At 70.5% G+C, this 115343-nt stretch carries 104 protein-coding genes and 1 riboswitch (2 of these 105 only partly in view); of the genes, 50 read left to right on the forward strand and 54 right to left on the reverse strand.

Annotation, left to right across the window (positions count from 1 at the left end; all coding sequences use genetic code 11):
- The 3 genes from AB0I43_RS11870 to AB0I43_RS11880 form a co-directional block, all read right to left on the reverse strand.
- A protein-coding gene (locus tag AB0I43_RS11870) for a hypothetical protein (RefSeq protein ID WP_357431856.1) crosses the window boundary here: on the reverse strand, window positions 1-151 show its beginning. Its footprint begins 854 nt before the window's first position; 151 of the gene's 1005 nt are visible here — the first part of the coding sequence; the start codon lies at window positions 149-151; its stop codon lies beyond the left edge, outside the window.
- A gap of 71 nt (window positions 152-222) precedes the next feature.
- Window positions 223-1245 carry an NlpC/P60 family protein gene (locus tag AB0I43_RS11875; RefSeq protein ID WP_357431859.1) on the reverse strand — a complete coding sequence of 341 codons (1023 nt, stop codon included), beginning with the start codon at window positions 1243-1245 and terminating at the stop codon, window positions 223-225.
- 228 nt (window positions 1246-1473) lie between these two features.
- Entirely contained in the window at window positions 1474-2052 is a 579-nt protein-coding gene (locus AB0I43_RS11880) for a C40 family peptidase (RefSeq protein ID WP_357431860.1), read from the reverse strand.
- 622 nt (window positions 2053-2674) lie between these two features.
- Here AB0I43_RS11880 and AB0I43_RS11885 point away from each other — a divergent pair.
- The 3 genes from AB0I43_RS11885 (at window position 2675) to AB0I43_RS11895 (ending at window position 5607) form a co-directional block, all read left to right on the forward strand.
- Entirely contained in the window at window positions 2675-4666 is a 1992-nt protein-coding gene (locus tag AB0I43_RS11885) for a DEDD exonuclease domain-containing protein (RefSeq protein WP_357431977.1), read from the forward strand.
- 5 nt (window positions 4667-4671) lie between these two features.
- Window positions 4672-4947, forward strand: a complete 276-nt coding sequence (locus tag AB0I43_RS11890) for an Lrp/AsnC ligand binding domain-containing protein (RefSeq protein ID WP_209896999.1) — start codon at window positions 4672-4674, stop codon at window positions 4945-4947.
- 141 nt (window positions 4948-5088) lie between these two features.
- The gene (locus AB0I43_RS11895; protein ID WP_357431862.1) at window positions 5089-5607 is read left to right on the forward strand and encodes a TrmH family RNA methyltransferase; all 519 of its coding nucleotides are present in this window, start codon (window positions 5089-5091) and stop codon (window positions 5605-5607) included.
- Between the two features lie 6 nt (window positions 5608-5613).
- On the opposite strand, the gene trpD is transcribed toward AB0I43_RS11895, so the two are convergent.
- Both trpD and AB0I43_RS11905 read right to left on the reverse strand, forming a co-directional pair.
- Window positions 5614-6675, reverse strand: coding sequence for an anthranilate phosphoribosyltransferase (trpD, locus tag AB0I43_RS11900; RefSeq protein WP_357431864.1), 1062 nt, complete (start codon window positions 6673-6675; stop codon window positions 5614-5616).
- A 61-nt stretch (window positions 6676-6736) separates the two neighbouring features.
- Complete coding sequence (locus tag AB0I43_RS11905) at window positions 6737-7162, reverse strand: hypothetical protein (protein ID WP_357431866.1); 426 nt, start codon at window positions 7160-7162, stop codon at window positions 6737-6739.
- A 190-nt stretch (window positions 7163-7352) separates the two neighbouring features.
- Here AB0I43_RS11905 and AB0I43_RS11910 point away from each other — a divergent pair, with 190 nt between their 5' ends.
- From AB0I43_RS11910 to AB0I43_RS11925, 4 genes are read left to right on the forward strand one after another with little or no spacing between them, the layout of a single operon-like run.
- Window positions 7353-7964, forward strand: coding sequence for a heme-copper oxidase subunit III (locus AB0I43_RS11910; RefSeq protein WP_356970509.1), 612 nt, complete (start codon window positions 7353-7355; stop codon window positions 7962-7964).
- 52 nt (window positions 7965-8016) lie between these two features.
- A complete protein-coding gene (locus tag AB0I43_RS11915) occupies window positions 8017-8880 on the forward strand; it encodes a cytochrome c (RefSeq protein WP_356970507.1) in 864 nt (287 codons plus the stop codon).
- 20 nt (window positions 8881-8900) lie between these two features.
- Window positions 8901-10082, forward strand: a complete 1182-nt coding sequence (locus AB0I43_RS11920; protein ID WP_356970505.1) for a ubiquinol-cytochrome c reductase iron-sulfur subunit — start codon at window positions 8901-8903, stop codon at window positions 10080-10082.
- A complete protein-coding gene (locus AB0I43_RS11925) occupies window positions 10079-11695 on the forward strand; it encodes a ubiquinol-cytochrome c reductase cytochrome b subunit (RefSeq protein ID WP_357431868.1) in 1617 nt (538 codons plus the stop codon). Before AB0I43_RS11920 ends, AB0I43_RS11925 begins: the two co-directional genes overlap by 4 nt.
- 63 nt (window positions 11696-11758) lie before the next feature.
- Here the strand turns inward: AB0I43_RS11925 and AB0I43_RS11930 are convergent, their stop codons facing one another.
- Window positions 11759-12457, reverse strand: a complete 699-nt coding sequence (locus AB0I43_RS11930; RefSeq protein WP_357431979.1) for a helix-turn-helix transcriptional regulator — start codon at window positions 12455-12457, stop codon at window positions 11759-11761.
- Between the two features lie 147 nt (window positions 12458-12604).
- On the opposite strand from AB0I43_RS11930, the gene AB0I43_RS11935 reads away from it, so the two are divergent.
- Entirely contained in the window at window positions 12605-13711 is a 1107-nt protein-coding gene (locus tag AB0I43_RS11935) for an MFS transporter (RefSeq protein ID WP_357431981.1), read from the forward strand.
- Between the two features lie 24 nt (window positions 13712-13735).
- Complete coding sequence (locus tag AB0I43_RS11940) at window positions 13736-14029, forward strand: alpha/beta hydrolase (protein ID WP_357431870.1); 294 nt, start codon at window positions 13736-13738, stop codon at window positions 14027-14029.
- 5 nt (window positions 14030-14034) lie between these two features.
- Here the strand turns inward: AB0I43_RS11940 and AB0I43_RS11945 are convergent, their stop codons facing one another.
- Window positions 14035-14523, reverse strand: a complete 489-nt coding sequence (locus AB0I43_RS11945) for a polyadenylate-specific 3'-exoribonuclease AS (RefSeq protein WP_356971396.1) — start codon at window positions 14521-14523, stop codon at window positions 14035-14037.
- A 171-nt stretch (window positions 14524-14694) separates the two neighbouring features.
- Here AB0I43_RS11945 and AB0I43_RS11950 point away from each other — a divergent pair, with 171 nt between their 5' ends.
- Window positions 14695-16083 (forward strand): class II 3-deoxy-7-phosphoheptulonate synthase, encoded by a 1389-nt coding sequence (locus AB0I43_RS11950; protein WP_356970499.1) that lies wholly within the window; start codon window positions 14695-14697, stop codon window positions 16081-16083.
- Between the two features lie 56 nt (window positions 16084-16139).
- Here the strand turns inward: AB0I43_RS11950 and pknB are convergent, their stop codons facing one another.
- Window positions 16140-18116, reverse strand: coding sequence for a Stk1 family PASTA domain-containing Ser/Thr kinase (gene pknB, locus AB0I43_RS11955; protein WP_356970497.1), 1977 nt, complete (start codon window positions 18114-18116; stop codon window positions 16140-16142).
- Between the two features lie 149 nt (window positions 18117-18265).
- On the opposite strand from pknB, the gene AB0I43_RS11960 reads away from it, so the two are divergent.
- Window positions 18266-18634 (forward strand): Rv2175c family DNA-binding protein, encoded by a 369-nt coding sequence (locus AB0I43_RS11960; protein ID WP_356970495.1) that lies wholly within the window; start codon window positions 18266-18268, stop codon window positions 18632-18634.
- 177 nt (window positions 18635-18811) lie between these two features.
- On the opposite strand, the gene AB0I43_RS11965 is transcribed toward AB0I43_RS11960, so the two are convergent.
- From AB0I43_RS11965 to AB0I43_RS11985, 5 genes are all read right to left on the reverse strand, one after another.
- On the reverse strand, window positions 18812-19786 hold the full coding sequence (locus AB0I43_RS11965) for a phytoene/squalene synthase family protein (RefSeq protein WP_357431872.1): 975 nt from the start codon (window positions 19784-19786) through the stop codon (window positions 18812-18814).
- Window positions 19783-21357 (reverse strand): alpha-(1->6)-mannopyranosyltransferase A, encoded by a 1575-nt coding sequence (locus AB0I43_RS11970; protein ID WP_356971394.1) that lies wholly within the window; start codon window positions 21355-21357, stop codon window positions 19783-19785. The genes AB0I43_RS11965 and AB0I43_RS11970 overlap by 4 nt, the downstream gene beginning before the upstream one ends.
- Before the next feature lie 196 nt (window positions 21358-21553).
- Entirely contained in the window at window positions 21554-23131 is a 1578-nt protein-coding gene (gene crtI, locus AB0I43_RS11975) for a phytoene desaturase family protein (protein ID WP_357431874.1), read from the reverse strand.
- Between the two features lie 69 nt (window positions 23132-23200).
- A complete protein-coding gene (locus tag AB0I43_RS11980) occupies window positions 23201-23407 on the reverse strand; it encodes a hypothetical protein (RefSeq protein WP_356970489.1) in 207 nt (68 codons plus the stop codon).
- Window positions 23404-24450, reverse strand: coding sequence for a polyprenyl synthetase family protein (locus tag AB0I43_RS11985; protein ID WP_356970487.1), 1047 nt, complete (start codon window positions 24448-24450; stop codon window positions 23404-23406). The genes AB0I43_RS11980 and AB0I43_RS11985 overlap by 4 nt, the downstream gene beginning before the upstream one ends.
- 326 nt (window positions 24451-24776) lie before the next feature.
- Between AB0I43_RS11985 and AB0I43_RS11990 the strand changes: the two genes are divergently transcribed.
- On the forward strand, window positions 24777-25778 hold the full coding sequence (locus AB0I43_RS11990) for a methylenetetrahydrofolate reductase (protein WP_356970485.1): 1002 nt from the start codon (window positions 24777-24779) through the stop codon (window positions 25776-25778).
- Between the two features lie 12 nt (window positions 25779-25790).
- Here the strand turns inward: AB0I43_RS11990 and AB0I43_RS11995 are convergent, their stop codons facing one another.
- The 11 genes from AB0I43_RS11995 to AB0I43_RS12045 form a co-directional block, all read right to left on the reverse strand.
- Entirely contained in the window at window positions 25791-27818 is a 2028-nt protein-coding gene (locus tag AB0I43_RS11995; RefSeq protein ID WP_357431875.1) for a CocE/NonD family hydrolase, read from the reverse strand.
- A gap of 131 nt (window positions 27819-27949) precedes the next feature.
- Window positions 27950-29101 (reverse strand): LLM class flavin-dependent oxidoreductase, encoded by a 1152-nt coding sequence (locus AB0I43_RS12000; RefSeq protein ID WP_356970481.1) that lies wholly within the window; start codon window positions 29099-29101, stop codon window positions 27950-27952.
- On the reverse strand, window positions 29098-29910 hold the full coding sequence (locus AB0I43_RS12005; RefSeq protein ID WP_356970478.1) for a DUF1684 domain-containing protein: 813 nt from the start codon (window positions 29908-29910) through the stop codon (window positions 29098-29100). The genes AB0I43_RS12000 and AB0I43_RS12005 overlap by 4 nt, the downstream gene beginning before the upstream one ends.
- Window positions 29907-31277, reverse strand: a complete 1371-nt coding sequence (locus tag AB0I43_RS12010; RefSeq protein ID WP_357431877.1) for an NtaA/DmoA family FMN-dependent monooxygenase — start codon at window positions 31275-31277, stop codon at window positions 29907-29909. Before AB0I43_RS12010 ends, AB0I43_RS12005 begins: the two co-directional genes overlap by 4 nt.
- Window positions 31278-31287: 10 nt before the next feature.
- On the reverse strand, window positions 31288-32412 hold the full coding sequence (locus tag AB0I43_RS12015; RefSeq protein WP_357431880.1) for an LLM class flavin-dependent oxidoreductase: 1125 nt from the start codon (window positions 32410-32412) through the stop codon (window positions 31288-31290).
- Window positions 32405-34114: an ABC transporter ATP-binding protein gene (locus tag AB0I43_RS12020; RefSeq protein ID WP_357431882.1), complete on the reverse strand. Its 1710-nt coding sequence runs from the start codon at window positions 34112-34114 to the stop codon at window positions 32405-32407. The genes AB0I43_RS12015 and AB0I43_RS12020 overlap by 8 nt, the downstream gene beginning before the upstream one ends.
- Window positions 34111-34971, reverse strand: coding sequence for an ABC transporter permease (locus AB0I43_RS12025; protein ID WP_357431884.1), 861 nt, complete (start codon window positions 34969-34971; stop codon window positions 34111-34113). Before AB0I43_RS12025 ends, AB0I43_RS12020 begins: the two co-directional genes overlap by 4 nt.
- On the reverse strand, window positions 34964-35200 hold the full coding sequence (locus AB0I43_RS12030; RefSeq protein ID WP_357431886.1) for a hypothetical protein: 237 nt from the start codon (window positions 35198-35200) through the stop codon (window positions 34964-34966). Before AB0I43_RS12030 ends, AB0I43_RS12025 begins: the two co-directional genes overlap by 8 nt.
- Entirely contained in the window at window positions 35193-36185 is a 993-nt protein-coding gene (locus tag AB0I43_RS12035) for an ABC transporter permease (protein WP_357431888.1), read from the reverse strand. The genes AB0I43_RS12030 and AB0I43_RS12035 overlap by 8 nt, the downstream gene beginning before the upstream one ends.
- A gap of 1 nt (window position 36186) precedes the next feature.
- Window positions 36187-37806, reverse strand: coding sequence for an ABC transporter substrate-binding protein (locus tag AB0I43_RS12040; RefSeq protein ID WP_357431890.1), 1620 nt, complete (start codon window positions 37804-37806; stop codon window positions 36187-36189).
- Window positions 37803-38879, reverse strand: coding sequence for an LLM class flavin-dependent oxidoreductase (locus AB0I43_RS12045; protein ID WP_357431892.1), 1077 nt, complete (start codon window positions 38877-38879; stop codon window positions 37803-37805). The genes AB0I43_RS12040 and AB0I43_RS12045 overlap by 4 nt, the downstream gene beginning before the upstream one ends.
- Before the next feature lie 37 nt (window positions 38880-38916).
- Window positions 38917-39011, reverse strand: a riboswitch (SAM riboswitch).
- A 226-nt stretch (window positions 39012-39237) separates the two neighbouring features.
- Between AB0I43_RS12045 and AB0I43_RS12050 the strand changes: the two genes are divergently transcribed.
- Window positions 39238-39948 (forward strand): hypothetical protein, encoded by a 711-nt coding sequence (locus tag AB0I43_RS12050; protein ID WP_357431893.1) that lies wholly within the window; start codon window positions 39238-39240, stop codon window positions 39946-39948.
- A gap of 15 nt (window positions 39949-39963) precedes the next feature.
- Here the strand turns inward: AB0I43_RS12050 and AB0I43_RS12055 are convergent, their stop codons facing one another.
- From AB0I43_RS12055 to AB0I43_RS12080, 6 genes are all read right to left on the reverse strand, one after another.
- On the reverse strand, window positions 39964-41109 hold the full coding sequence (locus tag AB0I43_RS12055; RefSeq protein ID WP_357431983.1) for a glycosyltransferase family 2 protein: 1146 nt from the start codon (window positions 41107-41109) through the stop codon (window positions 39964-39966).
- Between the two features lie 26 nt (window positions 41110-41135).
- On the reverse strand, window positions 41136-41786 hold the full coding sequence (locus tag AB0I43_RS12060) for a DUF3153 domain-containing protein (RefSeq protein WP_356971390.1): 651 nt from the start codon (window positions 41784-41786) through the stop codon (window positions 41136-41138).
- A gap of 183 nt (window positions 41787-41969) precedes the next feature.
- Window positions 41970-42752: a carotenoid biosynthesis protein gene (locus AB0I43_RS12065; protein WP_357431895.1), complete on the reverse strand. Its 783-nt coding sequence runs from the start codon at window positions 42750-42752 to the stop codon at window positions 41970-41972.
- A gap of 118 nt (window positions 42753-42870) precedes the next feature.
- Window positions 42871-43191, reverse strand: coding sequence for a hypothetical protein (locus tag AB0I43_RS12070; protein WP_357431897.1), 321 nt, complete (start codon window positions 43189-43191; stop codon window positions 42871-42873).
- Window positions 43188-44774: an NAD(P)/FAD-dependent oxidoreductase gene (locus AB0I43_RS12075; protein ID WP_357431899.1), complete on the reverse strand. Its 1587-nt coding sequence runs from the start codon at window positions 44772-44774 to the stop codon at window positions 43188-43190. The genes AB0I43_RS12070 and AB0I43_RS12075 overlap by 4 nt, the downstream gene beginning before the upstream one ends.
- Window positions 44771-45388, reverse strand: coding sequence for a GNAT family N-acetyltransferase (locus AB0I43_RS12080; protein WP_356970453.1), 618 nt, complete (start codon window positions 45386-45388; stop codon window positions 44771-44773). Before AB0I43_RS12080 ends, AB0I43_RS12075 begins: the two co-directional genes overlap by 4 nt.
- A gap of 136 nt (window positions 45389-45524) precedes the next feature.
- On the opposite strand from AB0I43_RS12080, the gene AB0I43_RS12085 reads away from it, so the two are divergent.
- From AB0I43_RS12085 to AB0I43_RS12195, 23 genes are all read left to right on the forward strand, one after another.
- On the forward strand, window positions 45525-45965 hold the full coding sequence (locus AB0I43_RS12085; RefSeq protein ID WP_356970452.1) for an SAV_6107 family HEPN domain-containing protein: 441 nt from the start codon (window positions 45525-45527) through the stop codon (window positions 45963-45965).
- A gap of 191 nt (window positions 45966-46156) precedes the next feature.
- Window positions 46157-46570: a DUF3040 domain-containing protein gene (locus tag AB0I43_RS12090; RefSeq protein ID WP_356970450.1), complete on the forward strand. Its 414-nt coding sequence runs from the start codon at window positions 46157-46159 to the stop codon at window positions 46568-46570.
- A gap of 396 nt (window positions 46571-46966) precedes the next feature.
- Window positions 46967-47398, forward strand: a complete 432-nt coding sequence (gene mraZ, locus AB0I43_RS12095; protein WP_194819414.1) for a division/cell wall cluster transcriptional repressor MraZ — start codon at window positions 46967-46969, stop codon at window positions 47396-47398.
- A 185-nt stretch (window positions 47399-47583) separates the two neighbouring features.
- Complete coding sequence (gene rsmH / locus AB0I43_RS12100) at window positions 47584-48561, forward strand: 16S rRNA (cytosine(1402)-N(4))-methyltransferase RsmH (protein WP_357431901.1); 978 nt, start codon at window positions 47584-47586, stop codon at window positions 48559-48561.
- 1 nt (window position 48562) lies between these two features.
- A complete protein-coding gene (locus AB0I43_RS12105; RefSeq protein ID WP_356970446.1) occupies window positions 48563-49420 on the forward strand; it encodes a hypothetical protein in 858 nt (285 codons plus the stop codon).
- A 122-nt stretch (window positions 49421-49542) separates the two neighbouring features.
- Window positions 49543-51306, forward strand: coding sequence for a penicillin-binding protein 2 (locus AB0I43_RS12110; protein ID WP_356971388.1), 1764 nt, complete (start codon window positions 49543-49545; stop codon window positions 51304-51306).
- Between the two features lie 535 nt (window positions 51307-51841).
- A complete protein-coding gene (locus tag AB0I43_RS12115; RefSeq protein WP_357431903.1) occupies window positions 51842-53551 on the forward strand; it encodes a UDP-N-acetylmuramoyl-L-alanyl-D-glutamate--2,6-diaminopimelate ligase in 1710 nt (569 codons plus the stop codon).
- Window positions 53552-53558: 7 nt separating this feature from the next.
- Window positions 53559-55076, forward strand: coding sequence for a UDP-N-acetylmuramoyl-tripeptide--D-alanyl-D-alanine ligase (murF, locus tag AB0I43_RS12120; protein ID WP_357431905.1), 1518 nt, complete (start codon window positions 53559-53561; stop codon window positions 55074-55076).
- Window positions 55077-55149: 73 nt separating this feature from the next.
- Window positions 55150-56226 (forward strand): phospho-N-acetylmuramoyl-pentapeptide-transferase, encoded by a 1077-nt coding sequence (gene mraY / locus AB0I43_RS12125; protein WP_356970441.1) that lies wholly within the window; start codon window positions 55150-55152, stop codon window positions 56224-56226.
- A 49-nt stretch (window positions 56227-56275) separates the two neighbouring features.
- Window positions 56276-57715, forward strand: coding sequence for a UDP-N-acetylmuramoyl-L-alanine--D-glutamate ligase (gene murD / locus AB0I43_RS12130; protein ID WP_356971386.1), 1440 nt, complete (start codon window positions 56276-56278; stop codon window positions 57713-57715).
- Window positions 57712-59184 carry a putative lipid II flippase FtsW gene (gene ftsW / locus AB0I43_RS12135; RefSeq protein ID WP_356970439.1) on the forward strand — a complete coding sequence of 491 codons (1473 nt, stop codon included), beginning with the start codon at window positions 57712-57714 and terminating at the stop codon, window positions 59182-59184. Before murD ends, ftsW begins: the two co-directional genes overlap by 4 nt.
- Window positions 59181-60299, forward strand: coding sequence for an undecaprenyldiphospho-muramoylpentapeptide beta-N-acetylglucosaminyltransferase (gene murG, locus AB0I43_RS12140; protein ID WP_357431907.1), 1119 nt, complete (start codon window positions 59181-59183; stop codon window positions 60297-60299). The genes ftsW and murG overlap by 4 nt, the downstream gene beginning before the upstream one ends.
- 44 nt (window positions 60300-60343) lie before the next feature.
- Complete coding sequence (gene murC / locus AB0I43_RS12145) at window positions 60344-61783, forward strand: UDP-N-acetylmuramate--L-alanine ligase (RefSeq protein ID WP_356971384.1); 1440 nt, start codon at window positions 60344-60346, stop codon at window positions 61781-61783.
- Between the two features lies 1 nt (window position 61784).
- Window positions 61785-62462 carry an FtsQ-type POTRA domain-containing protein gene (locus AB0I43_RS12150; protein WP_356970436.1) on the forward strand — a complete coding sequence of 226 codons (678 nt, stop codon included), beginning with the start codon at window positions 61785-61787 and terminating at the stop codon, window positions 62460-62462.
- A gap of 310 nt (window positions 62463-62772) precedes the next feature.
- Complete coding sequence (gene ftsZ / locus AB0I43_RS12155; protein ID WP_356970434.1) at window positions 62773-64011, forward strand: cell division protein FtsZ; 1239 nt, start codon at window positions 62773-62775, stop codon at window positions 64009-64011.
- Window positions 64012-64172: 161 nt separating this feature from the next.
- Entirely contained in the window at window positions 64173-64901 is a 729-nt protein-coding gene (gene pgeF, locus AB0I43_RS12160) for a peptidoglycan editing factor PgeF (RefSeq protein ID WP_357431909.1), read from the forward strand.
- Window positions 64898-65653 (forward strand): YggS family pyridoxal phosphate-dependent enzyme, encoded by a 756-nt coding sequence (locus tag AB0I43_RS12165; RefSeq protein ID WP_356970430.1) that lies wholly within the window; start codon window positions 64898-64900, stop codon window positions 65651-65653. Before pgeF ends, AB0I43_RS12165 begins: the two co-directional genes overlap by 4 nt.
- A 129-nt stretch (window positions 65654-65782) precedes the next feature.
- Window positions 65783-66610, forward strand: coding sequence for a cell division protein SepF (locus tag AB0I43_RS12170; RefSeq protein ID WP_356970428.1), 828 nt, complete (start codon window positions 65783-65785; stop codon window positions 66608-66610).
- Window positions 66611-66699: 89 nt separating this feature from the next.
- Complete coding sequence (locus AB0I43_RS12175; RefSeq protein ID WP_209896955.1) at window positions 66700-66987, forward strand: YggT family protein; 288 nt, start codon at window positions 66700-66702, stop codon at window positions 66985-66987.
- Window positions 66988-67150: 163 nt separating this feature from the next.
- Window positions 67151-68002, forward strand: a complete 852-nt coding sequence (locus AB0I43_RS12180) for a DivIVA domain-containing protein (RefSeq protein WP_356970426.1) — start codon at window positions 67151-67153, stop codon at window positions 68000-68002.
- Window positions 68003-68127: 125 nt separating this feature from the next.
- The gene (locus tag AB0I43_RS12185) at window positions 68128-68328 is read left to right on the forward strand and encodes a hypothetical protein (RefSeq protein ID WP_356970424.1); all 201 of its coding nucleotides are present in this window, start codon (window positions 68128-68130) and stop codon (window positions 68326-68328) included.
- Between the two features lie 338 nt (window positions 68329-68666).
- Window positions 68667-71801, forward strand: a complete 3135-nt coding sequence (gene ileS, locus AB0I43_RS12190) for an isoleucine--tRNA ligase (protein WP_357431911.1) — start codon at window positions 68667-68669, stop codon at window positions 71799-71801.
- 493 nt (window positions 71802-72294) lie between these two features.
- On the forward strand, window positions 72295-72750 hold the full coding sequence (locus AB0I43_RS12195; protein ID WP_356971382.1) for an NlpC/P60 family protein: 456 nt from the start codon (window positions 72295-72297) through the stop codon (window positions 72748-72750).
- 46 nt (window positions 72751-72796) lie between these two features.
- Here the strand turns inward: AB0I43_RS12195 and AB0I43_RS12200 are convergent, their stop codons facing one another.
- Window positions 72797-73681, reverse strand: a complete 885-nt coding sequence (locus AB0I43_RS12200) for a UTP--glucose-1-phosphate uridylyltransferase (RefSeq protein WP_356970420.1) — start codon at window positions 73679-73681, stop codon at window positions 72797-72799.
- A 182-nt stretch (window positions 73682-73863) separates the two neighbouring features.
- Between AB0I43_RS12200 and AB0I43_RS12205 the strand changes: the two genes are divergently transcribed.
- The 3 genes from AB0I43_RS12205 to AB0I43_RS12215 all read left to right on the forward strand — a co-directional run bounded on the left by AB0I43_RS12205 (window position 73864) and on the right by AB0I43_RS12215 (window position 79162).
- Complete coding sequence (locus tag AB0I43_RS12205) at window positions 73864-75240, forward strand: DNA polymerase IV (RefSeq protein ID WP_356970419.1); 1377 nt, start codon at window positions 73864-73866, stop codon at window positions 75238-75240.
- Between the two features lie 44 nt (window positions 75241-75284).
- Entirely contained in the window at window positions 75285-75791 is a 507-nt protein-coding gene (locus AB0I43_RS12210; RefSeq protein ID WP_356970417.1) for a hypothetical protein, read from the forward strand.
- A gap of 107 nt (window positions 75792-75898) precedes the next feature.
- Window positions 75899-79162 carry an arabinosyltransferase domain-containing protein gene (locus AB0I43_RS12215; RefSeq protein WP_357431913.1) on the forward strand — a complete coding sequence of 1088 codons (3264 nt, stop codon included), beginning with the start codon at window positions 75899-75901 and terminating at the stop codon, window positions 79160-79162.
- Here AB0I43_RS12215 and AB0I43_RS12220 read toward each other — a convergent pair.
- Window positions 79152-79955: a HEAT repeat domain-containing protein gene (locus AB0I43_RS12220; RefSeq protein ID WP_357431915.1), complete on the reverse strand. Its 804-nt coding sequence runs from the start codon at window positions 79953-79955 to the stop codon at window positions 79152-79154. The genes AB0I43_RS12215 and AB0I43_RS12220 overlap by 11 nt on opposite strands.
- Window positions 79956-80221: 266 nt before the next feature.
- On the opposite strand from AB0I43_RS12220, the gene AB0I43_RS12225 reads away from it, so the two are divergent.
- Entirely contained in the window at window positions 80222-81766 is a 1545-nt protein-coding gene (locus AB0I43_RS12225) for a glycosyltransferase family 39 protein (RefSeq protein WP_357431917.1), read from the forward strand.
- Window positions 81767-81772: 6 nt separating this feature from the next.
- Here the strand turns inward: AB0I43_RS12225 and AB0I43_RS12230 are convergent, their stop codons facing one another.
- A complete protein-coding gene (locus tag AB0I43_RS12230; protein WP_357431919.1) occupies window positions 81773-82951 on the reverse strand; it encodes a serine hydrolase in 1179 nt (392 codons plus the stop codon).
- A 96-nt stretch (window positions 82952-83047) separates the two neighbouring features.
- Between AB0I43_RS12230 and AB0I43_RS12235 the strand changes: the two genes are divergently transcribed.
- Window positions 83048-83731: a TetR/AcrR family transcriptional regulator gene (locus AB0I43_RS12235; RefSeq protein ID WP_356970407.1), complete on the forward strand. Its 684-nt coding sequence runs from the start codon at window positions 83048-83050 to the stop codon at window positions 83729-83731.
- 5 nt (window positions 83732-83736) lie between these two features.
- Window positions 83737-84291, forward strand: a complete 555-nt coding sequence (locus AB0I43_RS12240) for a TIGR02452 family protein (RefSeq protein ID WP_356970405.1) — start codon at window positions 83737-83739, stop codon at window positions 84289-84291.
- On the opposite strand, the gene rarD is transcribed toward AB0I43_RS12240, so the two are convergent.
- The gene (gene rarD / locus AB0I43_RS12245; RefSeq protein ID WP_357431921.1) at window positions 84288-85193 is read right to left on the reverse strand and encodes an EamA family transporter RarD; all 906 of its coding nucleotides are present in this window, start codon (window positions 85191-85193) and stop codon (window positions 84288-84290) included. The genes AB0I43_RS12240 and rarD overlap by 4 nt on opposite strands.
- A 106-nt stretch (window positions 85194-85299) precedes the next feature.
- Here rarD and AB0I43_RS12250 point away from each other — a divergent pair, with 106 nt between their 5' ends.
- Window positions 85300-87711, forward strand: coding sequence for an HAD-IC family P-type ATPase (locus AB0I43_RS12250; RefSeq protein WP_356970401.1), 2412 nt, complete (start codon window positions 85300-85302; stop codon window positions 87709-87711).
- An 84-nt stretch (window positions 87712-87795) separates the two neighbouring features.
- On the forward strand, window positions 87796-88614 hold the full coding sequence (locus AB0I43_RS12255) for a PhzF family phenazine biosynthesis protein (RefSeq protein WP_357431923.1): 819 nt from the start codon (window positions 87796-87798) through the stop codon (window positions 88612-88614).
- 42 nt (window positions 88615-88656) lie between these two features.
- Here AB0I43_RS12255 and AB0I43_RS12260 read toward each other — a convergent pair whose 3' ends face one another.
- Together AB0I43_RS12260 and AB0I43_RS12265 are read right to left on the reverse strand one after the other, a co-directional pair.
- On the reverse strand, window positions 88657-89313 hold the full coding sequence (locus AB0I43_RS12260; RefSeq protein WP_357431925.1) for a response regulator transcription factor: 657 nt from the start codon (window positions 89311-89313) through the stop codon (window positions 88657-88659).
- Window positions 89310-90662, reverse strand: coding sequence for a sensor histidine kinase (locus AB0I43_RS12265; RefSeq protein WP_357431927.1), 1353 nt, complete (start codon window positions 90660-90662; stop codon window positions 89310-89312). Before AB0I43_RS12265 ends, AB0I43_RS12260 begins: the two co-directional genes overlap by 4 nt.
- 133 nt (window positions 90663-90795) lie before the next feature.
- Here AB0I43_RS12265 and AB0I43_RS12270 point away from each other — a divergent pair, with 133 nt between their 5' ends.
- On the forward strand, window positions 90796-92844 hold the full coding sequence (locus tag AB0I43_RS12270; RefSeq protein ID WP_357431929.1) for an MMPL family transporter: 2049 nt from the start codon (window positions 90796-90798) through the stop codon (window positions 92842-92844).
- A 164-nt stretch (window positions 92845-93008) separates the two neighbouring features.
- On the opposite strand, the gene AB0I43_RS12275 is transcribed toward AB0I43_RS12270, so the two are convergent.
- The 3 genes from AB0I43_RS12275 to lspA are packed head-to-tail and all read right to left on the reverse strand — an operon-like array spanning window position 93009 to window position 95258.
- On the reverse strand, window positions 93009-93722 hold the full coding sequence (locus AB0I43_RS12275) for a hypothetical protein (RefSeq protein WP_357431931.1): 714 nt from the start codon (window positions 93720-93722) through the stop codon (window positions 93009-93011).
- Entirely contained in the window at window positions 93715-94641 is a 927-nt protein-coding gene (locus AB0I43_RS12280; protein ID WP_357431932.1) for an RluA family pseudouridine synthase, read from the reverse strand. The genes AB0I43_RS12275 and AB0I43_RS12280 overlap by 8 nt, the downstream gene beginning before the upstream one ends.
- Entirely contained in the window at window positions 94638-95258 is a 621-nt protein-coding gene (gene lspA, locus AB0I43_RS12285; protein ID WP_356970387.1) for a signal peptidase II, read from the reverse strand. The genes AB0I43_RS12280 and lspA overlap by 4 nt, the downstream gene beginning before the upstream one ends.
- A gap of 119 nt (window positions 95259-95377) precedes the next feature.
- Between lspA and AB0I43_RS12290 the strand changes: the two genes are divergently transcribed.
- The 3 genes from AB0I43_RS12290 (at window position 95378) to AB0I43_RS12300 (ending at window position 97596) form a co-directional block, all read left to right on the forward strand.
- Entirely contained in the window at window positions 95378-96325 is a 948-nt protein-coding gene (locus AB0I43_RS12290) for a hypothetical protein (protein ID WP_356970385.1), read from the forward strand.
- Window positions 96313-97032: a hypothetical protein gene (locus tag AB0I43_RS12295; protein ID WP_356970383.1), complete on the forward strand. Its 720-nt coding sequence runs from the start codon at window positions 96313-96315 to the stop codon at window positions 97030-97032. Before AB0I43_RS12290 ends, AB0I43_RS12295 begins: the two co-directional genes overlap by 13 nt.
- A 99-nt stretch (window positions 97033-97131) precedes the next feature.
- A complete protein-coding gene (locus AB0I43_RS12300; protein ID WP_356970381.1) occupies window positions 97132-97596 on the forward strand; it encodes a VOC family protein in 465 nt (154 codons plus the stop codon).
- On the opposite strand, the gene AB0I43_RS12305 is transcribed toward AB0I43_RS12300, so the two are convergent.
- The 4 genes from AB0I43_RS12305 to AB0I43_RS12320 all read right to left on the reverse strand — a co-directional run bounded on the left by AB0I43_RS12305 (window position 97593) and on the right by AB0I43_RS12320 (window position 100943).
- Window positions 97593-98024, reverse strand: coding sequence for a Rieske (2Fe-2S) protein (locus tag AB0I43_RS12305; protein ID WP_357431934.1), 432 nt, complete (start codon window positions 98022-98024; stop codon window positions 97593-97595). The two genes, AB0I43_RS12300 and AB0I43_RS12305, sit on opposite strands and share 4 nt — an antisense overlap.
- Window positions 98025-98040: 16 nt before the next feature.
- The gene (locus AB0I43_RS12310; protein WP_356971380.1) at window positions 98041-98616 is read right to left on the reverse strand and encodes a DUF6529 family protein; all 576 of its coding nucleotides are present in this window, start codon (window positions 98614-98616) and stop codon (window positions 98041-98043) included.
- The gene (locus tag AB0I43_RS12315) at window positions 98606-99247 is read right to left on the reverse strand and encodes a hypothetical protein (RefSeq protein ID WP_356970378.1); all 642 of its coding nucleotides are present in this window, start codon (window positions 99245-99247) and stop codon (window positions 98606-98608) included. The genes AB0I43_RS12310 and AB0I43_RS12315 overlap by 11 nt, the downstream gene beginning before the upstream one ends.
- A gap of 220 nt (window positions 99248-99467) precedes the next feature.
- A complete protein-coding gene (locus AB0I43_RS12320) occupies window positions 99468-100943 on the reverse strand; it encodes an MDR family MFS transporter (RefSeq protein WP_356970376.1) in 1476 nt (491 codons plus the stop codon).
- 350 nt (window positions 100944-101293) lie between these two features.
- Between AB0I43_RS12320 and AB0I43_RS12325 the strand changes: the two genes are divergently transcribed.
- Window positions 101294-102772, forward strand: coding sequence for an MFS transporter (locus tag AB0I43_RS12325; protein WP_356970374.1), 1479 nt, complete (start codon window positions 101294-101296; stop codon window positions 102770-102772).
- A gap of 3 nt (window positions 102773-102775) precedes the next feature.
- Here AB0I43_RS12325 and AB0I43_RS12330 read toward each other — a convergent pair whose 3' ends face one another.
- The 11 genes from AB0I43_RS12330 to AB0I43_RS12380 all read right to left on the reverse strand — a co-directional run bounded on the left by AB0I43_RS12330 (window position 102776) and on the right by AB0I43_RS12380 (window position 114526).
- Window positions 102776-103549, reverse strand: coding sequence for an ESX secretion-associated protein EspG (locus tag AB0I43_RS12330; RefSeq protein WP_356970372.1), 774 nt, complete (start codon window positions 103547-103549; stop codon window positions 102776-102778).
- Window positions 103550-103637: 88 nt separating this feature from the next.
- Complete coding sequence (locus AB0I43_RS12335) at window positions 103638-104768, reverse strand: hypothetical protein (RefSeq protein WP_357431936.1); 1131 nt, start codon at window positions 104766-104768, stop codon at window positions 103638-103640.
- Window positions 104765-105211, reverse strand: a complete 447-nt coding sequence (locus AB0I43_RS12340) for a hypothetical protein (protein WP_357431938.1) — start codon at window positions 105209-105211, stop codon at window positions 104765-104767. The genes AB0I43_RS12335 and AB0I43_RS12340 overlap by 4 nt, the downstream gene beginning before the upstream one ends.
- A 40-nt stretch (window positions 105212-105251) precedes the next feature.
- Entirely contained in the window at window positions 105252-105803 is a 552-nt protein-coding gene (locus tag AB0I43_RS12345) for a DUF3558 domain-containing protein (protein ID WP_357431940.1), read from the reverse strand.
- Between the two features lie 237 nt (window positions 105804-106040).
- On the reverse strand, window positions 106041-107963 hold the full coding sequence (gene acs, locus AB0I43_RS12350; RefSeq protein WP_357431942.1) for an acetate--CoA ligase: 1923 nt from the start codon (window positions 107961-107963) through the stop codon (window positions 106041-106043).
- A gap of 99 nt (window positions 107964-108062) precedes the next feature.
- Window positions 108063-109706, reverse strand: a complete 1644-nt coding sequence (locus tag AB0I43_RS12355) for a cation acetate symporter (RefSeq protein WP_356970364.1) — start codon at window positions 109704-109706, stop codon at window positions 108063-108065.
- Window positions 109703-110065: a DUF485 domain-containing protein gene (locus AB0I43_RS12360; RefSeq protein ID WP_356970362.1), complete on the reverse strand. Its 363-nt coding sequence runs from the start codon at window positions 110063-110065 to the stop codon at window positions 109703-109705. The genes AB0I43_RS12355 and AB0I43_RS12360 overlap by 4 nt, the downstream gene beginning before the upstream one ends.
- A 162-nt stretch (window positions 110066-110227) precedes the next feature.
- Window positions 110228-111976, reverse strand: a complete 1749-nt coding sequence (locus tag AB0I43_RS12365) for a cation acetate symporter (protein ID WP_357431944.1) — start codon at window positions 111974-111976, stop codon at window positions 110228-110230.
- 55 nt (window positions 111977-112031) lie between these two features.
- A complete protein-coding gene (locus AB0I43_RS12370; RefSeq protein WP_356970358.1) occupies window positions 112032-112397 on the reverse strand; it encodes a hypothetical protein in 366 nt (121 codons plus the stop codon).
- A gap of 97 nt (window positions 112398-112494) precedes the next feature.
- The gene (locus tag AB0I43_RS12375) at window positions 112495-113304 is read right to left on the reverse strand and encodes a LytTR family DNA-binding domain-containing protein (RefSeq protein ID WP_356970356.1); all 810 of its coding nucleotides are present in this window, start codon (window positions 113302-113304) and stop codon (window positions 112495-112497) included.
- A gap of 22 nt (window positions 113305-113326) precedes the next feature.
- Window positions 113327-114526 carry a histidine kinase gene (locus AB0I43_RS12380; RefSeq protein WP_356970354.1) on the reverse strand — a complete coding sequence of 400 codons (1200 nt, stop codon included), beginning with the start codon at window positions 114524-114526 and terminating at the stop codon, window positions 113327-113329.
- Between the two features lie 302 nt (window positions 114527-114828).
- Here AB0I43_RS12380 and dnaE point away from each other — a divergent pair, with 302 nt between their 5' ends.
- Window positions 114829-115343 carry the beginning of a DNA polymerase III subunit alpha gene (dnaE, locus tag AB0I43_RS12385; RefSeq protein ID WP_356970352.1) on the forward strand. It continues 3034 nt past the right edge of the window, so only the first 515 of its 3549 coding nucleotides appear in the window; it begins with the start codon at window positions 114829-114831; the stop codon falls past the right edge of the window.

Consider the following 115343-nt stretch of genomic DNA (forward strand, 5'->3'; position numbering starts at 1 on the left):
TGGTCGGCAGCGCCCAGTTCGGGGCGAGCAGCAGCGCGCCGCAGGCGCCGGTCAGCAGCGTCACCAGGCCGACGGTGAGCGCGAACTGACCGCGCCGGCGCGCCCCGCACCAGCGCCGGGCCCGCCGCAGTGCCTGATCGGCGGTGCTCACTACGCCCTCCATGGTCGCTCGGTTACCGCCCGCGGCCGCCGGTCGTCACGCCCGCGGCCCTGTCTGGTGCCTCAGTATCGCCGAGCGGAGTGGTAGGGCGTGGTCGAGATCGGCGCGACGGCGACCGGGACGCCGAAGGTGGAGGCGTGCACCATGAGTCCGTTGCCCGCGTAGATGCCCACGTGGGAGATCTCGGGGTAGAAGAACACGATGTCGCCGGGCAGCAATTCGTCCTTGGGCACGGGCGTGCCGAAGTTGGCCTGCTGAGAACTCGTGCGCGGCACGCTCTTGCCGACCTGTTTGAAGGCCCACTGCACCAGGCCCGAGCAGTCGAACTGATTCGGGCCGGTGGCGCCCCAGACGTACGGGTCGCCGATGCGGGTCATGGCGGCGGCGAGCGCGCTGGTGCCGCTGCCGGGAACGAGATCCTTCAGCAGGGAATCGCGGTCGAACCCGGCGGGGAACGGTGAACCCGCCCAGGCCGCCTTGTCTTTGGCGGACAGGCCGGACCAGGCCTCGATGACCTGGGTCGTCGCCGTGCCGAGTTCGCGCTGCTTGTCCAGCAGGTCGCTGCGCATGCGCTCGGACTTGGCGGCGGCGTCGTGCGCGGCGTCGGAGGCGGCGCGGGCGGCGGTCTCGGCGGCCGAGGCGGCGTCGGTGGCCTTCTTGAATTGCTTGAGCTGATCGGTGGTCTGGGTGGTCATCACATCCAGCACGGACATCTGATCGAGCAGCTGCTGCGGGGAATTGCTGGTGAGCACCGCGAACATGCGGTTGGTCTTCGCGCCCTGATAAGTGGCGATGGCCGTGCGGTCGATGACCGGCTGGAACTTGCGGACCTCGTCGCGGGCGGTGTCGAGCACGTTGCGCTTCGCGGCGAGCACGGTGTCGGCGTCGCGCTGCACGGCGAGCTTGGCGTCGAGATCGGCCTCGGCGTTCAGGGCCTGCTCGTTGAGTTGCTCGGACTGCCGGGACAACTCGACCAGCCGTTGCACCGCTTCACTCGCGGAGGAGGGCATCGCCACCGGATCGGCGACGGCGGGGCCGAGGGCGACCGTGATGGTCAGGACGCCCGCCGTGAGTACCCCTCCCACAACACGATTGGTGCGATGTGTTCTGTGTGCGGCCACGGCCTGCCTTGCCCCGTTCTCTCTCACTGAGCGATGCGTTGCAGTTGTTCCGGTCGGTGCCGCCGAAGGTTTACGGCGACGCTGCCCGGGAAGGTCTCGATTAGGTTACGGAACGGCGTATGTCCGTGTCCAGTAGGGAACGAACTGGTCACACCCCGGCCGGGTATGTGCCACCCGGCCGGGGTGCGGGACTCAGTAGCGGCGGGCGCCCGCGAACGGCATCTCCGACATGGAGGCGACCTTCACCGGGACGCCGGAGGTCGAGGCGTGCACGACATTGCCACCGCCGGCGTACAGGCCGGAGTGGCCGCCGCCGTAGAAGGAGACCACGTCGCCGGGCTGTAGGTCGTCGTAGGCGACCGGGGTGCCCGCCGAGAGCTGCGCGCCGCTGGTGCGCGGCAGTTCCATGCCGGCCTGGCGGTAGGCCCACTGGACCAGGCCCGAGCAGTCGAAGGCGTTCGGGCCGGCGGCGCCGTAGACGTACGGGGAGCCGATCTTGGATTCGGCTGCCTCGAGGGCGATTTCGCCCGCGGACTTGACCGGGGCGGGCGGGGTGAACGGCGCCGGCGCCGGGTTCGGCACCTCGATGCCGGGGATCCCCGCCGGGATCGGGATCTCGTTGGGAACCTCGAAGGTGCCCACTCCGGGGATGGTCACCGGCTGTGCCGACGCGGGGGCCGCGGGCAGGAGGATCGCGCCGATGGTGGCAGCGCCGACGGCTCCGGCGGCAACGGCACGCCGCGCCCCTCGCTTGACGGTGGTGTTCGCCATGATGCGGTTTCTTCCAATCTGCCCCACGACGCTGCACCCGGTCTGGTGCGGCGGACTGCGTGCCGTTCGCACCGGTTCCGGGAGGAACTCGACGCGGCGGACTCCGTGAGGTCTCGAAAAGGTTACGAACACATCACGGGCATTTGTAAAGCCGGACCGGTCGGCTTCGGAGGTGTGTCGCAATTTCTAGGTAGGTTTCGTGCGAGATATCTCACAGCGATCACGAAACAATAAACAGGAGAACTCATCAGGGGTTTCTCAGGCGGATCGTTGGCGCGTCGCGAAGGTTGTAGCTGCAACGATAGGTACTCGACATGGCCTATCCATGCAGGTCGTCGCTGCCACAAAGGTCACCGGCGAACGGCTTGATCGGACGTTTGACCAAAACCATGGCGACACGCCGTGATTCAGCTCCGGTAAAGTCCGACACGCCCGGGTCGTTTATTTAGACCACTGTCGTATGTGACGTGCATCACATTTTGGTTAACTAGATCAAACCGGGGGCATCGAAACGAAAAGCTCGCGCGGAATTCACCTCTTTCCCCGTGCCTTTCGCGCTGCCCGCGACCAACCGTCCTGGGCTTTCCCGGCTTCGGCGAGGTTGTCGGTGGCTGCCTCTACGCTGCACGCCGTGCCCGATCCGCGCGCGCAGCAGCTCGCCTTCGACGAACTCGATACCCCGCTCTACGACACGACTTTCGTCATCGTGGACTTGGAAACCACCGGGACCAGCCCCGATGGTGACGCGATCACCGAGATCGGCGCGGTCAAGGTGCGCGGCGGAGAAGTGCTCGGTGAGTTCGCCACGCTGGTCAACCCGGGCCGGGAGATCCCGCCGCAGGTCGTGCACATCACCGGGATCACGCACGCGATGGTCTACGACGCACCGCGGATCGAGCAGGTGCTGCCGGGGTTTCTCGAATTCGCCAGGGGCGCGGTCCTGGTCGCGCACAACGCGCGCTTCGACACCGCGTTCCTGAAAGCCGCCGCCCTGCGCTGCGATACCGCCTGGCCGAATCCGCCGGTGCTGTGCACGGTGAAGCTGGCGCGGCGGGTGCTCACCCGGGACGAGGCGCCCTCGGTCCGGCTGGGGATGCTCGCGCAGGTGCTCGGGGCCGGCACCACGCCGACGCACCGCGCGCTCGACGACGCCCGCGCCACCGTCGACGTGCTGCACGCGCTCATCGGCCGGGTGGGCAACCAAGGCGTGCACAGTCTCACCGAACTGTTCGACTATCTGCCCGGGGTCGGGGCGGGGCAGCGGGCCAAGCGGGTGCTCGCCTCGGATCTGCCCGCCGTGCCGGGCGTGTATCTGTTCCGGGGGCCGGGGGAGGAGGTCCTCTATATCGGGACGGCGGTGAATCTGCGCCGCCGCGTGCGTAATTACTTCACCGGTTCGGAGACGCGCGGGCGGATGAAGGAGATGGTCGCGCTGGCCACCCGCGTGGATCACGTGGAGTGCGCGCACGGGCTCGAGGCGGGGGTGCGCGAATTGCGCTTGCTCGTAGCGCACGCGCCTCCTTATAACCGGCGCTCGAAGTTTCCCAAGAAAGCCTGGTGGCTCACGCTCACGGAGGAGCCCTTCCCACGCTTCGCCGTGGTGCGCACCCCGACGCGGGATGCGCTGGGCCCGTTCAACTCCCGCAACGACGCCACCGACATCGGGTTGACCGTCGCCGAGCAGGCGGGCCTGCGCACCTGCACCACCCGGTTGGGGCGGGCCGGTGTGCACGACTGCCCGCCCGCGGTGGTCGGCGGCTGCCCCGCGGCGCGCGTCTCCGAGATACCCATGGATGTAAAGGAATACGCGCCGATCGCCACCGCCGTGCGCGATCTGTTCTCCGGCCGCTCCGACGCCGTCCTGCGCGCCGTCCTCGCCCAGCTCGAAACCCATTCCCGCAACGAACATTTCGAGGCGGCCGCCCGCCTGCGCGACCGCGCGGTGGCCGTCGTGCGCGCCCTGGCCCGCACCCAGCGCCTGGCTGCCCTCGCCCGCGTCCCCGAACTCGTCGCCGCCCACCCCGACGGCGCGGGCGGCTGGGAATTCTCCGTCGTCCGCCACGGCCGCCTCGCCGCCGCCGGCACCGCCCGTCGCGGCATCGCCCCCATGCCGGTCGTCGAACGCCTCGTCGCCTCCGCCGAAACCGTTCTCCCCGAGGGGTTCACCCGCCCACCGGAGAGACAGATGCCCCTACCGGCGCTGGATACAGATGCGCCGGGGTCGTCGGCGGACGCGGTGCCGCCTGCTGCCACGCTGCCGCTTGCTGACGTGCCGCCGCCTGGGCAGGCGCTCGAGTCTGTCGCGGCGTCAGCATTGCCTACCGATGCGATGGTGAGCGCCGCGACGGACGCTGGTACAGCGTGGGTTGACGGTTTGCCGTTGGGGGGTGGGTTTCCGGTGCACGGGGGGCCGCCGCTGCTCGGGGGATCGCCGGAGGAGATCGGGTTGACGGTCCGGTGGCTGGCGCGGCCGGGGGTGCGGATCGTGCGGAGTAATGCCGGGTATTGGGAGCCGGTGTTCGGGGCGGCGCGGTGGCTGGGGTGGGCGGAGCAGGCGGAGGCGGCAGCGCGCAGCGAACTCGCGGGAGCGGAGCATCTCGGCCAACTAGGCTGACGAGCATGATTAACGCGATCGTGCTGATCCACGCCGACAACGGCCGCATCCCCGAGACCGCCCAGGCCGTCGCCGACACCGAGGGCGTCACCGAGGTCTACTCCTGCGCGGGCGATGTCGACCTGATCGCGATCGTGCGGGTACGCGATCACGAGAAGATCGCCGAGGTCGTCACCGCGGGCATCGACAAGGTGCCCGGCGTCCTGCGCACCACCACCCACATCGCTTTCAAGTCCTACTCCAGCGCCGACGTGGAAGCCGGATTCTCGCTGGGGGAGTGAGGCCGCGCCGACCGGCGAGCCGTCGACAGCGCGGGCGCGGTATCCTGGACGCTCTGTCTCCGTCGATGGCTCTGATGCGCCGCGAAGCATCATTCGCATGAATTGTGTTCTCTCCCTGGGGAAGGGTATTCCCGCCGCTCGATGACGGCCGCGCGGATCCGCACGCGCCCGGAGTTGCGCAGGCAACGACGGCAGCGGTCGCATGGTTGCTGGAATCATCTGCTGGCCGCGCCGCTGTGGCCCAAGCACGGGGCCAATCTGGGTACCTTGCTGCGCACCTGTGACGCCGTGGGCGCGTGCCTGGTGGTGCCGCGAAAACCCTGGGTGCCGCAGGCGCTGGAGCACGGCAACACGCTGCGGCACCGCCAATGCGTGCACTGGGTGGACGGCAGCGTGAGCCGGTGGCTGGACCGCCAGAAGGCCGGGGGCGCGGCGCTGGTCGGCGTGGAACTGACCGATGAGTCGATCCGGCTGGCCGACCTGCCGGTGGCGCGCCGCCGCACCGTGATGGTGCTGGGCCACGAAACCGAGGGCATCCCGCCCGAAGGGCTGGAACGACTGGACCTCGCCGTCGAGATCCCGATGGTCGGTACCGGCCACAGCCTCAATGTGGCGGTGGCCGGGTCCCTGGTGCTCTACAAACTGGCGGGCCTGGTCTGAGCCGGCTCAGTTCTCGCCGAGGGTGTTGGTGAGCTTGGCCCAGTTGTCCAGCAGCGCGGCGGATTTACCGGCGTCGATGGCCGCGGCCGCCCGCTCGATCCCGGCGGCCAGGGCCGCGTGCACGTCGGCCTCCGGATCGCCCTCGCCTCGCGACCAGTCGTAGGCCACGATCGCCGCGGCCGAGTTCACCAGGACGGCGTCGCGCACGGGACCGGCTTCGCCCGCGAACACCGCCCGGGCGATGCCGGCGTTGGTGTCGGCGTCGCCGCCGCGCAGCGCGTCCAGTTCGACGCGGGGAATGCCGAGCCGGGTCGGGTCGATGATCGTCTCCCGCAGCCGGCCGCCGGAGACGATCCAGGCGGAGGTGGTGTCGGAGGTGGTGATCTCGTCGAGCCCGTCGTTGCCGCGCACCACCAGGGCGCTGCCGCCGCGCTCGGCGAAGACGCCGGCGACCACCGGGATCAGGTCGGCGAAGGCGCAGCCGACCAGGCCCGCGCGCGGCTGGGCGGGATTGGTGAGCGGGCCGAGGATATTGAAGACGGTCGGGATGCCTATTTCTTTACGGGCCGCGCCCGCGAACCGCAGCGCCGGGTGGAAGACCGGCGCGAAGCAGAAGCCGATCCCGGCCTCGCGCACGCACTGCGCCACCGCGTCCGGCCCCAGGTTCAGCTTCACGCCGAGCGCCTCGAGCACGTCGGCGCCGCCGCTCTTGGAGGACGCGGCCCGGTTCCCGTGCTTGACCACGGGCACCCCGGCGGAGGCCACCACGATCGAGGACATGGTGGAGATGTTCACCGAGCCGGAGCGATCGCCGCCGGTGCCGACGATGTCGACGGCGTCACCGTCGACGTGCACCAGCCGGGCGTGCGCGAGCATGCCCGAGGCCAGGCCGCCGAGCTCGGCCGGGGTCGGGCCCTTGATCTTCATCGCGACGCCGAACGCGGCGATCTGCGCCGAGGTCGCGTTGTCGGACATGATCTCGTTCATCGCCCAGGTGGTGTCGGCCGCGGCCAGGTCGCCGCCGTCGGCGAGGGTCCCCAATACCTGTGGCCAACTACGCACACTCATGTCCTTCTCCCTATCGACCGGTGTCACCAGTCTGTCGCGGTGCAGCTTATCGGGCCAGCCGTTATTCCTGGGGCGGCGGCTGCAGGGCGTCCCACCCGTCGGCGTGACCGTCGTGGCGCTGGGCCAATCCGGCCATCCGGGACCGCTCCTGCGAGCAGTGCAGCGCGTCGAGCAGTTGCACGCGTTGCAGGATCAGCTGCTCCAGGTCGCCGTCGGCGCCGTTCACCCCGGCGGCCGGGGCGTACCCCTCCTGGGCCGCGATCTCGCAGACCCGCCCGACCTGCGCGGACGGAATCCGCAGGTGGTGCCGCAACACTGCGGGCCGATCGGCCCGCAGCGTGGCGGCCCTGGCCAGGGCTGTCGAACACGCCTCCGCGTCATCGAAACTCGCGGCGACCACCACCAGATCCGACCGGTCCGGATCCAAGGGCGCTTCGACGGCCCGACCGAAAAGCTTGCGCCACAGTCCTGTCACAGAGACCTCCATCTCAGCTTTTCCTCAGCGCGGCCTGTCATGCTGGGCGCGTCGTCCTGGGCAAACACCCGCGCTTCCTGCGTAAACACGGACACGCCGACGCCCATGCGAGTCCCACTCTGTCCGTGCGTTTTCCGACACGGACAGACAAGTTTCGCACCCGGGTACTTGTGTCGTACTACGACGAGTCATACTTACCGGCGTGACGACCGCAGTAGGCACCCCAGGATCGGCCATTACTCAGCGTGTGCATTCGCTGAACCGGCCCAACATGGTCAGCGTCGGTACCATCATCTGGCTGTCCAGCGAGCTGATGTTCTTTGCCGGCCTCTTCGCCATGTATTTCGTCGCGCGCGCTCAGGCCCATGGCAACTGGCCGCCGGAACCGACCGAGCTGAACCTCAAGCTCGCCGTCCCGGTCACGGCCGTGCTCGTCGCCTCGTCGTTCACCTGTCAGATGGGCGTGTTCGCGGCCGAGCGCGGCGATGTGTTCGGACTGCGTCGCTGGTACGTCATCACCCTGGCGATGGGTGCGTTCTTCGTGGCCGGTCAGGGCTACGAGTACTACCACCTGGTGCACGAAGGCACCTCGATCTCCAGCAGCGCCTACGGTTCGGTCTTCTACATGACCACCGGCTTCCACGGCCTGCACGTGATCGGCGGTCTCATCGCGTTCGTCTTCCTGCTGATCCGCACCAAGGTCAGTAAGTTCACGCCCGCGCAGGCAACCGCCGCGATCGTGGTCTCGTACTACTGGCACTTCGTCGACATCGTCTGGATCGGGCTGTTCGCCACGATCTACTTCGTCCGTTAACGGACGCATCAGCCACGTACAAGTCGGTTCCGTCTACTCCAAAGGGACACAGATGAGTTCATCTCCCCCGTCAGCGCCAGAGCCCGCCAGCCCCGGGAACGGCAATGCCACCAAGGTCCGCAAGCAGCGGCGTCTGCGTCGGCGCATCGCTGGCGGACTCGCGCTGCTGATTGGTCTCGTCGGAGCCGGTTTCCTGGCCACGGCCCTCACGCCGGAGCCGCAGGTCGCCACCGCCAACGAGGACCAGTCCGCGCTGATCCGCGAGGGCAAGCAGCTCTACGACACTTCCTGCATCACCTGCCACGGCGCCAACCTGCAGGGCATCACCGACCGCGGTCCGAGCCTCATCGGCGTCGGCGACGCGGCGGTGTACTTCCAGGTGTCCTCGGGCCGTATGCCGCTGGCCGCCAACCAGGCCCAGGCCGCGCGCAAGCCCGCCAAGTTCGACGCCGCGCAGACCGACGCGCTGATGGCCTACATCCAGGCCAACGGCGGCGGCCCGACCGTGGTGCGCGACGCCAACGGCGAGATCGCGCAGCAGTCCCTGCGCGGCCCCGACGTCGCCCGCGGTTCGGAACTGTTCCGCATGAACTGCGCGTCCTGCCACAACTTCACCGGCCGGGGCGGCGCGCTGTCCTCCGGTAAGTACGCGCCGCCGCTGAACGAGGCCACCGAGCAGCAGATCTACACCGCGATGCTGACCGGCCCGGAGAACATGCCTAAGTTCTCCGACCGGCAGCTGACCCCGGAAGAGAAGCGCGACATCGTCGCCTACGTCCGCAACGCCGACGAGGAAGCCGCGCCCGGCGGCTGGGACCTGGGTGGTTTCGGCCCCGCGACCGAAGGCCTGGCCGCCTGGGTCATCGGCATCGTCGCCATCGTCGGTGCCGCGATGTGGATCGGATCCCGATCATGACGGACAAGGAGCCTAACGAGATGGGTCGGCCGGATGAGGGCCACGACAGCGTGGAGCTGTCGAAAGAGTCGGAGCTCGACGTGACTCGCGACTACACCGAGGCCGAGCTCGACGCCATGTCGCGGGACGAGCTGGTCAAGCTCGGCACCATGCGCGACGGCGTCGACGTCGCCTACCGCCGCGAGCGCTTCCCGATCCCGGGCACCCGGGCCGAGAAGCGCGCCGAGCGCGAAGTGAGCTTCTGGTTCGCGGTGTCCGCGATCTCCGCGATCGCCTTGATCGGTGTCTTCCTGTTCTGGCCCTGGGAGTTCAAGGGCAAGAACGAGGAGGGGCACACCGCCTACTCGCTGTTCACCCCGCTGGTCGGCCTTACCTTCGGTATCGCGGTGCTGGTCATCGGCGTCGCGGTCGTGCTGATCCGCAAGAAGTTCATCCCTGCCGAGCTGTCCATCCAGGACCGCCACGACGGGCCCTCGCCCGAGGTCGAGCGCCGCACCCTGGCCGCTCAGCTCGGCGACGCGCTGGACACCTCCACGCTGGCCCGCCGCAAGATGATCACCCGCACCGCGGGGGCCGGCGTCGGCATCCTCGGTGTCGGCGCGCTGATGGTGTTCGCCGGCGGCCTGATCAAGAACCCGTGGGCCAAGGGCGACAAGTCGCCGCTGTGGGTGTCGGGCTGGACACAGGACGACCCCAACAAGCCCGAGACCATCTACATCCGCCGCGACACCGGCCGCCCCGAGGACATCGTCCTGGTGCGCCCGGAGGATCTGGACGCGGGTTCCATGGAGACGGTGTTCCCGTGGAAGGAGAAGTGGCGCGGTGACGAGCACGCGACCCTGCAGTCGCTGCGCGGCATCCGCAACTCCGTCATGCTGATCCGTCTGCGCACCGAAGACGCCGAGAAGGCGATCAAGCGCAAGGGCCAGGAGAGCTTCAACTACGGCGATTACTTCGCCTACTCGAAGATCTGCACCCACCTCGGCTGCCCCACCTCGCTGTTCGAGCAGCAGACCAACCGGATCCTCTGCCCGTGCCACCAGTCGCAGTTCCTGGCGACCGAGTGGGGTAAGCCGGTCTTCGGTCCCGCCGCTCGTGCGCTGCCGCAGCTGCCGATCACCGTCAACTCCGAGGGCTACCTGGTCGCCGCCGGCGACTTCATCGAGCCGCTCGGACCGGCCTTCTGGGAGCGTCGTTCATGAGCCCTGTTGCTGCCCAAGCCAACGAGATGGACGAGCGGTATCGCGCCGCCGCGTTCGCGAAGCGGTCGATCAACAAGGTCTTCCCGACGCACTGGTCGTTCCTGCTCGGTGAGATCGCGCTGTACTGCTTCATCATCCTGCTGCTGTCGGGCGTCTACCTGACCCTGTTCTTCGATCCGTCGATGAGCGAGGTCGTGTACAACGGCGCCTACCAGCCGCTGCGCGGTGTCACCATGTCCCGGGCCTACGAGACCTCGCTGGAGATCTCCTTCGAGGTGCGCGGCGGTCTGTTCGTCCGCCAGGTGCACCACTGGGCGGCGCTGCTGTTCGCGGCGTCGATCATCGTGCACCTGTTCCGCATCTTCTTCACCGGCGCGTTCCGCAAGCCGCGTGAGGCGAACTGGGTCATCGGCTCGCTGCTGCTGATCCTGGCGATGTTCGAAGGCTTCTTCGGTTACTCGCTGCCCGACGACCTGCTCTCGGGCACCGGCCTGCGCGCCGCCTTCGGCGGTATCACCATGGGTATCCCGATCGTGGGCACCTGGATGCACTGGCTGATCTTCGGCGGCGACTTCCCGGGCACCATCATCATCCCGCGCCTGTTCATCGCGCACGTGCTGCTGCTGCCCGGCATCATCCTCGCGCTGATCGCCGCGCACGTGGCGCTGGTCTGGTACCAGAAGCACACCCAGTTCCCCGGACCGGGCCGCACCGAGAACAACGTGGTCGGCGCGCGCATCATCCCGGTGTTCGCCGCGGACCAGGGCGCGTTCTTCGCCTTCACCCTCGGTGTCATCGGCATCATGGGCGGCGTGCTGCAGATCAACCCGATCTGGAACATCGGCCCGTACAACCCATCCCAGGTGTCGGCCGGTTCACAGCCCGACTTCTACATGATGTGGACCGACGGCATGGCGCGCCTGATGCCGCCGTGGGAGCTGTATCTGGGCCGCTACACGGTTCCGGCCGTGTTCTGGGTCGCGATGATCATGGGCCTGGTGTTCACGCTGCTGATCGCCTACCCGTGGATCGAGAAGCGTCTCACCGGCGACGACGCGCCGCACAACCTGCTGCAGCGTCCGCGCGACGTGCCGGTGCGGACCGCGATCGGCGCCATGGCCATCGCGTTCTACCTGGTGCTGACCCTGTCCTGCGTCAACGACATCCTGGCGTTGAAGTTCGACATCTCGCTGAACGCGACCACCTGGGCCGGCCGCATCGGCCTGCTGGTGGTGCCGCCGGTGGCGTACTACATCGCCTACCGGTTCTGCCTGGGTCTGCAGCGCAGCGACCGCGCGGTGCTCGAGCACGGCATCGAGACCGGTGTGATCAAGCGCCTGCCGCACGGTGAGTACATCGAAATCCACCAGCCGCTGGGCCCGGTGGACGATCACGGCCACCCGCTCCCGCTGGAGTACCAGGGTGCGCACGTGCCGAAGAAGATGAACAAGCTGGGTCTGGCCGGCAAGCCCGGCACCGGTTCGTTCCTCCGCCCCGACCCGTGGCAGGAGAGCGAAGCCCACTTCGAGACCGAGGAGGCCGAGGAGCACAAGCAGCTCGCCGCCCTCGCGAAGGCCCAGCAGAAGGCCCTCGAAGGCAAGTCCGGCCACTGATTCGCCGGTAGTGACGTAAGGCCCCGAGCCGGGAACGGCTCGGGGCCTTCGTTTTTCGCCGGGTCAGGGCTGCCGGTGCGCGCGGCCCGGGGTGTGGCCGAGGGCGGCGCGGTAGACGTCGATGAACGCGCTGGGCGTGGCCCAGCCGCAGCGGTGGGCGACCGTCGTGACGGCCACGCCCTCGGCGAGCAGCCGGACGGCGTGGTGCAGGCGGAGCTGGGTGCGCCAGCGCGGGTAGGTCATGCCGAGTTCGGTGCGGAACAGTCTGGTCAGGGTGCGTTCGCCGGCACCGGATCGGTGTCCGAGTTCCGCGAGGGTCCAGGTGACGGTCAGGTCTTGTTCGACCAGGGCACAGGCTCGGCGGAGACGTTCGTCGGTGGCGGCGGGGAGCTGTAGTCGCAGCTGTGGGCTGCGGCGCAGTTGGTCGAGCAAGACCTGTTGCAGGCGTGCGTATTCCGGGCCGGGCAGCTCGGACTGTGCCGAGCAGGCGATCACCAGTTCCCGGACCAGCGCGGTGGTGGCCAGGACGGTGGGCGCGGCCCACTCGGAGGTGGCGGTGAAGCCGACCAGGTGGAATCGGGTGGGCCCGTAGAACTCGTGCTCGTGCCAGTAGCCGCCCGGGATCCAGATCGCGCGGTCCGGGGGCGCGATCCAGCGGCCGGTGTCGGTACGGACTTCCGCCGCACCGGAACTCGCGTAGACGAGCTGGTGCTCGGTGTGCCGGTGCCGGGCGATGTGCGAGCCATTGCCGAGGTGTCGCACCGCGGTCGGCGCCGGGAAAGTTTGGCGATCTTCCGACACAAGATGGCATTTTATCGGAAGTCCGCAGGGGCTCGGCTTCCTACGCTGAGCTGCGTGACATGGGTACAGGAGCAGGCCACGGTCGGCGGGCGCCCGGCGTGGCAGCGGATGCGGTACTGGGTCTCCGCGCATATCGTCAGCGATTTCTATCAGGGCCTGGTGCCCGCGAGCATTCCGTTCTTCGTGCTGGAACGGGATTACAGCTACGCCGCCGCGTCCGGTCTGGCGTTGGCGGCGACGCTGGGAAGTTCGCTGCCCCAGCCGATTCTGGGGATTCTGGTCGATCGCCGGCCGCTGCTGTGGCTCGCGCCCGCCGGACTGCTGGCCGCCGGGGCGGGCGCCGGTCTCGCGGGCTTGGCGCCGGGCTACGCGCTGGTGTGGACGCTGCTGCTGCTGTCGGGCGTGGGCGTCGCGGCGTTCCACCCGGCCGCCGGGCGGGACGCGCGCCGGGCGGCCGGCGGCAGCGCCGGGGCGATGAGTCTGTTCGCGGCGGGCGGCAGCATCGGGTTCTTCCTGGCGCCCGCACTGGTGGCCCCCGCCTTCGTCGCCTGGGGCGTCGGGGCCACCGCGCTGTTCATTCCGCCCGCGGTGCTGATGGCGTTCGTGCTGTGGCGGCATCAGCAGCGACGCACTGTGGCGACGGAGACGGCCGCGGGTGTCCCCGGACCGGATCGCTGGCCGCCGTTTCTGCTGTTGACGGCCGTGGCGGTGATCCGGTCGGTGGCGGGGATCGGGATCATCACGTTCCTCGCGCTGTACTGGATCGTCGAGTTGGGCGCCACGCCGTTCCTGGGCGGTGTCGCGTTGACGGCGTTTCTGGTGGGCGGCGTGCTGGGCACGCTGGCGGGCGGGCGGATCGCGGACCGGATCGGCATGCTGCCGACCATCCGGATCGGTTGCGCCGCGGCGATTCCCGCACTCGTGCTACTCCGGCTGGTGCCGGATCCCGGCCTGGGACTGGTGGTCGCGGTGCTGGCGGGTGCGGCGGTCAATCTCCCGTTCGCGGTGCTGGTCAAACTCGGCCAGGACTACCTGCCCGCCCGGCCCGGGACCGCGGCCGGGGTGACGCTCGGCCTCGCGGTGAGCGCCGGCGGCCTTTTCGTGCCCCTGCTCGGCGCGCTCGCCGATCGGCACGGACCGCAGGCGGTGCTCACCGTGGTGTGCGTGGTGCCCCTCGGCGCGCTGCTGGCGGCGCTGTTCCTACCCCGGCCCTGACCCGCTGCGAACTGGAGTCGACCTGTGTTCACCTATTCCGGCGACGACGGCTGCGAACTGTCCGCGACCGCCCTCGGTAGCACGGGCCCCCTCGTCGTGCTGTTGCACGGCGGCGGGCCCGACCACCGGAGCCTGCTGCCGCTGGCCCACGGGCTGGCCGACGACTATCGCGTCGCCCTGCCCGACATCCGCGGCTACGGCCGCTCGGTGTGCCGGGATCCGGCCCGCCACACCTGGACTCAGTACACCCGCGACGTGCTGGCCCTGCTCGCGCACCTCGGCGCGGAGCGCGCCTTCCTCGCCGACACCGTGGGCTGAACGGGTCAGCGGCGGCGGGCCGCCTCGATCGCCTCGAACTTCGCCAGGTTGTGCCGGGCGTCGGCCAGCGCGTCGTGCGCGTCGGGCGGGATCGCGGGCAGTTCGGGCCGCCCGTGCGCCTCCCAGTGCTGGCGCAACTCGTTGGTGTAGCGCGGCAGCGTGGTCGGCAGATCGATCATCGACCCCCACAGCTGGCACAGCGCCACATGGTCATAGGCCGACACCCACGCCCACAGTTCGGGCTGCACGGTGGAACGCGGAACCAGGAACTTGTACACGTCGTCCCGGATCTGCGCGCGGCTGCGCCACAGCGGAGACGAGGGCGGCGGCAACTGCGGCAGCACGTACTTGCGCACCCACGGCCCGGCCCGCCCGGCATCGAATTCGGTGGATACGGCGTAGTACTCGCGCCCGTCTTCGCAGACGAAGGCGATCGATACGAGATCGATCGTTTTCCCGTCCTCGATGAACTCGCAGTCATAGAAATACCTCAGCGAGATCGCCTCTCTCCTGGATCGTCCGGCTCAGCGCCCCAACCCTATGCCGGATGTGCCGGTCGTTTGCCGCAAGGCCCACCATGGTGGATATTTCCGCCACCAAGGTTGCGGCCTTTTGCTACTACCTCGGCCTATCTGCTGGCCGAGGCGGTCCGTATTCTGAATCTCGTGAACTGGACCGTCGACGTACCCATCGACCGCTTGCCGGAACTGCCGCCGCTGCCCGCCGAACTGCGCCGGCGTCTGGACGACGCGTTGGCGCGGCCCGCGCTGCAGCAGCCGTCGTGGGACCCGGAGCAGGCGGCGAAGATGCGCACCGTGCTGGAGAGCGTGCCGCCGATCTGTGTGCCCGCCGAGGTGGAGGAGCTGCGCGAGCGGCTCGCCGAGGTGGCGCGCGGTGAGGCCTTCCTGCTCCAGGGCGGCGACTGCGCGGAGACCTTCGCAGACAACACCGAACCGCACATCCGCGGCAATATCCGCACCCTGCTGCAGATGGCCGTCGTGCTCACCTACGGTGCCAGCCTGCCGGTGGTGAAGGTCGCGCGGATCGCCGGCCAGTACGCCAAGCCGCGCTCCTCCGACACCGACTCGCTCGGCCTGACCTCCTACCGCGGCGACATGGTGAACTCGCTGGTCGCCGACGAGAAGCTGCGCGTGCACGACCCCTCGCGCCTGGTCCGCGCCTACGCCAACGCCAGCGCGGCGATGAACCTGGTCCGCGCGCTCACCAGCGCCGGCATGGCCGACCTGCACAAGGTGCACGACTGGAACCGCGATTTCGTCGCGCAGTCGCCCGCCGGCGCCCGCTACGAGGCGCTGGCCGAGGAGATCGACCGCGGCCTGGCCTTCATGACGGCCTGCCGGGTGAACGACCCGAGCCTGCAGTCCGCGCGCCTCTACGCCAGCCACGAGGCGCTGGTGCTGGACTACGAGCGCGCCATGCTGCGCCTGGGCTCGAACCCGGCCACCGGCGAACCGGCCCTCTACGACCTGTCCGCGCACTTCCTGTGGATCGGCGAGCGCACCCGTCAGCTCGACGGCGCGCACATCGCGTTCGCCGAACTGCTGGCCAACCCGATCGGCCTGAAGATCGGCCCGACCACCACCCCCGACCAGGCGGTGGAGTACGTCGAGCGCCTGGACCCGAACAACGAGCCGGGCCGGTTGACGATCGTCTCGCGCATGGGCAACGGCAAGGTGCGCGACGCGCTGCCGCCGATCATCGAGAAGGTGCAGGCCACCGGGCACCAGGTGATCTGGCAGTGCGACCCGATGCACGGCAACACCCACGAGGCGTCCACCGGCTTCAAGACCCGCCACTTCGACCGCATCGTCGACGAGGTGCAGGGCTTCTTCGAGGTGCACCACGCGCTCGGCACGCATCCGGGTGGTCTGCACATCGAGCTGACCGGTGAGGACGTCACCGAATGCCTCGGCGGCGCCCAGGACATCTCCGACCTGGATCTCAACGACCGCTACGAAACGGCCTGCGACCCGCGCCTGAACACCCAGCAGTCGCTGGAGCTGGCGTTCCTCGTCGCGGAAATGCTGCGCTGACAGAAGTTTTCGACACGGAACGGGGCGCCGGATCGAATCCGCGCCCCGTTCCGCTGTCAGGGAAGTGCGGTGAGGGTGATCGTGCTGCCCGGCTCGACCCGGCTGCCCGCCCCGGGCGCCTGCCCGATCACCACGGAGGTATCGGAGTCGGTGAGCGACTGCACCTGCACCTTGAATCCGAGCGCGACCAGCTTCTGGCGCGCGTCACCGACGCTGGACCCGACGAGGAACGGGATCTTCACCGCGTCGGACACGATCAGCGTCACCGAATCGCCGGAGTTGAGCGTGGTGCCCGCGGCCGGATCGGTGCCGACGACCTGACCGGACTCGATCGCCTTGTCGAACTCGGTGCGCTGGTTCTTCACCTTGATCCCGGCCTTGCTCAGCACGCTCGTCGCCTCGTCGACGGTCTTGCCGCGCACGTCGGGCAGCTGCACCGGCGGCGCGCCGTTGCTGCGATAGACCTTGACCTGCGCGCCCATCGGCAGCACGGTGCCCACGCCGGGTTCCACCCGGGCCAGGCTGCCCTTGGGCAACTGGCTGCCCACCTCGCCCGCGTCGATGGGTTGCAGGCCCGCGTCCCGGATCCGCTGGTTGACCTTCTTGACGTCGTCACCGGGCTGCACGTCCGGGACCCGCGGCTTGCCGCTGGAGATCAGCACCGCGACGGTGGAGCCCTTGGTCACCTTGGACCCCGCGGACGGATCGGTGCCGACGACGCCGCCGACCGGAATGGTGTCGGAGGCTTTGTCCCTGGTCTCGGTGCTGAATCCGGCGTCCTGCAGCGCGGCGGTGGCCTGCTCGCTGCTCAGCCCGGCCACCGGCGGCACGGGCGAGTACCGGCCGACGCCGAGCCACCAGCCGCCGACGCCGACCAGCAGCGTCAGCACCACCACGACCGCCGCCCAGATCATCGCCGTGCGCCGCGACCGGCTCGGATCGGTCTGGTACGGCTGCCGATTCGGCGGCGCGTACTCGTGCACCTCGGTGCGGTCGTAGGCGTTGCCGGGGGCGTAGTCGTCGTAATCCGGCGCGTAATCCGGGACGCGCGGCCGGGCGGCGGTGACCACCTTGGTGTGTGCGGGCTCGGCCGCGAACTGCGGCTGCGGCGCCGGCTGCGGGGTGCGCGCCGGGCTGCCGATGTCGGCGGTGAAGCCAGCACTGAGATGCTCGGCCGACTCCTGCGGCGCGGGCACCCGGTACGGCGGCAGTTCCAGATCCCGGGCGATGACGCGCAGCGCGGCCGCCATCTCGCCGGCGTCGGCGAAGCGCTGTAAGGGGTCGCGGGCGGTGGCCCGGGCGACCAGGTCGTCGAATTCCGGCGGCACGCCCGCGATGAACTCGCTCGGGCTCGGCACGTCGTTCTCGATGCGCTGGTAGGCCACCGAGATCGAGGTGTCGCCGCTGAAGGGCACCCGACCGGTGAGCAGTTCGAAGATCAGCACGCCGAAGGAGTAGACGTCGCTGCGGGCGTCCGCGGAACCGGAGGTGACCTGCTCGGGCGACAGATACGCCGCGGTGCCCAGGATGACGCTCGCCGAGGTCGTATTGGCCGCCGCGACGGCGCGGACCAGCCCGAAATCGGCGATCTTCACATCACCGGCGTCGGAGATCAGCACGTTCTCGGGCTTGACGTCGCGGTGCACCAGCCCGGCCGCGTGCGCGACGCCGATCGCCGCCAGCACCGGCTCGGCGACCGCGCGCACCGCGTGCGGCGGCATCGGCCCGCGCTCGCGGAGGAGTTCGCGCAGCGTGCCGCCCTCGACCAGCTCCATGATGAGGAACGGGTAGTCGCCGTCCACGCCCTGGTCGTACACCGCGACCAGGGACGGATGCTTGAGCTTGGCGACCGCGCGGGCCTCGAACTCGAAACGCGAGAGGAACTGCGGGTCACCGGCGAACTTGGGATCCATCACCTTGATCGCGACCGGGCGGTCCAGCCGGGTATCCATCCCGCGGAAGACCATCGACATCCCGCCCCGTGCGATCGGCGCGTCAATCCGGTAGCGCCCCTCCAGGATCTGCCCGATCAAGTGATGTTCCTCCAAAGCAATCGTCCGCGCGGTGCGGCCCCCACGATGGTAACTGTGTTCGAGACGGTAACCCCGGCAGCCGCGACTGTTTTCCGGCCACGCCCGGGTGACTCGCGACCTGCGCGGGGACACCGTCTACCGTTGTCGGGGTGAGTGCATTTCCCTGCAGTGATGATGTTCTTCCGGTGTCCGTGACCCTGCTGCCACTGCCTGAAGTGGCCGACAAGCTCGGCATCTCGGTGACTCGAGTGCATCAGATGCTGCGCGACCATCAACTGATCGCGCTACGCCGCGACGGCATCGCCGGTGTTCCGGAGATCTTCTTCGATCCGCACGGCGGCGTCACCAAGCATCTGCCGGGCCTGATCACCGTGATGAAGGACGCAAAGTACACCGACGAGGAGATCCTGGAGTGGATCTTCACCGACGACGACAGCCTGCCCGGCAAGCCGGTCGACGCGCTGCACGGACCGCTGGCCCGCGAAGTCATCCGCCGCGCCGCCGCCGACCCCTTCTGAAACTCTGCGGCGCGGGCGCCGCTGCTCGCGTCCCTGGAAGTCTCGCCTCCGAGTAGCCGAGACTCGCGCTTGCGCGCATGCGCTGCTGAGACTCTGCGGCGCGGGCGCCGCTGCTCGCGTCCCCTGAGGTCTCGCCTCCGAGTAGCCGAGACTCGCGCTTGCGCGCATGCGCTTCGGCTACTCGGAGGCGAGACGGGACGCGAGCGAGTCGGTCGTAAGACTCCCTCCGCGTAGGCCGGGTTCTCGGCGAAAGCTGGGCGCAGGGGTGTTTTTTCGCAGGATGAAGTTGGCGGTGGCGACGTGGAGGCGGCGGTGGTGGGGGACAGTTGCGCGGGTGGTGAAGACGGCGTAGCCGGTGTGCTCGATTTCGGTGAGGATGTCTGCGTACAGGGCGCTTGCGGTGCGGATGGCGGGGCGTACGCGCGGGTCGAGCAGGTCGATGCCGGGGGCGGCGCGGCGGTAGAGGTCGCGGTTCACGGCGATCAGGTGGGCCAGTGCGCGCCGTAGGCGCGGCTCGGTGTGGCCGGTGCGGCGGCAGTGCAGCAGTAGATCGTGGTCGACGCCGAAGGCGGCGAGGTCTTCGGCGGGCAGGTAGACCCGCCCGCGGTCCAGGTCCTCGCCGACGTCGCGGAGGAAATTGGTGAGCTGGAACGCCTCGCCGAGCGCGGCGGCGGCGGGCTCGGCCGCGGCGCGCGGGACGACGGTGCCGAGCACCGGCAGCAGTTGCAGGCCGATGGCGGCGGCGGAGCCGCGCATGTAGTCGCGCAGGTCGGCCATGGTCGCGTAGCGGTCGCGATAGACCGCGGAGCCGGGGATGTCCATGCGCATGGATTCCAGGAAGGTCCAGAAATGCCGCGGCGCGATGTCGTAGCGCTCGATGGTGTCGGTCAGCGCGAGCAGCACCGGCTCGTCCGCGCCGCCCCGGTCCAGGGCCGTGCGCAACGCGTGCTCGATCCGGTCGAGTTCGGCGGCGGGCTCGGCCACGGCGTGGTCGACGAGGTCGTCCACCGTGCGCGCGAACGCGTAGAGCGCGTGCACGGCGGGCCGCCGGGACGCGGCCAGCAGCCGGGTGGCCAGGAAATAGGTGCGCCCGTGCTCGGCGGCGATCCGCCCGCAGACCCGGTAGGCGGACTCCAGCTGCGCGGAACTCATGTCCGGCGCGCGGCGGCTTCCACAGGCGGCGGGGTGGCGCGCAGGCGCAGCGGATCCACCTTGCGCAGCGACAGGGCGGCCACGACGGCGGCGAAGGTCGCGGCCGCCACGTGCCAGAAGTTGTAGAGCCCGATATTGCCGTCCGGCGTGAATACCAGCATCAGCCAGGTACACAGGCCGACCAGCACCATCAGTGTCCGGGTGGAGAGCGCGAAGCCGGCGGCCAGAGCCAGCGGCCAGGAGTAGTACCAGGGCAGCGCGGCGGGGGAGAGGATGACGATGGCGACGAACGCGATCGTGATGCCGAGGACGGCTTCGCGCTCGCTGTGCCGGAAGCGCCACCAGACCAGCACCAGCGTCAGGGCCAGCGCGAGCTCGCACATCAGGCGGGTGATGTCGAGCACCGGCGCCCGCTCCAGCGGGCTGATCAGGGCGACGATCTCGGCGATCGCGGTCGGCAGCGAGAGCCAGTTGATGATCTTGTTGGAGCCCTGCAGCGCCTGCAGCCAGCCGATGCCGACACCGGCGATCAGCGTGGCAGCCGCGAACACGGCCGCGAACGCGAGCAGGCCCAGGCCCGCGATCTTGGCGAAGACGAACGCCGGGTGCGGCATGTCGCGCGACGGTGCGGCCGCGTCGGTGTCGATGACCGCGGGATCGTCGGTTGGCTTGCCCAGGCGTTCGGCGGCGCGCTTCTCCTTTTCGTGCAGCATCCAGATCCACACCAGGAAGGGCAGCGCGATGCCCGCCGTCGCCTTGATGGCGACGCCGATGGCGACCACCATGATGCCCGCGACGTGATGACGTTCCAGCACGAGCGCGATGCCGGCGCACATCAGGCCGACCATCAGCATCTCGTTGTGCACGCCGCCGATCAGGTGGATCAGCACCAGCGGGTTGAGCACCGCCAGCCACAGCGCGACCGTCGGCTTGCCGCCGAGGTGCTTGGTCAGATACGGCACCGCCCACATCATCAGCGCCAGGCCGGGCAGCATCACCAGGCGCAATCCGATGGTGCCCGCGACGACGTTGTCGCCGGTGATGGCGGTGATGCCGCGGGCGAGCAGCAGGAAGATCGGACCGTAGGGCGCGGTGGTGGAGGTCCACACCGCGCTCACGTTGTCCAGCAGGACACCGGGATTGGCGACCGGGCCGACCGCGTACGGGTCGAAGCCGTCGCGCAGCAGCGCGCCCTGGGCCAGGTAGGAGTAGGCGTCGCGGCTGAACATGGGCACCGCGAACAACAGCGGGAAGACCCAGATGCCGACGATGGCGCGCAGTTCGTTCAGTGTCACGTCCGCGCCGACGCGGTCGCCCGTGCCGATGGTGGTCCGCCCCAGGCGAACCCACGCGGTGATCATGAGCAGCACGCCGATCCAGACCACCATGCTCGACAGCACCAGGCCGTGGCCGAAACGTAGCCAGGACAGGTGCCAGGACTCCAGCAGCGGGTCCACCTTGCGGACACTGCCGGCGCCGAAGCCGCCGAAGGTGATCATGACGGCGCCGACGAAACCCATCAGCGCCGCGTGCCCTTCGGGGCTGCGGATGAAATCGGCGTAGGTCTGCATCCGCGACCGCAGGGGTTGCGGGGCCGCCGCGGGTTCGCCGGCGGCGGAGCCGGCCGACCCTTTCGCGCGGCCCGGCAAATGATCGCTGACGGCCGCATTGTCGGTGGTGACGCGCATGTCCGGGGATGGCATGTGGTCTCGGTCCCCCCGGCAAGGTCGGCGGTCGCAACCGCGAGCGAATAGGTCGGCGATCAGTTTAATGCTTCGTGGCGAACCCTAGCGCCATGGTAGGCGCGGTTTCTTCCGATCTCGGCGCCGACAGCCCGGTAATCCGGGTTGCCGCCAGTTTTCCGGACAGCAGGACAGTGGGCACGCCGACACCCGGCGTGGTGCCGCAACCTGCGATAACCACGTTGTCGCTGGAGCGCGGGAGGTTGCGCGGGCGGAACGGACCGGTCTGCCGGAAAACGTGCGCGGCGGAGAACGGGCTGCCCGCCAGCATCCCCCGGGCGCGCCAGGTGCGCGGGGTGTCGAGGTGATCGACGGTGAAGTGCTCGGCGATGCCGGTGTAGCCGCGCCGCTCCAGCGTGTCCAGGAGTTCGCGCAGGTAGGACGGCCCGAGGTGGTCCCAATCCAGCGGCGCCGCCGTGAGATTGGGGCACGGCGCGAGCAGTGAGAACGGTTCGTGCCGTCCGTCCGGGCGGTCGATGTACAGGCCCGGGTCGGTGAGCGCGGGCCGGGTGAGCAGCAGTGACGGATCGCTCATCAGGCGCCCGCGGCCGCGCCGCGCGGCGATCTCGGCGAAGGTCTGTGTCCAGGCCGCGCCGAAATCGATGGTGTGGTGCGCCTGCACCGGCCAGCCCGCGGCGATCGCGGCCGGGACCGTGCCGTGCGCTACCACCGCGGATGGGGCGGCCCGCAGCCACCGGCGGCGGGGGACGCCGAAACGGTCGATCGATCCGAGGTCCGCGGTGAGCACGACGGCGTCGCACTCGACCGCCCGGCCGTCGGCGGTGCAGACCCGCCGGGCCCGGCCGCCTTCGTAATCGATGCCGACCACCTCGGTGTCCAGCGCCAGCGTGCCGCCGGCGCCGGTGAACGCCTCGGCCAGGGCCGCCGCGACGGCGCGCATGCCGCCCTCGGGGAAGTACACCCCGAGCGAGGTGTCCATGTGCGGGATCGCGCCGTAGACGGCCAGTGCCTCGGCGGGCGGTAGACCGGCGTAGAGCGCCTGGAAGGTGAACAGCCGCGCCAGCCGCTGATCGCGCAGGAGGCGCCCGACCCGGGCGCCCAGCCGGCCGAAACCGCCGAGCCGCACCAATTCCAGCAGCGCGGCGCGCTTTTCCGGCCGGCGCACCATGTCCAGCGGCGAGTCGAAGTTGGTGTCCATGAACTCGGTGAACTCGGCCGCGTAGACCCGCGCCAGCCAGTCCCGCAGCCGCCGGTAGCGGCGCGCCTCGACCGGCCCGCAGACCCGGGCGACCTCCTCGGCCATGGTGTCGGCGTCGGCGAAGACCCGGATGTCGGCGCCGTCGGCGAAGCGCGCGTGGTAGCTCGGCGCCAGTTCGCGGATGCGCAGCCCGCAGGACTCCGGCGTCCGCCCGACCGCGGCGAGCGCGTCGGTCACCAGCTCGGGCAGTGTCAGAACCGTTGCGCCGGAATCGATCTCGTAGTCGGGTCCGCGATAGACGCCGACCCGCCCGCCGACGTGGTCGGCGCGTTCCAGCACGGTGACGGTGCGCCCGGCGGCGGTCAGGTACAGCGCCGCGGCGAGCCCGGACAACCCGGCTCCCACCACCACGACCCGATCGGTCGGGCCCGGGACGGTCTTCATGATCGATCTCCTCAGCGCACGCCGAATCCTCCGACCACCGCTGGTGGCCGGAGGATGTGGACTACAGGGTTATTCGCCGGTCTGCTCGTCGGCGGTAGCCGTGGCGGCGCAGGCCTTCGGTAGTCGGATGGCACGACGGGTGGGCAGCGCCGCGCCCATCATGATCCGGCGCTCGGTGAGCACGAAGCTCTTACCGCGGCGCTTGCCCGCGGTACGCGGAGCCGGGCCCGCGCCGACGGTGATCACTCGATCGGCTGGTCCCACAACGGCTTTCATGCGGTCCTCCTGGTTGCGGCGAGTGCCATCGCACGCAATGACTGTTTGGCGGGTGTGGTGGCGGTTGAGGTTTCGATCGCGGCGAGGCCGCGTTCGGTCAGATCGGCGATGCGGCTTTCCACATCGTCGACGGCGCCGAGCTCGGTGAGCACGGCGCGCAGGCGTTCCACGGCCTCGGCGCTGAGGTCGGTGCCGAGGCTGTCGCGCAGCAGGCGCGCGGCGGCCGGATCGGTGGCGTCGGCGCGGCGCAGCGCCTCGGCGAGCAGCACGGTGCGCTTGCCCTCGCGCAGGTCGTCGCCGGAGGGCTTGCCGGTGACGGCCGGGTCGCCGAAGACCCCGAGCAGGTCGTCGCGCAGCTGGAAGGCGATGCCGATGTCGGTGCCGAACTCGCGGTAGGCCTTGAACAGCCCGGCGTCGGCGTCGGCGATGGCCGCGCCCAGGTGCAGCGGGCGCTCCACGGTGTAGGCGGCGGTCTTGTACCGGTTGATGCGCAGCGCGGCCTCGACGGACTCGTCGCCGCCGGCTTCGCCGTTGATGTCGAGCAGTTGCCCGCCCAGCACCTCGGTGCGCATCAGGCCCCAGATCGGGGCGAAGCGCGAGATCGCGGCGTCGTCCAGGCCCGAGGCGTGCACCATGTCGTCGGCCCAGGCCAGCGCCAGATCGCCGATCAGGATGGCGACGCTGGTGCCGAAGTGCGCGGAGTCACCGGCCCAGCCGCGTTCGCGGTGGCGCTGTTCGAAGTCGACGTGCACGGTCGGGAACCGGCGCCGGGTGCGGGAGGAATCGATGATGTCGTCGTGCACGAGCGCGCAGGCCTGCACGAGTTCGAGTGCGGCACAGGCGCTCAGCACCGCGGCCGCCTCGGAGCCCTCGGGATCGCCGCCCGCGCCGAGCCAGCCGGTCCAGGCGAAGGCCGGGCGCGTGCGCTTGCCGCCGCGCAGCACGAAAAGCTCCAGGGCTTCGGCGGCTTCGACGAACACCGGACCCAGCGGATCGACGGTGGTGCGCTTGGCGGCGAAGAACTCGGTCAGCGCGCTTTCCACGGCGGTGACGAAACCCGGCCCACTCGGGAACGGAGTAGCGGAGGCCGCCCCGGTGGTCGCCGACGACTGGGTTTCGGTCGGGGTACCTGGTCCGGCGGACAGGGCATCCTCCAAGGTGGATCACGGGCCGCACCGTGGCGGGCGCGGCGGAAAGTCGGTGGTGGCGGGCTCGGGGCCGAGGCGGGATATCGGCCAGGTCACCGCGAGGGTACTGCCCAGTAAAAGGATACGCGTGCCCGCTGTGACCGCCGTCGCCCGGGTCAACCCTTTTTCCCGCGATGTGGGAGGAAATAGGCCGAACGTGCAGGTCCCCCTACACTGGACCAGTGACTTTCGATGACTCGCGGGGACGCTCGACCCCTGGCCGACCGTCCCGGACGCCACCGATCGTCTCTGGAACCCCCTCGGTCGTGCAGAGCTTGCGGGCGCCCGGCGCCCGGGCCGTGCCGTTCTCGGTGGAGTTCAATCCGCCCCGGGACGCGGCGGCCGAAGCACGCCTGTGGCGGGCCGTGCGCGAGTTCGAGTGCATGCACCCGGCCTTCGTGTCGATGACCTACGGCGCGGGCGGTTCCACCCGGGACCGGACCGTGCGGGTGACCGGCCAGCTGGCGCAGGAGACGATCCTGCTGCCGGTGGCGCACCTGACCGCGGTCGGGCACAGCCTCGCCGAATTGCGGTCGCTGGTCGGCGCTTACGCCGATTCGGGGATCAAGAACATCCTGGTGCTGCGCGGCGACCCGCCGGGCGATCCGCTGGGCAAGTGGGAAAAACACCCACACGGTGTGGAGTACGCCGAGGAACTGGTGCGCATCGTGCGCGACCTGGGTGATTTCCACGTCGGCGTCGCCTCGTTCCCGCAGGGCCATCACCGGTCCCCGGACCTGGATCACGACACCGAGTTCCTGGCCGCGAAACTGCGTGCGGGCGCGGAGTATTCGATCACCCAGATGTTCTTCGACGTCGAGCACTACCTGCGGTTGCGCGATCGGCTGGCCGCCTTCGATCCGGTCGAGGCGGAGAAGCCGATCATTCCCGAGCTGATGCCGATCACCTCGCTGCGCACGGTCGAGCGCGCGGAAGAGCTGTGCGGCCGCCCGCTGCCGGGCCGGGTGCTGGAGCGCCTGCGCGCCGCCGCCGGGGACGGACCGGAGGAGAACCGGGCCGCCGTGCGCGCGGCCGGCATCGAGATCGCCACCGAGATGGCCCAGCGCCTGATCGAGGAGGGCGCGCCGTGCCTGCACTTCATCACGCTGAACTTCGCGAAGGCGACCAGCGAGGTGCTCACCAATCTGGGTTACGGCGTGACCGCGGCGCCGCTCAGCGCCTGAGGCCACGCCCTTTCACCAACCCGGATTTCCGGCGAGCGGCACGTTGACGTAGCTCGGCGCGGCCGGATCCAGCCACAGGTGTTGCGGTTTCAGTTCCGTGGCGTCCAGGAACGGCCGGATCGGCAGCCCCTTCGGGTAGTTGCTCGCGAACACGTCCACCCGCAGCCGGTGCCCCGGTTTCAGCACGGCGTCGGTCGGCGCGAGCCCGAGGTCGAGCTGGGTGGCCTGGCCGGGCACGGTGGGCAGGCGCTGGTGGATCGACATGATCGGGTAGGGGTCGGTGTAGTCGCCGTTGGCCGCGCGGGCGCTGCGGCTCTCGTCCAGCGCGCGCAGCGAGGCGACCAGCTGCCCGGTGCTCAGTGTGGTGGAGCGCCCGTCGGGGGCGACGTCGTTGACGGTCACCGTCCAGTACCCGTCGGCGGCGTCGTGCATCGTGTTCAGGTGCACCGCGATCGGGCCGGACAGGGTGGTCGTGTCGGCGACCGGCGGGCTGGTGAAGGTGAGTCCCTGAAGTTCCTGCACCCGGGCGTCCTTGCCGCAGCCGGTGAACACCAGGATGCCCGCGGTGCCCTGCGCGGCGTCGGCGGAGCACAGGCTGGCCAGGCCCGGCGCGACGGTCAGCCGCCGGGACTCGCCGGGCGCGGCGGGGCCCAGGCTGCCGTCGTGGGCGCTGGTGGCCGTGGTTCCGCTCGGGGCCGCCGAGAGGTACAGGCGCTGGTGGGTGTGCCCGGGGCGCGGGAATTCCGGGGCGGTCGTCCAGCCGCCGCCTTGCTGCCACAGGGTGACCGGGCCGTAGCGATCGATGCCGTTGTCGATGTCCTTGAGCCAGCGGTCGAACCAGGCGCGCTGCAGGACGTCGATGCGGGGCGGTTCGCCGTCGCGGCCGCGCATGTCGAAGCCGGCGCTGACGTGGTAGCTGTTGCCCATGATCAGCTGTTTCTGTCCGGGCGGCAGCGGGATGTCGCGGTAGATGCGCGGTTCGCCGTTGGCGAAGTTGTCGTGCCAGCCGCCGATCACCAAGGTGCGCGCGGTGATCCGGTCCGGATGCCCGAGCCAGGCCTGCCGGATCGCGCTGGCGGGGTCGAGCACGGTCTCCAGTTCCGGCGGCACCGTGTCGAAGGAGCTGGTGGCCAGGGTGGCGATCGCGATGTCCAGGAACGACATCGGGTCGCGCAGTCGGTCGGCCAGCCACTGGGTGTCGAAGCGACCGAGGGCCAGGGAGACCAGATCGGGGGTGAGCTTGAGCAGGTTCACCGCGAGCAGGTACGGCGCGAGGATGCCGATGGCGCCGCCGCCCGGGGCGATCATGTCCTGCTCCAGGTCGTTGCCGGGCACGAGGGGCACGATCGCCTGCAGGGCGGGTGGTTGCTTGGCGGCGGCCTGGACCTGGTTGATGCCGGAGTAGGAGGCGCCGGTCATGCCGACGCGGCCGTTCGACCAGGGCTGCGCGGCCGCCCAGGCGATCACCTCCGGGGTGTCGGCCTGGTCTTTCGGGCCCCACGGCTCCCAGCTGCCCTGGGAGAACCCGGTGCCGCGCACGTCGACGACGAGCTGGGCGTAGCCGCTGCGGATCAGGTCCGGGTCCACCGCGAAGGCTTGCCCGAAACCGCCGCCGAGCGTGCGGGTCTGGTCGGTGAGGCCCTCCAGCGGCGTGCCGTTCAGGCTGAAATCGCGCAGCACGCCGCTCACGGCGTCGGAGAGCACCGGGATCGACAGCGCGGTCTGGGCGATCATCGACATCAGCTTGGTGTAGGGCGTGAGGTTGACGATCGTCGGCAGCGGGGCGCTGACGGGCCCGTTGGCGTCGGCGGGCCGGTACAGGTTGGCTTTGAGGACGGTGCCGTCGCTCATCGTGATCGGCAGGTCCCAGTCGATGTGGATCGACGGGTACTGCTGCGGACCGTCATGCAGCGCGGCCCAGTGCGGTTCGCCCGCGGGCACGGCCGGTGCCGGGGGAGCCGTGGCCAGTGTGGCGGTCACCAGGGCGGCGAGCCCGGCGATGAACCAGCGCGCGCGGCGGCGCGGGGGAGATGTCGTCACAGGCCGAACATTACATGCAGTTGTGTATGTTCTTTAGCGAAACGGCCTCGTGCACAAGACCTATTGGTCGAGTGCACGAGCCGTTACCGCGGGAAAGATGCAGACGCAGTGGAATGCAAATGCCCGGTTCGTCAGGCGGCGCGGACGGCCCGAGCGCTCCACGCCTCGGCCAGCAGCCGGTGCGATTCCAGCCGATCGGCGTGATCGTGCGCGACGCTGGTGATCAGCAGTTCGTCCGCGCCGCTCACCCGTTGCAGGGCGGCCAGGCGCTCGGTCACCGTCGCGGGCGAGCCGACGAACTGCGTGCCCGTGCGATCGGCCACCAGCCGCTGCTGATCGGCGGTCAGCGGGGCGGTGTGCGCCGGATCGGGGTATTCCGGCGCGCCCGCGCCGGAGCGGATCCCGTACACCCAGTGGCCATAGGTGGCCGCGAGTCGCTGTGCGGCCGCGTCGGTTTCGGCCACCAGCACGTCCGCGGAGACCACCACGTAGGGCTCGGCCAGGCGCACCGAGGGGCGGAACGCCGCGCGGTAGGCGTCGACCGCGTCCAGCGCCGTGCCGGGCGCGACGTGATAGGCCGCCGCGAACGGCAGGCCCAGCCGGCCCGCGAGTTCCGCGCTGACGCCCCCGGAACTGCCGAACAGCCACAGGTCGACCTGTGCGCCCGTGCCCGGAACCGCTTGCAGCGCAACACCCTCCGGCGTGGTGTAGGTCCCGGCCAGCAGAGCGCGGAGGTCGTCGATCTGCTGGGTGAACTCCTGCGGCTGGGCGCCCTCCTGGTGCAGCGCGCGCAGTCCGGCCAGGAATTTGGTCCGATCGGTGACCCGGCCCGGGTCGAACGGCGGCGGGATCACCACCCCGTCCCGCACCTGGGTGCGCCCGGTGGCGGCGTCGAGCACGGGGCGCGCGCCCCGGGGGCGGGCCGGCTCCGCGCCGAACTGGGTCTTGCGGTGCCCGGACCGGCCGACGCCGAGGTCGAGCCGTCCCGGATGCAGCGCGTCGATGGTGCCGAACGCCTCCACGATCGAGACCGAGGTGTGATGGCCCAGCTGCACCGCCGCCGAGCCCACCCGGATCCGGGTGGTGGCCGCGGCGACCTGCCCGATCAGCGTGATCGAGGACGAGCTCGCGACCGCGACGAAGTGATGCTCGGCCAGCCAGAACCGGTGATAGCCCCACTGTTCGGCGCGCTGGGCCAGATCGATGGTGTTGCGCAGCGCCTGCCGCGCGCTGGACCCGGCGCTGATCGGCGCGAGATCGAGGACGGACAGCGGCACGCTCATGCGTGATCACCCCGGCCCGATCCGGGGTGCTGCTCGCCGGCCTCGATGGCGACCCGCAGGCGGTTCTCCGCGGGCGCGATCGGGCAGGTCGCGAAATCGGTGAAGGCGCAGGGCAGATTCGCCGACCGGTTGAAGTCCAGGCGCACGGTGCCGTCGGGGTCGGCGGCGCCGATCGCCAGCGAACGGGCTGCGGGGTAGGTGGTGACGCCGCTGGTCGCGTCCGTGAACAGCAGGCGCAGGTCGTCGCCGTGGCCGAAGGCCACCACCCGCTCGGTCACCTCGCCGATCGCGAATTCGATGGTGCCCGTGGCGGTGTGGTGGTGCTCCAGGCCCTCGACGACTGCGCCGGTGGTCAGGGTGCGCGGCGTGTCGAACGGGCGGTAGCGTCCGTGGACGAGCCAGCGCGGGTCCGGCGCGTAGGCGGGGATGCCGTCGAAGGTGACGAGAGCCGGGGCCGCCGGGTCGTGCACGCGCACGGCGTGCCGGCCGGTGCGGCGGATCACCTCCAGGATCCGGTCGCCGTGGCGCACCTCGATTCCCGGCGCGCCTTCGGCCGGGGTCAGGATCTGCACGCCCGCGATGCGGACACCGTCGAAGTCGAGCCGATCGCCGGGCTGGGCGGTGATGAAGACCTTGTCGTCGGTCACCCACCAGGTGCCGGGGACGTCGTCGAGGCGTTCGGGTCGGTCGGTCAGCCAGTGCAGGCCGGTCAGGCTCAGGAAGCCCAGCGGGTCGCGCAGCTGGTCCTCCCGGGCGTGATGCCACAGGGCCCAGGCGGTGTCGAATTCGGTGGCGGTGCTGGTGGTCATGACGCGCGAGCTCCTTCGTGAACGGTGTGCCGGGAGAGATAGGGATGGCGCAGGCCGAGATGCTCGCGCAGGGTCGAGCCGGTGTACTCGGTGCGGAAGCTGCCGCGTTCCTGCAGCTCCGGGACGACGCGGTCGACGAATTCGTCGAGCCCGCCGGGGGTGAGATGGGGGACCAGGATGAAGCCGTCGGCGGCGTCGGCCTGGACGTACTCGTCGATCCGCGCGGCGACCTGCGCGGGCGTACCCACGAACTGCTGGCGCGCGGTGACCTCGATGATCAGCTCCCGGATGCTCAGCCGCTCGGCCTCGGCCTTGGCGCGCCAGGCCGCGGCCACCGCGCGCGGATCCTTGGCGTGCCGGACCCGGCCGCGCGTGATCTCCACGTTGTCGGCCGGTTCGACCTCGGGCAGCGGGCCGTCCGGGTCGTAGGTGGAAAGGTCACGCCCCCAGACCTGTTCGAGGAAGGCGATCGCGGTCTGCGGCCCGACCTGCTGCAACCGGATGTGCCGGGCGCGTTCCTGCGCGTCGGCCTCGGTGTCGCCGAGTACGAAGGTGGCGGCGGGCAGGATCTTCAAATCCTCGGGCCCGCGCCCGTATTTCGCGAGCCGGCCCTTCATGTCGGCGTAGAACTCCCGGCCCGCCTCCAGCGTGCCGTGGCCGGTGAAGATGGCGTCGGCCGTGGCGGCGCCGAACTCGCGGCCCTCGTCGGAATCACCGGCCTGCAACTGCACCGGGTAGCCCTGCGGGCTCGGCGGCAGCACGAAGGTCGCGTCGATCTCGAATTGTGAACTGCGAATCCGGGTTTCGGCCACGTCGTGGGCGAAGATCCCGGCCTCGCGGTCCACCACCAGGGCCCCGTCCGGCCAGCTGTCCCACAGCGCCCGGCTCGCCTCGACCACCTCGGCCGCGCGCTGATAGCGGCGGCTGTGCTCGAGATAGCCGCCGCGCCGGAAGTTCTCGCCGGTGAAGGCGTCGGAGGAGGTGACGGCGTTCCAGGCCGCCCGGCCGCCGGAGAGGTGATCCAGCGAGGCGAACTGCTTGGCCAGCTCGAACGGTTCGTTGAAGGTGGTGTTGATGGTGCCCGCCAGGCCGAGGTGGCGGGTGACTCCGGCGAGCGCGTTCAGCACCGTGAAGGTGTCCGGGCGGCCCACCACGTCCAGGTCGTGGATGCGGTCGCGGTGCTCGCGCAGGCGCAGGCCCTCGGCCAGGAAGAAGAAGTCGAACAGGCCGCGCTCGGCGGTGCGGGCCAGGTGCACGAACGAATCGATCTCGATCTGGCTCCTGGAATCCGGGTCGGCCCAGACGGTGGTGTTGTTGACGCCGGGGAAGTGTGCGGCGAGGTGGACTTGCTTGCGTGACTCGGTCATGGACGGTCCTTCAGTTCGTCGGCGCGGTCGCGTACCGGCTGACCGGGCGGGGCAGGCCGAGCCGGTGGCGGAAGGCGGTTCCGGCGGGCCGGGCCCGGCCCAGGTCGGCCAGGCGGGTCAGCACGGGCGCGAGCGCGAGCGGGCGCAGCACCACGCCGTCGGCGACACCGCCGATCTCGTCGAGCAGCGTGCGCAGGCCCAGCGTGGTGCCGAGGTGGCGCAGCGGCGCGTCCCCGGCCCGCGGCGCGGCGGCCGGTGCCGCCCACCGGTCGAGTTCGAGCACCTCGGCCGCGGCGGCGTCGACGGTGCTGGCCAGGTGCAGATCCAGATCCAGCAGCACCCGCACCGCGTCGGGGTCGCGGCCGGCCCGGTCCAGCGCCGCGCGCAGATCCGCTCGGCGGGCGCGGGCCTGCTCGAGCGACGCGGCCGAGATCCGGATGAGGTCGGCGCGCCGCACGGCGACGGCGGCGCCGGCCGCGTCCGCGGCGCGGACCGCCACGATCGGCTGGCCCTGCGGCGAGCGCGGGGTGATCGAGGGGCCCTTCACCGAGAAGTTGTCGCCCGCGAAGTCGATGTAGTGCAGTTTGTCCCGGTCGATGAACCGGCCGGTGGGCACGTCGCGGATCTCGGCGTCGTCCTCCCAGCTGTCCCACAGCCGGGTGACCACCTCGATCGCCTCGTCCGCCTCGTGCCACAGCGAGCCGGCGTCCTGCACGCCCTTGCGTCCGAACGCCTTCGCCTCGGCCGCGGTCTCGGACACGGTGACCTCCCAGCCCGCCCGGCCGGCGGAGGCGAAGTCCAGGCTCGCGATCGCCTTGGACAGGTGGAAGGGCTCGGTGTGGGTGACCGAGGCCTGCGGCAGCAGTCCGATGCCGTGCGTGGCCGTCGCGACCCGCGCCGCGATGGCCACCGCGTCCAGCCGCCCGCGCGTGACGCCGGGCCCGCCGGGTTGCGGTGTGAACGCGTCCGGCAGGAAGACCGCGTCCACGCCGGCGGTTTCGGCGGCCGTCACCGCGTCCACCCAGTACCCGCCGGTGAACAGGTCTTCGGCGCGGGAGTCGGCGCGCCGCCACGACGCCGGGTGGACGCCGGTCCCGGCGAGCTCGAGGCCGAGGAACAATGTCGGATCAGCCATGCGCGGCGGTCCTTTCCAGTCGGGGAGTCTGTTCGCCCGCGGCGGTGCGGCGGCCGCCGGGGATCGCGGCCAGCAGCTCGCGGGTGTAGTCGTGCTGTGGGGCGCCGAAAATGTCGGCGGTGGTGCCGGTTTCGACGATGCGCCCGTGCCGCATGACCGCGACGCGGTCGCTGATCCGGCGCACCACGGCGAGGTCGTGCGAGATGAACAGGTAACTCAGGTCGAGCTCGGCCTGCAGCCGCTCCAGCAGCTCGAGGATCTGGGCCTGGATGGAGGCGTCCAAGGCCGACACGGGTTCGTCGAGCACCAGCAGGTCCGGGTGCAGCGCCAGCGCGCGAGCGATCGCGACGCGCTGGCGCTGCCCGCCGGACAGCTCGGCGGGACGGCGCTGGGCGAAACGTTCGGGCAGCGCCACCTGATCCAGCAGTTCCCGCACGCGCTCGCGCCGGGCGGCGCGGTCCCCGACGCCGAAGGCGCGCAACGGTTCCTCGACGATCTTCGACACCTGCCAGCGCGGGTCCAGCGAGGCGTACGGGTTCTGATAGACCACCTGGAACCGCTGCCGCAGCGCGCGCAGCCGCGCGCCCCGGGCCCGGGTGAGATCCCGGCCGTCGAAGACCACCGAGCCGCTGTCGGGAGCGGTGAGCCGCAACGCGATCCGCGCCGTGGTCGACTTCCCGGACCCGGATTCGCCGACCAGCGACAGGGTTTCCCCGCGCCGCAGCTCGAACCCGACGCCGTCCACCGCGGTGACCGCGGCCCCGGCCTTGGCGTGGAAGCGTTTTCGCACCTCACGAACCGTGAGCAACGGCGGCGCGCCGGCCGCCGGTGGATCGCGGAAGCCGTCGAACGGCGCCAGGCTGGGCGAGGCCGCCAGCAGCCGCCGGGTGTACGGATGTCGCGGCGCCGCGAGGAGTTCCGCGGTCGGCCCGGTCTCGACGATCTCGCCGCCGTGGAGCACGATCAGCCGGTCCGCCCGTTCGGCCGCGACGGCGAGGTCGTGCGTGATCAGCAGGACCGCGGTCCCGCGCGCCGTGGTCTGCGCGGTCAGCTGGTCGAGGACCCGGCGGGCCACCGTCGCGTCCAGCGCGCTGGTGGGCTCGTCGGCGATCACCAGGTCCGGCGCCGCGATCAGCGCGGACGCGATCAGCACCCGCTGGCGCTGTCCGCCGGACAGTTCGTGCGGATATTGCGCCGCACGCAGCTCGGGGCGATCCAGCCCGGCCTCCGCGAGCAGGCGGAGCGCGCGCTCCCGGGCCGACTTCGGCTCGGCCAGCCCGTGCACCAGCAGGGTCTCGGCGACCTGGTCGCCCACGCGCCGCACCGGATTCAGCGACAGTCCGGGGTCCTGCGGGACGAACCCGATCCGTGTCCCGCGCCGGGCGCGCCAGGCGCGTTCGTCGTGCGGACCGAGCTCCGCGCCGTCGAAAACGATACGGCCGCCGGTGACTTCGGCGGGTGGCGCGAGCAGGCCGAGCAGTGCGTGCCCGAGCGTGGACTTGCCGGAGCCGGATTCGCCGACCAGGGCGACCACCTCGCCGCGCTCGAGTTCCAGCGAGACGCCCGCGAGCGCGGGGACCGCGCCCCGGGCGGAGCGGTAGCGCACCCGCAGATCGCGCACCGCCAGCAGCACGTCGCTCGGCGCTTCGGTGGTCGGGCGCGGCGGGACGGCACGGCTCGGTGCGGAAATGTCCAGTGTCATCGGTGCGTCCCCCGTCCGGCGACCCGGCCCAGATATTGCGCTGCGACCACGACCGCGATGATGACCAGGCCCGGCAGCGTGGTCAGCCACCAGGCGACGGCCAGGTAGTTGCGGCCCTCGGAGATCAGCGAACCCCATTCCGGTGTCGGCGGTTTCGCGCCGTAGCCGAGGAAGCTCAGCGCCGAGACCGACAGCACCGCCATCCCGAATTCGACCGCGGCGAGCGCGAGCACGGGCGGCGCGGAATTCGGCAGGATGTGGCGGGCCAGCACCGTGTACCAGCGCACGCCGCTCGCGTGGGCGGCCTCCACGTAGACCTCGCCGCGGACCCGCAGCACCTCCGAGCGCATCACCCGGGCGAAGTTGGCGATCAGCGAAACACCGACGGCGACAGCCACATTGCGGGTGCCGAAGCCCAGGGCCGTCACCAGCGCCAGCGCCAGCAGCAGGGAGGGGATGGCCAGCAGCACATCGACCACACGCATGACGGCCGCGTCCACGATCCCGCCGATCGCACCCGAGAGCAGGCCCAGCAGCGACCCCGCCAGCAGCGCGATCGCGACGGCGGTGAGCGTCGCCGAGAGCGAGAGCCCGGCGCCGTGCACCATGCGGGTGTAGAGGTCGCGGCCGAGATTGTCGGTGCCGAACCAGTGTTCGGCGCTGGGGCTCCGGAACTTCTGCGCGGGCACGCCGGTCAGCGGATCGCCGCCGGCGAAGAACGAGGGGAACAGCGCCCAGCCCAGCGCCAGCAGCGCCACCGCGGCGGCCAGGAGCGTGAAAGCGTTGGCGCGTAGCCAGTTCCAGGGGATTGTGAGCCGCAGCGTCGTGCTCGCGCGCTCGTCGGTCAGGTCAACCATGGGTGCGCACCGCCTCCGCGATCGCGGCGAAGGCCCAGCGGGAGCCGCCGTCGGCGCGCAGCCAGTTCCACCGGCGGCCCGGCGGTGGCGCTGCGGCCGGGCCGAAGAGCAGCCACGGCGTGCAGCCGAGTCCGGGGCCGAGTGGACCGTGGCTCACCTCGAAGAGGTTCGCGAAGACAGCCGCGACGGACCGATCCAGTTCGCCGTGCGTGCGGGTCGCGTCATACACGTGCGGTCACCTCCTCGGTGGTGCTGAGAGTGGTTGTGTCCGAAGGTTTCCGGTGACCGGTGATGCGCGGATCGAGCAGGGGGTAGAGCAGATCGACGAGCAGGTTCACCGTGACGAAGACCGCCGCGCTGAGCAGCACGATGCCCTGCACCACGGGAATGTCCTGATCCAGCACCGCGGTCTGGGTGAGCCGCCCGACGCCGGGCCGGGCGAAGACGCTCTCCACCACGACGGCGCCGGCCAGGATGTTGCCCACCAGCACCCCGGCGATGGTGAAGGCCGGCACACTGGCCGGGCGCAGCACGTGCCTGCGCCGCACCCACCAGCGCGAACCGCCCTTGGCCAGGGCGACGTCCACGAACGGCTGCCGCCAGGTGGATTCCAGTCCGGCGGTGAGGACCTGCGCGATCACCGCACCGATCGGCAGGGCCAGGGTCAGCGCGGGCAGCACCGCACCGCCGAGGCCGTGCCCGCCGAAGGCCGGCGCCAGCCGCAACTGGAACGAGAACACCTGCAGCAGCACGAGTCCGGTGCAGAAGGTGGGCACCGCGACCCCGATCGAGGGGAGCGCGGTGAGCGTGTTGCGCAGCCAGGGCCGGCGCGTGGCGGTCGCCGCGAAGGCCAGCCCGACGCCGCCCAGGACGGCGAAGAGCAGGGTGAGCGCGGCCAGGCCGAGGGTCGCGGGCAGCGCCTCGCCGATCGCCTCGGTCACCGGCTGCCCGGTGCCGATGGAGTGCCCGAGGTCACCGCGCAGGGCACGACCGAGCGCGGTCCAATACTGCTGCCACAGTGGCTGATCCAGCCCGTACCTGGCCTGCAACTCGGCGATCGCCGCCGGACTTGCCGGGGAACCGGACTCCGCGCCGCCGGCCGCGATCGACACCGGGTCGGCGGGCAGCAGGTAGAGCACCACGAACGAGACGGTGAACGCCGCCCACAGCACCCAGACCGCCTGCGCGGCCCGCGCCGCCAGATACCGGCCCATGTCAGCGCCCGCTCAGCCAGGTGTCGAAGAACTGCAGCCGCGCCGAGGCCTCGAACTTCAGATCCTGCACGGTGCCCGCGGCGCCGATGGCCTGGGACAGCTCGACGGTCGGGATCCAGAGGCCGTTGTCGAGGATGCGCTCCTGCGCGGTCCGGATCAGTGCCAGCCGGGCCGCGGTGTCCCCGGCGCTCAACTGGTTCTCCAGGACGTCGTCGAGGGCCGGAATGCGTTCGCGAACACTGAGATTGCGGCCCTCCACGGTGAAGGAGTTGCGCAGGATGTCGCCGTCGGCGCGGGTGGTGTTGTAGTAGTAGGCGTCGTAGTCCTTGGCGTTCTGGCGCGCGGTGCTCTCCGGCAGCGACACCAGATCCAGGCGCAGGTCCACCCCGACCTGGCGCAGTTGCTGCTGCACCAGTTCGATGATCGCCTTGTTGCCCGCGAACACCTGGCTGAAGACCACCCCGAAGCTCAGCCGCTCACCGCCGCGCACCCGGATCCCGTCGGCGCCCGGCTGCCAACCGGCCTGGTCGAGCAGGGTGCGGGCCTTGGCCGGATCGTAGGCCAGCCGTGCCGAGAGGTCCTGGTAGCCAGGGGTCGTGCTGGCCAGGGCGCTGGTGGCGGGCTTGAACTGCGGACCGAGCACGGTGTCGACCAGTTGCTGCCGGTCGATCGCGGGCAGCAGCGCCTGGCGCACGGCCGGGTCGCGCAGCGGGCCGCGGGTCAGGTTGGGCTGGAAGCCGAACGGGATGCCCGGGTTCGGCGTGGTCAGCAGCCGGGCGTTCGCCGCCTCCAGCAGCGGCAGGTCCTGGGGCAGCGCGTCGCTGATGGCGTCGAGCTGGCCGGAGGTCAGACTGCCGGTGCGCACGCCGGATTCGGGCACCACCGTGAACTCGATGCGGTCCAGATAGGCCTCGCCCTTGTGCCCGAACACCTCCGAACCCCAGGCGTAGCCTGGGCGCTTGGTCAGCGTGGTCGAGATGTTCTGCTGGTAGCCGGTGTAGACGAACGGGCCGCTGCCGACATTGCTGCCGTCGCAACGCTGTTCGGCGGGTTTGGCGGTGGTGGCCGCACTCTGGATGCCGAGCTGGGTGCTCGAGGACGCCTGCAGGAACTGGGCGTTGGGCTTGCTGAACTCGACGCGCGCGGTCAGCCGGTCCACCACCGTGGTGCCGGCGTAGTTGATCAGAAAGCCGTTGGCCAGCGGCGCTTTGGCGGCGCCGAGCTTGATCACGGCATCGAAGTTCTGGCGCACCGACTCGGCCGTGACCGGCGAGCCGTCGCTGAAGGTGACGCCGTCGGCCAGCCGGAAGGTGAAGACCTTCGCGTCCGGGCTCGCCTCCCAGCTGCGCGCCAGCCACGGTTTCAGCTCACCGGTCTTCGGATCCTGATCGGTGAGCGAGTCGACGATCTGCCGGGTGACATAGAGCGTCTGGTTGCTGCCCGCCTGCGTGGGATCCGAGCACGACGGCGCCTGCGACAGACCGTAGCGCAGGGTGCCGCCGGGCTGGGGCGGTCCGGCGTCGCCGCCCGCGCCGCCGGTGTCGCTGCCGCAGGCGGCCAGGGTACTGGCCGCGGCGAGCGCGCCGACGAGGGTGGCGAAGCGAGGACGGGTGCGGATCACGGTGTAACTCCAGAGAATTCGGGACTGCGGCCGGAGGCCAGGGGACGACTGGGAATGCGGCGGCGCAACTCCGGCGCCACCGCCTGCTGGAACAGCTCGAGGCTGCCGCGATGCTGTGCTTCGGTGCGGCCGTCGGGTTCGGCCGACAGGTGGATCACCTCGTGCCCGAATCGCTCGTGCTGGCGGCCGACCTTGTCCAGCACCTGCTCCGGGCTGCCGATCAGCGCCGAGGAGCGCTGCGCGAAGTCTGCCAGCGTCTCGAACACGATCGGCAGGCCGAGCCGGCGCGACAGGGCCAGGCGGGCTTCGAAGAGCGGGCGGTACACCGCCAGCGCCTCCTGCGAGGTGGGCGCCACGTGGAAGCCCGCGGTGCCCGCGCCGACCAGCGCGTCGGCGGGATCGTGCCCGTGGTGCGCCCAGCGTTCGCGATAGTGCCGGACCAGCTCGGCGTAGGGCTCGATCGGATTGGTCACATTGGCCGAGAACAGCGGATCACCATGGCGTGCGGCCAATTCCACCGACTCGCGGCTGGTGGCGCTGCCGTGCCAGATCCGGATCGTGGGCTGGTAGGGCCGGGGCAGGGCCTTGGCCGCCACCAGCTCCGGGCGGAAGCGGCCGGACCAGGTCACCCGGTCGCTGGCCCACAGCGCCCGGAACAGCTCGTAGCCCTCCCGGTTGCGGTCCCACTGGTCGGCGGTGCTGACGTGGAAAAGCTCCGCCTGCGCGGCGCCGTTGCCCTTGCCGATGATCAGCTCCAGGCGGCCGCCGGCGAGGTTGTCCAGCGTCGAGTAGTCCTCGAAGGCGCGTACCGGGTCCAGCAGGCTCAGGGTCGTCACCGCGGTGAACAGCGTGATCCGCCGGGTGACGGCCGCGATGTGGCTGAGCAGCACCGGGGGCGCGGCGGAGAGGAACGGATCCTCGTGCCGCTCGCCGACGGCGAAGCCGTCGTAGCCGAGTTCCTCGGCCAGCCGGGCCTGCCCGACCACCGACCGCAGCCGCTCGTGCGTCTCGGGCAGCACGCCGGTGTGCGGATCCGGTGTCCGGGTGACCAGCGTGAAAAGCAGGAACTTCATGACGGCGTATTCCGGTAGGCGGTGCTCATGGTCGGGTCCTCCATCGGTCCTGGCGGAAGCACCCGCACCCGGCGTGCCGGGGGGTTGCTGCGACGTCGGCGAGCCAGGTCTCTCGATCGCTCTGGATGGTGCCCGAACATCATGGGGAGCAAGCGAACTCGGCGGCAAGAGTAGAAATCACGGTGAGCGCAGCACTGGTCGGCGGCGGTGGTGGCGTGGATTATGGTCGCGGCCGTTGGTGACTGCCGAGTGGCGGCACTCGCCGCGCCGAAGCTGTGCGGTGCCGCAATCCGCCTGGCCCGCCGGTTTGCTGACGTACCGTTGGTGCCTCGCTCACCCGCTGCCGAGGAGGTCCGCCGTGTCCGTCACGAAGTCGTTCGGCGCTCGACTCGCCCGCGCCGCGGTGGCCGTCGCGCTGGCCGCGCCGGTGCCCGCCCTGGCGCTGGCCGGGCTCGCGCTGGCCGCCCCGGGCACCGCCTACGCCGACGACGCGCCTGCGCGCGTCGGCGCGGCGGCCGATCGCTCGGCGGTCGCCGGCTCCGAGGCGCTGACCGCGTTGGAGGCGCTGGGCGTCACCCCGTTCCTGTATCCGACCGCGGCGTTCTGTGGCGGCCCGGGCGCCACCCTGGGCAAGCCCGCCATGGCGGGCGCGGTGCCGGGGCCCTGGCCGAAGCACAACATCGTCATCCCCGGGCTGGACCTGGACGCCGTGAAATCCGGCCAGACCATGTTCACCTTCGTCCCCTCCGATCCCGGCCGCAGCGGCGTCACCGGCATGCGCGTCGCCTGGCTGAACCTGGACACCCGCCGCGGCGGTATCGCCGAAATGGGCACCCTGGACGAGGTTCTCGGCGGCATGGTGCCCGAGGAAGTCCCCACCCCGCTGCGCCCGCTGGCCGAGCAGGCCGTCCGCGACTTCTTCCTGGCCGCCGTCCCCGCCACCGGCATCCGCGCGGTCCCGGTGAACACGGGCAAGGGCACCGTCCTGGCGGCGGTGTTCGGCACCACCGGCACCGGCAACAGTTCCTGCTTCTACCTGCCGACCGTCGGCATCACCACGGTCCCCTGACGCCGGCCGGATCGTTCAGGCGTTGAGTGAGCGCTGCTTCCAGGTCAGCGTGCCCCGGCGGCGGGCCCGGTGGGAGCGCACCGTGAGGGTCGCGTAGGCGGCGATCGAGAGCGGATGCGCCAGTGCGGCAGCGGTATCGGCGAGACCAGGGGGCCTGCCCGTTTCGGTGGAGCGGGCCAGCAGCCGCCCGGCGACGGCCGCGAGATAGCCCGCGCACCCGGCGCGACGCACGCCGCCGCGTCCGGCCAGCGCCGCCACCGGCGGCACCCAATAGCTCAGTGCGGCAACCGCGCCCACGGCCGCCGCGGCGAAAGGTGAACCGCCGTAAGCGGACCAGAGCCAGCGGGTGTAGCCCGTGTCGAGTTCGCGTGCGCCCCGGTACATTCGGGTGCTCGCGTGCCGTCCGGCCGCGACCACCGCGGTGCTCCTGCCGGTGCGGCGCAGCGCGCGGGCGATGTCCAGGTCCTCGGTCGGGCTGGCGGCCACCGCGCGATGGCAGCCGATCGCGCGGTAGGCGGCGGTGTCGAAGACCAGGAACTGACCGCACGCCACCGCGGTGGACGGGCGGCGGCTGCGATTGCCCAGGGTGATCGGCAGGGCCGCGGCCCAGGACCAGCACAGCAGCGGCTGCACCAGGGCTTCGGCGGCCGTCCCCGCCTGCTGCGCCGGCCAAGGGGAGACCAGAGCCACGTCGCGCCCGCGCAATTCGGCGACGGCGGCGGCGATCGCGGCGGGCGCCAGCCGGACGTCGGCGTCGAGGAACACCACCACGGCCGTGTCCACCAGTTCGGCGAGCCGCTCGCAGGCGGCGGCCTTGCCGGTCCAGCCGGGCGCGGGGCCCGTGGTGGCGCGGAGCAGCAGGAATCGGTCGTCGCCGGCGATCGCCGCGCGGGCGGCGTCGCCGGTGCCGTCGGAGGACGCGTCGTCGAGGATCAGCACCCGCAGATCGGGCACCCCGGTCTGCGCTCGCAGATCGGCGATCAGCGCGGGCAGGCGCTCGACCTCGTCGCGCGCCGGAACGCACACCGTGACCGGCTCGACCACCGTGGCGGCCCCGGGCAGGCGCGGCATCGTCACCCGGTTGTAGAGCGCGACAGCACATCCGGCGGCCGCGCCGGCCGCCCCCGCGCGGACGACCAGTTCACTCGGCTTCACAGCAATCCCCGTGGCTCGGCGCGGCCGAGGACTCAGCGGTGTTCTTTCACGGTCTGCCACCACTCGCTCAGCGAGAACCGCCCGGTGCCCGGCGCGGCCGGGTTGCGATCCATGTAGGCCATGGCCGCCACGATCGCGGCGACCGCCAGGGTGATGCCGCCGACGATGCCCGCCCAGCCCGCGAACGAGCGGGTGTTGGGGTCGGCGTAGCTGACCTCGGCGCGAATGGTGGACACGTCGCCGGGCGGCAGCTTCCAGGAGACGGTGGAATCGTCGTCGCGGTTGCCGTTGGTCTTGGCCACCCGCGCCGGGAACGCCACCGTGAACTGCACGTCGGAACCGTGCGGCGGCACCGATTTCAGATCGATGCGCCCGCTCAGGCTGACCAGATCGCCGGAGCGCTGCAGGTTCAGCGAGAACATGCCCTGGGTCTGCTCCGAGAGCGCGCCGAGCTGGGACACCTCGCCGAAGGACAGATCCTCGAAGTAGACCTTGCTGCCCACATACCCGTCCTGGGCGTAGGGCTCGACCCGGATCTTGGCCGCCAGCGAATCGGGCGCCTTGAGCTGTGGCCCTTTGTCTTCCGCGTCGGCCGGGACCACCGCGGCCACGATCCGCCCGGAGACCCGGTCGTTCGACGACACACCCATCGACACCTGCACCCGCAGGCAGGCGGCGAGCATCGGCACCAGCAGCGCCGCGAGGACTACAGCGCCCGCTATCCGCACGCCGGTGCGGCGCGGCGGTGTCGGAACCGGGGCATCATCGGGCTGTGTGGTCATCGGGCTAGGTTGCACGGCTCACATCGTGCCAGGCGCGACCCCGCAATAGCCACGCGACAACCCGTAGACGGCGGGTCGATCCGGCTAACCGCGCGGGGATCGGGCGAGCCACCCCAGCAACGGGATTCCGAGCAGCCCCATACCGACCGCCCCGTACGCGGCGGACGCGGGCAGATCCAGGAAGACCGCGTGCGCGAGCGCCGACCCGAGCCAGGTCCACAGGAACACCGCCACCGGCACCGCGACCGACGCCCGCCGCGGCGGTCCGGACCATCGCTCCCACACCGTCAGCACGCCCGCCATCAGCAGCCCGACCCCGAACCAGCCCGCGTAGTTCGTCAGCGGAATCTGCTCCAGCCCCGGCAGTCCGGCGTCGGTGTCACACCACAGCCACTGCCCCGCGGCCACCATCTGCGGATCCAGGAACAGATCCCAGCCGACCGCGCCGAGCGCCGTCAGCCCGATCCGGGCCGCGGGCCGGCGCACCAGCAGACCCGCGACGACCCACACCGGATACACCCCGCCGGTCCAGGCCAGCGGGACGACCAGCGGCACCCCGGCGAGCGCGGGCCCGATCCGGTCGACCGCGTAGTCGTAGCAGCCGAACGGGAACCCGGTCGCGGTGCCGAGGATCTCGGCCAGCAGACCCAGCCCCGACACGATCACCAGAAACCCGGCGGCATAACGCGCCCCGCGGGTCAGCGTCGCGTGCGCCAGCGCCGTCGCGGTCGCCAGCAGCACCACGAGCACGGTGACCCGGTCCCGCGCGGCTCCCTCGGTGAGCGGATAGCAGATCTGCGCCAGCACCCACGCCACCGCCGTACCCGCGACGACCAGCTCGGCCCGGCAGAGGCGAATCTCGCGCACGCTCACCACAACCGCACGCTCCGTGTCCTCGCGGCTGACCGGTCGTAGTGCCGCGCCGCCGAGATCCGCGGCGACTCCGGCAGCACGGCGGCCCGTTCGCCCGGATGGCGTGCGATCCTCATCCGGCGGCCTGCGGGTGCAGCCCGTCGAACCCGTCGGCGGCCACCCGCTCGACGGCGCGCAGGATCTCGGCCCTGGTCACCGCCGGTACCACCAGCACGTTGCTCAGCGTCGAATGGCCGGTCGCCCGCACCTCGTCGGCCAGATCCTGGGTCAGGCGGGTGAGGTCGTAGACTGTGACTACGAACGTGGCCGCCAGCGTCGACACCGTCACGCCGACCAGGAACCCCTTGGCCTCGGCCTCCCATTCGTAGCCGTCCAGGTACTCGGGGAAGGTCACCGTGTACGGGCTGCCGAGTTCCACCGGATGTCCCGTCATCGCTTGCGCGACAGGGAGAATCGGGACCGCCGGGTGTCCTGCAGCGCCAGCCGCGCCGCACTGCGCCCGCTCGCGCCCGACACGCCGCCGCCCGGATGGGTCGAGGCCCCGGTCAGATACAGCCCCGGCGCGCCGGGCACCCGCTGATCCGACAGCTCCGGGATCGGCCGCCACATCATCATCTGATCCAGCGACATCTCCACATGCATCACATTGCCGCCGCGCAGGCCCATTTCGCGTTCCAGGTCGACCGGCGTCTGCACGTGCCGCCGCAGCACCGTCGCCGCGAAACCCGGCGCGTAGGACTCGACCTCGGCGATGATCCGGTCGGCCTCGCGGTCGGCGTGCGCGGCCCAGTCGCTGCCGTCGGCCAGCTCGTAGGGATGCCACTGCGCCCACAGCGACAGCTGATGCTCCCCGGCCGGGGCGATGCTCGGGTCCAGCGCGCTGAAACTCATCGCCAGCACCACCGGCCGCGGCGGCAGGTCACCGGCCAGCGCCGCGCCGTGCGCGCGCCGCAGCTGCCTGCGATCGGAGACCAGCAGCTGCAAGCCGTGCGTGGACTCCGCGGCCGTGGCCCCGGGGTAGTGCGGCAGTGCGCTGGTGGCCACGCGCACCACCATGCCGATGCCCGGACCCACCCGGATGCGCCGCTCCCAGTCCGCCAGCGGCTCGGGGTCGAAACCGCCCGCGCGCAACAGCTCCAGGGTGGTCAGGATGTGGGTGCCCGCGATCACGGTGGCGGCCCGCAGGTTCCGGCCCGACGCGGTGCGTACGAGCCAGCCGTCGCCGTCCCGCTCCAGCGCGGTGACGGCGTCACCGGCGGTCACCGTGCCGCCGTCGGACCGCAGCCGGGCGGCCAGCGCCTGCGACAGCGCGCCGCTGCCGCCGACCGCCCGCCCCGGCGGCAGCTTGTGCATGAGCGCCGCGAAGCCGACCATCGGCGCGGTGCCGGGCTCCGACATCGGCGGCCCGGACTGCGCGCCGAACCAGGCCAGCGCGGCCTTGAGCCGTTCGTCGCGGAAGTAGCCGTCGAGCAGCGCGTCGCCGGATTGCAGGAACTCGCGCGACAGGGCGCTGCCGCCGTCGGTGGCGTCCAGCCCCCAGAACGAGCGCAGCAGGCGCCCCGGGGTGGAGCGGCCGCTGAACGCGCGCATCACCCGGTCGCTGCGCGCGCCCCAGACGTCCACGAAGCGCCGGTAGGCGATCGCGTCGTGCGGGCCGCAGGCCGCCGCGATCGAGGCGCAGGTGCGCTCGAGCGAGCGGTGGAAGACGATCGGCGGCGCGCCGTCGATCCCGGGGGCGAAGGCCCACGGATCGCAGTCGATATAGCGCAGGCCGAACCGGTGCAGCTCGAGCTCCTCGACGATGCCGGTGTGGCGCACCATGATGTGCGCCGAGGAACCGCGGTCCACCAGGTGCCCGGGGAAGCGCTCCACCGTGGACACCGCGCCGCCGAGCACCTCGTCGCGCTCGAGCACCTCGACCGCGCGACCCTCCCGCGCCAGATAGCAGGCCGCGACCAGGGCGTTGTGCCCCGAGCCCAGCACCAGGACCGGTCCGGCCGGCTGCGGGGCGCTCACAGCGGCAGCCGCCGTCCGAGGATCGCGAACGGCCGGTTGTCGCCGGCGAAGACGAAGTCGCGGACCACGTCGCCGAAGCCCTCGCGGCGATAGAGCCGCCAGGCCCGATTGTCCTCGGCGGGCACCTCCGGCGTGGACAGCAGCACCGCGCCCTCGGCCCGGCCGCGCAGCAGCCGGGTGAGCAGCACATTGCCCAGCCCCTGGCCCTGGGCCGCCGGATGCACGTGCAGTTCGGTCAGTTCGAAATAGTCCGACAGCAATTCGCGCGCCGAATGCTCCGGCCAGCCGCTGCGCCGCATGCCGCTGTGCACTTGCTGATGCCACCACTGGTGCGGCGCGCCGCTGTATCCGTAGGCGATGGCCAGCAGCGGCGCCTTGCGGACGTCGACGTGACCGGATTCGTCCGGGCGGAACGCGGCCACGGCCTGCCAGCCGGCTCGGGCGGTGTGCTCGGTCCACATCGGGGCCCGATGGTTCTCGGTGCCGTGCGGATACCCCATCGCGGCGACGTAGACCGACAGGGCGTCGTGCAGTCGGTAGCGCAGCTCGCTGACCGAGAGGTCGACGGCGACGGGTACGGGTACGGATCTGTGTTCGGGCTTGACGGCAGTCATGGCTCTCGGACGGAAAGTTGTCGGTGGGTGTCCCTATATTCAAGCGTAATTCAAACGTTCGAATGCCTGTTCGGTCCGCGCGGTGGGTGAAGAGCACTCCAGGACTCCGGGTGTCGAGGAGCGGAGGAATGGGGACATGTCTTCTCGGATGGAGCGGCCGGGGCACCCCGGCAGGGCGGGCACGCTGCTGAAAAGGGCGGACGGGCTGCTCATGGAGGCGGCGGGCGAGCACGACCCGCGGGAACGTTTCCGCACCGCCTACCTGGCCGCCTTGCGCGGAGCGGGAGCGGTGCTCGCGTTTACCGGGGCTGACGCCGCGCCGCGCGCCCGCTCCCGCAACGCCTGGGTGCTGCTGCAACGCGCCGCGCCCGAGTTCGTGATGTGGGCGGATTATTTCAGCGCCCACTCCGAAGTCCGGGCCGCGCTGGAGGCCGGCCTGGACCGCGAAGTGGATGATCACCAGGCCGACGAGTTCTATTCGCGGGTAGGAGCATTCCTGCACGACGTAGAGGATTTGCTCACAGCGACGTCACGATTGCGGCCCGCACCTGGGTTGAACGGCGGGTTGACCGCCTAGGGGATGGTCGGTCGGCGCCAGCCGACGGGGTGGGTTGAGCGCCGACGCCACGCCATGACCAGTTAGTTATGCGCGAGTAGGTGGTACGGGTCTGATCGAACTCGTATCATTGGTCTCAGATAGCCGCAAAGGTCGGCTGTCTGTCGCTTACCCGGAAGCGGCAGCCCACGTCTAGTGCCGGGGGAGGTACCGTGCCACTCTCCGAGCACGAGCAGCGCATGCTCGAACAGATCGAGAGCGCGCTCTATGCTGAGGATCCGAAGTTCGCCTCGTCCGTCCGCGGCGGACGACTTCGTACGACCTCGAGTCGTCGCAGACTCCAGGCCGCGGCCTTGTTCGTCCTCGGTCTGGTTCTGCTCGTCGCCGGCATCGCTTTGCCGAAGCTCGGCGGCTTCCCGATCATCAGCCTGATCGGTTTCATCGTCATGTTCGGAGCCGGCGTTCTGCTGTTGCTCGGCAGTTCGAAAGGTGGCGCGGGCACGTCCGACGCGTCGCCGAGCGGCTCCGGCGGCAGTGGCGCGAGCGGGTCCGCGCGCGGCAAGAAGTCCGGCGGGTTCTCCGAACGCATGGAGGACCGCTTCCGGAGACGCTTCGAACAAGAGTAGGACGGGCCCGCGGGCCCGATCCCTCGACATCTGAACATCAGCGGCGGCGTCGCACCGAGTCGGGTGCGGCGTCGCCGTCTCATGTCTGCCCGCCGCCGGCCCCTGCGCGGCGTCCCCCCTTCGCTCCACCTCGCCCCACCCGATCCCCCCACTCCGCCCCACGCCGGGAGCGGTTGCTGGCTGTTTTCGGGCGATCCGGCATGCCCCCGCCGCGTGTCGGCGGAACACGCGAAAGCTCTCCACCACCGTGATAGCTGTGATGACCTGCGGAATCGCCGAACCGGGGAGGGAGATCACCCCGGTATTCGATTGAAAGTGGGGGAAAGTGGGGTAATGTGGAGCGCGCACTACAGGAGAGGCCATCCAGGCGAGGTAATCCAGTAGGGAGGTGCCGAGGTGTTTCTCGGTACCTACACACCTCGACTGGACGACAAAGGGCGACTCACGTTGCCTGCGAAGTTTCGAGACGATCTGGCGGGAGGGTTGATGGTCACGAAAGGCCAGGACCACAGCCTTGCCGTGTATCCCAAAGATGAGTTCACCGCGCTCGCTCGCCGGGCCGCGGCGGCGTCTCGAAGCAACCCGCAGGCGCGCGCGTTCGTCCGGGCACTCGCCGCCGGAACGGATGAACAACGTCTGGATGCGCAGGGCCGGATCGTGTTGTCAGCCGAACATCGGCGCTACGCCAATCTCGACAAGGATTGCGTGGTGATCGGTTCGGTCGACTTCCTCGAAATATGGGATAAGCAGGCGTGGGAGTCCTACCTCGCCGAGAACGAGGAGGATTACGCGCAAGCGAGAGACGAGTCGCTGGGCGGGATCTTCTAGCCCCGAAACAACGAGTGCCACGCGGCCTCTGCCCGGACGCGGACCCTGACGTACTTCCCCGACGCCAGGTGCCGAGGTTCGGTCAGAGACCACGCGGCATTCGTTTTCGAAGAGCAGCTTTCTCAACCCACGCCGCTGAGCCATCGGCGGTGCGCAACGACGCGAGGCAGATCCGGGAGGTCGAGGTGAACCCAGAACAGCCCGCCCCCCGCCATGTTCCGGTCCTGCTCCGTCGCGCCGACGAGTTACTCGGCCCCGCCCTGTCCGAGCCCGGCGCCGTCTATGTCGATGCCACGCTCGGATTGGGCGGGCACGCAGAGCATTTCCTGCGCACCTATCCGCAGTCCCGGCTGGTCGGGCTCGACCGCGACACCAACGCCCTCGAACTCGCGGCCGCGCGCCTGCGCCCCTTCGCGGGCCGGATCACGCTGGTGCACACCCGCTATGACGGCATCGCCGAAGCCCTGAAGCAGGCCGGGCTGGACGCCGCGGGTGCGGTCAGCGCCATCCTGATGGATCTGGGCGTCTCCTCGATGCAGCTGGACGAGGCCGATCGCGGGTTCGCCTACTCCGTGGACGCCCCGCTGGACATGCGGATGGATCCCACGGCCGGCCTCACCGCCGCCGACGTGCTCAACACCTACAGCCACGGCGATCTGGCCCGGGTGCTGAAAACCTATGGCGAGGAGCGGTTCGCGGGCAAGATCGCCTCCGCCGTCCTCAAGCGGCGCGAGCGGCAGCCCTTCGAGACCAGCGCCGAGCTGGTCGAGCTCCTGTACGCGACCATCCCCGCGGCCACCCGGCGGACCGGCGGTCATCCCGCCAAGCGCACCTTCCAGGCGCTGCGCGTGGAGGTGAACAGCGAACTCGATTCGCTGCGCGCCGCGCTGCCCGCCGCCCTGGACGCGCTACGCCCGGGCGGCCGCATCGTGATCATGTCCTACCAATCGCTGGAGGACCGGGTCGTGAAACAGGAACTGGCGCCGCGCATCACCTCCCGGACACCGGTCGACCTGCCGGTCGAGCTGCCCGGGATGGGCCCGGAGTTCCGGATGCTCACCCGCGGCGCGGAGAAGGCCACCGAGCAGGAGATCGAAGAGAACCCGCGTGCGGCTCCCGTACGAATGCGGGCAGCCGAGCGGATCCAGGAATCGGAGGGGTGAGATGACAACTACAGCGCCGCGCAACGGCTCCGTGGAGGACGGAGGCCGCGCGAGGGGCGGTCGCATCCGGGATCGCGTCGCACAGCCGGGTCGGGTCGCCCGGCGGGTGCAGGACGCCGATCGGGTGAAATCCGGTGCGGCGCAGCGGGCCTACGCCAAGCGCAAGGGGCGCGCCGGCACCCGCGAGCAGAGCACGCCGAAGCTGCCGAGACGCCGGGGCTCGGTCATGGCCACGCGGATCCCGTTCGTCGCGGCGATCATCGCGCTGCTGGGCTGCGGCCTCGCGCTCACCCTGCTGCTCACCACCCGCGCCGCCGAGGACAGCTACCAGCTCAGCGACGCCCGTGCGCTCAACCGCAAGCTCTCCGAGGAACGCGCCAGTCTGCTGCGCGACGTGGAGGCCGCCGATTCGGCCCCCGAACTCGCCGCCCGCGCCCGGGAACGCGGCATGATCCCGGCCAAGGATCCGGCCCGCCTGATCATCGCGCCCGACGGCACCATCACCGTGATCGGCGATCCGACCCCCGCCCAGGGCGCGCCGGTGCCGCCGCTGAACACCCCGCCCGCACGGCCCGCGCCGCAGCCGCACGCGCAGGCGCACGGCGAGAGCCTGGTTCCGCTGCCGCCGCCGCGTTTGCCCGGCCAGGTCACCGATCAGGCCGGCGGCGCCACACAGCACACCGCCGACCCGAACGCGGGGGCCGCGACGCAGCAGGCCGCTCCCACCGCGGCGGCGACGCCTAGTCCGGTGCCCTCGCCGATCGCCGCGCCCGCGGCGGCTCCGCAGCTCGTCACGGAATCGCCGGTGCCACAGGCGGATCCGGCGCCCGCGCTGGGCGGTGCGGAGGTCGATCGGTGAGTCAGACCAGGCCCGCGCCGCGTCAGCGCCGCGGGCCGCGGCCGACCGGAGGCCCCAGGCCGCGCAAGGCCGCCGCCGGCGCCAACCCGCTGCGCCTGCGCATCGGTGTCGGCCGGATCGTCATGCTGATCGCGCTGGCCGTCGTCGCGCTGCAATTGCTGTGGGTGCAGAGCATCGCCGCCCCCAAGCTGTCGGCCCAGGCGGCCACCCAGCGCACCACCACCGAGCCGGAGTTCGCGGTGCGCGGTCCGATCACCGATCGCTACGGCAACAAGCTCGCCTTCAGCATCGCCGCGAAACAGCTGACCTTCCAGCCGGTGCAGGTACGCAAGGAACTCGACGCCAAGCGCGCCAAGAGCGATACCGCGCCGGAGCCGGACAAGCGGTTGCAGGAGATCGCCAAGGCCATCCACGACAAGCTCGGCACGCAGGGGCCCACCGAGGCCGCGCTGCTGGAGAAGATGCGCGGCGAGGAGACGTTCGTCTATCTGGCCCGCAATGTCGACGCCCGGATCGCCTCGGAGATTCGCGCCCAGTTCCCGGAGGTCGGCTCCGAACCGCAACCGCTGCGCGACTATCCGGGCGGCTCGCTGGCCGCCAACGTGATGGGGGCCACCGGCTGGGACGGCCACGGCATCATCGGGCTGGAATCCTCGCTGGATTCGGTGCTGGCCGGCACCAACGGTTCCCAGACCTATGACCGCGGCTCCGACGGCGCCGTCATCCCGGGCAGCTGGCGCGACCGCCAGCCGGCGGTGAACGGCAACGGCGTCGAGCTGACGCTGGATTCGGATCTGCAGTACTACGTGCAGCAGCAGGTGCAGCAGGCCCGGGAGATGTCGGGTTCGCAGGGCGCGTCGGCGGTGGTGCTGGACGCCAAGTCGGGGCAGGTCCTGGCGATGGCCAACGACAGCACCTTCAATCCGAAGCTGGGCCCGCAGAATTGGGACGGCGCCAAGACCAGCAATCCGTCGGTGTCGGACGTGTACGAGCCGGGTTCGGTCAACAAGATCGTCACCGCCGCCGCCGCGATCGAGTACGGACTCACCAATCCCGATGAGGTGCTGCAGGTCCCGGGCTCGATCAACATGGGCGGCGTCACCGTCGCCGACGCCTGGGTGCACGGCACGCAGCCCTTCACCACGACCGGCGTCTTCGGGAAGTCCTCGAATGTGGGCACGCTGATGCTCGCGCAGCGCGTCGGCGAGGACCGCTTCGCCGACATGCTGCACCGTTTCGGCCTCGGCCAGCGCACCGGCGTCGGCCTGCCGGGGGAGAGCGCGGGCATCGTGCCCGCCCGGGACCAGTGGTCCGGCTCCAGCTTCGCCAACCTGCCGATCGGGCAGGGCCTGTCGATGACCACGCTGCAGATGACGGCGATGTATCAGGCCATCGCCAACGACGGCGTCCGCATCCCGCCGCGGATCGTGCGGGCCCAGGTCGCGCCGGACGGCGCGCGCACCGAGGAGCCGCAGCCCGAGGGCGTCCGGGTGGTCAGCCCGCAGACGGCCGCGACCCTGCGCACCATGTTCCAGTCGGTGGTGCAGCGGGATCCGCTGCGCTCGGACCAGAACGGCACGGGCGCGCCCGCCGCGATCGAGGGCTACCAGATCGCGGGCAAGACCGGCACCGCGCAGCAGATCGACCCGCGCTGCAAGTGCTACTCCAACTCCAACTACTGGATCACCTTCGCCGGGATCGCGCCGGCGGACAACCCGCGCTATGTCGTCGGCCTCATGCTGGACGCGCCGATCCGCAGTTCGGACGGCAGCGGCGGCGGTTCGGTGGCGCCGCTGTTCCACAGCATCGCCTCCTGGGCCCTGCAGCGCGATCGGATTCCGCCCTCACCTGCGCCGTCGCGGAAGTTCACGCTGGTGGTCGATTGAGCCGACCCGGTCGCAGGCGGTACGCGTATCGAGGCCCGGGGTCGGCGGACCTCGGGCCTCGATGCCGAGATGCCGCCGGGCGGAACCGGATCGCCCGCGAACGTGGCCATGTGCGATGGCTATCGCCGAGTTCCCGCTGTCTTGTGCGGTCCGTTCTCGGGTTTCCAAGCATCAGGGTGCCCGCGCCGGAGCGGAGTCGCGCGCGCTTTCGGTCGGTGGCCACCCGCGCGGTGCGACGAAGGCGGACCGGCCGCGGCCGAGCCGCGCACCCTCGGGACAGGGCCGATCATCCGGCGAAAAATGTTGGGTGGCAATCGATCCCGAAGCGCCTCCCACGGGGGTGGTGGCATCGGCCGCAATCGCGCCGACGTACATTGTCCGCCGGTGCGGCGTGCGCGGTATCCGCCGCCCGTGCGAGTTTCCGGCGACCGCCGACACCCGGTGGCCTGCCTGGCGGGGTTCGGACCGGTCGCCGGTAGTGTGACTCGTCGGTCAACCGTGCCGAGCAAGCCACCGCGGAGAGAAAAGGAGCAAGGTGCCCTCGCAGTCCACCCCGCACGTGCTGCGGCCGACGGCAACCCCGTCGACCGAATTGTCCACCGTGCTGGCGCTGACTGGCGCCCACCCGATCTCGGGAGACGCCGACCACCTGGCGCGACTGCGGGTCACCGGGATCGAGCAGCGCTCGAACGCGGTGCGCCCGGGAGACCTGTTCGCGGCGTTACCCGGGGAGCGGGCGCACGGCGCGCGTTTCGCGCGGGACGCGGTCGAACGCGGCGCGGTGGCGGTGTTCACCGACGCGGCGGGCGCCGAGCTGATCGGCGCGATCGACGTGCCGGTGCTGGTGCGCGAGCAGCCGCGCGCGGTGCTCGGCGAGCTGTCGGCGGCGCTGTACGGGCACCCCTCGCAGCGCCTGCGCGTCATCGGGATCACCGGCACCTCCGGCAAAACCACCACCTCGTACCTGGTGGAGGCGGGCCTGGCGGCCGCGGGCCTGTCCACGGCGCTGATCGGCACCATCGAGACCCGCATCGGCGGCGTCCGGGTGCCCAGCGCGCTCACCACCCCCGAGGCGCCGCAGTTGCACGCGATGTTCGCGCTGATGGTCGAGCAGGGCGTGGACGCGGTCGTGATGGAGGTCTCCAGTCACGCCCTGGCGCTGGGCCGGGTGGACGGCGTCCGGTTCGCGGTCGGCGGTTTCACCAATCTGTCCCAGGACCACCTGGATTTCCACGCCGACTTCAAGGACTACTTCAACGCGAAACGCCGCCTGTTCACGCCGGATTCGCCGGTGGCCGCCGAGACGGCCGTGATCTGCATCGACGACGAGTGGGGCCAGAAGCTGGCCGGCGATCTCGACGTGCCGATCACGGTGTCCACCTGGGGCATCCAAATGGCCTCGGCGGACTGGGGTCTGGCGGGCGCGGTCGAGACCAGCGGCAGCGAGCAGTCCTTCGTCGCCGCGCACCGGGGTGAGAACATCCCGGTGCGGCTGCGGCTGCCGGGTCGCTACAACGTCGCCAACGGTCTGCTGGCCATCGCGCTGTGCGCCGCGGCCGGGGCCGACGCCGCCACCGCCGCCGCGGCGTTGAGCGCCGTCGACGTGCCGGGCCGGATGCAGCGGGTGGAGCAGGGCCAGGAATTCCTGGCCATCGTCGACTACGCGCACAAGCCCGCCGCCGTCGAGTCGGTCATCGCGACCCTGCGCGGGCATCTCGAAACCGCCGCGGCCCAGGTGTTCCAGTCGAACTCCGGCGACTGGCCCGAGGACGACCCGGCCGGCGAATTCGCGGCTGCCGCAGGTCGTCTGGCGGTCGTGCTGGGCGCGGGCGGCGATCGCGACACCGGCAAGCGGCCGCTGATGGGTGAGGCCGGCGCGCGCGGTGCCGACCTGCTGATCGTCACCGACGACAACCCCCGCACCGAGGATCCGGCCGCCATCCGCGCGGCCGTGCTCGAAGGCGCGCAGCGGGTTCCGGACGACGAGCGCGGTGAGGTGCGCGAGATCGGTGACCGCGCCGCGGCGATCGCGGCGGCCGTCGAGTGGGCCCGCCCGGGTGACGTGGTTCTGGTCGCGGGCAAGGGCCACGAGCTGGGCCAGGAGATCAACGGCCACAAGCACCGCTTCGACGACCGCGAGGTGCTCGCGGACGCGGTGCGCCACAAGCTTTCCGGCGACCCGGCCCCGGAGACCGCACCGGATCCCGTGCGCGCCGACCACCAGACCACGACGCGGAGGGCTTGACGGTTCGATGATCGAGATGACACTGCGCGAGATCGCCGGCATCGTCGGCGGCACGCTGCACGATGTGCCCGATCCCGAGGCGCGGGTGACCGGTTCGGTGGAATTCGACTCTCGCGAGATCGGCGCCGGCGATCTGTTCCTGGCGCTGCCCGGGGAACGGTCGGACGGACACGATTTCGCGGCCGCGGCCGTCGCCGCGGGCGCGGTCGCGGTGCTGGCCGCCCGACCGGTCGGCGTGCCCGCCATCGTGGTCGAGCCGAAATCCGCCGCGGTGCGCTCGCGTTCGGTCGCGCTCACCGCGGACGCGGACGGCTCCGGCGCGGCCGTGCTCGAGGCGCTCGCCGCTCTCGCCCACGCCAGCGTCGACAAGCTGACGGCGAGCACCGGACTCACCGTCATCGGGCTCACCGGCTCCTCGGGCAAGACCTCCACCAAGGACCTGATCGCCGCGGTGCTGACCCCGCTGGGCAGCGTCGTCGCCCCGCCGGGCTCGTTCAACAGCGAACTCGGGCACCCGTGGACGGCGCTGCGCGCCGACGAGCACACCCGGTTCCTGGTGCTGGAGATGTCCGCGCGCGGTCCGGGGCACATCGCCGCCGCGGCCCGGGTGACGCCGCCCTCGGTCGGTGTGGTGCTCAATGTCGGCACCGCCCACCTCGGCGAGTTCGGCAGCCGCGAGGCCATCGCCAAGACCAAAGGCGAACTCGTGGAGGCGCTTCCGGCCACCGGCCTGGCGGTGCTGAACGCCGACGATCCGAACGTCGCGGCCATGGCCACGCGCACCGTCGCCCCGGTGGTGCTGGTCGGCCAGTCCTCCGGCGCGGCCATCCGCGCCACCGACGTCCGGATGGACGCCCAGGCGCGGGCGAGCTTCACCCTGCACGCGCCGCAGGGCAGCGTCCCCGTCCAGCTCGCCGTGCACGGGGAACATCAGGTGGGCAACGCCCTTTCGGCCGCCGCCGTCGCGCTGCACTGCGGCGCCGACCTGGCGACCGTGGCCGCGGCCCTGGCCGGCGCGCGCGCCGCCTCGGCCCGCCGCATGGACGTGCGCACCACCGAGGACGGCGTCACCGTCGTCAACGACTCCTACAACGCCAACCCGGATTCGGTGCGGGCGGCGCTCAAGGCCCTGGTCACCATGTCCAAGGCCGAGGCGACCCCGCGCCGCAGCTGGGCGGTGCTCGGCGAAATGGGCGAGCTGGGCGAGGAATCGGTGATCGAGCACGACGCGATCGGCCGGCTGGCGGTGCGCCTGGACGTGGACCGGCTGATCGTGGTCGGCACCGGACGGCCGTCCCGCGCGATGCACCAGGGAGCGGTGATGGAAGGCTCATGGGGCGAGGAGTCGATCCTCGTGCCCGATATCGGCGCGGCCATCGCGCTGCTCGACGATGAGGTCGAGACGGGCGATGTGGTGCTGGTCAAAGCGTCGAAATCGGTGGGGCTGTGGGCCGTCGCCGAACACTTGACCAGCGCGGAACGTGCCGGCAAACGCAGGGGTAGCACGGAGGCCAAGAAGTCGTGAGCGAGCGTAGCGAGCGAACCGAAAACACAGCGGCTTGCCGAATGAGCAAGCCGAGCGTCAGCGAGGCTTGTTCATGAGGCAAATTCTATTCGCGGCGGCGATCGCGCTCGCGGTGTCGATCATGTTGACGCCGTTGCTGATCAAGATGTTCGCCAAGCAGGGCTTCGGCCAGGAGATCCGGGTCGACGGCCCGGCCAGCCACCAGGCCAAGCGCGGCACGCCCACCATGGGCGGCGTCGCCATCCTGATCGGCATGTGGGCCGGGTATCTGGGCTCGCACCTGATCGGGATCATGTACAACGCCGACGGACCGTCCGCCTCGGCGTTGCTGGTGCTCGGCCTGGCCACCGCGCTCGGCGCGGTCGGCTTCGTGGACGACTTCATCAAGATCCGCAAGCAGCGCAACCTCGGGCTCACCGCGGCGGGCAAGTACATCGGCCAGCTCGCCGCCGCCGTCGTATTCGGTGTGCTGGCACTGCAATTCCGCAACGATCACGGCATCACCCCGGCCAGCCGGCACCTGTCCTACGTGCGCGACATCGCCACCGTGTCGATGGGCGTGATCATCTTCCTGCTGTGGGTCAGCATCCTGACCATCGCCTGGTCCAACGCGGTCAACCTGACCGACGGCCTGGACGGCCTGGCGGCCGGCTCGATGAGCCTGGTGCTGGGCGGCTACGTGATCATCACGTTCTGGCAGTACTACCACTCCTGCTCGTTCGAGGTGGAGCGCGGCTGCTACGACGTGCGCGACCCGCTGGACCTGGCGCTGGTCTGCGCCTCCGGCGCGGCGGCCTGTATCGGCTTCCTGTGGTGGAATGCCGCGCCCGCCAAGATCTTCATGGGCGACACCGGCTCGCTCGCGCTCGGCGGCCTGCTGGCCGGCCTGTCCATCACCACCCGCACCGAGCTGCTGATGGTCGTCATCGGCGCGCTGTTCGTGGCCGAGGCGCTCTCGGTGGTGCTGCAGGTGGCGGTGTACCGCACCACGCGCAATCGATTGTTCAAGATGGCGCCCTTCCATCACCATTTCGAACTCAGTAAATGGGCCGAGACAACAGTGATCATCCGGTTCTGGTTGCTGGCCGCCATGGCCTCGGCGGTCGGGCTCGGCTTGTTCTACAGCGAATATCTCTCCAAGGTCGGGTGAAACGAGCGTGGTCGACCATTCTCCGCGGGCGCTGCGTTCGCCGGGGCCCATGCTGGAATTCCTGCGTGGGCGTGATGTTCTCGTCGCGGGCTGGGGTGTTTCCGGCCGTTCGCTGATCGAACCGCTGCGCGATATCGGGGCCCACCCGGTGGTCACCGACGGCGGCGCGAAAGCGCTCGGCGAGGCCGCCGAGCTCGGGCTCGAGGTCGCGCCGTGCGCGGCGCTCGAGAACACCGATCTGAGCCGCTTCGCGCTGGTCATCACGAGTCCGGGCTGGCGGCCCGACTCGCCGGTGCTGGTCTCCGCGGTCACCGAGGGCATTCCGGTCTGGGGCGACGTCGAATTCGCCTGGTGGGTGGATCAGGCCCGGATCTACGGCCCGGCCCGCAAGTGGCTGGTGGTGACCGGCACCAACGGCAAGACCACCACCACCCAGATGACGCACTCGATCCTGCGCGCCGCCGGCATCGCCAGCGTCGCCTGCGGCAATATCGGCCTGCCCATCCTGGACGCGCTGCGCCGCACTCCGGGGCCGCAGGTGCTGGCGGTGGAACTGTCCTCCTTCCAGCTGCATTGGGCGCCCTCGGTGCGCCCCGAGGCGGGCGTGGTGCTCAATGTGGCCGAGGATCACCTGGATTGGCACGGCGGCCTGGACGCCTACGCCGCCGCCAAGGCCCGGGCGCTGTTCGGCCGGGTCGGGGTGGTCGGCCTGGACGACGCGGTCGCCGCGTCGCTGGCCCGGAAGTCCAAGGCGCGCCGCACCGTCGGGTTCCGCATCGGCGTGCCCGCCGACGGTGAACTCGGCGTCGTCGACGGCAAGCTGCTGGACCGCGCCTTCACCAAGGCCGCGATCCTCGCCGAGGTCGGCGACATCAGCCCGCCCGGCCCCGCGGGCGTCGCCGACGCGCTGGCCGCGGCCGCGCTGACCCGCGCCATCGACGTGGCGCCGCAGTTCGTGCGCGAGGGCCTGGTCGAGCACAAGGTCGGCCCGCACCGCGCCGCGTTCGTCCGCGAACTCGCGGGCGTCAACTTCGTCGACGACTCCAAGGCCACCAACCCGCACGCCGCGCGGTCCTCGATCCTGGCGCACCCGCAGGTGGTGTGGGTCGCGGGCGGTCAGCTCAAGGGCGCGCACGTCGAGGATCTGATCGAGGAGGTGGCCGACCGACTGGTCGGCGCGGTGCTGATCGGGTCCGACGCGCCGGTGATCGCCGCCGCATTGGCGCGACACGCGCCCGATGTCCCGGTCATCGAGGTCTGGGCGGGAGACGATGCACTGATGGACGAGGCGGTGCGGATGGAGAAAGCCGACGCCGTTATGGCCCAAGCGGTTCGAGCGGCGGCCGGCATGGCCGGTCGCGGCGACACCGTCCTCCTCGCCCCGGCGGCCGCGTCGTTGGACATGTTCGCCGACTACACCCATCGCGGCCGCAGCTTCACCGAGGCCGTGCAGGCTTTGGAGGACGGGGACATCGGGCGGCAGCTATGACGACGGCGACGAAGAGTGGTACGGCGCGGGATTCGCTGAAGGGGTACGGGAACGCGCGCTGGGTCGGGGCCTGGCTGTCGCGCCCGCTCGCCTCGTTCCACCTGATCGTCACCATCGCCACGCTGCTGACCGTGCTGGGCCTGGTCATGGTGCTCTCGGCGTCCTCGGTGGAGGCCTACGCCGACGGCGGCTCGGCCTACTCGCTGTTCATCCAGCAGGCCATGTTCGCCGCGATCGGCTGCGGGCTGTTCTACCTGGCGCTGCGGCTGCCGCTGAAACGCATGCGGCAGTGGTCGTTTCCGATGTTCGCGGCCTCGGTGCTGGCGCTGGCGCTGGTGCTGATCCCGGGCATCGGCTCGGAGGTGCAGGGTGCGCGGCGCTGGCTGATGATCGGGCCGCTGTCGGTGCAGCCCTCCGAGGTCGTCAAGGTCACGCTGGTGGTGTGGGGTGCGCACCTGCTCGCCTCGCGGCGGCTGAGCACCCTCAAAGACATTCTGGTGCCGCTGGTTCCGGCGGGCCTGCTGGTCTGCCTGCTGGTGGTGCTGCAACCGAACCTGTCCACCACCATCGCGCTCGGCGTGGTGCTGGCGGCGCTGCTGTGGTTCGGCGGTCTGCCGGTGCGGCTGTTCGTCACCATCAGCATCTCCGGCGTGATCGCCGCGGGCGTGCTGGCGCTCTCGGCCGGATACCGTTCCGACCGGGTGCGCGGGTTCTTCAGCCCGGAGGCGGACCCGCAGGGCATCGGCTACCAGGCGCGCCAGGCGCTCTACTCGCTGGCCGACGGCGGGATCTGGGGTCGCGGCCTCGGGCAGAGCCGGGCCAAGTGGAGCTATCTGCCGAACTCGCACAACGACTTCATCTTCGCCATCATCGGCGAGGAGCTCGGCTTCCTCGGCTGCGCGCTGGTGCTCGGGCTGTTCGCGCTGTTCGTCTACACCGGTCTGCGCATCGCCGCCCGTTCGGCCGACCCGTTCCTGCGGCTGCTCACCGCGACCGCCACCACCTGGATCACCGCGCAGGCGCTGATCAACATCGGCTACGTGGTCGGGTTGCTGCCGGTGACCGGTCTGCAGCTGCCGCTGGTCTCGGCCGGTGGTTCCTCGCTCGCGATCACGCTGTTCATGTTCGGCATCATCGCCAACGCGGCCCGGCACGAACCCGAGGCGGTCGCCGCCCTGCACGCCGGCGCCGACGGCCGCTTCAGCCGCCTGCTGCGACTGCCCAAGCCGGAGGTGTACTCGCCCGCGAAGGCCAGTCAGGCCCGCGCGCGCAACGCGGCTCGCGCCCAGCAGCAGCGCAAGCGGCCGCCGCCACCGCAGCGCGGCCGCCCGCAGCCGCCGGTCCGGCGGCCCCAGCCCGGTGCCGAGGCGGGTAAGAACAGACGCGGCACCAGCTCCCTGCGCTCGACCCGGGCGTGGGAACCGAACTACCCGATGCCCCATGCGAGAGAACGAGGTCGAGACAGGTGAGCGCGATTTCGGTTGTGGTGGCCGGCGGCGGGACCGCCGGACATATCGAGCCGGCGCTCGCCGTCGCCGACGCGCTGCGCCGGCTCGACGACTCGATCCGGGTGACCGCCCTGGGCACCGCGCGCGGTCTGGAGAAGGATCTGGTGCCCGCGCGCGGGTATCCGCTGGAGCTGATCCCGCCGGTGCCGTTGCCGCGCAAACTCTCCGGTGACCTGCTGCGCCTGCCCGGCCGGGTGCGCGCCTCGGTGGCCGCGACCCGGGCCGTGCTCGATCAGGTGGACGCCGACGTCATCGTCGGTTTCGGTGGCTATGTCGCGCTGCCGGCCTACCTGGCCGCGCGCGGCGGTCTGCTGGGCCGCAAGCGGCCGGTGCCGGTGGTGGTGCACGAGGCCAACGCCAAGGCGGGCATCGCGAACAAGGTCGGGGCGCGGGTCGCGGCCAGGGTGCTCGCCGCGGTGCCCGATTCCGGGCTGTCCGGGGCCGAGGTCGTCGGCATTCCGGTGCGCGCCGCCATCACCACCCTGGACCGGGCCGCGCTGCGCGCCGAGGCGCGCGCGCACTTCGGCCTGCCCGCCGAGGGGCCGGTGCTGCTGGTGTTCGGCGGTTCCCAGGGCGCGCGCACGCTGAACGAGGGTGTCTCGGGCGCGGCGCGTGAACTGACCGCCGCCGGGATCTCGGTGCTGCACGCGCACGGACCCAAGAACTCGCTGAGCCTGCCCGAGCTCGACGGACCCGCGAAGTACGTGGCGGTGCCTTATCTTTCCCGGATGGATCTGGCCTACGCCGCCGCCGACGCGGTGGTGTGCCGCTCGGGCGCGATGACCGTCGCCGAGGTGTCCGCGGTCGGGTTGCCCGCGATCTATGTGCCGCTGCCGCACGGCAACGGCGAACAGGAACTCAACGCGCGGCCCGTGGTGGCCCAGGGCGGTGGCAGAATTGTCGCCGACCAGGAGTTGACTCCGAGTTATGTGACCAACGAGGTGATTCCGCTGCTGCGCGATCCCGCGCGGCTGGCCGAGATGGGCCGCGCGGCGGCGGGCGCGGGGCATCGCGACGCCGCCGACGAGGTGGCGCGCATCGTGGCGGCGATCGGACAAGAGAGGCGGGCACGGTGAGCGAGGATCGATCGGCACTGCCACCCGACCTGCGGCGGGTGCACATGGTCGGCATCGGCGGCGCCGGCATGTCCGGCATCGCGCGGATCCTGCTGTCCCGCGGCGGCGAGGTGTCCGGTTCGGACGCCAAGGAAAGCCGCGGCGTGCTCGCGCTGCGGGCGCGCGGCGCGCAGGTGCGCATCGGCCACGACGCCAGCGCGCTGGACCTGCTGGCCGGCGGGCCGACCGTGGTGGTGACCACCTACGCCGCCATCCCCAAGACCAATCCCGAACTGGTGGAGGCCAACCGCCGCGAGATCCCGGTGCTGCTACGCCCGGCGGTGCTGGCCTCGCTCATGCAGGGGCACCGCACCCTGCTGGTCTCGGGTACGCACGGCAAGACCTCGACCACCTCGATGCTGATCGTCGCGCTGCAGCACTGCGGTTTCGACCCGTCCTTCGCGGTCGGCGGCGAGCTCAACGAGGCCGGCACCAACGCCCACCACGGCACCGGCGACAGCTTCGTGGCCGAGGCCGACGAGAGCGACGGCTCGCTGCTGCAATACGCCCCGGATGTCGCGGTGGTGACCAACATCGAGGCCGATCACCTGGATTTCTTCGGCACCCCCGAGGCCTACGCCCAGGTGTTCGACGATTTCACCGACCGGATCGTCGCGGGCGGGCTGCTGGTGGTCTGCCTGGACGATCCCGGTTCGCGCGCGCTGGCCGAGCGGGTGGGCGACAAGCTGGCGGCCAAGGGCGTGCGGGTGCTGGGCTACGGCTCCGACGACCTGGCGGACCCGCCCGTCCCCGTGGGCGTGCGCCTGCACCACTGGGAGCCGCGCGATGTCGGCGGCGTCGCCCAGTTCCAGCTCAGTGACGAGGCGTCCCCGCGCACGCTGCGGCTGTCGGTGCCGGGCCGGCACATGGCGATGAACGCGCTGGCCGCGCTGCTGGCCGCCCGCGCCTCGGGCGCCGACGTCGACGAGATCATCCAGGGGCTGGAGGGTTTCGGGGGTGTGCACCGCCGGTTCCAGTTCGTGGGCCGGGAGAACGGCGTGCGCGTCTTCGACGACTACGCCCACCATCCGACCGAGGTCCGCGCGGTGCTCGGCGCGGCCGCCGAGCTGGTGCAGCAGGAGGCCCGCGACGGCGCCCGGTCCCGGCAGGGCCGGGTGATCGTGGTGTTCCAGCCGCACCTCTACAGCCGCACCGCGACGTTCGCCGACGAGTTCGGCGAGGCGCTGAGCCTGGCCGACGAGGTGGTGGTGCTCGACGTCTTCGGCGCGCGGGAGGAGCCGCTGCCCGGCGTGAACGGCGCGCTGGTGGCGCAGGCGGTCACCAAACCGGTGCACTATCAGCCGGATATCTCGCGGGTCGGCCGGCAGGCCGCCGGGCTCGCGCTGCCGGGCGACGTGGTGATCACCATGGGCGCGGGCGACGTCACGATGCTCGGCAGCCAGATCCTCGACGGACTGCGGGCGCGGCCGCCGTACGGGCGGTGAGATGAGATCGCGGTGGCGGCTGGATCGCCGGCTCTGGCTGTTCAGTTTGCTGGGGGTGTGCGTTCTTACCGCTGTGTTCGTGGCGGCGTGGTTCACGCCGCTGCTGTCGGTGCGCGAGGTGCGGGTCGAGGGCCTGGGCGCGGTGCCGGAGGAGGCGGTGCGCGAGCAGCTGCAGATCCAGGACGGCCGCTCCATGCTGCGGATGGACACCACCGCCATGGCACGTCGTGTCGCCGGGATTCCGAAGGTGCACACCGCCCGGGTGCAGCGCGTGTATCCGTCCACCATCAAGGTGACGGTGAGCGAGCGCGTCCCGGTGCTGTATTTCGACGGCCCCGAGGGCGGGCATCTGGTGGACGGCGAGGGCATCGAATTCGCCGTCGATCCGAATCCGATCGGGGTGCCGAAATTGCTTGCCGACCGGCCCGGTGGCGGCGATCCGGTGACCGCCGCGGCGGTCGCGGTGCTGCGGGTTCTGCCTCCCGCGCTGGTAGCGCAGGTGGGCGAGGTTGTGGCACGGTCGATTTCGGATATCTCGTTGAACCTGACCGACGGGCGCACGGTAGTGTGGGGCGGGACGAACGATGCCGAGCGTAAGGCGCAGGTCGTTTTGCCACTGCTGACCCGAGAGGGCACGGTGTTCGACGTTTCGAGTCCTAATCTGGTCACGGTAAAGTGAGCGACACCCATTGCGCCCGGCGATCTTTCACAAAGATCGGGTTCAGGGGGCAACCGTCCACGATATGACGTGTGGCGCGGCGAGGCGAGCGGGATCACGCAAGATTCTGGTACTCGTGTCGGCGCGCCTGCGGGCGTATCGCGGCAGCTGCGAATAGCGTTCCGCAACAGTCGGATACTTGACATAACGCCAACCCTATGGTTGAGGTTTAGGGTTTGCCCGGGTGGCGGATCCGAAAATCGACCCGTGGCATGGCGAATGTCCGGAATCCGAAAACGACAGGCTTTAGATCGAAGGAAGGCGAGAGCCCATGACGCCCCCGCACAACTACCTTGCTGTGATCAAGGTCGTCGGTATCGGCGGCGGCGGCGTGAATGCCGTCAACCGGATGATCGAACAGGGACTCAAGGGAGTCGAGTTCATCGCGGTCAACACCGACGCGCAGGCTCTGCTGATGAGCGACGCCGACGTCAAGCTCGACGTCGGCCGTGAGCTCACCCGCGGTCTGGGCGCCGGTGCCGACCCCGAAGTCGGCCGCAAGGCCGCCGAGGACCACAAGGACGAGATCGAAGAGGTGCTCAAGGGCGCCGACATGGTCTTCGTCACCGCCGGAGAGGGCGGCGGCACCGGCACCGGTGGCGCGCCCGTGGTGGCCAGCATCGCCCGCAAGCTCGGCGCGCTGACCATCGGCGTCGTCACCCGGCCGTTCTCGTTCGAGGGCAAGCGCCGCGGCAACCAGGCCGAGGTCGGCATCAACCTGCTGCGCGAGTCCTGCGACACGCTCATCGTCATCCCGAACGACCGGCTGCTCCAGCTCGGCGACGCGGCGGTGAGCCTGATGGACGCGTTCCGCTCCGCCGACGAGGTGCTGCTCAACGGTGTTCAGGGCATTACCGACCTGATCACCACCCCGGGCCTGATCAACGTCGACTTCGCGGACGTGAAGTCGGTGATGTCCGGCGCGGGCAGCGCGCTGATGGGCATCGGCTCGGCGCGCGGCGAGGGCCGCTCGGTGAAAGCCGCCGAGTCGGCGATCAACTCGCCGCTGCTGGAGGCCTCGATGGACGGCGCGCACGGCGTGCTGCTCTCGATCGCGGGCGGGTCCGATCTGGGCCTGTTCGAGATCAACGAGGCGGCCTCGCTGGTGCAGGAGGCCGCGCACATCGAGGCGAACATCATCTTCGGCACGGTGATCGACGATTCGCTCGGTGACGAGGTGCGCGTCACGGTGATCGCGGCCGGTTTCGACGGCGGCGGCCCGGCGCGGCGCAGCTTCGAACCGTCGCGCACCGCCATCGGCTCCGGGCGGGCCGGCGAGATCGGCTCGTCCCGCACCACCAGCGAGCCGGCCGTCACCGCGCGCACCGAACCCCCGGCCGCCACCCCGCCGAGCACTCCGACCAGGGGCGCGGTCCCGAGCTACGCCGACAGCGAGCGCGCTCGCCTCGCCGAGCCCACGGTCACCCACAACCCGCGCGCGCACATCCAGCCGCCGGATGTCGACGACGATGACGACGACGTCGACGTGCCTTCGTTCATGCGGCGGTAAGTCCACCCGTGTATCCACAGCGGATCGTCCGATCATCGGGCGGTCCGCTGCTTGCGTTCCGGGCAGCGGCAGGCGGCCTGTCCGATTCGCGCCGGTGCGGCCGGATCCGAGGCGTGCGCGGCATTCGTCGCGCGCCACGATCGGCTACTACGCTCGGAAAGATGACTGCCGCACCTACTCTGACCGTTCGACGCGTGACCACGACCAGGGCAGGTGGCTTTTCGGCGCCGCCGTACGACAGCTTCAATCTCGGCGATCACGTGGGCGACGAGCCGAACGCGGTGCGCCGCAACCGGGAGCGGCTGGCCGAGGGGATCGGGCTCACGCCGGATCGCCTGGTGTGGATGGAGCAGATCCACGGCCGCACTGTCGAGATCGTCGACGGCCCGCGGGCCGAGGCGGTGCCCGCGACCGACGCGCTGGTCACCACCGTGCCGAACCTGGCGCTGGTCACGCTCAGCGCGGACTGCGTCCCGATCCTGCTCTCCGACGACGAGGCCGGGGTGATCGCGGCGGTGCACGCGGGCCGGATCGGCGCGCGCATCGGGATCGTGCCGAAGGTGCTCGAGGCGATGGTGTCGGTCGGCGCGCGGGTCGAGCGGATCGGCGCGTTCCTGGGCCCGGCCGCCTCGGGGCGGCAGTACGAGGTACCCGCCGACATGCGCGCCGATGTTGAGAAGCACCTGCCCGGCAGCGCGTCCACCACCGTGCGCGGCACCCCGTCGCTGGATCTGCGCGCCGGGATCCGCCGGCAGCTCACCGCGGCCGGGATCGGCGCGGTCGCGGAGGACCCGCGCTGCACCATCGAGGACAAGACGCTGTTCAGCCATCGCCGCGGCGCGCCCACCGGCCGCCTCGCCGGGGTGATCTGGATGGAGACCGGCGCGTGACCACCGAGACCCGCACCGAGGTCCGCGGCGCCGAGCTCGCGGCGAATCTGGCCGCGCTGACCGCGCGCATCGAGGCCGCCTGCCGGGCGGCCGGCCGCGCGCCGGAGTCGGTGCGCCTGCTGCCCGTGACGAAATTCTTCCCGGTCTCGGACGTGCGAATCCTCTACGACCTGGGCCGACGCGAGTTCGGCGAATCGCGCGAGCAGGAGGCGAGCGCCAAAGTCGTTGCCCTGCCGGAACTGCTGGGTGAGCGAGACCTCACCGGCGTGCGGTGGCACATGATCGGGCGCCTGCAACGCAACAAGGCGCGCGCCGTGGCGCGCTGGGCGGACACCGTGCACTCGGTGGACAGCGAACGGTTGGCAATGGCTCTTGACACGGCGGCGCGCGACGCGCTCGAGGCGGGAGAGCGGGACACGCCGCTGCGGGTGCTGCTGCAGGTCAGCCTGGACGAGGACCCCGAGCGCGGCGGCCTCGCGCCGGCCGCCCTGGACGCCCTCGCCGACCGCGTCGCCGACTCCGACGCGTTGCAGCTCGGCGGCTTGATGGCGATTCCGCCGCTGCAGGCCGACACCGATAGCGCCTTTGCGCGACTTGCGACCTTGCACACGCTGCTGCTCCAGCGACACCCCGGTGCGACCGAACTTTCTGCCGGAATGTCCTCGGATCTGGAGGTTGCGGTCGAACACGGTTCGACTTGCGTGCGTGTCGGTACCGCCTTGATGGGCACTCGACCGATAACCTCGGCGTAGCAAAGAAACCTCATCAGTCACATTCGACACATATGCTTGGGACGGAAGAGGGCTGAGCAAAACTTCAATACCCGGCCGCCACCGGGGCCGAAGGAAGGTCGACCACATGAGCGAACACGAGGTGCGGTAATGAGCACACTGCACAAGTTCAAGGCGTACTTCGGCATGGTTCCGCTCGAGGATTACGAGGACGACTACGTCGCCGACGATCTTCGCGGAACCGCCGCTCCCGCACCGCGTGGTGCGAGCGAGCCGCGGGGCGCGCGTGGTCGAGGCCCGTACGCGGGCGGCGGATACCCCGCCGACCGGTACGCCGAGGATCCCTACGGCCCCGAGCGTTTCCCGGCCGACCGGTTCGACGACGAGCCGGATTACCCGGAGCCCGCGCCGGTCTACAAGCCGTACAAGGCCGGTTACCCGGTCGCGCGCCGCGACGACTACGCCGACGAGCCCTACGGCGACGATCGCTACGAGGCGCCCCGGCGCCCCACCCGGATCGAGTCGGCTCCGTCGTCGGGTCGTCGCTTCACCGCCGGTGGCAGCGCGCCGATGATGCGCGGCGCGACCCGTGGTGCGCTCGCAGTCGATCCCGACGCCGAGGAGCGCCGGCTGGAGGAGCGCGTGCGCCCCGAACCGGCCCCCGCGCGCCGGCCCGGGATCTTCGAGGACGGAGGTCCCTTGTCCAAGATCACGACGCTGCGCCCGCGCGATTACAGCGAGGCCCGGATCATCGGCGAGCGGTTCCGCGAGGGCAACCCGGTGATCATGGACCTGGTCGATCTCAGCAACGCCGATGCCAAGCGCCTGGTGGATTTCGCCGCCGGACTCGCCTTCGCCCTGCGGGGTTCGTTCGACAAGGTGGCGACCAAGGTCTTCCTGCTCTCGCCGGCGGACGTGGACGTCTCGGCCGAGGAGCGGCGCCGGATCGCCGAAACCGGCTTCTACACCCAGAAATAGGGTTGTGATCAGGGGGTTTCATCAGATCCGTTGCGCCGGGGGCGGTGTGGTCATTTTGCGCGGCGCGGATTTTGCGGCAGAGTGAGGTCGTGGCCTTGTTCGCGGTGCTGTACCTCGTACTGTTCATCTTCTGGCTGTTGTTGATCAGCCGGGTGATCGTCGAGTTCATCCGTAGCTTCGCCCGGGACTGGCGACCGACCGGTGTCGTTGTCGTCCTCCTGGAGGTGATCTTCACGATCACCGACCCGCCGGTGAAACTGCTGAGGCGATTGATACCCACGGTGTCATTGGGAGGAATTCGACTCGATCTGTCGATTATGGTCCTGCTGTTCGCGGTGTTCATCGCGATGTCGTTCGCGGAAGCGCGCGTGTCGTGATGGCCAATCGTTCGCAGGCACAGCCAACCGGTAGCTCCGGTGTGACAGAATGGGGCCAAACCTTGCCCGCCCCGTCAGCTCCGCAGGCTCCGCTGACTGCCATCCCCGTAGATACCTTGCTAGATCTGCTACATCTCCAAAAGACGCGTGAAGGGATCCTTCCATGCCGCTGACTCCAGCCGATGTGCACAACGTCGCGTTCAGCAAACCGCCGATCGGGAAGCGCGGCTACAACGAAGATGAAGTCGATGCCTTCCTGGATCTGGTGGAGCAGGAACTTTCCCGGCTGATCGAGGAGAACGCCGACCTGCGCCAGCGGGTTGCCGAGCTCGATGCCGAACTGGCCGATGCCAAGAAGAGCCGCCCGGCCGCGCCCGCGCCGGTGAAAGCCCCCGTGCAGCAGGCGCCCCCGCCGCCGGAGCCGATCAAGCCCCCGGTGCCGCAGCCCGCGCCCGCGCCGATGCCCGTCGCGGCCGCGCCGAAGGAAGCCCCCGGCGCCGATGCCAATCTGCAGGCCGCCAAGGTCCTCAGCCTCGCCCAGGAGATGGCGGACAGGCTGACCAGCGATGCCAAGGTCGAAGCGGAGAATCTGCTCTCCAACGCGCGTGCCAACTCCGAGCGCTTGGTCGGCGACGCCAGAACCCGCTCCGAGGCGATGATCGGCGATGCCCGCCAGAAGTCCGAGGCCATGCTGACCGACGCGCAGAACCGCTCGGACAACCAGCTACGGCAAGCCAAGGAAAAGGCCGACGCCCTGCAGGCCGACGCCGAGCGCAAGCACACCGAGATCATGGCGACCATCACCCAGCAGCGCAGCGTGCTGGAGAGCCGGATCGAGCAGCTCAAGACCTTCGAGCGGGAGTACCGGGTGCGGCTCAAGTCGTACCTGGAGTCGCAGCTGGAGGAGTTGGAGAACCGTGGGTCGGCGGTTCCGGTGGACGGCGGCGAAGCCTTCGCCGATGCCGGCGCCGGCAACAACCTCGCGCCCGCGCAGTTCGCCAAAGGCTCGAAGTAGACCTGGCGGAGTTCGCCCACCCCGTCGGCTCGGCGCGCGTTGCGCAATGCCGTCGAACCGCCTGGCATGGCTAGTGCTTACCTACCCCGTCGGCTCGCCTTCTGCCATCCCCCTGGGGGGTCACCATGCTCGTCTTGACGCTCGTGCTCGCCGCGATCGGGTTCGCCCTGCTCGTGACGGCACTGACCACCGGGTCGGTGCTGTGGGCCTGGGGCTGCATCCTCGTGTGCGTGATCGGCGCCGTGCTGCTGCTGGTGAGTGCGCTGTCCATGCGCAGACCGGACAGCGAAGCAGCGCCGCCTCCGGGGCGGCATGCGAAGCGCTGAGCGAACCTAGCTGACACCTGACACCTTCGTTGATCTAGAGCTACCCTCTTGTACCCGGGCTCGGGGCTGCGGAAACCTGGTGGACAGCACTGGTTAGAATCGAAGAGGAACACGGCGTCGATCCGGCCATCACCGGGGAGTCTTCGGAAGAACGGCGTTCGCGCGCTCAGTAGAACCGAACGGGTGAGCCCGTCACAGCTCGCAACGAGAGGATCGCGGCGCGTCGCCGTCGCGATCAAACGGGGTGGTACCGCGGTCTCGGCGCACCGGCGCCGGCATCGTCCCCGTGCCTACGAATACGCGCCGACGGCGCGGTGGCACGAGGAGACGAATCCGCGATGGCGGACGACACCGCAGGTAAGGCCGCATATCCGCGCGTCGATCTCGGCGGCGGTAGCGGTGGGTCTTTCCCGGCAATGGAGCGCACGGTGCTCGACGCGTGGGCCGCCGACGACACCTTCCGCGCGAGCATCGAGCACCGCGCGGGCGCGGGCGAGTTCGTCTTCTACGACGGACCACCGTTTGCCAACGGTCTGCCACACTACGGTCATCTGCTCACCGGATATGTGAAGGACCTCATTCCGAGGTTTCAGACGATGCGCGGCAAACGCGTCGATCGCCGATTCGGCTGGGACTGTCACGGATTGCCCGCGGAAATCGAAGCGGAAAAGCAGCTCGGTATCACGGACAAATCACAGATCGACGCGATGGGTCTGGCGGAATTCAATGCCGCCTGCAAATCCTCGGTGCTGCGGTATACCGGTGAATGGCGCGACTATGTGACGCGTCAGGCCCGCTGGGTGGACTTCGACAACGACTACAAGACACTGGATCTCGACTTCATGGAGTCGGTGATGTGGGCCTTCAAGTCGCTGCACGAGAAGGGCCTGATCTATCAGGGCTTCCGGGTGCTGCCCTACAGCTGGTACGAGCAGACCCCGCTGTCGAACCAGGAGACCCGCCTGGACGACGCCTACAAGATGCGCCAGGATCCGGCGGTCACCGTCGACATGGCGCTGCGCGTCCCGGCCGAGCATCCGCTGGCCGAGCTCGACGGCGCCAACGCGCTGATCTGGACCACGACCCCCTGGACCCTGCCGTCCAACCTGGCGGTCGCGGTGCACCCCGACGTCCGCTACGTGCACCTGCGCGGCGCCGACGGCAAGCGCTACGTGCTGGCCGCGGAGCGGGTTTCGCACTACGCCCGCGAGTTCGGCGCGGAGCCCGAGGTGCTCTCCGAGCATCTGGGCGCGGCCCTGGTCGGCCTGAGCTACCTGCCGCCCTTCGATTTCTTCCTGGGTCACCCGAATTCGCACCGCGTGCTCGCGGCCGACTACGTCACCACCGACTCCGGCACCGGAATCGTGCACCTCGCACCGGCTTTCGGTGAGGAAGACATGGACGTCGCCACGGCCAACGGCATCGAGATCGTGCAGCCGCTGGACCCGGGCGGCAAGTTCACCTCGATGGTGCCCCCGTACGAGGGCCTGATGGTCTTCGACGCCAACCCGGTGATCATCAAGGATCTCAAGGCCGCCGGAAAGCTGTTGCGGCACGAGACGATCGAGCACTCCTACCCGCACAGCTGGCGCTCCGGCCAGCCGCTGATCTACATGGCGGTGCCGTCCTGGTTCGTCGCGGTGACCAAGTTCCGCGACCGCATGGTCGAGCTGAACCAGCAGATCACCTGGGTGCCCGAGCACATTCGCGACGGTCAGTTCGGCAAGTGGCTGGAGGGCGCGCGGGATTGGAACATCAGCCGCAACCGCTACTGGGGCAGCCCGATCCCGGTGTGGGTGTCCGACGATCCGGCCTACCCGCGGATGGACGTCTACGGCTCGCTGGACGAGCTGGAGCGCGACTTCGGCGTGCGCCCGGACGATCTGCACCGCCCGATGATCGACGACCTGGTCCGGCCGAATCCGGATGATCCGACCGGCAAGTCGATGATGCGCCGGGTGCCCGAGGTGCTGGACTGCTGGTTCGAGTCCGGCTCGATGCCGTACGCGCAGGTGCACTACCCGTTCGAGAACAAGGAGTGGTTCGACAGCCACTTCCCGGGCGATTTCATCGTCGAGTACAACGGGCAGACCCGCGGCTGGTTCTACACCCTGCACGTGCTGTCCACCGCGCTGTTCGACAGCCCGGCGTTCAAAACGGTTGCCGCGCACGGCATCGTGCTCGGCGACGACGGCCTGAAGATGTCCAAGTCCAAGGGCAACTACCCGGACGTCAACGAGGTGTTCGACCGGGACGGCTCCGACGCCATGCGCTGGTTCCTGATGAGCTCGCCGATCCTGCGCGGCGGCAACCTCATCGTCACCGAGCGCGGCATCCGCGAGGGCGTGAGCCACGCGCTGCGCCCGCTCTGGAACGCCTGGACCTTCCTGCAGCTCTACGCCTCGGAAGCCGGTGTGTGGCGTACGGATTCGACGCACGTGCTGGACCGGTACATCCTGGCCAAGCTGGCGGCCACCCGGGACGTGATGACCGAGGCGCTGGAGCACTACGACATCGCCGGCGCCTGCGACGAACTGCGCCAGTTCGCCGACGCGCTCACCAATTGGTATGTGCGCCGGTCGCGTTCGCGCTTCTGGTCCGAGGATCGCGACGCGGTGGATACCCTGCACACCGTGCTCGAGGTGGTCACCCGTCTGGCCGCGCCGCTGCTGCCGCTGGTCGCCGAGGTGATCTGGCGCGGGCTCACCGGCGAGCGGTCGGTGCACCTGGCCGATTGGCCGAAGGAGGGTGAGCTGCCCCAGGATCCGGAGCTGGTCGCGGCCATGGACGAGGTGCGCACGGTGTGCTCGACGGTGCTGAGCCTGCGCAAGGCCAAGAACCTGCGGGTGCGGCTGCCGCTGGCCGAGGTCACCATCGCGGCGGCCGACGCCGAGCGGATGCGGCCCTACGCCGACATCATCGCCGACGAGGTCAACGTCAAGAAGGTCGACCTGACCACCGACGTCGCCGTGCACGGCCGGTTCGAGCTGGCGGTGAACGCGCGCGCCGCGGGCCCGCGGCTGGGCAAGGACGTGCAGACGGTGATCAAGGCGGTCAAGGCGGGCGACTGGTCGGAGAGCGCCGAGGGCGTCGTCACCGCCGCCGGGATCGCCCTGCTGCCCGAGGAATACACCCAGCGCCTGGTCGCGGCCGAACCCGAGTCCACCTCCGCGTTGCCCGGCAATTCCGGTCTGGTGGTGCTGTATTCGGTGGTCACCGAGGAACTGGAGGCCGAGGGCTGGGCCCGGGATCTGATCCGCGATCTGCAGGAGACCCGCAAGGCCGCGGGCCTGGATGTCTCGGACCGGATCACCGTGGTGCTGGAGGTGCCGGCCGAGCGACAGGGCTGGGCGGAGGCGCACCGTGAGCTGATCGCGCGCGAGATCCTGGCCACGTCGCTGACCTTCGGCGCGGCGGGCGCGGAGGCCGCCGAGATCGTGGGCGGGGTCAAGGTGGCGCTCGGCAAGGCCTGAGTTCACCCCCGAGGGCCGGTTCCCGTTGTCGGGAACCGGCCCTTTTGGTGTGTCCGGACCGTGACCGAGATGCAATGCTGAAAATTAGCTATGAGCTTGTCCGCCGGCTCGGGAACGCGCAGAATTCGATGTTGCTATTGGGTCGCAGGGATATCCCTGTTTCTCCCGCGACGACGGATGACGACTGTTCAACCTGGACTGCGCGGTACTAGCCGGTTATCGGGCGGGTACGCGCGCTGTGGTTCCACGACCGCCCGTCTGCTGAGGCCGCCGCGCCCGGACCGGTGGCCGTGCCTTAGCTGAGGAGACGCGCACCGTGCCGAACAGACCCGGAAGACCTGGAATGCGGACGACTTTGGGCCTCCTGCTGGCCGCACCCGCGGTATCGGCCACCCTGCTCGTTCCCGGTAGCGCCGGCGCCGAACCCGCCGCCGGCCGCAGTGGCGCCGTGGCCGAGGTTCCGGAGATGACCCACCTCGAGCAGACCGTGCGCATGGCCGAGTTCCTGGCCCAGGCCGGCATCGATCTGGCGGACACCCTCAACGAGGTCGGCAGCAGCACCGGTTCGGCCGAGTTCGCGCTGCCGATTCCCATCTCCAGCCCGCGGGCGCTGGTCGCCCTCGCGATCGCCACCTCGCAGGTCGGCAAGCCCTATCAGTGGGGCGGCAACGGCCCGCATGCCTGGGACTGCTCGGGTCTGGTGCAGTGGGCCTACCGGCAGGTGGGCATCAAACTGCCGCGCACCACCTGGGAACAGGCCAAGGTCGGCATCCCGGTGGCCTTCATCGGCTTGGCGCCCGGCGACGTGGTGGTGCTCAATCGCGACGGCTCGCACGTCGGCATCTACGCGGGCATGGGCCAGGTGCTCAACGCCTACGACTGGGGTGTGCCGGTCGGGCTGACGCCGCTGCGCGAGTTCACCATCTTCTCCATCCGCCGCTTCTTCTGAGCGGCGCGCACGGGTCCCGGCCCGGAGCCGGACCGGGACCGCGCGCTCAGCCGTGCTCGGTGACCAGCCCGCGCAGCAGCGGCCCGTACTCGGGATGGGCCAGCGCCGAGGCGAATTGGGCCACCAGGTAGTCGGCCGGGTTGCCGGTGTCGTACCAGCGCCCGCGGATGACCTGACCGTAGACCGGGTTCTCCGCCGCGAAGACGTTGATCGCGTCGGTGAGGTAGACCTCGCCGGTGCGGTGCTCGTACCAGGCTTCGGTCTGGCGGCGCAGTTCCTCGATGATGCCCGGGGTCACCACGTAGCCGCCGATCGCGGCGAAGGCCGAGGGCGCGTCGGCGGGCTTGGGCTTCTCGCGCAGTCCGGTGATGCGCATCAGTCCGTTGCCCTGGTCGTCGGCGACGACCGGCACGCCGTAGCGGGTGGATTCCTCGGGATCCATCGGCATCAGCGCCAGCACCGGCGCGCCGGTGGCCTCGTAGGCGTCGACCAGCTGCTGGGCGCGCGGCACCTCGGCGACGAAGACGTCGTCGGGCCACAGCACCAGCATCGGCTCCTCGCCGGCGTTGCGCGCCGCGTTCAGCACGGGGGTGCCGTTGCCGTAGGGGCCGTGCTGGTCCAGGTAGGTGATGTGGCCCAGGCGCGAGAGCTCGCCCACCTCTTCGACCGCGTCGGCGTAAGCGGTCTTGCCGTCCGCGCGCAGCTGGGCGACCAGGGCCGGATTCGGCCGGAAGTGATCCTGGATCAACGACTTTCCGCCGCTGACGACGATCGTGATGTCGGTGATGCCCGAGGCGACCAGCTCACGCACGGTGTGCTCGATCACCGGCTTGTCACCGACGGGCAGCATCTCCTTCGGGATGGCCTTGGTGAGGGGGAGCAGTCGGGAGCCGATTCCAGCGGCCGGGATGACGGCCTTGCGGATCTTCATGCCCTCGATCATCACACACCGCCCTGGGCGCCAAGTCCGATCGGGCCAGGTCAAGGCGGGTGGACCCGGGCGTGGGGGCGGCAGTTACCGCGCAGGCAACCCGCGACTCGCCGATGTCGGACCGTGTCGGTGGGGCGGCGTAAATTCCTGGCTGTGCGGACCATGAACCAGCGGCAGTCGCGGTGAGCGCGCGCTCGCCCTACCCGCCGGCGGACGCGGGGCGCACCGCCCGGCGCTGGGTCCTGCACATCGATATGGATGCCTTCTTCGCATCCGTCGAGCAATTGACCCGGCCCACGCTGCGCGGGCGGCCGGTGCTCGTCGGCGGCACCGGCGGGCGCGGCGTGGTCGCGGGCGCGAGTTACGAGGCGCGGGTCTTCGGCGCCCGCTCGGCGATGCCGATGCACCAGGCGCGGCGGCTGGTCGGGGGCGGCGTGGTGGTGATGCCGCCGCGCGGGGTGGTCTACGGCGCGCTCAGCGAGCGGGTGTTCGAGGCGCTGCGCGCACGTATCCCGGTGCTCGAGACGCTCTCGTTCGACGAGGCCTTCGGCGAGCCCGCCGAGCTGGCGGGCGCCTCGGTGGCCGAGGTGCACGAGTTCGCGACCGAGTTGCGCGCGACGGTGCGGGAGCGGACGGGGCTGGTCGCCTCGGTCGGCGCGGGCACCGGCAAACAGCTCGCGAAAATCGCCTCCGGCCTGGCCAAACCCGATGGCATCCGGGTGGTTTCGCCCGCCGAGCAGCAGCATCTGCTGGCCGCGCTGCCGGTGCGCAAGCTCTGGGGGATCGGCCCGGTCGCCGAAAGTCGTTTGCGCTCACTGGGTATCGAGACGGTGGGCGCGTTCGCCGCGCTGCCCGAGGCCGAGGCGGCCTCGATCCTGGGCGGCAGCGTGGGCGCCGCGCTGCACCGGCTGGCGCGCGGCATCGACGATCGCCCGGTCGCCGAACGCGCCGAGGCCAAGCAGATCAGCGCCGAGAACACCTACGAGAAGGACATCGTCACCCTCGCCCAGCTGCGGCCCGCGATCGAGGCGATGGCGGCGTCGGCGCATCGCCGGCTGGAGAAGGACGGCCGCGCGGCGCGCACCGTGGTGCTGAAGCTGAAGAAGTCCGACATGAGCATCGTGACCAGGTCGTTCACCCTGCCGTACGCCACCACCGATCTGTCGACGCTGGGCACCGCGGCCCAGCGCTCCGCGATCGATCCGGCCGAACTGGGCCCGATCCGCTTGGTGGGCGTGGGTTTCGGCGGCCTGTCCACGGTGCGGCAGGAGTCGCTGTTCCCGGAGCTCGATCAGGATCCGGTCGAGGAGACGCCACCGGAGTGGGCGGCGGCCGCTCCGGCGGCCGAGGCCGACACGCCGGAGCCGCGGGCGACCGCCTGGTACGCCGGAATGGATGTCCGGCACCCGGAATTCGGGCACGGGTGGGTGCAGGGCGCCGGATTGGGAGTGGTCACAATCCGTTTCGAGACGAGTTCGACAGGGCCGGGTCCAGCGCGTACCTTCAGCGCCGATGACATCAGTCTGTCCCGTGCCGATCCGCTCGACAGCCTCCATTAGCCTGATGCACACCACGGACCGACTCGAACGCAAAGGACGAGCAGTTGAAGCTTCGTAAGACTGGACGCATCGCGATCGCCGGATTGGCCCTCGTGGCCGCACTGAGCATGACGGCCTGCGGCGGCGATGACAAGAAGGACACTTCGACGGCGAAGAGTTCGACGACCAGTGCCATGGCGACGGCCACCAGCGCGGCGAACGTGCCGCCGGTCCCGACCGTGGCGGAGCTGAACGCCGAGCTGCAGAAGGCCCTGGACCCGAACATCCCCAACTCCGAGAAGCTGGAGATGGTGCAGGGCGCCGAGGCGGATCCGGAACTGCCGAGCCGCCTCACCCAGGCCGTGCAGCAGGCGGGCGCGAAGGCGGAGGTCACCGAGGTGACGGCCTTCGGTGACACCATCAACGCCAAGGCCAAGATCACCATGAACGGCCAGGAGAACATCGCCGACGTGCCATTCGTCGCCGAGAACGGCAAGTGGAAGGTGCAGAAGGCCTGGGCCTGCCAGATGCTGCAGCTGGTCAACATCCAGTCCGTGGCCTGCGCGGCCTGAGGTGTGCGGGCGGCCGGCCCTCGCGCCGGCCGCCGGTTTCTCAGCGGATTTTCAGGAAAGTGATGCGGTAGTACCGTTTTCGGGGTTCGCCGCTACTATCGGGCCCCGTGGCTGACACAATGGTGTGGGCGGGGGAGTCCGTCGAGGAGTCCGAAACCGCGAGACCGGTGAGGTATGGGGGCTGGGCGCGGCCCGTCGCGTTGATCGCGGCGCTGATCGGCACGCTGTGCGCGATCGCGATTCCGCTGCTGCCGGTACGCATGGACACCGCCACCATCACGTGGCCTCAGGCCGGTGCCACCACGGGTGTGCAGGCGCCGCTCACCACCTACGCTCCGATCGATCTCGCCGCCCGGATCCCCTGCGCCGCGATGACGGCGCTCGCCGATACCGGCGGCATCGTGATGTCGACCATTCCGCGCCAGTCCGCCGACATGGAGCGCTACGGCTTCGTCGTCAAGGTCGTGCCCGACACCGCCGAACGCGCCGGACGCGTGGACGTCGTCTCGCGCAACACGCTGCTGTGGTCGGCGCCGCTGGCGCAGGTGCGCGGTCAGAACTGCGCGGTCGCCGTCGATCTCGGCGCGGGCCGCACCTCGGTGGCCGCCGGCGGCGCCGGGCCGATCGATTCCGGTGATCTCGCGGGCAAGGACCTGCGGCCCCAGGTGGTCGGCGTCTTCAGCGACGTGCGGGGTGCGCCGCCCGCGGATCTGAGCATGCGCATCGAGGTGGACTCCCGGTTCTCCACCTCGCCGACGCCGCTCAAGCTCGCCGTCATCGTGCTGTGCGTGCTCGCCACCCTGGTCGCGCTGGTCGCCCTGCACCGCCTCGACAGTCTGGACGGCCGCTCGGCGCGCCGGTTCCTGCCTACGCGGTGGTGGCGGTTGCGCGCTGTCGACTGGGTGGTGTTCGCGACGCTGGGCGTGTGGCATTTCCTGGGCGCCAATACCTCCGACGACGGCTACATCCTCGGCATGGCGCGCGGCGCGCAGAGTTCGGGCTACATGTCGAACTACTACCGCTGGTTCAGCGTCGACGAGGGGCCGTTCTACACGCCCTACACCGACGTGATCGGCTGGCTCGCACAGATTTCCACGGTGAGTCCGTGGGTGCGCCTGCCCACCCTGGCCGCCGCGGTGCTCAGCTGGTGGGTGATCAGCCGCGAGGTGCTGCCGCGCCTGGGCGTGGCGTTGCGCGGCGGCGTCGCGGTGTGGACCGCCGGGCTGATGTTCCTGGCGTTCTGGCTGCCCTACAACAACGGGTTGCGCGCGGAATTCGTGGTGGCCACCGGTGTGCTGCTCACCTGGGTGTCGATGGAGCGGGCGCTGGCGACCCGGCGGCTGCTGCCCGCCGCCTGCGCGATCCTCATCGCGGCGTTCACGCTGACCGCCGCGCCCTCGGGCCTGATCTGCCTGGGCGCCTTGGCCGCCGGGGCACGCGGCTTGACCGAGATCGTGGTGCGGCGCGCCCGCACGGTCGGCTATCTGCCGCTGCTCGCCCCGCTGATCGCGGCCGGGCTGCTCGTGCTGACCGTCGTGTTCGCCGACCGCACCCTGGCGGCCGTGCAGGAGATGCTGCGGGTGCACGACCTGATCAAACCGGGCGAGTCCTGGTTCTTCGAATACCTGCGCTGGCAGTACCTGATCACCCCCAGCGGCGACGGCTGGCTCACCCGCCGCTTCGGCATGTTCATGCTGCTGCTCGGATTGATCGTGTGCGTGGTGTCGATGCTGCGCCGCGGCGGTCATCTGCCCGGCACCGCGGTCGGGCCGACCCGGCGGCTGGTGGGCATCACCTTCGCCGCGATGGTGCTGATGATGTTCTCGCCGACCAAGTGGAACCACCAGTTCGGTGTCTTCGCCGGGCTGGCGGCCTGCGTGGCGGCGCTGACCGCGGTGGCGGTCGGGCACGGGGTGCTGCGGCCGGTGCGCAACCGGGCGCTGTTCGCGGCGGCGGTGTTCTTCACCCTGGCCGTGACATTCGTGGCGGCCAACGGATACTGGTACGTCTCGGCGTGGGGAGTTCCGTTCTGGGACAAGGCCCCCGAGATCGCGGGCAAGGGATTGTCCACGCTCGCGGCCGGGCTCGCGGTGCTCGCGCTGGTGGTGGCGGGCTGGTGGCACATCCGGCCGCGGACGCGCCTGAGACCGTGGGCGGAACGGCTGAGCCGGGTGCCGGTGCTGGCCCTGGTCGCCGCGTTCATGGTGCTGTTCGAGGTGGGGTCGCTGGCCAAGGCCGCGGTCTCGCAGTATCCGGCCTATTCGATCGGCAAGTCGAACCTGTCCGCGGCCTTCGCCGGTGGCTGCGGCCTGGCCGATGACGTTCTGGTGGAACCGAATCCGAACGCCTCGGTGCTCGCACCGCTCAGCGGGGACGCGGCGAGCACCCTGGCCGGGACCGACGCCACCGGGTTCACCGCCACCGGCGTCGCCCCCGTGCTGGTATCCGACGACGTCGACTCCGAGGCCGGCCGCGCCAACACCGTCTCCAGTGATCCCGCGGAGTTGCAGGACGCCGCCAAATCGGCGGACTCCGGGTCGGATACGGCCCAGGGCAGTGCCGTGGCGCTGCCCTTCGGGCTGGACCCGGCCACCACCCCGGTGCTCGGCAGCTACCGCGACGGCGACCAGGTCCCCGCCACGCTCGGCACCGGCTGGTTCCGGCTGCCCGAGGCGGTCGGCGGAAGCCGCGGCGACATCATCGCCATCGCGGTCGCCGGCCGGATCCGCTCGATCGACGCCGACGGCGTCGAGCAGCCCGGCCAGAGTCTCGAACTCGAATACGGGACAACGCGACCCGACGGCAGCGTGGCCACCGGTGCGCGCGTGCTGCCCCTCGACATCGGCCCCGCGCCGCTGTGGCGCAATCTGCGGGTGCCGCTCGACCAGTTGCCCGGTGACGCCGACGTGGTGCGTCTGGTGGCCACCGACAAGGATCTCGGCAAGGACCAGTGGCTGGCGGTGACGCCGCCGCGCGTCCCGCAGACGAAAACCCTGAACGCCCTGCTGGGTTCGCGCACGCCGGTGCTGCTGGACTGGGCCGTCGGCCTGAACTTCCCGTGCCAGAACCATCTGCCCACCCGGGTCGGGGTGGCCGGGCTGCCCGAGTACCGGATCCTGCCGGACCGCACCCTTGCGTCGATCACCACCATGTGGCAGGACCACGTGGGCGGCGGCCCGCTCGGCTGGACCGGGCTGCTGTACGAAGCGCGCACGCTGCCGGCGTATCTGAACAACGACTGGGATCGGGACTGGGGCTCGCTCGAGCAGTACATTCCGCTGGATCCCCAGGCCGTCGGCGCCCGGGTCGAGGTGGCCCCGGTCGAGCGCTGGGGCACCTGGACGCCGGGGCCGATCAACGTCAGCTGGTGAAGCCGTGCGCCGGTGTGCACGCGGCGATGGCGTCGTCGAGCGTGGTGAGATACCAGGTTTCCGCCGCGCCCGCGTCGTCGCGCAGGGCGCGCAAGGCCGGCAGGAACTGCGGGGAGCCGAGGACGGTGGCCGCCTCCAGCGTCAGCGTGTTCGGGTCCCGGGCCAGCATCGTGTGCAGCGCGGGCACCGCGCGCGGGTCGCCGCGCCGGGCCAACCCCATGGCGGCCTCGGCGGCGGTCTCCGGGTCGGCGTCGGTGAGCCGGGCGGCGAGCGCGTCGCGCACGGCCGGGGTGTCGACGTCGAGTTGCGTGCCCAGCCCGAACACGGCCCAATCCCGCACCATGTCTTCGGTATCGGTGCTCAGCCGCACCAGGGCCGCGACCGCCTCGGGTGCGGGCGGCTCGCCGGCGATGGTGGCCAGGGCGACCGCGGCGGCGAATCGGATGCCGCGGTCGGGCGATTCGGCGTGCGGTAGTACCGCGGGCAGCCCGCGTGGATCGTAGTGATGCCCGAATCCGCCGATCGCGGAGGCGACCACGCGGGGATCGGGATCCCGGCACGCCGCCGCGAACAGCGGGAGCGCGTCCTCCAGGAACGGTTTGTCGTGGGCGTAGCCGTACTGGCTCAGGATGTCGACGGCGAGCAGGCGCGTCGTCGCGTCCGGCGAATTCGTCAGGGCGGCAACGGCGTCGAAGGTCTCCCGTTCGGTCCGGCGCTGCAACTCGGTCACCGTGCGCCACCATCGGTCGTCCTCTGGATCGCCGACCGCGAGCGCCCGATTCAGCAACTCCACGGAACCTACCCCCGCGAGGTCGCTACCGGCCCTGTCATTCATAGCAATCGCATCCGGGTCATGCCCAGCATTCTCCCCGCGCGAGCCCCGCGACCAGCCGCAACCGTACGCGGCGGCGTGTTGCAGGTCACCATCGCGCCGCGGGAACGCTGTGAGAAGACAGCCTGGGCGGGCCCGATCTTCGGCATTAGCATCGGATTTCGACAGCTTGTGCGGTGGGGCGAGGCCCGGGCGGCACGTTCGAACCGTTGCTAGGGAGGGCCGCGATGCGCGCTGCCACCCAGGACACCCGATCCCCGGACGCGCCGGCGTCGCTGGCCTGGCGCGAGCTGTCGATCCTGATCGGGGTCTGCGCGGTGCTGCTGCTGGCGCGGCTGGGGCGCTATCCGCTCTGGGGCGACGAACTGTATCTGGTTCCGGCCGGGCGGCATCCGTCCTGGAGCTACGCCGACCAGGGGCCGCTGGTGCCGTTGCAGGCCGCGCTGTCGGACCTGGTGGCGCCCGGTTCCGCTGTGCTGCTTCGGCTCCCGGTGGTCGCGTTGACCGCGGCCACTCTCCTGCTCGCCGCGGTGATCGCCCGGGAGCTCGGCGGCGGCCGCGCCGCGCAGCTGATGGCGGCGTTCGGCTATCTCTGCACGCCGTTCGCGGTGCAGCAGTCCGCGGCGCTGAGCACCTTCGCCTACGACGCGGCGCTGGTCGCGCTGCTGGGCTGGCTGGTGATCCGCTGGGTGCGCACCCGCCGGGACGTGCTGCTGCTCGGCGCGGGAGTGGTTGCGGCCGTGGACTTCCAGGTGAAATGGCTGGTGCCGGCGGTCTGGCTGCTGCTGGGGGCCGGGGTCCTGCTGTTCGGGCCCCGGGAGGTGCTGCGGCGCCCGGCGCTGTGGGCCGGTTCGGCGATCCTGGCCGCGGCGGCGGTTCCGGCCGTGCTGTGGCAGGCCCGGCACGGCTGGCCGCAGGCGGGCATGGGCGCGCAGATTCGCGCGGAACAGGTGACGATGGCCGACGGGCAGTTCGTCTCGGTGCTGCGCGAGCTGGTGCTGACGACCGGGCCGACCGGACTCCTGCTGCTGCTCGGGATCTGGGCGGTGGCCCGGTCGCCGCTGCTGCGCCCCTACCGTTTCCTGCTGCCGTTCGGGGTGGTGCCGCTGCTGGCCGTGCTCGTCGGCGGCATGCGGCCGTACTACCTGGGCGACGGGTTCGCCATCTTCGCCGCGACGGGCGCGGCCTACCTGGCCGCGCTGGGCAGGCGGTACCGGCTCGATCGGCTGCTGCCGGCCTATTTCGCGCTGGGCACCGTCGTCGTGGTGGCCGCGGTGTGCGTGCTCCCGCTGCCGCAGTCGTGGCTGCACGGGCCCGCGGTGCGCAACGGCGACATGGCGATTCGCGCCCAGTTCTTCGGGCTGCGCGGCTGGCCGCAGCTGGTGGACACCGTCACGGCCGCCGTCGCCGGCCTGCCGGCGGAGCAGCGCGCCGGTGTCGTCGTGGTGACCCAGAACTACTGGCAGGCCAGCGCGCTGGAGGTGCTCGCGCGGCGGGACCTGCCGCCGGTGTACAGCCCGAGCCGCGGGTACGGCTACTTCGGGCCGCCGCCGGACGCGGCGACCCGGGTGCTCTACGTCGGCGGCGACAGTCTCGCCGCGCCGCTGGCGACCCGGTTCGCGACGGTCGCCCTGCTGGCCCGGCTCGACGATCCCACCGGTTTCCAGGGCGTGAACCACGGGATGCGGGTCTGGTATTGCACCGGCCCGCAGCGCCCGTGGTCGCAGACCTGGCCCGAACTCATGTCGTTGCGCATCGAGCACGGAACCTGAGCGGGGTCAGCCGCGCAGCGCGTCGGCGACGGCGCGGAAGGCGTGGATCGCCTCGCCCATCGTCGCCTCGGAGTTCAGGTCCTCGCTCGCCTTGACGATCACCAGGCCGTCGCGCGGTGACACGTAGACGAATTGGCCGAGGATGCCGACCGCGGCGTAGTCGCCGCGATCGCCGTCGCCGAGCCACCACTGGTAGCCGTAGCCGTAGGTGTTCTCCACGGCCGCGGGCTTGTCGGGGCGCAGATGGCCGGGGCGCAGGTAGGGCTCGGTGGCCCGGGTGGAGTCGCGGATCCACTGGGCGGGCAGCACCTGCCGGTCACCGGCGCGGCCCTCGCGCAGATACAGCAGGCCGAAGCGGGCGAAGTCGCGGACGGTGGCGTGATAGCAGCAGTAGGCGATCGCGTTGCCCGCGTAGTCCGAGCCCGCCAGCGCCGGCGTTTCCATGCCCGCGGGCTGCCAGATCCGTTCCCGCACATAGTCCGGCAGCGTCCGGCCGGTGGCCCGCGCGACCACCCAGCCCAGCACGAAGGTGTCCATCGAGTCGTAGTTCCAGCGGGTTCCGGCCGGGCGTTCGCGCCGGATCTCGCGTGCCTGGTCGGTGAGGGCGGTCCCAGCGACCATGCGGATCGTGGTGGCGGTGGAACCCTTGGTCGGGTCGGCGTAGTCGGTTTCGTCGTAGCTGGTGCCCGAGGCCATGCGCAGCACATCGCGCAGGGCGACTCCGGCGTAGCCGCTGTGCGCCAGCTCGGGTAGGTACTTCGTCACCGGGTCGTCGAGGGAAGTGATGCGGCCCTCGGCCAGCGCCGCGCCGACGGCGGCGGAGGTGATCGACTTGCCGACCGACCACGAGTTGAACCGGCTGCTCGCGGCATAGCCGCCGAAGTAGCGCTCGTCCAGGATCTGCTCGCCCCGCAGGACCAGGTAGCCGCGGGTGGACGTGCGCCGCAGGAAATCGCGCACGGTCCGGACCCGGCCGTCGTAGACGTACTCGGCGTCGATCTCGCGCAGCCCGTCGGTGCGCAGCGGCTCGGGGCGGTGCGCCGCGGCGAGGGTGTCGGTCCGGTAGAAGGGGACGTGGGGTAGCAGCGGCAGGGGGAGCGCGCGATCCTCCGCGTGCGCCGGGACGGCGGCCAGGCCGGACAGCAGCGCCGCCGACACCGCGACGATCAGGCTTCGTTTCCTCATGGGCAGATCTCCGTTTCGCGTCGAGCTGCCGGAATGCAACCATCGATCACCAGTGGTGTCAACAGTGGTGACTATTGCTGTCGGTATGCTTGCGCGGTGCCGGACTCCTCGCCCGCCCCCGCTCGAAAGCGTCGTGCGCGCGGCCATCTCACCCCCGAGCGCATCGTCGAGGTGGCGATGGGGATCATCGAGCGCGACGGCTCCGAAGCCCTCACCTTCCGGCGGCTGGGCGCCGAACTCGGCGTCGACCACACGGCGGTGCTGCGGCACTTCCGCGGCAAGGACGAGCTGATGCTGGCGCTGGCCGACCGCGTGATGGCCGAGGCGCTGGACGGCATCGAGAACACCGACGACTGGCGCGCCACCCTCACCGATCTCGCCCAGCGCATCCGCCTGGCCTGCCGGGCGCACCCCCAGGTGGCCGTCGCCGTCTCCGGCCGTACGGGCCGGCGGGAGTCGGAGTTCGCCGGCGCCGAGATCGTCATCGGCGCGCTGTTGCGCGCCGGCCTGCGCGGTCGCGAAGCCGCCTCCTGCTACCGCGCCCTGGTCGAGGTGGCCCTGTCCTACTCCGCCATGGAAGCCACCCTGCTCACCCTCCCGCCCGAAGCACTGGCCCGCGACCGCGAAGCCTGGGGCCGCGAATACCTCGCCCTCCCACCCACCCGTTTCCCCAACATCGCCGCCGTCGCCCCCCACCTCGCCGAAGTGGACGACGAGGACCAATTCACCGTCGCCCTGGACCTGTTCCTCGACGCCATCGAACTCCGCGCCCGCCGCTGATCTGGTTGCTGAATTTCGCGTCCGCGCGTAATCCCGGCGGCGGGTATCTGCGGGGCGCCCGGGCGCAGGAAGAGGATCTGTGCCGTAGCGCGCTCCTCTACCGCTGTTTGCTGGAAGCGCCGGATTACTATGCGGCGCATCGTGCTTCGGCGGATCTGCGCTACTCCCACCGGGTGATCTACTCGCCCGCGGTCCCGGTGATCCGGGACGGCCGGGGCGAACTGCTGGCCCGGCCGTACCCGGTGTCGTTCCTCACCTCGCCCGCGCCCAACGCGGGCCAGCTGCGGTTGCGGTCGGAGCGGCCGGTGCCGGTGCGCGCCGAGTTGGACGAGCGCGCCGCGCGGGTGCTGGCGATCGCGGCCCGGCACGGGGTGCGGGATCTGGTGCTCGGCGCCTGGGGCTGCGGCGTGTTCCGCAACGATCCCGCCGAGGTGGCCGCGGCGTTCGACGCGGCGCTGCGGGTGCACGGCGCGGCGTTCGGCCGCGTGGTGTTCGCGGTCTGGGGCCGGGAACCGGTGACGCCGAACCGGACCGCGTTCGAGCGCCGGTTCGGGCGCTAGACGGGTTCGACCGGCTGGGTGGCGCGGCGGGTGTTGCGGGCGCGACGCAGGGCGTCGGTGGTGAAGATCGCCAGGGCGGCCCAGATGAGGGCGAAACCGGCCCAGCGCGAGGGCGGCATGGGCTCGTGCATGACGGCCACGCCCCAGGCCATCTGGAGGGCGGGGGTCAGGTATTGCAGCAGGCCCATGGTGGACAGGGGCACGCGCTGGGCGGCGACGGCGAACAGCAGCAGTGGCACCAGGGTGACCGGCCCGGTGGCCAGCAGCAGACCGGTATGGGCTGGGCTGGAAGCGAATTCGGTGCGGCCGGAGAACACCAGGTACCCGATGAAGATCAGGGCGAACGGAGCGGCGACGATGCCCTCGGCGGCGATGCCGCGCAGGGCGTCCAGCCGGATGACCTTCTTCATCAGCCCGTAGGTGGCGAACGAGCAGGCCAGGATCAGCGCGATGAACGGCGGACGCCCGTAGTCGACCGTCAGCACCGCCACGGCCAGCGCGCCCAGCCCCAGCGCCGCCCACTGCGCCCGGGACAGCCGCTCGCGGAAGATCACCACCCCGAAGGCCACGGTGACCAGCGGATTGATGAAGTATCCGAGCGCGCACTCGACCACGTGCCCGCTCAGCACGCCGTAGACGTACACGCCCCAGTTCAGCGACAGCGCGAACGAGGCGACGGCGGCCAGGCGCCAGGTCTTGGCGTCGATCCCGGCGAGCCCGCGCAGCTGCCCGGTCAGGGCCAGCACGAGCAGCACCACGACCAGCGTCCACACGATGCGCTGCGCCACCACCTCGACCGCGTCGGCGAAGGCCAGCAAGCCGAAGAACGCGGGGAACAGGCCCCAGATCAGGTATGCGCCTGTTCCGAAGACCACCCCGGGAGCCGATCCGATACGCCGCACACCGTGCACGCTACTGCCCGCGTGGCCCTGCGGTCATCCCATAATCCGCCGACTCCCCGCGCGGCACGGCGGCGCGGCGAATGCGACACGCCTTAGGCTGGCTGGCATGTCGACAACCGTGCAGGCTCGCGACGCCAGCGGACTGACCGCGGCGGAGGTGGAGGAGCGCCGCCGCGACGGGCGCACCAACGATGTGCCGGACCGGGCCAGCCGCTCGGTCCGCGACATCGTGCGCGCGAACGTGTTCACCCGCATCAACGCCATTCTCGGCGTCCTGTTCGTGCTGGTGCTGGCCACCGGCTCGCTGATCGACGGCATGTTCGGCCTGCTCATCGTGGCCAACAGCGCCGTCGGCATCATTCAGGAGGTGCGGGCCAAGCGCACCCTGGACCAGCTGGCGATCGTCAGCCAGGCCAAGCCCACGGTGCGCCGCGACGGCAAGGCGGCCGAGATCGCGCCGCGCGAGGTGGTGCTCGACGACCTGATCGAGCTGGGCCCCGGCGACCAGATCGTGGTCGACGGCGAGGTCGAGGAGTCCGCGCAACTGGAGGTGGACGAGTCGCTGCTCACCGGTGAGGCCGACCCGGTGGACAAGCCCGAGGGCGCCGCGGTGATGTCGGGCAGCTACGTGGTCTCCGGGTCCGGCGCCTACCGCGCCACCAAGGTCGGCAAGGACGCCTACGCGGCCAAGCTCGCCGAGGAGGCCAGCAAGTTCACGCTGGTGCACTCCGAATTGCGCAGCGGCATCGACAAGATCCTGAAGTTCATCACCTACCTGCTGATCCCGGCGGGCCTGCTCAGCATCTACAACCAGCTGGTCTCCAGCGGCGAGTCCTGGCGGCCCGCGGTCACCGGCATGGTGGCCGCGCTGGTGCCGATGGTGCCCGAGGGCCTGGTGCTGATGACCTCGATCGCGTTCGCGGTCGGCGTGGTGCGGCTGGGGCAGCGGCAGTGCCTGGTGCAGGAACTGCCCGCGATCGAGGGCCTGGCCCGGGTGGACGTGGTGTGCGCCGACAAGACCGGCACGCTCACCGAGAACGGCATGCGCCTGTCCGACATCAAGGTGCTCGGCGACGCCGACGAGGCCGAGGTACGAAACGCGTTGGCCGCCATGGCCGCCAACGACCCGCGCCCGAACGCCAGCGTGCAGGCCATCGCCGAGGCGCTGCCGGACGGCCCCGGTTGGCCGCAGACGGCGGTGGCGCCGTTCTCCTCGGCGAAGAAGTGGAGCGGGCAGTCCTTCGGCGAGCACGGCGACTGGCTGCTGGGCGCGCCGGACGTGCTGCTGGACTCCGCCTCCGAGGATGCCCGCCAGGCCGAGGAACTCGGCTCCTCCGGCCTGCGCATCCTGCTGCTCGGCCGCAGCGATCGCCCGGTCGACGCCGCGGACGCGCCCGGCACCGTGCGGCCCGCCGCGCTGGTGGTGCTGGAGCAGAAGGTCCGTCCCGACGCCCGCGAGACGCTCGAATACTTTGCCGAGCAGAACGTTTCGGTGAAGGTGATCTCCGGCGACAACGCCGTGTCGGTGGGCGCGGTCGCCGCGTCGCTGGACCTGCCCGGCGGCGACAACGCCATCGACGCCCGCAAGCTGCCCGAGGATCAGCAGGCGCTGGCCGACGCGCTGGACGAGCACACCACCTTCGGCCGGGTCCGCCCGGATCAGAAGCGGGCCATGGTGGGCGCCCTGCAATCGCGCGGGCACACCGTCGCGATGACCGGCGACGGCGTGAACGACGTGCTGGCCCTGAAGGATTCCGACATCGGCGTGGCCATGGGCGCGGGCAGCCCGGCGACCCGGGCGGTGGCCCAGATCGTGTTGCTGGACAACAAGTTCGCCACCCTGCCCTACGTCGTGGGCGAGGGCCGGCGGGTGATCGGCAATATCGAGCGCGTCTCGAATCTGTTCCTCACCAAGACGGTCTACTCGGTGCTGCTGGCGTTCCTGGTCGGCGTCGCCGGCGTCGGGTCGCAGATCTTCCACTACGAGGCGCTCGGTTACCCGTTCCTGCCCCGGCACGTCACGATCGCGGCCTGGTTCACCATCGGCATCCCCGCGTTCGTCCTCTCGCTCGCCCCGAACAACGAGCGGGCCCGCACCGGCTTCGTCTCGCGGGTGATGCGGCAGGCGGTGCCGTCCGGCATCGTGATCGGCGTGGCCACCTTCATTGCCTACCTGATCGCCTACGAGGGGCCCGACGCCTCGGAAACCGAACGGGTGCAGGCGAGTACGACGGCGTTGATCACCCTGATCATGATCGCGGTGTGGGTGCTGGCCATCGTGGCGCGGCCGTATGTGTGGTGGAAGGTGGTGCTGCTGGGCGCCTCCGTGGCGGCCTACGTCTTCCTGTTCTCCACGCCGTTCACCCGTGAGTTCTTCAAGCTCGATCCGTCCAATGTGCGGCTGACCACGGCGGCGTTCGCGTGCGGTCTGGTCGGCATCGTCCTGGTGGAGGCCGGGTGGTGGATCAGCGCCAAAATGCGTGGTGAGCAACCCCATCTGCTGCCGCCCACCCCCTGATCGCCTACTGGACGATCGACCCGGCGCGCCCACGAGAAGCCTTGTGCGCAAGGGCGATTGGGGGTTGGAGTACCTTCAGCGACTATGGAGGTATTGCTGCACCAGATCGACGCGTTCACGGACGCACCGTTCTCGGGCAACCCGGCCGCGGTCATGCCGTTGCCGGGCTGGTTGCCCGATCAGTTGCTGCTCGACCTGGCGCGGGAGAACAACCTCGCCGAAACCGCCTTCTACACCTCGCACTTACCCCCGGAAGCGGGTCCGCCGCCGGGGGAGGGGCCGGCGTTCCACCTGCGCTGGTTCACCCCCACCGTCGAGGTCGAGCTGTGCGGTCACGCCACCCTGGCCACCGCCGCGCAGATTTTGGAGGACATGCACCCCGGTCTGGACCGGGTCGATTTCTTCACCCAGAGCGGCTGGCTGCGGGTGGAACGCACCGACGACGACGAGTACGTGCTGGATCTGCCCGCCCTGCCGTCCACCGAGACGGAACCGGATCCGGCGCTGGTGGCCGCGCTCGGCGTCCGGCCGGTGCGCGCCTACACCGGCTTCGACGAGATCCTGGTGCTCGGCTCCGAGGACGAGGTGCGGGCCGCCACACCGGATTTCGCGGCCTTCCCGCCGCTGCGGTTCGACGCGGTCATCACCGCGCTGGGCGACAGCTCCGACATCGTCTCGCGGGTGTTCGGCCCGGCGCTCGGCATCGCCGAGGATCAGGTGACCGGTTCCGCGCACGCGCAACTGGTCCCGCTGTGGTGCCGCGAACTCGGCCGCAACCGCATCACCGCGCGCCAGCTCTCCAGCCGCGGCGGATCGCTGCGCGGCGAACTCGACGGCGATCGGGTGTACCTGTTCGGCCGCTGCCGCCGCTATCTCGACGGCGTCGTCACCCTGCCCGACTGACCTACCCACCAGCAGTAGCTCCCCGTGGGAGCTACTGCGTCCCTAGTTCGCCGGGGTGACCAGCCCCGCCTGGTAGGCGGCGATCACCAGCTGCACCCGGTCGCGGGCGAGCAGCTTCGCCAGGATCCGGCTGACGTGCGTCTTCACCGTCAGCGGGCTCACCACCAGGGTTTCCGCGATCTCGGCATTGGTCAGCCCCTGGGCGACCAGCACCAGCACATCCAGTTCGCGCTCGGTCAGCGCGCCCAGGTTCGGCCGCGGGGCGGGATCGGGCACCGCGCGTACCCGGGCGATCACCGCGGCGGTGGCGCTGGGGGAGAGCAGCGCTTCGCCCGCCGCGACGGTCCGGATGGCGTCCAGCAGCGCCGCCGGTTTGGTGTCCTTGATGAGAAAGCCGCTGGCCCCGGCCCGCAGCGCCGCGAGCACATTGTCGTCGGTGTCGTAGGTGGTGAGCACCAATACCCGTACGCCCGAGAGGTTTTCGTCGGCGGCGATGAGGGTGGTCGCGGCGATGCCGTCGAGGTCGGGCATCCGGATGTCCATCACCACCACGTCGGCCCGTGCGGTGCGCGCCAGCTCGACCGCGGCGCGCCCGGTTCCGGCCTCACCCACCACCGTCATGTCCGGAGCCGAGGCGACCAGCATCGCGAACGCGCCGCGCACGAGGGTCTGGTCATCGGCCAGCAGCACCCGGATCATGCTCGGCCTCTGGGCTTTTCGACGCCGATCGGTGCGTCGGCGGCCACATGGTCGGTCGAGTCGCCACGGCGCGGCAAGCTGTCCGCGACGGCCGGAGCTCCGGCGGTGCCGGCAACGGCCGCGGTGCCGACCGGCTCGGTCGCGCGCGGTCGCGCCCCGGTGGCGCCGGTCACGGTCGAGCCGCCCCCGGCGGCGGCGAGGGCCGGATCGGCGACGGGCAGGTCGGCGGTCACCGTGAAGCCGGTCGGCGACCCGGCGACCCGCACCGTGCCGCCGATGGCCGCGGCGCGCTCCCGCATGCCCCGGATGCCGAAACCCGGTGCCGGGTCCGTGGTTCCGGTGCCGTCGTCGCTCACCCGGATGACCAGCCGGTCCGGATGATAGGCCAGGTGCACGGTGGTGTGCTCGGCGCAGCCGTGCTTGGCGACATTGGTCAGCGCCTCCTGGATGATGCGATAGCCGACCATCTCCACGGCGGGCGTGAGCCGGCGGGCCGGGCCGGTGGTCGCGAATTCGACGGCGACACCGGCGGATTCGGCCAGCGCGGCCAGCGCGTGGATCTGGGCGAGCGCGGGCAGCGGCCCGCGCGCCTCGGTGCTGGCGGTGCGCAGCACGCCCACGGTGGCGGCGAGTTCGGTGCGGGCGTCCGCGCACGCGCCGGTGATGGTGTCCAGCGCGGCGAGCACGGTGCGCTGATCGGCCTGCCGTTCGGTGACCAGGTGCGCGGCCACTCCGGCCTGCACCTGGATGACGGTGATCGTGTGCGCCAGCAGATCGTGCAGGTCGCGGGCGATCCGCAGCCGCTCCTCGCCGACCTGCCGGCGCGCCTCCTCGTCACGGGAGCGTTCGGCGCGCTCGGCCCGGTCCAGCACCTCGGCGATGTAGGCGCGGTGCAGCCGGACCGCCTCCCCGGCCACGCACGCCAGCACGATCCAGCCGATCGCGCCGAACGCCTCTATCGCGATGTTCTCGTCCTGCTCCCCGGACATCAGGATGCCCGCGAGACCGAAGAACAGCACCGTGACCACCATGACGGCCGTGCGCCGCCGGTTGCCGAACCGGGCCACCGTGTACAGCGCCACGATGGTCGCCGGAATGACGGCCTCGTGCGGGAATTCGGCGGCGTGATAGGGGATGATCGCCATCAGGTGAACGGCGAGCACCGGCACCGGAGCGTAGGTGCGCGCGGCCAGCGGCAGCGTCGCGGCCGCCAGCAGCGCCGCGCCCAGCGCGTCGAACTCCCGGAACCCCGGCAGCAGCGGCGCGGCGACCAGCTCGGCGACCAGCAGCAGCACCGCCAGTGTGCCGTCGCCCCACCAGGCGCGTGCTCGTCCTCGATCGATACCCATCCCCGTCATTGTCGGGCAGCGCGCCCACCGCCGCGTACTCCGCGCGGAGTATTCGCAAGTGCCCTCCCCGGGCGGACGTTTCCGCCGCCCGTTCCCGCGACGCTGCTCCCATGTCCGGAACAAGGAGACAGTGATGGGGATGAAAGCAAGGGCAGCGCTGCTGCTCGGTCTGTGGGTGGCGGTGCTGGCCGCGCTGCTGCCGTTCGCCGCCCGCCTCGACGACGTGAAGTCCGACAAGGAAACCGACTATCTGCCCGCCGCCGCGCATTCGACGCTGGCGGCCGAACTGGAGGCCACGCTGCCCGGCGGCACGTCGAACGTCTTCCTGGTGGTGTACGAGCGGGACGGCGGCGTCACCGCGGCCGACCGGACCGCCGCGGCCGCCCACTACGCCGCCCTGCGCGCCGAATACGGCAGTGCCACCGGGCCGGAGCAGCCACTGTCGTCGAACGACGGCCGCGCACTGATGTTTCCGGTGCTGGTCGACCAATCCCACGGCGAGACAGCGGAATACATCGAGCAGTTCCGCGCGCGGGTGGCCGAGCATCCGGCCGGGCTGACGGTCCAGGTCACCGGACCGGGCGCGCTCTCGGCGGATTTCGAGGGCGCGTTCGAGGGCATCGACGAGCAGTTGCTGATCGTCACGGCGCTGGTGGTGACGGTGATCCTGCTGCTGACCTACCGCAGCCCGCTGCTGTGGCTGGTGCCGCTGCTCGCGGTGGCGGGCGCGAACATCGCCGCCATGGCCGCGGTCTACGGCCTGGCGAAGGTCTTCGACGTCACCGTCAACGATCAGGGCGCGGCGGTGCTGACCATCCTGGTGTTCGGCGTCGGCACCGATTACGCGCTGCTCATCGTCGCCCGGTATCGCGAGGAACTGCACCATCGCGCGGAGGTAGCGGGCGCGATGCTCGCGGCCCTGCGCAGCGCGGTGCCCGCCATCGCGGCCTCGGCCGCCACGGTCAGCCTGGGCCTGCTCTGCCTGCTCGCGGCCGACATGAACAACATGGCCGGGTTGGGGCCGGTCGGCGCGGCCGGGATCGTGTGCACGCTGCTGGTGATGGTGACCCTGTTCCCCGCCCTGCTGGTGCTGTGCGGGCGGCGCATCTTCTGGCCGCGAATCCCGCACGCGCAGAACGCGGTCGGGACGGGAACAACCCTGTGGGATCGGGTGGGCTCGAGCATCGCCCGGCGGCCGGTGGCTGCGGCACTGGCCTCGGTGGCGGTGCTGGCCCTGCTCGGACTCGGCCTGCTCGGCAACACCGAACCACTGTCGCGCGCGGACCAATTCGTGACGACACCGGAATCGGTGACCGGGGCGCGCACGCTGGCGGCGCATTTCCCCGAGCGCGCCGGCACTCCGCTGCTCATCATGACGCCGAACAGCGCCCGCGCGGCGGTGCTGCGCGCCGCCGAGGCCGACCCCGGCATCGGCGCCGCCGAAGCCGGGCGCACCGGACCGGAATACTCCGAGATCACCGCGATCCCGAGGGCTTCCGCCGACTCCCCGGCCGAGTACGCGACGATCGAACGCCTGCGCGCCGCGTTGCCCGCGCTCGCCCCGGGCACCGTGGTCGGCGGCCCGAGCGCGTCGAACCTCGACATCGCCGACGCGTCGCAGCGCGACCGCTGGGTGGTGATCCCGTTGGTGCTGCTGGTGGTGACGATCGTGCTGGGCCTGCTGCTGCGGGCGATCGCCGCACCGATCGGCCTGGTGCTGACCGTGGTGCTGTCCTTCGGATCCGCCCTGGGGGCAAGCGTTTTCCTGTTCGAGCACCTCTTCGGGTTCGCGGGCCTGGACGCCGGGTTGATCCTGCTGGCGTTCCTGTTCCTGGTCGCCCTCGGCGTGGACTACAACATCTTCCTGGTCAGCCGGGCACGGGAGGAGGCCCAGCGGCACGGCACCCGCGCCGGGATGCTGCGCAGCCTCGCGGTGACCGGCGGCGTCATCACCTCGGCCGGCGTCGTGCTGGCCGCGACCTTCGCGGTGCTGGTCACGCTGCCGCTGGTGGCGCTGGCGCAGATCGGTTTCGTGGTCGCCTTCGGCGTCCTGCTCGACACCCTGCTGGTCCGCTCGATCCTGGTTCCGGCGCTCGCGCTGATCGCGGGTGATCGCGTCTGGTGGCCGGCCCGGCTGCCGGAACCGGCTCCGCGCCGGGAGGCGGAATTGGTTGCCCGGTAACAGCATCGGCTCGGTGCCGGTGGCGTGCGTCGCGCGGCCACCGGCACCGGCCTGCTGTTTCGTGCGTCTTACCCGGTGCGGCAGGCGGTCTGCCTCGGCGTTCGACCGCAGCCGGAAGCCGGGTTCGTTCCTGTGCGCGACGTCGCTGATGCCCGGTGGCCGGGTTACCGCTCGGGGACCGGGCCGTCGTCGGGCAGTGGGGCAACGCGGTCGGTGTAGACCGGCAGCAGGGGGCTGACCGCGAAGTGCCCGTCGACCGCGTCCGCGGGCAGCGCCTCGACCGCGCGCACCTCGTTGCCGAGCGCGCGCAACTGCGGCAGCGTGCCGCGCACCACCAGACCGACCGTGCAGGCGCACCCCTCCCGCAACCGCGCGATCGAGACCGTCGTGACCCGCAGGGCCCGGTCGTCGAGCACGCCCGCCGACCGGTCGTGCGCCAGCTGAGCTTCGAGCTGCCAGGCCGCGTCGCCCGCCGAGGCGACGGCCACGCCGTCGCCCGCGGGCACCCCGACCGTCACGATCGGAGTCTGCACGCGCGGCAGCGGAACCCGGTGCAGCACTTGCCCGATGCGCAATCCGCCGCTGTGCGCGGGGATCTCCGCCGGCACGAGCTCCCGGGTGAACGACACCAGGGCCCAGCGTTCCCCGCTCTCCTCGCCCCGCAGCGAATCCCGGGCTCGCGCGAGATAGTCCGCGACCGTCTCACCCTGCTCCGGCCCCAGCCGATCGGTGCCGACCCCGAGCGGACGCGGCGGATTCAGCGCGCCGAGCACGAACATCAGCGCCACCGCCCCGGCCGCGGCCGCCCCGGCCAGCGCACCGCGCCGCACCCGGGCGCGCCGCTCCGAACCGGTTGCCGCGCCGAGTCTTTCAGGCATTCCGCAGAACGTCCAGCGCGTGCTTCAGGTCGTCGGGGTACTCCGACTCGATCTCCAGCCAGCGCCCGTCGGCCGGGTGATGGAACCCGAGCGTCTTGGCGTGCAGCCACTGCCGCTCCAGGCCCAGCCGCTCGGCCAACCGCGGATCGGCCCCGTAGGTCAGATCGCCGCAGCAGGGGTGCCGGATCGCGGAGAAGTGCACCCGGATCTGATGCGTGCGCCCGGTTTCCAGATGAATGTCGAGCAGGCTCGCGGCCTGGAACGCCTCGAGGGTGTCGTAGTGGGTGACGCTGGGCCGGCCGTCGGCGGTCACCGCGAACTTCCAGTCGTTGCCGCGCGCCCGCCCGATCGGCGCGTCGATGGTGCCGCTGGACGGATCGGGATGCCCCTGCACCAGCGCGTGGTATCGCTTCTCCACGGTGCGCTGCTTGAACGCCCGCTTGAGCACCGTGTACGCGTGCTCGGACTGCGCGACCACCATCACCCCGGAGGTGCCCACGTCGAGCCGGTGCACGATGCCCTGCCGCTCGTGCGCGCCCGAGGTGGAGATGCGGTAGCCGGCCGCCGCCAGCCCGCCCACCACGGTCGGCCCGCTCCAGCCGACGCCGGTGTGCGCGGCGACGCCGACCGGCTTGTCCACCGCCACGATGTCGTCGTCGGCGTAGAGGATCTTCATGCCCTCCACCGGCGTGGCCTCGATCGTCAACTCGCGCTTGGGTTCCGGGAACTCGACCTCCAGCCAGGCGCCGCCGATCAGGCGATCGGACTTGCCCGCGGCCACGCCGTCGAGCTGCACCGAACCGTCCGAGGCGAGCGCGGCCACCGCGGTCCGGGACAGTCCGAGCAGCCGGGACAGGCCCGCGTCCACCCGCATGCCGTCGAGCCCGTCCGGCACGGGCATGGACCGGGTCTCCCTCATGCCGTCTTCCCTTCGCTCGGCGCGTCGACCTCGGGCCGGTCGTCCTGGCCGTGCCGGGTGCCGTCCGGTTCGAAACCGAAGATCGTCAGCGCCACCAGCAGGATCGCGCCGCACACGATCGCGGAGTCGGCCACGTTGAACACCGGCCACCAGCCGATCGCCACGAAGTCCACGACGTGGCCCTGCAGCGGGCCCGGCGCGCGGAACAGCCGGTCGATCAGATTGCCGAGCGCGCCGCCGAGCACCATGCCCAGCCCGATCGCCCACCACAGCGAGCGCAGCGTGCGCCCGATCCGGATGACGCCGATCACCACACCGGCCGCGACCAGCGTCAGCAGCCAGGTCATGCCGGTGGCCATGGAGAACGCCGCGCCCGGGTTGCGCACCAGGGAGAAGCGGGCCCAGTCGCCGATCAGGTAGACCGGATCGCCCGGCGTGAGGTTGGCGACCGCGATGGTCTTGGTCAGCAGGTCCAGCCCGAGCAGCACCGCCGCCAGGCCCAGGAGGATGTACAGCCGCCGCGGCGCGGGTTCGGATTCGGGCACGGCTGGCGCCGCCCCGTCGGTCGGTGGCTGGGTATCCTCGGGCGGCCGGTCGTCACTCACGTCGATCATCATCTCTCAGTCTCCTGCACGCGATGCATCGCGCCTCCGCGCGGGCGTGTTCGCGGCCCCGGCAACTGCGGAAACGTGTTGCTCAAAGCCGCCACTCAGGAAGCGGTCGTACGCTGTCGGTTGTGACGGTGTTGTCTTCCCCCCACGCTCCCCGGGTCGCGCGTTCCGGTGTGCTGCTCGTGGTGCTCGCGCTCGGGTTCTCGGCGTTCGGTGTCGGCTGCGCCGACGATGGTGAGACGGCCGCGGTGTCCGACGGCACCGAGCCGCTGGGTATCGGGAAGGAAGTCACCGTCCCGATTTCCGAGGCGGCCGCGACCCTGGTCTCCCCGGGCGCCGAGCCGCGCGCGGTGCTGCGCCCGAGCTACCCGGCCGGCACCACCCAGCAGGTCACACTGCGCACCGAGCACCGGATCCAGCAGCAGATCAATGATCAACCGGTGCGCGATTTCTCGTCCTCGCCGATGACCATCCCGATGACGGCGCAAGCCAACGGCGACGGGTGCGACCTCACCCTCGGCGCCGTCACCAGCTCCGATCCGGCACTGGCCAAGGCGCTCACCGCGGCCGACGGATCGCACGCCGGCTTCGAGTTCAACGACGACGGCGCGATCACCGCACTGCGCTTGGCGCCCTCGCCGGACACCTCCAACGCCGCCCGCGCCGCGTTGGAACAGGCCTTCTATCAAGCGGTCTACCGCTCCATCATGTTCCCCGACGAGGCGGTCGGCGAGGGCGCGGTGTGGACGGTGCACCAGGAGGTCGACGGCGGCGTCACCCTCGATCAGGTGACCACCGCGACGCTCACCCATCGCGAGGACAACCGGCTCACCATCGATCTCAGCGTCACCCAGACGCCGAAGTCCAAGGTGTGGTCGCTGCCGAACAACGCGGGCACGCTGACCATCCAGGATTACGTGATGCAGGGCCAGGGCACCATCACCGTCGATCTGGGCTTGCCGCTGCCCGTGTCCGGCATGATCACCGTCGGCGGGCACCAGGCCTACAGTGATCCGCACAGCAAGAGCGATCTGCAGCAGACGATCACCACGCAGGTCTCGTGGACCGAGTGACCCGCGGCCTCGGCCTGGTGCTGGCCGGGGTGGGCGCCGCGCTCGCGGGCTGCTCCTCGGACGACCCGGCCCCCGAATCCGGCCTGCCCGCGTTCGGTCCCGTCGTGGCCGCCGCGCCCGCCGCCGGGGAACCGCTCACCGATTCCGACGTCCTGCTCGCCCGGCTGCTCGACCCGGCCGATCTGCCCGCGGGATACTCGCCGTCGGGCGCCTCGCGCTCCGCCGACCTGCCGCTCGGCGATCCGCCGCCGACCACGCCCGCGGGCTGTGAGCGGGTGATGACGCCGATCGGTGAACAGCAGTCCCAGGCGCGCGCCTGGAACTTCATCGGCTACAGCGGCCCGAACTTCTCCAGCATCGATATCGACGCCGCGAGCTACCCGGCCGACCAGGTGGGCGCCGCCTTCGCCGCGGTCCAGCAGACGCTGCGCGGCTGCACCGCCTACTCCGGTACCGACACCGACAAGACCCGCATCGATTTCCGGCTCGGCGCGCTCGAACAGCCGCCCGCCGGTGACGCCAGCGCCTCCTACCGGCTGCACACCAGCAGCGAGGGCGTCGACCTGGTCACCCTGGTGACGCTGGTGCAGGTCGGGCCCACCCTGGCCCAGGTGTCGGTGACCGGGCTGGACCAGGTCGATCCCGGCACGCTCACCGCGGTCACGGCGGCCCAGGTCCGCCGCCTGCGCGGGGTCGCGGGGCCCTGACGGGCCCGGATCTAGATCATCGGGTCGAACCGGCCATTTCGCCCGGACCCGGGCATAGGCTCGCATTTGTCACCCGTTCGACCCGACCGGAGGTCTCTCATGTCCGATGTCAAGGCTGTTCCCGACGGTTACCCGGTGGTGTCGCCGGGTCTCGCGGTCGATGGCGCCGCCGCCGCCATCGACTTCTACAAGCAGGTGTTCGGCGCCTCGGAGCGCATGCGCATGCCCCGCCCAGACGGCAAGATCGCGCACTGCGAACTGACGCTCGGCAACTCGCTGATCATGCTGGGCGACCCGGCGCCGGAACTGGATTTCCGCGACCCGAAGACCGTCGGCGGCACACCCGTCAACCTGCACGTCTACGTCGAGGACGCGGACGCCGCCTTCACCGCCGCGCTGGCGGCCGGGGCGCGCGAGCTCACGCCCGTGACCACCCAGTTCTACGGCGATCGCAGCGGCGCGTTCGAGGACCCGTGGGGCCACCGCTGGACCGTGGCCACCCATGTCGAGGACGTACCGCCCGAGGAGATGGACCGGCGCATGGCCGAGATGTTCAGCAGCTAGCCCTCGATGATCGAATCACCCTCCACCCGAATACTCTTCGACTTCAGCGGGCGGGTCGCCGGGCCGGCGGCGACGGCGCCGTCCAGGCCGAATTTGCTCCCGTGGCAGGGGCAGATGATGGTGCCGCCCGCGATCTCGGTGACCTTGCAGCCGGCGTGCGTGCAGGTGGTGTCCAGCCCCACGAACTGGCCCGCGGTCGGCTGGGTCAGCACCGTGTTGCCGACGATCTTGCCGCCGCCGACCGGGATGTCGGCGGTCTTGGCCAGGCCGCTCGCGGTGCCGGCGGGCCCGGGCTGTGCCGGTTCGGTGGGCGCGGGCGCGGGGGAGTCGTCCTTGCCGTAGGTCGAGCAGGCGGTCAGGGTCGCGGCGGCGGCCAGCGCGCCCGCGCCGGCTACCACCGTGCGGCGATTCAGATCGGGCAGGGTCATCGCGGAAGCTCTTTCGTTAGAAGGTCAGGCCGTTGTTGAGGAAGAACCACAGCGCCGAGGTCAGCCAGACGAACGTCAGCCCGCTGAACAGCACGCCGCCCGCGACCGGAATCACCCAGCCCGGCAAGCCTTTCCGGGTGAGCAGCAGCATCTTCGCGACGAACGCGCCGTAGAAGAAGCAGCCGAACAGCGAGTGCAGCAGCACCCGCGTCGTCGAATCCTGGTAGCCCAGGGCGTAGAGACAGTGCACCGCGACCGGGACGGTGGCCAGCACTGCCAGCCGCCCGGACCACACGTGCGCGGGCCCGGTCCAGGACGCTCCCGCCAGCGGGCGGATCCGGCCGTACAGCGCCGCCGCCGAGAACACCTGGAACAGCGCCAGCGCGAAAGCCAGTGTGGCCAGCCAGGTCTTGACCGCCGTCGGGCTGGAGAACCCGGCCACGTTCACAGAGAAGAACCGCGGGTCGTGCACTTTCGCGTAGACCCCCAGGATCACCGCGACCGCGGCGCCCGCCAGCAGCGGGAGCACGATCGCGGCCGGGCCGGCGGGGCGGACCCGGCGGACCGTGGGCGCGTTGGGATCAGCCGACACTGTCACCACCACTTACCTTGGTCGCGGTTATCTTCCGGCCGTTCACGACCGCTGTCGCGTCGGCGTTCAAGGGCGCGGCCGGAGCGGTGCTGCCGTCGGCCGCGCGCTGCACGCCGGTCACCGCGCCGGTGCCGTCCACGATCCAGCTCTGGCGCACCCCGTCCGCGCTGTAGACGTAGAGCCCGGCGGGCTGGGTGACCGGCAATGCCGTGAAATCCCACTGCTTTCCGCCGATCGCGAGGCTGCCGTTGACCGCCTTGCCGTCGTGCGTGCCGGTCAGCGTGGCATCGTTCTTGCCGGTCAGTTTCAGCGCGCCGTTGGTGGCGGTGCCCTGGAGCCAGGATTCGACGGTCTTGCCGTCGCAGGCGTAGGCGATCGCCTTGTCGCCTTCGACGGTGATCTCGACCGTCATCGTGCCGCCCGCGGCCAGCGGGATCGTGCCCACGTAGTCGGCGTTCGCCGGGAACGGCGTCGCCCGGGGCGCCGCACTGGTCGGCGCGGCCGTCGCGCTCGCGGGCGAATTCGGCGGCGCGGCAGCGGGTTCGGTGTCCTTGGACATATTGACCACCAGCAGGACCAGACCCAGCACGGCCACCGCCGCCAAGGTCAGCCACGGCCCGAGACGTTTCATCAGTACCCCACTGTCATTGCCGGGCAGCCGCGTCCGGTCGCCGCACGCGCCGAATACGTCTGTTTCGCATTGTGTACGCGGCGGCGGGGACCGGTGGTTCAAACCGGCATTCGCGCGGGGGCTATCCCGGCATGTCGCCGTTGGCGGGCGTGTCGTGGGGACCTGGAAACGGGGAGAGCCCCGCACCTGGGGCGGGTGCGGGGCTCTCGGGAGCTTCCGGTCAGTCCTTGACCAGCTGCGGGGTGGGCAGTTCGTCCTCGACCTCGGCCGGGCCGTGACCGTGGTGGTCGGCGGCGCGGGCCGGCAGCAGCACCGCCATGACGATCACGACGACCGACAGGATGGCGGACAGGCCGAAGGCCAGGCGCATGCCGTCGAGCTGCGCGGCGATCGGTTCGGCGCCGTCCTGCACCAGCGACTTGGTGCGGGTGGCCATCACCGTGATCACCAGCGCCGTGCCGAAGGCCGCGGACACCTGCTGCAGGGTGCCCAGCATGGAGCTGCCGTGCGAGTACAGGTTCGGCGGCAGCGCGCCCAGGCTCAGCGTGAACACCGGGGTGAACGCCGCGGCCAGCGAGAGCATCAGCAGGATGTGCAGCGCCAGCAGCTGCCAGTACGGCATGGACAGCGAGATCTGGGTGAAACCGGCGAGCGCGGCGGTGATGCCGATCGCGCCGGGGATCACCAGCACCCGGCCGCCGAAGCGGTCGAAGATCTTGCCGACGGTGGGACCGAGCACACCCATCGCCAGGCCGCCGGGCATCACCAGCAGACCCGTCTCCAGCGCCGAAAGCCCGCGCAGATGCTGCAGATACAGCGGCAGCAGCATCATCGAGCCGAGCATCGCCAGGAAGGCGATCGACATCAGGATCAGGCCCTTGGTGAAGGTGCCGGCCAGCAGGACCCGCAGGTCCATCAGCGGCGAACCGCTGCGCTGCAGCTTGATCTGACGCAGCGCGAACACCGCGATCAGCGCGACGCCGGCGACCACCAGCAGCACGGGCGAGGCGACATTGTCCGGCGAGAACTTGCTCAGGCCGTAGACCAGGGCGCCGAAGCCCAGCGCCGCGAACGCCACACTCGCCCAGTCGATATCGCCGGTCTGCGGTTCGCCGATGTCCTCGAGCCGGCGCAGGCCGAAGAAGGTGACCGCGCCCGCGATCGGCAGCACCAGCACGAACAGCCAGCGCCAGGACGCCCACTGCAGGACCAGGCCCGAGATGACCGGACCCATCGCCGGGGCCACCGAGATGGCCAGGGTGACATTGCCCATCACCTTGCCGCGATCCTGCTCGGCCACCACCGTCATCAGGGTGGTCATCAGCAGCGGCATCATCACCGCGGTGCCGCCGGCCTGGATGACCCGGCCGAGCAGCAGCACCGCGAAGGTCGGCGCGACCGCGGACAGCGCGGTGCCCGCCAGGAAGACGCTCATCGCGATGGCATAGGCCCGGCGCGTGGTGACCCGCTGCAGGAACCAGCCGGTGACCGGGATGACCGCGGCCATGGTGAGCATGAAGACGGTGGAGACCCACTGCGCCGACTGCTCATCGATCTTCAGATCGTCCATCAGCCGCGGGATCGCGTTGATCATGATGGTTTCGTTCAGGATCACTACGAAGGTAGCGAGCACCAGCAGTCTGATGACTGTCGGCGTTTTTCCGCCCGTCGACGGGGCGGATATGTCGGCGCGCATTGCGGCTACCTCCGGGGTGTACGTGAGCGGAAAGTCGAGGGGTGGGCCGATGCGAATCGTGCGAGCGCCACATCAGAACAGACGGGAACAGCAGGGACAACTCATCGGTCGCGCATCAGTATTCCTGCGGGTACCGACAGGTTTCACCCGAATTTCCTCCGCTTGACCACGCGAGAGCCGGGAGAAAAGCCGGTTCACCTGTGATTCTCCTGAGGAGATATGCGGGATGGTGAGCCCCGTCACGTACCCCTGACGGCTCACTCCGCGGGGCATAGACTCCCCACATACCGATCGGTATCGTTCGAGAGCTGTCCCGTTCCACATCATCCGGCGAGCCCCGCGAGGTGGTCATGTCGAGCGTTGTCGAGGAATCAGCGAAAGCCCAGCGGCACGGGCACGACCGGCGGTGGTGGGTCCTGGCGGTCCTGGCCATCGCCCAGTTGATGGTCGTGCTGGACGCGACGGTGGTGAACATCGCCCTGCCGGACGCGCAGCGGGATCTCGGTTTCTCCGACTCCAGCCGGCAGTGGGTCATCACCGGCTACACCCTGGCCTTCGGCAGCCTGCTGCTGCTCGGCGGACGGCTCAGCGACCTGATCGGCCGGCGAATCATGTTCATCACCGGCCTGATCGGCTTCGCGGTCGCCTCCGCCGTCGGCGGCGCGGCCTCGAGCTTCAGCATGCTGGTCGGCGCCCGCGTGGCGCAGGGCGTCTTCGGCGCCATGCTCGCGCCCGCGGCCCTGGCCCTGCTGACGGTGACCTTCACCGAACCCAAGGAGAAAGCGAAGGCCTTCGGCATCTTCTCGGCCGTCGCCGGTGCGGGCGCGGCGATCGGCCTGCTGCTCGGCGGCGCGCTGACCGAGTGGGCCTCGTGGCGCTGGGCGCTGTTCGTCAACCTGATCTTCGCCGGTGTCGCGCTGGTCGGCGCGCTTCTGCTGCTGGCCCGGCACGTCGCCCATGGCAAAGCCTCGCTCGACCTGCCCGGCACTATCACCGCCACCGCCGGCCTGTTCGCCATCGTCTACGGCTTCTCGCACGCCGCCGACCACGGCTGGGGCAGCGCGACCACCATCTGGTGCCTGGTCCTGGGCGTGCTGTTACTGGCGGTGTTCGTCTTCATCGAGACCAGAGTCGCGCATCCGCTGCTGCCGATGCGCGTCGTCCTGGATCGCCACCGCGGCGGCGCCTACGTCTCGGTCTTCGTGGCGGGCATCGGCATGTTCGCGGTGTTCCTGTTCCTCACCTACTTCATGCAGCTGATCCTGAAGTACACGCCGATCGTCACCGGCGTCGCCTACATGCCGATGGTGTTCGGCATGGTGCTGTCCTCCACCACCGGCCCGACCCTGCTGCTGCCCCGCTTCGGGCCGAAGATCGTCTCCGTCGTCGGCTTCGCGGTCGGCGCGCTCGCCATGGTCCTGCTGACCCAGATCGACCTGCACAGCAACTACGCCACCCACGTCCTGCCCGGACTGCTGCTGATGGGCCTGGGCCTGGGCGCCGCGATGTCGGCCGCCTTCGCCTGCGCCACCGCGAACGTGCAGCACACCGACGCGGGCGTCGCCTCCGCCATGGTCAATACGTCTCAGCAGGTCGGCGGCTCCATCGGCACCGCGCTGCTGTCCACCTTCGCCGCCACCGCGGCCACCGACTACATGGTGGGCAAGACCCCGAACCCCGTGAACCTCGCCGAAGCCCAGGTGCACAGCTACATCACCAGCTTCTGGTGGGCGGCCGGCTTCCTACTGGCCGGCGCCATCCTGATGGCGATCATCATGCCCAACTCGGTGCCCGCGCCCGCCGAGGGCGAACCGGTGATCGGGGCCTGACCCTCAGCGATACCGCTCGGCTTCGCGTTCGAGCAGGTAGTGGCGGGCCTGGTCGAGCCAGCCGGTGAACACGTCGGTGAACAGCGGCGGGGCGGCCGGGCGGATGTCGAGGTGGGTGGGTGTGCGCAGTTCCAGGTAGCGGCCGTCCCCGGACATGTCGTACCACTGCATGGCCTGGTGGCGGGTCGGGCGGGCATGGAAGTTGCCCAGGCGCAGGATCGCCTGGCCGCCACCGTCGGTGGGGCGGCGGGTGAGCCGCTGGAAGCGTTCGAGCGGGGAGTTGCGGGAATTGTCGACCATGTAGCCGGGCTGTGGCTTCAGGTCGTAGTGGTTGAAGGTGTCCGGGCGGTGCTTGCCCGGCGCGCAGGCCGGAATGGCTGCGGTGAGCGCGGCGGGCAGCTGCTCCGGACGCACCAAATGCCCTGTGATGTCCCCGTATTCGCCGGGGAACCCCATCTGCCGCAACACCGCCGCGTACTCCGGGGTGCGCGCGCCGACGATGCGGTACTGCTTCTGAGTGCGCCCGTCACTGTTCTTGTGCCGCACCGAACTACCGATGATCTCCACCCGCATGTCGCACCGGGCCACCGTGTGCATGAGCAGATCGATGCGCCGGCGTTCGTCGGCGTCATACCCCGCCCGCACCGCGCGGCGGTGATCCTCCAGTTCCTCCATCGTGGGGAACCGGCTCGTGTAGCGCAGCGGGGCGGGCATCCGGTCATTGCCTTCGTTGAACCAGTTGGCGCCGAAGGTATCCGGGTCCCAAGTCCAGACCATGCGGGTTGTCTTCCATTCCGTTCGAACGCGGCCACCGATGAGCCGCCGCGCGGTGTGTGCACGCGCGACGGCCCCGGAATTCGCGCAGCTATCCGCCGATGACCCCGCCCGGCGGCAGCACCTTCGGCTGCACCCCGAGCAGTTCGGTCTCGCGATCCTGAATCAGATAGTCCGGGATCTTGTGCTCGTCATCCTCGTCCCCCTTACCACCACCGCGATTACCCATGCCGCCCATACCGGGCATGCCATTCCGCCCGGCCCCCGTACCCGTCCCCTTACCGCTACCGGTGCCCGCGGCCGCCGCGTTGGTGCCCGGAACAGCGGAGACGGATTTCGGCGTGGACGTGGTCGGTACACCCGAGCTCGGATTGCCGCTGCGCGGAGTGCCTTTGGTGCCGGGGGTTCCGGTTCTCGGCACGGCAGAAGTCGGAACGCCCGAACTCGGGACGTTGGTCGTCGCCGGGGTTGTCGGCGCGCCGGTGGTCGGTACGCCTGTGGTGGGCACGCCGGTGCTCGGTACGCCGGTGGACTGGGCCACTGTCGACGGGGACGGGGTGTCGGTGCCTGCCGGAACCGTCGATGGGGATGGGGTATCGGTCGTGGAGGGAGACGGAGTTCCGCCGCCGTTGTAGGGTGTGCCGTTCGATGGAGTTCCGCCGCCTGGGTTGACGTCTTCCGCATCAGGGTTGGTCGGGTCCTTCGGTTTCGGCAGGACCGGGATATTCTTGTCGCTCTGCACGATCGGCGCGATGTATTGCTCTTGGACGATCTTGCGGGCGCTCTCCTCAGCGTCGGCTTCGGGGTTGCCGTCGAACCAATCGCCGGGATTCCACCAACTCTGCGGATCGTCGGAGTAGCCGGTGATGTTCTTCTGAGTATTGATAACTGCGGTCACGGCCTCGTCGACCCGAGTGCTGAGTTCCTTCAAGGCCGGGGTCAGGTTCTGCGCGTCGGTGTTGTAGTCGGAGATCGACGTCCGTGCGGTGTTCGCTGCACCGCCACTCCATGCCGATTCGCTCGACCGTTTGATGCGGGCAGCGAAGATCGTGACACTCTGCTCCCAGCCGGTGGCGATCTTCGCGTAGTCATCCTTGGCATAGACCGCCTCGGATGGCTTCAGTGGGTCGAAGGTGTTTTTCAGCTCGATGTGAGACTTACTCGACGCGTTATCGGTGGCGCATTTTTTCTCGATCTCGGACTGTTCGTGCTCAATGGTCATTTCTGCCCCTGAAAGCCCTGCGGCAGGCTTGCCATCAGTTCGTTGTATTTCGAAGAGAAGGCGCTGTCGGCCTCCGTATACTTCTGTGCAATTGTTCGATGGAGTTCTTGAATCTTGTCGATGACATCGTAGTGCTGCTGCAAGATCGAGTGGACGTCGTTACCGTCGGCAGCGCCTTGGGCTTTCGCCCGCAATCGAGCAACCAAAATCGGGGCAGATTTGATCCAATCGCTCGATTCCCCCAAACCCCAGACTTCGCGCTTCGAGATGCCTGTTGCGATACGTTGCAGAGCCTGGATCTCGTCCTTCATCGCTTGGCAATCACGTTCGATGTATACGAACTCCTCCGCGTTGACCGATACGCTGTCGTTGAATTTCACCGAAAGATTGCCATTTTTGGCAGAGTCGATCATGCTCTGCCAGGCTTTAGTGTCGACGGCCATACCGTGGATCCCTCCCCAATTTGTCAAGATCTGCCAATGCCTATGCCCCCGCCGGAATCAACGGAACCACCTTTCCCGCCAGGGTCTGCCCGATGTCGCAGGCATTCAGGTGCCCGGTCTTCCGGCGGGAGTTGGGGTTGTCGATCGTGAACTCGAGACTGCCGCCCTGCATCTGAGCGTGTAATTGGCAGGATTCGTCACCGGTGGGGTCAGGGGCCTGGGCCGTGATCAGTACTGTGCGGCCATTGATGGTGATCGAGCGTTCACCTGGGAAACGTTTGGCCTTCACCATGTCCAGGGTGAGGTTCGTGGCGCTGATAGATGCTGCGTAGCCATCGGACATCAGATATCCGCAGCCGCGCCACTTGATCTCTCCGCGAGAAGTGTCGTCGCCATATTTGTCTTTGCGGATCCCCTCGGAATCCAGGACCGATTGGGGAATGTCATTGCAGGGTTTGAATCCCTGCGGAACGTCCGCGGCAACTGCTGGGGTGGTCGACGTGCTGGGAGGCGCTTGCCCGCCACCATTCGAGTCGCAACCCGCAACCGCCAGCGCTCCTACCAGCAGCACCGCTCCAGCTACCGCGCGCATACGCACCCCCACTTCCAATCGCCCTCGACCGTTTCCGCGACTATAACCGATCCACCCAAGCACCGACTCCGCCCACAGACGGGTTCCTAGCGGCCAATACCCGCCGGTCCCGTCCCAGATCCAGCCCATACGAACTTGGACGCAGCAGCACCGCTTCCGGTTCCATGAAGGCCCGAAAAAACGGAAACCGCTGAGACCCGGCCCCCTCATCAGAGCCGGGTCTCAGCGGCGGTGTCCTCAGCTCTTGGCGATAGCCTCGAACACCTTGGGATCCACGAGCGTCGAGGTGTCACCCAGTTCGCGCCCCTCGGCCACGTCGCGCAGCAGCCGGCGCATGATCTTTCCGCTGCGGGTCTTGGGCAGTTCCGGGACGACGTGGATTTCGCGGGGGCGGGCGATCGGGCTGATCTCCCGGGAGACCTCGGCTTTGAGCTCCGTGACGAGCGCGTCACCGGTGTCGGTTGCTTCGGCGGTGAGGATCACGAAGGCGACGATCGCCTGTCCGGTGGTCTCGTCGGTGGCGCCGACGACGGCGGCTTCGGCGACTCCGGAGTGTCCGACGAGCGCGGACTCGACCTCGGCGGTGGAGATCCGGTGCCCGGAGACGTTCATGACGTCGTCGACGCGGCCGAGCACCCACAGGTCCCCGTCGGCGTCGAGTTTGGCTCCGTCTCCCGCGAAGTACCAGCCTTCGGCAGCGAAGCGCGCCCAGTAGGTTTCGCGGAACCGGTCCATGTCGCCCCAGATGCCGCGCAGCATCGACGGCCACGGCTGGTCGAGGACGAGCAGTCCGGATCCGTTGTCGAGCACCGCGCCGTCGTCATCCACGACCTTGGCGCTGATGCCGGGCAGCGCCGCCATGGCCGCGCCGGGCTTGGTGGTGGTGACGCCGGGCAGCGGGGAGATCATGATGGCCCCGGTTTCGGTCTGCCACCAGGTGTCCACGACCGGGGTCCGGTTGCCGCCGATCACTTCCCGGTACCAGCGCCAGGCTTCGGGGTTGATCGGTTCGCCGACCGAGCCGAGCAGGCGCAGCGAGGACAGGTCGTGGGCGGCGGGGATCTCGCGGCCCCACTTCATGAACGTGCGCACCAGGGTGGGGGCCGTGTAATAGATGGTGACGCCGTACTTCTCGATGATCTGGAAGTGCCGGTGCTCGTCGGGGGAGTTCGGCGTGCCCTCGTAGACGACCTGCGTCGCCCGGTTCGACAGCGGCCCGTAGACGATGTAGCTGTGTCCGGTGACCCATCCGATGTCGGCGGTGCACCAGTACACGTCGTGCCCGGCCTTGTGGTCGAAGACGTTGTGGTGGGTGTAGGACGCCTGGGTGAGGTAGCCGCCGGTGGTGTGCAGGATGCCCTTGGGCTTTCCGGTGGTGCCGGAGGTGTAGAGGATGAACAGCGGGTGCTCGGCGTCGAACGCCTGCGCCTGGTGATCCGGCGACGCGTCGGTGACGGTGTCGTGCCACCACAGGTCGCGTCCCTCGGTCCACGGCACCTCTATGCCGGTGCGCCGCACCACGAGCACGTGCTCGACGCTGGAGCGTTCCCCGCCCAGCGCCTCGTCGACGGCCGACTTCAGCGGCGCCGCGGTCCCACGCCGCCACTGCCCGTCGGTGGTGATGACCAGCCGGGCCTGGGCGTCGTCGACGCGCTGGCGCAGGGCGGTGGGGGAGAAGCCCGCGAACACCACGGAATGCGTCAATCCGAGCCGCGCACAGGCGAGCATGGCGATGATGGCCTCGGGGACCATCGGCATGTAGATGGCGACCCGGTCGCCGGCCCGCAGCCCGAGCTCGGTGAAATAATTGGCCGCCCTGGACACTTCGGCGAGCAGCTCGCTGTAGGTGAGGTCGCGGGAGTCACCGGGTTCGCCTTCCCAGTGGATGGCGACCTGATCGCCGTGCCCGTCCAGCACGTGCCGATCCACGCAGTTGTAGGCGACATTGAGGCGTCCGCCGACGAACCACTGGGCGACCGGCGCGTCCGACCAGTCCAGCACCTGCGTCCACGGCTGCTCCCAGTGCAGCCGCCGCGCCTGCTCGGCCCAGAACTCGAGCCGGTCGGTACTGGCCGAATCATAAAGGGCCGCATCGGCGTTGGCGGCCGCGGCGAACTCCGCCGGAGGCGGGTAGGCCGCGTGGTCGGTTGCGCTGGTCACGGGGAAACTCCTATCGGGGAATAAAGGAAGTTGGGCCCCGGCCTCCGCCGGGGCCCAACCTAGCGCCGCGCCGTTGCGGCTGTTTCGCTTACCGGGCGATCAGTGCGCGATCGCCTTCTCAGCACCGACACCGGTGAGCGAACGAACTTCCATCTCCGCGGCCAGAGCCTGGTTCTCGGGCTTGCGGCCACCGACGAAGGTGCCGATCACGCCGAGCGCGAAAGCCAGGGGGATGGAGACGATTCCGGGATTCGACAGCGGGAAGTAGTCGAAGTCGTAGTTGGACAGCATCGCGGTCTTGTTGCCCGACACCGCCGGGGAGAACACGATCAGCACGATGGTGGAGATCAGGCCGCCGTACATGCTGAACAGGGCGCCGGTGGTGTTGAACCGCTTCCAGAACAGCGAGTAGAGGATGGTCGGCAGGTTCGCCGCCGCCGCGACCGCGAAGGCCAGCGCCACCAGGAAGGCGATGTTCTGGCCGTTGGCCAGGATGCCCAGGCCGATGGCCAGCACGCCGATCACCACGGCGGTGATCCGGGATACCCGCACCTGCTTGTTCTCGTCGACGTTGCCGCGCTTGATGACTCCGGCGTAGATGTCGTGGGCGAAGGACGCCGAGGCGGTGATGGTCAGGCCCGCGACCACCGCGAGGATGGTGGCGAAGGCGACCGCGGAGATCACGCCCAGCAGCACCACGCCGCCGAGTTCGAACGCCAGCAGCGGGGCCGCGGAGTTCTGCCCGCCGGCCGCGGCCAGGATCTTGTCCGGCCCGACGATCGCCGCCGCGCCGTAGCCGAGCACCAGGGTGAACAGGTAGAAGGCGCCGATCAGGCCGATCGCCCAGACCACCGAGCGCCGCGCCTCTTTGGCGGTGGGCACGGTGTAGAAGCGCATCAGCACGTGCGGCAGACCCGCGGTGCCGAGCACCAGCGCCAGGCCGAGCGAGAGGAAGTTCAGCTTGGAGGTGGAGCTGCCGCCGTACTGCGCGCCGGGGGCGAGCACGTCCCGGGAGGCGACGGCCTTGTTGGCCGAGTCCGAGACCACGTCCTGGGCGGAGCCGAGCAGGTCGGAGAGGTTGAAGCCGAACTTCGCGAACACCATGATCGTCATCGCGCCGGCGCCGGCGATCAGCAGCACCGCCTTGATGATCTGCACCCAGGTGGTGCCCTTCATGCCGCCGACCAGCACGTAGACGATCATCAGCACGCCGACCACCGCGATCACCACGGCTTGGCCGGACTTGCTGGAGACATCGAGCAGCAGCGCCACCAGGCCCCCGGCGCCCGCCATCTGCGCGAGCAGGTAGAACAGCGACACCGTCAGCGTGGTGAGCGCGGCCGCAGTGCGCACCGGGCCCTGCTTGAGCCGGAAGCTGAGTACGTCGGCCATGGTGAATTTGCCGGTGTTGCGCAGCATTTCGGCGACCAGCAGCAGCGCTACCAGCCAGGCGACGAGGAAGCCGATGGAGTACAGGAACCCGTCGTAGCCGTAGACCGCGATGGCGCCGGCGATGCCGAGGAAGCTCGCGGCCGAGAGGTAGTCGCCGGCGATGGCGATGCCGTTCTGCGGACCGGAGAAGCCGCGGCCGCCGGTGAAGTAGTCGGCGGCGGTGCGGGTGTTGCGGCTGGCCCGGATCACCACGACCATCGTGACGAGCACGAACAGGGCGAAGATGCCGATATTGGCCAGCGGCTCGCCGACGGTCTCGGCGGCCAGGTATTGCGTGTCGGCGAGCTTCATGCCTTATCGCCTTCCAGGTAGTTGCGGATGGCGGCGGCGCGCGGGTCCAGTTCCTTGTTGGCGAACCGGACGTAGAGGCCGGTGATCACGAAGGTGGACAGGAACTGGCCGAGGCCGAGCAGCAGACCGGTGTTGATGTTGCCGAACACCTTGGTCGCCATGAAGTCGTGGGCGTAGGCCCCGAGCAGCACATAGCTCACGTACCAGAGCAGGAACAGCGCGGTCATCGGGAACACGAAGCGCCGCAGGCGACTCCGCAGCTCCTGGAATTCTGGACTCGATTGGACCTCGGCGAATTCCTCCGCACTCGGCACCCGGGGTGGCTCCGAGCCGCCCTTGTCGAGATCGATACTGCTCATCAGGTGGATCCTCGCTGTGACGTGGCTTACTGCGCTGAACGGTAACCGGACGTCCATGAGGTTTCGGTGGTGTGGCCCAGCTCACTCCGTGAAGGTGCGGGATTCTGCGGCGAACGGTCGTCCGCCCGCGACGAACGGTCGGCCGCCGTGGAGTCCGGGGAGCTATCCGGAATGCAGCCGGCGTTCCCGGTCCGCGCCCATGCCCAGGTGCTCGGGCGCGTGCATCCGGACGAACACCCGCCCGACCGTGCGCGGGCCCAGGCCCCGGGTCATCTTGCTGACCAGGATCATCGTCAGGAACGCCAGCGGCACGCTGATCGCCGCGGGATAGCCGAGAATCGCGGCCGGCCATCCCCCGGCAACCGTGCCGGAGATCCCGCCGGTGACCGAGACGACCGTGGCGCCGCCGGACACCAGCCCGCCCGCGACCAGCCCCGCCGCCGCGCCGCTCGCGGTCAAACCACGCCACCAGATGCCCAGGATCAGCAGCGGGCACAGCGTCGAGGCCGCCACCGAGAAGGCCAGCGCCACCGTGCGGGACAGGTCCAGCGAGGTGACGGTCACCGAAAGCACCAGCGGCACAACACCCGCCGTCAGCGCCGCGATCCGGAAGTCGCGGATGCGCCCGCGCAGCATGTCGGTGCTGAGCACGCCCGCGATGCTGACCAGCAGCCCCGAGGAGGTGGACAGGAACGCCGCGATCGCGCCCGCGGCCGCCAGCGCGGCCAGCAATTGCCCGCCGAGGCCGTCGAGCACCGAACTCGGCAACAGCACCACCGCGGCGTCGGAGGTGCCGGTGATCAGCAGTTGCGGCACATAGAGCCGGGCGAAGGCGCCGAGCAGGATCGGGCTCAGATAGAACAGCCCCACCAGTCCGATCACCGCCAGCGCCGTCGAGCGCGCGGCCCGGCCGTCGGGATTGGTGTAGAACCGCACCAGCACATGCGGCAGGCCCATGGTGCCCAGGAAGGTCGCGATGATCAGCGAGTACACCTGATAGGTCGGATGCCCCCCGCCGAATCCGCCGCCGGGGCTCAGCCAGCTCGCGCCGTCCGCGGGCGCGCCGGCCACCACCGGCACCGCGGTGCCCGGTTCCAGCACCAATTCGGTGCCCGACCCGAGTTCGTGTTCGCCCGCCGCCAGGATCACCGTGCCCGCCAGCGGCCGGCCGTCGAGGGTGCCGCTGATCGAAACCTGTTGCGGCGCGGCCACCTGCACCACCACATCGGTGCTCACGTCCACCGTGGTCCGCACGGTGACCACCGGGGGAGCGGGCGAACCGAGCGGCCGGTCCTCGGCGAGGAAATGCCCGAGCAGCACCAGCGCGGGCAACGCCACCGCCGTCAGTTTCAGCCAGTACTGGAACGCCTGCACCAGCGTGATCGACCGCATCCCGCCCCCGGCGACGTTCGCGATCACGATCGCCCCGACCGCCACCGCGCCCACCCAGCTCGGCACGCCCAGCAGAATCCGCAGCGTCAGGCCCGCGCCCTGGAACTGCGGGATCAGATACACCCCGCACACCAGGACCACGACCACCGCCGCCAGCCTGCGCAGCCGCACCGAACCGAGCCGGAACTCGGCGAAATCCGGCACCGTGTAGGCCCCGGAGCGCCGCAGCGGCGCGGCCACGAACAGCAGCAGCCCCACGTATCCCGCGGTGAAACCGACCGGGTACCACAGCGCGTCGGCTCCGTATTTCGCGATCAGGCCCGCGACACCGAGAAACGAGGCCGCGGAGAGGTATTCACCCGAGATCGCCGCCGCGTTCCAGCGCGGGCCGACACTGCGCGAGGCGACCAGGAAGTCGGAGGTGGTGCGCGCCATGCGCACCCCGTAGGCCCCGATCGCGACCGTGGCCAGGGCCGCGCCGAGCAGCGCGCACACGGTCAGCAGCGGTGCCGTCCCCATCAGCGGGGCCGCCCGGCGGCAACCGGATTCGCGGCGACGTGGTGGACGCGCATCCTCAGTCCTCGGCCAATTCGAGGAAGTCGTGCTCGTTGCGTTCGGCCAGGTGGCGGTACAGCCAGCCGACCGCGTACAGCGCCGGATACACCGCGAACCCCAGCAGCAGCCAGGGCAGGCGGACGCCGAGCACCACCAGCGAGCCGATGGCCTCGATCCGGAAAAGCAAAGGCAGCGAGCACAAGACGAGCACCGTCACCAGGGCCATCCGCAGGGCCAGGCCGAGCTGGGCGCGGATCAGGCCGCCGATCAGCGCCTCACCCATTTCGGTCTGCTCGGCCACCTCGAGCCTGGTATGGATGCGGCGCGCCCCGCGCCGCTCCGCCAGCACGACGCGTTGCCGGACCGGCCGTTGCGGCCCGGTCACCGCGCTGCCCCGCGCAACCCGGCACCGCCGCCGGATCGCTGCCCGCGCCTCGTCGCCGCCCGGCCGGGCACGCCCTGCGGCAGATCAGCTCCGGTGCTCATCGATGCGTCCTCGGCGAGCGCGGACCGTTGATCAGCCGCTGCTTCAACTCCCGGACCTGGCGGCGGCTGACCGGCAGCTCCACCGCCGCGGCGTTGCCCTCGGCGCGCAGGCAGACCACGGTGCCGGTGCCGACCGAGCGCAGGCCCGTCACCAGCCGCAGCGCCACCAGGTACGAGCGGTGCACGCGCAGGAAACCGGCGTTCTCCCAGCGGGATTCGAGGGCCGAGAGCGGAATCCGCACCAGGTGCGATCCGTCGCTGGTGTGCAGCCGGGCGTAATCGCCGTCGGCTTCCACCCAGCTGACGCTGGAGCGCGGGACCAGCGTGGTGACCCCGCCCAGTTCCACCGGGATGACCTCGTTCGGGTCCGCGCGCGGCAGCTCCGCCGCAGGCGCGCTGGATTCGACGACCGCGCCCCGGGTCCCGGCGATGCGCCGCACCGCCTCGGCCAGCCGGGCCTCGCGCAGCGGCTTGAGCAGATAGTCGACCGCGCCCAGATCGAAGGCCGCGACGGCGCGGTCGTCGTGCGCGGTCACGAACACCACCGCGGGCGGGTGGGCGAATTCGGACAGGATCCCGGCCAGTTCCATCCCGTCCAGACCCGGCATGTTGATGTCGAGGAAGACCGCGTCGACCGGGTGCGCGCGCAACTCGCGCAGGGCGGCCGTCGCGTCGGCGGCCTCGTGGATCTCGCCGACGCTGGGCTGGGCGCGCAGCAGATAGACCAGTTCGTCCAGCGCGGGCTTCTCGTCGTCCACGGCCAGCACGCGCAAGGTGCCCGCCGCACTCTCCGTGGTCGGTGTCACAATCGCTCCATCGTAGAGGGTGTCACGCCTGGATACCCGCCCGGAACTTGGGCACACGCAGACTCACCTTGGTGCCCGCGCCCGGCGCGGTGTCCACGATCAATCCGTAGTCGTTGCCGAACGCGGCGCGCAGCCGATCGTCCACATTGGCCAGCCCGACGTGCGCGGATTCGCCGGAACGCGCCGGGCCGGAGCCGGTTTCGACGGCGTCGAGCGCGCCCGAGCGCAGCAGTTCCGGGTCCATGCCCGCGCCGTCGTCCTCGACGCTGATCACGCAGTCGGTGCCCGCGTCGTCGGCGACGATGCTGATGGTCCCGCGGCCGCCGGCTCCGGCCAGCCCGTGCCGCACCGCGTTCTCCACCAGCGGTTGCAGGGCCAGGAACGGCAGGACCACCCCCAGCACCTCGGGCGCGATCTGCAATCGCACCTGCAGCGCGTCCCCGAAGCGCGCCCGTTCCAGCGCCAGATACCGCTCGATATTGCGCAGTTCGTCGGCCAGTACCGTGAACTCGCCCGCGGCGCGGAAGGAATAGCGCGTGAAATCCGCGAACTCCAGGATCAGTTCCCGTGCGCGATCCGGATCGGTGCGGACGAACGAGGCGATGGTGTTGAGCGCGTTGTAGATGAAATGCGGGCTGATCTGCGCCCGCAGCGCCCGCACCTCGGCCCGGTCCAGGCGCGCCCGCGAGGCGTCCAGCTCCGCCAATTCCAGCTGCGCGCAGGCATATCGCGCCACCTCCGCGACCGCCCCGAGTCGCCCCGGCCCCGGCTGCCCGGTCGTCACCACCCCGAGCGCGCCCGCCACGCCCCCGTTCTCGCTGAGCAGCGGCTGCGCGATCAGCGTGCGCCCGGAGTGCTCGGCCCGCCCCGGCCCCGGCACCAGCACCGGGCGCTCGGTGGCGACCGCGCGCTGCGCGGCGTCGGTGAAATACTCGGCCAGCTCGGCGTGCGGGCCGTCCCAGGCCAGCAGCGTCCCGTCCGCGTCGCTGACGCCGAGCGCCTCCCCGCCGGTGAGTTCGCGCAGGTGCGGGGCCGCCTCCTGGGCCGACCGATCGGTCAGCCCGCCGCGCAGCGGGCGCGCCGCCTTGGCCGCGGTGTGCAGCGCCGAATAGACCGCGCGCTCGGCGGGCGTGGTCACCACCCGCCGGGTCCGCGACCAGACCAGCAGCGCGCACGCCAGCAGCACGGCCGAAACCGTCACCGCCACAACCGCCGTCGTCATCGGCGGCCGCGGTGCTGCTCGGCGGGCCGGAAAACCAGCGGTAGGGGCATCCGCTGATTATGTCTCCCGGCACCGGCCGCGACCGTCATTCCACACTCCGCCCGCGAATGCCGAAGCGTTGCCCGGCGGCTTTCGGACATCGCACTAGCGGTTTTCCGCCGCGTACCGCGACGCGCCGGTGATCTCCACCACGACGCGCCGAAGATCGCCCGGACCCCGCGCGCCGGTGCGAAACCCTGTCCCCGGGGACGCATACACTCCAAGCGCCAACCCCCGTCGAGCCATTGGGAGGGAAGAGCGTCTTGGCTGCCTCGTCCGGATCGTTCGTTCACCTGCACAACCACACCGAGTACTCCATGCTCGACGGTGCGGCCAAGATTTCTCCGCTGTTCACGGAGGCGAATCGGCTCGGGATGACGGCGGTCGGCATGACCGACCACGGGAACATGTACGGCGCCTCGGAGTTCTACAACTCCGCCAAGAGCGCGGGCATCACACCCATCATCGGCATCGAGGCCTACATCGCGCCCGCCTCCCGGTTCGACACCAAGCGTGTGCTGTGGGGCGATCCGAGCCAGAAGAGCGACGACGTCTCGGGCTCGGGCGCCTACACCCACATGACGATGGTCGCCGAGAACGCGACCGGTTTGCGCAACCTGTTCAAGCTGTCCTCGCTCGCTTCGCTGGAAGGTCAGCTGGGCAAGTGGGCGCGCATGGACGAGGAGATCATCGCCGAGCACGCGGCGGGCATCATCGCCACCACCGGCTGCCCGTCGGGCGAGGTGCAGACCCGGTTGCGCCTGGGGCACGACCGCGA

This window comes from Nocardia sp. NPDC050435, assembly GCF_040655395.1.
Classification (GTDB): domain Bacteria; phylum Actinomycetota; class Actinomycetes; order Mycobacteriales; family Mycobacteriaceae; genus Nocardia.

Coding starts and splice junctions, on each gene's coding strand:
- AB0I43_RS12355 (WP_356970364.1), bottom strand. CDS start 109,706: ATGAAGCTCGCCGACACGCAATACCTGGCCGCCGAGACCGTCGGCGAG.
- AB0I43_RS11970 (WP_356971394.1), bottom strand. CDS start 21,357: ATGCAGACCTACGCCGATTTCATCCGCAGCCCCGAAGGGCACGCGGCG.
- AB0I43_RS12110 (WP_356971388.1), top strand. CDS start 49,543: ATGCTGATCGCGCTGGCCGTCGTCGCGCTGCAATTGCTGTGGGTGCAG.
- AB0I43_RS12070 (WP_357431897.1), bottom strand. CDS start 43,191: ATGACGGGACATCCGGTGGAACTCGGCAGCCCGTACACGGTGACCTTC.
- AB0I43_RS11920 (WP_356970505.1), top strand. CDS start 8,901: ATGGGTCGGCCGGATGAGGGCCACGACAGCGTGGAGCTGTCGAAAGAG.
- AB0I43_RS12320 (WP_356970376.1), bottom strand. CDS start 100,943: ATGCGCGCCGACATATCCGCCCCGTCGACGGGCGGAAAAACGCCGACA.
- AB0I43_RS12230 (WP_357431919.1), bottom strand. CDS start 82,951: ATGAGGAAACGAAGCCTGATCGTCGCGGTGTCGGCGGCGCTGCTGTCC.
- murC (WP_356971384.1), top strand. CDS start 60,344: ATGGTCGGCATCGGCGGCGCCGGCATGTCCGGCATCGCGCGGATCCTG.
- AB0I43_RS12305 (WP_357431934.1), bottom strand. CDS start 98,024: ATGACCCTGCCCGATCTGAATCGCCGCACGGTGGTAGCCGGCGCGGGC.
- AB0I43_RS12195 (WP_356971382.1), top strand. CDS start 72,295: ATGGCCGAGTTCCTGGCCCAGGCCGGCATCGATCTGGCGGACACCCTC.
- murD (WP_356971386.1), top strand. CDS start 56,276: ATGCTGGAATTCCTGCGTGGGCGTGATGTTCTCGTCGCGGGCTGGGGT.
- AB0I43_RS12265 (WP_357431927.1), bottom strand. CDS start 90,662: ATGGGTATCGATCGAGGACGAGCACGCGCCTGGTGGGGCGACGGCACA.
- pgeF (WP_357431909.1), top strand. CDS start 64,173: ATGACTGCCGCACCTACTCTGACCGTTCGACGCGTGACCACGACCAGG.
- AB0I43_RS12255 (WP_357431923.1), top strand. CDS start 87,796: ATGGAGGTATTGCTGCACCAGATCGACGCGTTCACGGACGCACCGTTC.
- AB0I43_RS11965 (WP_357431872.1), bottom strand. CDS start 19,786: ATGAGTTCCGCGCAGCTGGAGTCCGCCTACCGGGTCTGCGGGCGGATC.
- AB0I43_RS11905 (WP_357431866.1), bottom strand. CDS start 7,162: ATGGAGGTCTCTGTGACAGGACTGTGGCGCAAGCTTTTCGGTCGGGCC.
- ftsW (WP_356970439.1), top strand. CDS start 57,712: ATGACGACGGCGACGAAGAGTGGTACGGCGCGGGATTCGCTGAAGGGG.
- AB0I43_RS12185 (WP_356970424.1), top strand. CDS start 68,128: ATGCTCGTCTTGACGCTCGTGCTCGCCGCGATCGGGTTCGCCCTGCTC.
- AB0I43_RS12060 (WP_356971390.1), bottom strand. CDS start 41,786: ATGCTCGCCGCCTGCCTGCGGGTGCAGGTGTCGATGGGTGTGTCGTCG.
- AB0I43_RS12005 (WP_356970478.1), bottom strand. CDS start 29,910: ATGACCACCAGCACCGCCACCGAATTCGACACCGCCTGGGCCCTGTGG.
- AB0I43_RS12000 (WP_356970481.1), bottom strand. CDS start 29,101: ATGAGCGTGCCGCTGTCCGTCCTCGATCTCGCGCCGATCAGCGCCGGG.
- AB0I43_RS12180 (WP_356970426.1), top strand. CDS start 67,151: ATGCCGCTGACTCCAGCCGATGTGCACAACGTCGCGTTCAGCAAACCG.
- AB0I43_RS11925 (WP_357431868.1), top strand. CDS start 10,079: ATGAGCCCTGTTGCTGCCCAAGCCAACGAGATGGACGAGCGGTATCGC.
- AB0I43_RS12280 (WP_357431932.1), bottom strand. CDS start 94,641: ATGAGGGAGACCCGGTCCATGCCCGTGCCGGACGGGCTCGACGGCATG.
- AB0I43_RS12025 (WP_357431884.1), bottom strand. CDS start 34,971: ATGGTTGACCTGACCGACGAGCGCGCGAGCACGACGCTGCGGCTCACA.
- AB0I43_RS12270 (WP_357431929.1), top strand. CDS start 90,796: ATGGGGATGAAAGCAAGGGCAGCGCTGCTGCTCGGTCTGTGGGTGGCG.
- AB0I43_RS11895 (WP_357431862.1), top strand. CDS start 5,089: ATGACGGCCGCGCGGATCCGCACGCGCCCGGAGTTGCGCAGGCAACGA.
- AB0I43_RS12345 (WP_357431940.1), bottom strand. CDS start 105,803: ATGCGCGCGGTAGCTGGAGCGGTGCTGCTGGTAGGAGCGCTGGCGGTT.
- ileS (WP_357431911.1), top strand. CDS start 68,667: ATGGCGGACGACACCGCAGGTAAGGCCGCATATCCGCGCGTCGATCTC.
- AB0I43_RS12365 (WP_357431944.1), bottom strand. CDS start 111,976: ATGGGGACGGCACCGCTGCTGACCGTGTGCGCGCTGCTCGGCGCGGCC.
- AB0I43_RS12325 (WP_356970374.1), top strand. CDS start 101,294: ATGTCGAGCGTTGTCGAGGAATCAGCGAAAGCCCAGCGGCACGGGCAC.
- AB0I43_RS12200 (WP_356970420.1), bottom strand. CDS start 73,681: ATGAAGATCCGCAAGGCCGTCATCCCGGCCGCTGGAATCGGCTCCCGA.
- AB0I43_RS12010 (WP_357431877.1), bottom strand. CDS start 31,277: ATGACCGAGTCACGCAAGCAAGTCCACCTCGCCGCACACTTCCCCGGC.
- crtI (WP_357431874.1), bottom strand. CDS start 23,131: ATGAAGACCGTCCCGGGCCCGACCGATCGGGTCGTGGTGGTGGGAGCC.
- AB0I43_RS12225 (WP_357431917.1), top strand. CDS start 80,222: ATGCGCGCTGCCACCCAGGACACCCGATCCCCGGACGCGCCGGCGTCG.
- AB0I43_RS12080 (WP_356970453.1), bottom strand. CDS start 45,388: ATGACTGCCGTCAAGCCCGAACACAGATCCGTACCCGTACCCGTCGCC.
- AB0I43_RS12300 (WP_356970381.1), top strand. CDS start 97,132: ATGTCCGATGTCAAGGCTGTTCCCGACGGTTACCCGGTGGTGTCGCCG.
- AB0I43_RS12035 (WP_357431888.1), bottom strand. CDS start 36,185: ATGGGCCGGTATCTGGCGGCGCGGGCCGCGCAGGCGGTCTGGGTGCTG.
- AB0I43_RS12275 (WP_357431931.1), bottom strand. CDS start 93,722: ATGCCTGAAAGACTCGGCGCGGCAACCGGTTCGGAGCGGCGCGCCCGG.
- AB0I43_RS11935 (WP_357431981.1), top strand. CDS start 12,605: ATGCGGTACTGGGTCTCCGCGCATATCGTCAGCGATTTCTATCAGGGC.
- trpD (WP_357431864.1), bottom strand. CDS start 6,675: ATGAGTGTGCGTAGTTGGCCACAGGTATTGGGGACCCTCGCCGACGGC.
- AB0I43_RS12170 (WP_356970428.1), top strand. CDS start 65,783: ATGAGCACACTGCACAAGTTCAAGGCGTACTTCGGCATGGTTCCGCTC.
- AB0I43_RS11890 (WP_209896999.1), top strand. CDS start 4,672: ATGATTAACGCGATCGTGCTGATCCACGCCGACAACGGCCGCATCCCC.
- AB0I43_RS12250 (WP_356970401.1), top strand. CDS start 85,300: ATGTCGACAACCGTGCAGGCTCGCGACGCCAGCGGACTGACCGCGGCG.
- AB0I43_RS12330 (WP_356970372.1), bottom strand. CDS start 103,549: ATGGTCTGGACTTGGGACCCGGATACCTTCGGCGCCAACTGGTTCAAC.
- AB0I43_RS12340 (WP_357431938.1), bottom strand. CDS start 105,211: ATGGCCGTCGACACTAAAGCCTGGCAGAGCATGATCGACTCTGCCAAA.
- AB0I43_RS12360 (WP_356970362.1), bottom strand. CDS start 110,065: ATGAGCAGTATCGATCTCGACAAGGGCGGCTCGGAGCCACCCCGGGTG.
- AB0I43_RS12020 (WP_357431882.1), bottom strand. CDS start 34,114: ATGACACTGGACATTTCCGCACCGAGCCGTGCCGTCCCGCCGCGCCCG.
- AB0I43_RS12045 (WP_357431892.1), bottom strand. CDS start 38,879: ATGAAGTTCCTGCTTTTCACGCTGGTCACCCGGACACCGGATCCGCAC.
- AB0I43_RS12260 (WP_357431925.1), bottom strand. CDS start 89,313: ATGATCCGGGTGCTGCTGGCCGATGACCAGACCCTCGTGCGCGGCGCG.
- AB0I43_RS12015 (WP_357431880.1), bottom strand. CDS start 32,412: ATGGCTGATCCGACATTGTTCCTCGGCCTCGAGCTCGCCGGGACCGGC.
- AB0I43_RS12380 (WP_356970354.1), bottom strand. CDS start 114,526: ATGACGACGGCGGTTGTGGCGGTGACGGTTTCGGCCGTGCTGCTGGCG.
- AB0I43_RS11915 (WP_356970507.1), top strand. CDS start 8,017: ATGAGTTCATCTCCCCCGTCAGCGCCAGAGCCCGCCAGCCCCGGGAAC.
- AB0I43_RS11880 (WP_357431860.1), bottom strand. CDS start 2,052: ATGGCGAACACCACCGTCAAGCGAGGGGCGCGGCGTGCCGTTGCCGCC.
- AB0I43_RS12150 (WP_356970436.1), top strand. CDS start 61,785: ATGAGATCGCGGTGGCGGCTGGATCGCCGGCTCTGGCTGTTCAGTTTG.
- AB0I43_RS12335 (WP_357431936.1), bottom strand. CDS start 104,768: ATGACCATTGAGCACGAACAGTCCGAGATCGAGAAAAAATGCGCCACC.
- ftsZ (WP_356970434.1), top strand. CDS start 62,773: ATGACGCCCCCGCACAACTACCTTGCTGTGATCAAGGTCGTCGGTATC.
- AB0I43_RS12105 (WP_356970446.1), top strand. CDS start 48,563: ATGACAACTACAGCGCCGCGCAACGGCTCCGTGGAGGACGGAGGCCGC.
- lspA (WP_356970387.1), bottom strand. CDS start 95,258: ATGATGATCGACGTGAGTGACGACCGGCCGCCCGAGGATACCCAGCCA.
- AB0I43_RS11980 (WP_356970489.1), bottom strand. CDS start 23,407: ATGAAAGCCGTTGTGGGACCAGCCGATCGAGTGATCACCGTCGGCGCG.
- murF (WP_357431905.1), top strand. CDS start 53,559: ATGATCGAGATGACACTGCGCGAGATCGCCGGCATCGTCGGCGGCACG.
- mraY (WP_356970441.1), top strand. CDS start 55,150: ATGAGGCAAATTCTATTCGCGGCGGCGATCGCGCTCGCGGTGTCGATC.
- AB0I43_RS12315 (WP_356970378.1), bottom strand. CDS start 99,247: ATGAAACGTCTCGGGCCGTGGCTGACCTTGGCGGCGGTGGCCGTGCTG.
- AB0I43_RS12085 (WP_356970452.1), top strand. CDS start 45,525: ATGTCTTCTCGGATGGAGCGGCCGGGGCACCCCGGCAGGGCGGGCACG.